The 115,343-nt window shown below is 44.6% G+C and carries 99 protein-coding genes and 2 riboswitches (2 of these 101 running past the window's edge); of the genes, 79 read left to right on the top strand and 20 right to left on the bottom strand.

What is annotated here, in order from left to right; genetic code table 11:
* From DC345_RS22175 to DC345_RS22155, 5 genes are all read left to right on the top strand, one after another.
* Positions 1 to 923: the 3' portion of an aminotransferase class III-fold pyridoxal phosphate-dependent enzyme gene (locus tag DC345_RS22175; protein ID WP_113054954.1), read on the top strand. 358 nt of this gene lie to the left of the window's left edge; 923 of the gene's 1,281 nt are visible here — the last part of the coding sequence; the start codon falls outside the window, past its left edge; it ends in the stop codon at positions 921 to 923.
* Between the two features lie 248 nt (positions 924 to 1,171).
* Positions 1,172 to 2,203, top strand: coding sequence for a zinc-dependent alcohol dehydrogenase (locus tag DC345_RS22170; protein WP_113054953.1), 1,032 nt, complete (start codon positions 1,172 to 1,174; stop codon positions 2,201 to 2,203).
* Positions 2,204 to 2,285: 82 nt separating this feature from the next.
* Positions 2,286 to 3,530: an MFS transporter gene (locus tag DC345_RS22165; protein WP_113054952.1), complete on the top strand. Its 1,245-nt coding sequence runs from the start codon at positions 2,286 to 2,288 to the stop codon at positions 3,528 to 3,530.
* A 65-nt stretch (positions 3,531 to 3,595) separates the two neighbouring features.
* Positions 3,596 to 4,189, top strand: a complete 594-nt coding sequence (locus DC345_RS22160; protein ID WP_113054951.1) for a DUF1349 domain-containing protein — start codon at positions 3,596 to 3,598, stop codon at positions 4,187 to 4,189.
* 47 nt (positions 4,190 to 4,236) lie between these two features.
* Positions 4,237 to 4,878 carry an HAD family hydrolase gene (locus DC345_RS22155; protein WP_167434879.1) on the top strand — a complete coding sequence of 214 codons (642 nt, stop codon included), beginning with the start codon at positions 4,237 to 4,239 and terminating at the stop codon, positions 4,876 to 4,878.
* On the opposite strand, the gene DC345_RS22150 is transcribed toward DC345_RS22155, so the two are convergent.
* Complete coding sequence (locus DC345_RS22150; protein WP_181586688.1) at positions 4,875 to 5,690, bottom strand: AraC family transcriptional regulator; 816 nt, start codon at positions 5,688 to 5,690, stop codon at positions 4,875 to 4,877. The genes DC345_RS22155 and DC345_RS22150 overlap by 4 nt on opposite strands.
* A 209-nt stretch (positions 5,691 to 5,899) precedes the next feature.
* On the opposite strand from DC345_RS22150, the gene DC345_RS22145 reads away from it, so the two are divergent.
* From DC345_RS22145 to DC345_RS22125, 5 genes are all read left to right on the top strand, one after another.
* The gene (locus DC345_RS22145; RefSeq protein ID WP_113054948.1) at positions 5,900 to 7,030 is read left to right on the top strand and encodes an NAD(P)/FAD-dependent oxidoreductase; all 1,131 of its coding nucleotides are present in this window, start codon (positions 5,900 to 5,902) and stop codon (positions 7,028 to 7,030) included.
* A gap of 8 nt (positions 7,031 to 7,038) precedes the next feature.
* A complete protein-coding gene (locus DC345_RS22140; protein WP_113054947.1) occupies positions 7,039 to 7,329 on the top strand; it encodes a hypothetical protein in 291 nt (96 codons plus the stop codon).
* 46 nt (positions 7,330 to 7,375) lie between these two features.
* Positions 7,376 to 7,474: riboswitch (TPP riboswitch) on the top strand.
* A gap of 120 nt (positions 7,475 to 7,594) precedes the next feature.
* Entirely contained in the window at positions 7,595 to 8,266 is a 672-nt protein-coding gene (gene tenA / locus DC345_RS22135) for a thiaminase II (RefSeq protein ID WP_113054946.1), read from the top strand.
* 43 nt (positions 8,267 to 8,309) lie between these two features.
* Positions 8,310 to 8,843: a GNAT family N-acetyltransferase gene (locus DC345_RS22130; protein WP_113054945.1), complete on the top strand. Its 534-nt coding sequence runs from the start codon at positions 8,310 to 8,312 to the stop codon at positions 8,841 to 8,843.
* 49 nt (positions 8,844 to 8,892) lie between these two features.
* Positions 8,893 to 9,792: a TetR/AcrR family transcriptional regulator gene (locus DC345_RS22125; protein WP_113054944.1), complete on the top strand. Its 900-nt coding sequence runs from the start codon at positions 8,893 to 8,895 to the stop codon at positions 9,790 to 9,792.
* Positions 9,793 to 9,956: 164 nt separating this feature from the next.
* Here the strand turns inward: DC345_RS22125 and DC345_RS22120 are convergent, their stop codons facing one another.
* A complete protein-coding gene (locus DC345_RS22120) occupies positions 9,957 to 11,396 on the bottom strand; it encodes a DHA2 family efflux MFS transporter permease subunit (protein WP_113055009.1) in 1,440 nt (479 codons plus the stop codon).
* 281 nt (positions 11,397 to 11,677) lie between these two features.
* Here DC345_RS22120 and DC345_RS22115 point away from each other — a divergent pair, with 281 nt between their 5' ends.
* A complete protein-coding gene (locus DC345_RS22115) occupies positions 11,678 to 12,283 on the top strand; it encodes a TetR/AcrR family transcriptional regulator (protein ID WP_113054943.1) in 606 nt (201 codons plus the stop codon).
* Between the two features lie 65 nt (positions 12,284 to 12,348).
* Here DC345_RS22115 and DC345_RS22110 read toward each other — a convergent pair whose 3' ends face one another.
* Positions 12,349 to 13,008, bottom strand: coding sequence for a hypothetical protein (locus tag DC345_RS22110; RefSeq protein WP_113054942.1), 660 nt, complete (start codon positions 13,006 to 13,008; stop codon positions 12,349 to 12,351).
* A 404-nt stretch (positions 13,009 to 13,412) separates the two neighbouring features.
* Here DC345_RS22110 and DC345_RS22105 point away from each other — a divergent pair, with 404 nt between their 5' ends.
* The 3 genes from DC345_RS22105 (at position 13,413) to DC345_RS22095 (ending at position 15,889) form a co-directional block, all read left to right on the top strand.
* Positions 13,413 to 14,645, top strand: a complete 1,233-nt coding sequence (locus DC345_RS22105; RefSeq protein WP_113054941.1) for a cytochrome P450 — start codon at positions 13,413 to 13,415, stop codon at positions 14,643 to 14,645.
* Between the two features lie 235 nt (positions 14,646 to 14,880).
* On the top strand, positions 14,881 to 15,246 hold the full coding sequence (locus DC345_RS22100) for an ArsR/SmtB family transcription factor (protein WP_113054940.1): 366 nt from the start codon (positions 14,881 to 14,883) through the stop codon (positions 15,244 to 15,246).
* Positions 15,247 to 15,250: 4 nt separating this feature from the next.
* Positions 15,251 to 15,889, top strand: a complete 639-nt coding sequence (locus tag DC345_RS22095; RefSeq protein WP_181586687.1) for an NAD(P)-dependent oxidoreductase — start codon at positions 15,251 to 15,253, stop codon at positions 15,887 to 15,889.
* 42 nt (positions 15,890 to 15,931) lie between these two features.
* Here the strand turns inward: DC345_RS22095 and DC345_RS22090 are convergent, their stop codons facing one another.
* Complete coding sequence (locus DC345_RS22090) at positions 15,932 to 16,207, bottom strand: hypothetical protein (RefSeq protein WP_113054938.1); 276 nt, start codon at positions 16,205 to 16,207, stop codon at positions 15,932 to 15,934.
* 188 nt (positions 16,208 to 16,395) lie between these two features.
* Here DC345_RS22090 and DC345_RS22085 point away from each other — a divergent pair, with 188 nt between their 5' ends.
* The 17 genes from DC345_RS22085 to DC345_RS22000 all read left to right on the top strand — a co-directional run bounded on the left by DC345_RS22085 (position 16,396) and on the right by DC345_RS22000 (position 37,740).
* The gene (locus DC345_RS22085) at positions 16,396 to 17,355 is read left to right on the top strand and encodes an ArsR/SmtB family transcription factor (RefSeq protein ID WP_113054937.1); all 960 of its coding nucleotides are present in this window, start codon (positions 16,396 to 16,398) and stop codon (positions 17,353 to 17,355) included.
* Complete coding sequence (locus DC345_RS22080) at positions 17,345 to 18,193, top strand: AraC family transcriptional regulator (RefSeq protein WP_113054936.1); 849 nt, start codon at positions 17,345 to 17,347, stop codon at positions 18,191 to 18,193. Before DC345_RS22085 ends, DC345_RS22080 begins: the two co-directional genes overlap by 11 nt.
* A 163-nt stretch (positions 18,194 to 18,356) precedes the next feature.
* Complete coding sequence (locus DC345_RS22075) at positions 18,357 to 19,307, top strand: glycoside hydrolase family 43 protein (RefSeq protein WP_113054935.1); 951 nt, start codon at positions 18,357 to 18,359, stop codon at positions 19,305 to 19,307.
* A gap of 403 nt (positions 19,308 to 19,710) precedes the next feature.
* Positions 19,711 to 21,465, top strand: a complete 1,755-nt coding sequence (locus DC345_RS22065; RefSeq protein WP_113054933.1) for a glycoside hydrolase family 2 protein — start codon at positions 19,711 to 19,713, stop codon at positions 21,463 to 21,465.
* 56 nt (positions 21,466 to 21,521) lie between these two features.
* Positions 21,522 to 22,922 carry a family 43 glycosylhydrolase gene (locus tag DC345_RS22060; RefSeq protein ID WP_113054932.1) on the top strand — a complete coding sequence of 467 codons (1,401 nt, stop codon included), beginning with the start codon at positions 21,522 to 21,524 and terminating at the stop codon, positions 22,920 to 22,922.
* Between the two features lie 161 nt (positions 22,923 to 23,083).
* Complete coding sequence (locus tag DC345_RS22055; protein WP_113055008.1) at positions 23,084 to 24,106, top strand: ATP-binding cassette domain-containing protein; 1,023 nt, start codon at positions 23,084 to 23,086, stop codon at positions 24,104 to 24,106.
* Complete coding sequence (locus tag DC345_RS22050) at positions 24,103 to 24,918, top strand: ABC transporter permease (protein WP_113054931.1); 816 nt, start codon at positions 24,103 to 24,105, stop codon at positions 24,916 to 24,918. The genes DC345_RS22055 and DC345_RS22050 overlap by 4 nt, the downstream gene beginning before the upstream one ends.
* Before the next feature lie 131 nt (positions 24,919 to 25,049).
* On the top strand, positions 25,050 to 25,724 hold the full coding sequence (locus tag DC345_RS22045) for a response regulator transcription factor (RefSeq protein WP_113054930.1): 675 nt from the start codon (positions 25,050 to 25,052) through the stop codon (positions 25,722 to 25,724).
* Positions 25,721 to 26,800 carry a sensor histidine kinase gene (locus tag DC345_RS22040; RefSeq protein ID WP_113054929.1) on the top strand — a complete coding sequence of 360 codons (1,080 nt, stop codon included), beginning with the start codon at positions 25,721 to 25,723 and terminating at the stop codon, positions 26,798 to 26,800. The genes DC345_RS22045 and DC345_RS22040 overlap by 4 nt, the downstream gene beginning before the upstream one ends.
* Positions 26,801 to 26,927: 127 nt before the next feature.
* Positions 26,928 to 27,680 carry a hypothetical protein gene (locus tag DC345_RS22035; protein WP_258530759.1) on the top strand — a complete coding sequence of 251 codons (753 nt, stop codon included), beginning with the start codon at positions 26,928 to 26,930 and terminating at the stop codon, positions 27,678 to 27,680.
* 89 nt (positions 27,681 to 27,769) lie between these two features.
* Positions 27,770 to 28,444 carry a response regulator transcription factor gene (locus tag DC345_RS22030; RefSeq protein ID WP_113054928.1) on the top strand — a complete coding sequence of 225 codons (675 nt, stop codon included), beginning with the start codon at positions 27,770 to 27,772 and terminating at the stop codon, positions 28,442 to 28,444.
* Positions 28,441 to 29,808, top strand: a complete 1,368-nt coding sequence (locus DC345_RS22025) for a sensor histidine kinase (protein ID WP_076288396.1) — start codon at positions 28,441 to 28,443, stop codon at positions 29,806 to 29,808. Before DC345_RS22030 ends, DC345_RS22025 begins: the two co-directional genes overlap by 4 nt.
* Before the next feature lie 222 nt (positions 29,809 to 30,030).
* Entirely contained in the window at positions 30,031 to 31,017 is a 987-nt protein-coding gene (locus DC345_RS22020) for an alpha/beta hydrolase (protein ID WP_113054927.1), read from the top strand.
* Positions 31,018 to 31,147: 130 nt separating this feature from the next.
* Positions 31,148 to 32,131, top strand: coding sequence for an alpha/beta hydrolase (locus DC345_RS22015; protein WP_113054926.1), 984 nt, complete (start codon positions 31,148 to 31,150; stop codon positions 32,129 to 32,131).
* A gap of 172 nt (positions 32,132 to 32,303) precedes the next feature.
* The gene (locus DC345_RS22010) at positions 32,304 to 34,394 is read left to right on the top strand and encodes a serine hydrolase domain-containing protein (protein WP_113054925.1); all 2,091 of its coding nucleotides are present in this window, start codon (positions 32,304 to 32,306) and stop codon (positions 34,392 to 34,394) included.
* Positions 34,395 to 34,617: 223 nt separating this feature from the next.
* Positions 34,618 to 36,741 carry a serine hydrolase domain-containing protein gene (locus DC345_RS22005; RefSeq protein WP_113054924.1) on the top strand — a complete coding sequence of 708 codons (2,124 nt, stop codon included), beginning with the start codon at positions 34,618 to 34,620 and terminating at the stop codon, positions 36,739 to 36,741.
* Positions 36,742 to 36,798: 57 nt separating this feature from the next.
* A complete protein-coding gene (locus DC345_RS22000) occupies positions 36,799 to 37,740 on the top strand; it encodes an alpha/beta hydrolase (protein WP_113054923.1) in 942 nt (313 codons plus the stop codon).
* Positions 37,741 to 37,843: 103 nt separating this feature from the next.
* On the opposite strand, the gene DC345_RS21995 is transcribed toward DC345_RS22000, so the two are convergent.
* Positions 37,844 to 39,943 carry a serine hydrolase domain-containing protein gene (locus DC345_RS21995; protein ID WP_113054922.1) on the bottom strand — a complete coding sequence of 700 codons (2,100 nt, stop codon included), beginning with the start codon at positions 39,941 to 39,943 and terminating at the stop codon, positions 37,844 to 37,846.
* Between the two features lie 196 nt (positions 39,944 to 40,139).
* Between DC345_RS21995 and DC345_RS21990 the strand changes: the two genes are divergently transcribed.
* The 4 genes from DC345_RS21990 (at position 40,140) to DC345_RS21975 (ending at position 43,908) form a co-directional block, all read left to right on the top strand.
* Complete coding sequence (locus DC345_RS21990) at positions 40,140 to 40,508, top strand: hypothetical protein (protein ID WP_099854339.1); 369 nt, start codon at positions 40,140 to 40,142, stop codon at positions 40,506 to 40,508.
* 2 nt (positions 40,509 to 40,510) lie between these two features.
* Positions 40,511 to 42,229 carry an ABC transporter ATP-binding protein gene (locus tag DC345_RS21985; protein WP_113054921.1) on the top strand — a complete coding sequence of 573 codons (1,719 nt, stop codon included), beginning with the start codon at positions 40,511 to 40,513 and terminating at the stop codon, positions 42,227 to 42,229.
* 189 nt (positions 42,230 to 42,418) lie between these two features.
* Positions 42,419 to 42,853 (top strand): MarR family winged helix-turn-helix transcriptional regulator, encoded by a 435-nt coding sequence (locus DC345_RS21980; RefSeq protein WP_258530758.1) that lies wholly within the window; start codon positions 42,419 to 42,421, stop codon positions 42,851 to 42,853.
* Complete coding sequence (locus tag DC345_RS21975) at positions 42,850 to 43,908, top strand: threonine aldolase family protein (RefSeq protein WP_113054920.1); 1,059 nt, start codon at positions 42,850 to 42,852, stop codon at positions 43,906 to 43,908. Before DC345_RS21980 ends, DC345_RS21975 begins: the two co-directional genes overlap by 4 nt.
* A gap of 114 nt (positions 43,909 to 44,022) precedes the next feature.
* On the opposite strand, the gene DC345_RS21970 is transcribed toward DC345_RS21975, so the two are convergent.
* Positions 44,023 to 46,002 carry an alpha-amylase family protein gene (locus DC345_RS21970; RefSeq protein WP_113054919.1) on the bottom strand — a complete coding sequence of 660 codons (1,980 nt, stop codon included), beginning with the start codon at positions 46,000 to 46,002 and terminating at the stop codon, positions 44,023 to 44,025.
* A 135-nt stretch (positions 46,003 to 46,137) separates the two neighbouring features.
* On the opposite strand from DC345_RS21970, the gene DC345_RS21965 reads away from it, so the two are divergent.
* Positions 46,138 to 47,016, top strand: a complete 879-nt coding sequence (locus DC345_RS21965) for a helix-turn-helix transcriptional regulator (RefSeq protein ID WP_113054918.1) — start codon at positions 46,138 to 46,140, stop codon at positions 47,014 to 47,016.
* A 74-nt stretch (positions 47,017 to 47,090) separates the two neighbouring features.
* Here DC345_RS21965 and DC345_RS21960 read toward each other — a convergent pair whose 3' ends face one another.
* Complete coding sequence (locus tag DC345_RS21960) at positions 47,091 to 47,747, bottom strand: NADPH-dependent F420 reductase (RefSeq protein WP_113054917.1); 657 nt, start codon at positions 47,745 to 47,747, stop codon at positions 47,091 to 47,093.
* Positions 47,748 to 47,892: 145 nt separating this feature from the next.
* Between DC345_RS21960 and DC345_RS21955 the strand changes: the two genes are divergently transcribed.
* Positions 47,893 to 48,483, top strand: coding sequence for a TetR/AcrR family transcriptional regulator (locus tag DC345_RS21955; RefSeq protein WP_113054916.1), 591 nt, complete (start codon positions 47,893 to 47,895; stop codon positions 48,481 to 48,483).
* 91 nt (positions 48,484 to 48,574) lie between these two features.
* Positions 48,575 to 49,744 (top strand): MFS transporter, encoded by a 1,170-nt coding sequence (locus DC345_RS21950; RefSeq protein ID WP_113054915.1) that lies wholly within the window; start codon positions 48,575 to 48,577, stop codon positions 49,742 to 49,744.
* A 163-nt stretch (positions 49,745 to 49,907) separates the two neighbouring features.
* Here DC345_RS21950 and DC345_RS21945 read toward each other — a convergent pair whose 3' ends face one another.
* The 3 genes from DC345_RS21945 to DC345_RS21935 form a co-directional block, all read right to left on the bottom strand.
* Complete coding sequence (locus DC345_RS21945; protein ID WP_113054914.1) at positions 49,908 to 51,089, bottom strand: multidrug effflux MFS transporter; 1,182 nt, start codon at positions 51,087 to 51,089, stop codon at positions 49,908 to 49,910.
* Between the two features lie 224 nt (positions 51,090 to 51,313).
* Entirely contained in the window at positions 51,314 to 51,799 is a 486-nt protein-coding gene (locus DC345_RS21940; RefSeq protein WP_113054913.1) for a CcdC protein domain-containing protein, read from the bottom strand.
* Between the two features lie 263 nt (positions 51,800 to 52,062).
* The gene (locus DC345_RS21935) at positions 52,063 to 53,850 is read right to left on the bottom strand and encodes a glycoside hydrolase family 36 protein (protein WP_113054912.1); all 1,788 of its coding nucleotides are present in this window, start codon (positions 53,848 to 53,850) and stop codon (positions 52,063 to 52,065) included.
* Between the two features lie 318 nt (positions 53,851 to 54,168).
* Between DC345_RS21935 and DC345_RS21930 the strand changes: the two genes are divergently transcribed.
* From DC345_RS21930 to DC345_RS21870, 13 genes are all read left to right on the top strand, one after another.
* Entirely contained in the window at positions 54,169 to 55,224 is a 1,056-nt protein-coding gene (locus DC345_RS21930) for a LacI family DNA-binding transcriptional regulator (RefSeq protein WP_113054911.1), read from the top strand.
* A 38-nt stretch (positions 55,225 to 55,262) separates the two neighbouring features.
* Positions 55,263 to 56,510, top strand: coding sequence for an ABC transporter substrate-binding protein (locus DC345_RS21925; RefSeq protein ID WP_181586686.1), 1,248 nt, complete (start codon positions 55,263 to 55,265; stop codon positions 56,508 to 56,510).
* 12 nt (positions 56,511 to 56,522) lie between these two features.
* A complete protein-coding gene (locus tag DC345_RS21920; RefSeq protein WP_113054909.1) occupies positions 56,523 to 57,581 on the top strand; it encodes a carbohydrate ABC transporter permease in 1,059 nt (352 codons plus the stop codon).
* Entirely contained in the window at positions 57,559 to 58,410 is an 852-nt protein-coding gene (locus DC345_RS21915; RefSeq protein ID WP_113054908.1) for a carbohydrate ABC transporter permease, read from the top strand. The genes DC345_RS21920 and DC345_RS21915 overlap by 23 nt, the downstream gene beginning before the upstream one ends.
* 28 nt (positions 58,411 to 58,438) lie before the next feature.
* The gene (locus tag DC345_RS21910) at positions 58,439 to 59,827 is read left to right on the top strand and encodes an MGH1-like glycoside hydrolase domain-containing protein (RefSeq protein WP_113054907.1); all 1,389 of its coding nucleotides are present in this window, start codon (positions 58,439 to 58,441) and stop codon (positions 59,825 to 59,827) included.
* A 170-nt stretch (positions 59,828 to 59,997) separates the two neighbouring features.
* Positions 59,998 to 60,120, top strand: a complete 123-nt coding sequence (locus DC345_RS21905) for a sporulation protein YjcZ (RefSeq protein ID WP_079697598.1) — start codon at positions 59,998 to 60,000, stop codon at positions 60,118 to 60,120.
* 158 nt (positions 60,121 to 60,278) lie between these two features.
* Positions 60,279 to 61,991, top strand: a complete 1,713-nt coding sequence (locus DC345_RS21900) for a sensor histidine kinase (RefSeq protein WP_113054906.1) — start codon at positions 60,279 to 60,281, stop codon at positions 61,989 to 61,991.
* Positions 61,988 to 63,394, top strand: a complete 1,407-nt coding sequence (locus tag DC345_RS21895) for a response regulator transcription factor (protein ID WP_113054905.1) — start codon at positions 61,988 to 61,990, stop codon at positions 63,392 to 63,394. The genes DC345_RS21900 and DC345_RS21895 overlap by 4 nt, the downstream gene beginning before the upstream one ends.
* Before the next feature lie 49 nt (positions 63,395 to 63,443).
* On the top strand, positions 63,444 to 65,102 hold the full coding sequence (locus tag DC345_RS21890) for an extracellular solute-binding protein (RefSeq protein WP_258530757.1): 1,659 nt from the start codon (positions 63,444 to 63,446) through the stop codon (positions 65,100 to 65,102).
* Between the two features lie 333 nt (positions 65,103 to 65,435).
* Positions 65,436 to 67,172, top strand: coding sequence for an extracellular solute-binding protein (locus DC345_RS21885; protein ID WP_113054904.1), 1,737 nt, complete (start codon positions 65,436 to 65,438; stop codon positions 67,170 to 67,172).
* Positions 67,173 to 67,233: 61 nt separating this feature from the next.
* Positions 67,234 to 68,148 carry an ABC transporter permease gene (locus tag DC345_RS21880; protein WP_113054903.1) on the top strand — a complete coding sequence of 305 codons (915 nt, stop codon included), beginning with the start codon at positions 67,234 to 67,236 and terminating at the stop codon, positions 68,146 to 68,148.
* Between the two features lie 13 nt (positions 68,149 to 68,161).
* Positions 68,162 to 69,055, top strand: coding sequence for a carbohydrate ABC transporter permease (locus DC345_RS21875; protein ID WP_113054902.1), 894 nt, complete (start codon positions 68,162 to 68,164; stop codon positions 69,053 to 69,055).
* A 59-nt stretch (positions 69,056 to 69,114) separates the two neighbouring features.
* Positions 69,115 to 70,737 carry a glycoside hydrolase family 13 protein gene (locus DC345_RS21870; protein ID WP_113054901.1) on the top strand — a complete coding sequence of 541 codons (1,623 nt, stop codon included), beginning with the start codon at positions 69,115 to 69,117 and terminating at the stop codon, positions 70,735 to 70,737.
* Between the two features lie 29 nt (positions 70,738 to 70,766).
* On the opposite strand, the gene DC345_RS21865 is transcribed toward DC345_RS21870, so the two are convergent.
* Positions 70,767 to 71,660, bottom strand: coding sequence for a LysR substrate-binding domain-containing protein (locus tag DC345_RS21865; RefSeq protein WP_113054900.1), 894 nt, complete (start codon positions 71,658 to 71,660; stop codon positions 70,767 to 70,769).
* A gap of 182 nt (positions 71,661 to 71,842) precedes the next feature.
* Here DC345_RS21865 and DC345_RS21860 point away from each other — a divergent pair, with 182 nt between their 5' ends.
* Complete coding sequence (locus DC345_RS21860; protein WP_113054899.1) at positions 71,843 to 72,898, top strand: YeiH family protein; 1,056 nt, start codon at positions 71,843 to 71,845, stop codon at positions 72,896 to 72,898.
* Between the two features lie 580 nt (positions 72,899 to 73,478).
* On the top strand, positions 73,479 to 76,862 hold the full coding sequence (locus DC345_RS21855) for a discoidin domain-containing protein (protein ID WP_113054898.1): 3,384 nt from the start codon (positions 73,479 to 73,481) through the stop codon (positions 76,860 to 76,862).
* A 122-nt stretch (positions 76,863 to 76,984) separates the two neighbouring features.
* Here the strand turns inward: DC345_RS21855 and shc are convergent, their stop codons facing one another.
* Positions 76,985 to 78,880, bottom strand: a complete 1,896-nt coding sequence (gene shc / locus DC345_RS21850) for a squalene--hopene cyclase (RefSeq protein WP_113054897.1) — start codon at positions 78,878 to 78,880, stop codon at positions 76,985 to 76,987.
* A 355-nt stretch (positions 78,881 to 79,235) separates the two neighbouring features.
* On the opposite strand from shc, the gene DC345_RS21845 reads away from it, so the two are divergent.
* On the top strand, positions 79,236 to 80,747 hold the full coding sequence (locus tag DC345_RS21845; RefSeq protein ID WP_113054896.1) for a glycoside hydrolase family 30 protein: 1,512 nt from the start codon (positions 79,236 to 79,238) through the stop codon (positions 80,745 to 80,747).
* 227 nt (positions 80,748 to 80,974) lie between these two features.
* Entirely contained in the window at positions 80,975 to 85,042 is a 4,068-nt protein-coding gene (locus DC345_RS21840; RefSeq protein ID WP_113054895.1) for an S-layer homology domain-containing protein, read from the top strand.
* Between the two features lie 101 nt (positions 85,043 to 85,143).
* On the opposite strand, the gene DC345_RS21835 is transcribed toward DC345_RS21840, so the two are convergent.
* Together DC345_RS21835 and DC345_RS21830 are read right to left on the bottom strand one after the other, a co-directional pair.
* A complete protein-coding gene (locus tag DC345_RS21835) occupies positions 85,144 to 85,602 on the bottom strand; it encodes an OsmC family protein (protein WP_113054894.1) in 459 nt (152 codons plus the stop codon).
* Positions 85,603 to 85,784: 182 nt separating this feature from the next.
* On the bottom strand, positions 85,785 to 86,702 hold the full coding sequence (locus DC345_RS21830) for an AraC family transcriptional regulator (protein WP_113054893.1): 918 nt from the start codon (positions 86,700 to 86,702) through the stop codon (positions 85,785 to 85,787).
* 243 nt (positions 86,703 to 86,945) lie between these two features.
* Between DC345_RS21830 and DC345_RS21825 the strand changes: the two genes are divergently transcribed.
* From DC345_RS21825 to DC345_RS21805, 5 genes are all read left to right on the top strand, one after another.
* Positions 86,946 to 87,533, top strand: a complete 588-nt coding sequence (locus DC345_RS21825; protein ID WP_113054892.1) for an NAD(P)H-binding protein — start codon at positions 86,946 to 86,948, stop codon at positions 87,531 to 87,533.
* Positions 87,534 to 87,618: 85 nt separating this feature from the next.
* Positions 87,619 to 88,605 carry an aldo/keto reductase gene (locus DC345_RS21820; protein ID WP_181586685.1) on the top strand — a complete coding sequence of 329 codons (987 nt, stop codon included), beginning with the start codon at positions 87,619 to 87,621 and terminating at the stop codon, positions 88,603 to 88,605.
* Positions 88,606 to 88,783: 178 nt separating this feature from the next.
* Positions 88,784 to 89,761 carry an aldo/keto reductase gene (locus DC345_RS21815; RefSeq protein WP_113055004.1) on the top strand — a complete coding sequence of 326 codons (978 nt, stop codon included), beginning with the start codon at positions 88,784 to 88,786 and terminating at the stop codon, positions 89,759 to 89,761.
* A gap of 76 nt (positions 89,762 to 89,837) precedes the next feature.
* Positions 89,838 to 89,938: riboswitch (guanidine-I (ykkC/yxkD leader) on the top strand.
* A gap of 96 nt (positions 89,939 to 90,034) precedes the next feature.
* Positions 90,035 to 90,376, top strand: a complete 342-nt coding sequence (locus DC345_RS21810) for a DMT family transporter (protein WP_113054890.1) — start codon at positions 90,035 to 90,037, stop codon at positions 90,374 to 90,376.
* Positions 90,373 to 90,687, top strand: a complete 315-nt coding sequence (locus tag DC345_RS21805; RefSeq protein ID WP_113054889.1) for a DMT family transporter — start codon at positions 90,373 to 90,375, stop codon at positions 90,685 to 90,687. Before DC345_RS21810 ends, DC345_RS21805 begins: the two co-directional genes overlap by 4 nt.
* Positions 90,688 to 90,778: 91 nt before the next feature.
* Here DC345_RS21805 and DC345_RS21800 read toward each other — a convergent pair whose 3' ends face one another.
* The gene (locus DC345_RS21800) at positions 90,779 to 91,156 is read right to left on the bottom strand and encodes a hypothetical protein (RefSeq protein WP_113054888.1); all 378 of its coding nucleotides are present in this window, start codon (positions 91,154 to 91,156) and stop codon (positions 90,779 to 90,781) included.
* 497 nt (positions 91,157 to 91,653) lie between these two features.
* Here DC345_RS21800 and DC345_RS21795 point away from each other — a divergent pair, with 497 nt between their 5' ends.
* From DC345_RS21795 to DC345_RS21785, 3 genes are all read left to right on the top strand, one after another.
* Entirely contained in the window at positions 91,654 to 93,018 is a 1,365-nt protein-coding gene (locus DC345_RS21795) for a DEAD/DEAH box helicase (RefSeq protein WP_113054887.1), read from the top strand.
* Between the two features lie 189 nt (positions 93,019 to 93,207).
* Positions 93,208 to 93,537, top strand: a complete 330-nt coding sequence (locus tag DC345_RS21790) for an antibiotic biosynthesis monooxygenase (protein ID WP_113054886.1) — start codon at positions 93,208 to 93,210, stop codon at positions 93,535 to 93,537.
* A gap of 335 nt (positions 93,538 to 93,872) precedes the next feature.
* Complete coding sequence (locus DC345_RS21785; RefSeq protein WP_113054885.1) at positions 93,873 to 94,223, top strand: MmcQ/YjbR family DNA-binding protein; 351 nt, start codon at positions 93,873 to 93,875, stop codon at positions 94,221 to 94,223.
* Positions 94,224 to 94,372: 149 nt separating this feature from the next.
* Here DC345_RS21785 and DC345_RS21780 read toward each other — a convergent pair whose 3' ends face one another.
* Positions 94,373 to 94,921, bottom strand: a complete 549-nt coding sequence (locus DC345_RS21780; protein WP_113054884.1) for a TetR/AcrR family transcriptional regulator — start codon at positions 94,919 to 94,921, stop codon at positions 94,373 to 94,375.
* 204 nt (positions 94,922 to 95,125) lie between these two features.
* Here DC345_RS21780 and DC345_RS21775 point away from each other — a divergent pair, with 204 nt between their 5' ends.
* Positions 95,126 to 96,301: an MFS transporter gene (locus DC345_RS21775; protein WP_113054883.1), complete on the top strand. Its 1,176-nt coding sequence runs from the start codon at positions 95,126 to 95,128 to the stop codon at positions 96,299 to 96,301.
* Between the two features lie 86 nt (positions 96,302 to 96,387).
* Positions 96,388 to 96,858 carry a GNAT family N-acetyltransferase gene (locus DC345_RS21770; protein ID WP_113054882.1) on the top strand — a complete coding sequence of 157 codons (471 nt, stop codon included), beginning with the start codon at positions 96,388 to 96,390 and terminating at the stop codon, positions 96,856 to 96,858.
* Positions 96,859 to 96,948: 90 nt separating this feature from the next.
* Here the strand turns inward: DC345_RS21770 and DC345_RS21765 are convergent, their stop codons facing one another.
* Positions 96,949 to 97,545 carry a TetR/AcrR family transcriptional regulator gene (locus tag DC345_RS21765; RefSeq protein WP_113054881.1) on the bottom strand — a complete coding sequence of 199 codons (597 nt, stop codon included), beginning with the start codon at positions 97,543 to 97,545 and terminating at the stop codon, positions 96,949 to 96,951.
* A gap of 129 nt (positions 97,546 to 97,674) precedes the next feature.
* Between DC345_RS21765 and DC345_RS21760 the strand changes: the two genes are divergently transcribed.
* Positions 97,675 to 98,256, top strand: a complete 582-nt coding sequence (locus DC345_RS21760) for a cysteine hydrolase family protein (RefSeq protein ID WP_113054880.1) — start codon at positions 97,675 to 97,677, stop codon at positions 98,254 to 98,256.
* A 36-nt stretch (positions 98,257 to 98,292) separates the two neighbouring features.
* Entirely contained in the window at positions 98,293 to 99,555 is a 1,263-nt protein-coding gene (locus DC345_RS21755) for a cytochrome P450 family protein (RefSeq protein ID WP_113054879.1), read from the top strand.
* A 148-nt stretch (positions 99,556 to 99,703) separates the two neighbouring features.
* On the opposite strand, the gene DC345_RS21750 is transcribed toward DC345_RS21755, so the two are convergent.
* The gene (locus DC345_RS21750) at positions 99,704 to 100,723 is read right to left on the bottom strand and encodes a zinc-dependent alcohol dehydrogenase (RefSeq protein ID WP_258530755.1); all 1,020 of its coding nucleotides are present in this window, start codon (positions 100,721 to 100,723) and stop codon (positions 99,704 to 99,706) included.
* A gap of 233 nt (positions 100,724 to 100,956) precedes the next feature.
* Here DC345_RS21750 and DC345_RS21745 point away from each other — a divergent pair, with 233 nt between their 5' ends.
* The 12 genes from DC345_RS21745 (at position 100,957) to DC345_RS21690 (ending at position 114,590) form a co-directional block, all read left to right on the top strand.
* On the top strand, positions 100,957 to 101,628 hold the full coding sequence (locus tag DC345_RS21745) for a response regulator transcription factor (RefSeq protein ID WP_113054878.1): 672 nt from the start codon (positions 100,957 to 100,959) through the stop codon (positions 101,626 to 101,628).
* Complete coding sequence (locus DC345_RS21740; protein ID WP_113054877.1) at positions 101,625 to 102,692, top strand: HAMP domain-containing sensor histidine kinase; 1,068 nt, start codon at positions 101,625 to 101,627, stop codon at positions 102,690 to 102,692. Before DC345_RS21745 ends, DC345_RS21740 begins: the two co-directional genes overlap by 4 nt.
* A 163-nt stretch (positions 102,693 to 102,855) precedes the next feature.
* Complete coding sequence (locus DC345_RS21735; RefSeq protein ID WP_113054876.1) at positions 102,856 to 103,389, top strand: hypothetical protein; 534 nt, start codon at positions 102,856 to 102,858, stop codon at positions 103,387 to 103,389.
* 80 nt (positions 103,390 to 103,469) lie between these two features.
* Entirely contained in the window at positions 103,470 to 104,069 is a 600-nt protein-coding gene (locus DC345_RS21730) for a hypothetical protein (RefSeq protein ID WP_258530754.1), read from the top strand.
* A 96-nt stretch (positions 104,070 to 104,165) separates the two neighbouring features.
* Entirely contained in the window at positions 104,166 to 105,629 is a 1,464-nt protein-coding gene (locus DC345_RS21725) for a methyl-accepting chemotaxis protein (RefSeq protein WP_258530753.1), read from the top strand.
* 113 nt (positions 105,630 to 105,742) lie between these two features.
* Positions 105,743 to 106,672 carry an ArsR/SmtB family transcription factor gene (locus DC345_RS21720; RefSeq protein WP_113054874.1) on the top strand — a complete coding sequence of 310 codons (930 nt, stop codon included), beginning with the start codon at positions 105,743 to 105,745 and terminating at the stop codon, positions 106,670 to 106,672.
* A gap of 198 nt (positions 106,673 to 106,870) precedes the next feature.
* Positions 106,871 to 108,163, top strand: coding sequence for an ABC transporter substrate-binding protein (locus DC345_RS21715; RefSeq protein WP_113054873.1), 1,293 nt, complete (start codon positions 106,871 to 106,873; stop codon positions 108,161 to 108,163).
* Between the two features lie 87 nt (positions 108,164 to 108,250).
* On the top strand, positions 108,251 to 109,141 hold the full coding sequence (locus DC345_RS21710) for a carbohydrate ABC transporter permease (RefSeq protein ID WP_113054872.1): 891 nt from the start codon (positions 108,251 to 108,253) through the stop codon (positions 109,139 to 109,141).
* Positions 109,141 to 109,947, top strand: coding sequence for a carbohydrate ABC transporter permease (locus tag DC345_RS21705; RefSeq protein ID WP_062318999.1), 807 nt, complete (start codon positions 109,141 to 109,143; stop codon positions 109,945 to 109,947). Before DC345_RS21710 ends, DC345_RS21705 begins: the two co-directional genes overlap by 1 nt.
* Positions 109,948 to 109,998: 51 nt before the next feature.
* A complete protein-coding gene (locus tag DC345_RS21700) occupies positions 109,999 to 111,765 on the top strand; it encodes a glycoside hydrolase family 2 protein (RefSeq protein ID WP_113054871.1) in 1,767 nt (588 codons plus the stop codon).
* A gap of 17 nt (positions 111,766 to 111,782) precedes the next feature.
* Positions 111,783 to 113,567 carry a glycoside hydrolase family 2 protein gene (locus DC345_RS21695; protein ID WP_113054870.1) on the top strand — a complete coding sequence of 595 codons (1,785 nt, stop codon included), beginning with the start codon at positions 111,783 to 111,785 and terminating at the stop codon, positions 113,565 to 113,567.
* A 15-nt stretch (positions 113,568 to 113,582) separates the two neighbouring features.
* Complete coding sequence (locus DC345_RS21690; protein ID WP_258530752.1) at positions 113,583 to 114,590, top strand: aldose 1-epimerase; 1,008 nt, start codon at positions 113,583 to 113,585, stop codon at positions 114,588 to 114,590.
* Between the two features lie 107 nt (positions 114,591 to 114,697).
* Here DC345_RS21690 and DC345_RS21685 read toward each other — a convergent pair whose 3' ends face one another.
* The gene (locus tag DC345_RS21685; protein ID WP_113054869.1) at positions 114,698 to 115,228 is read right to left on the bottom strand and encodes a chromate transporter; all 531 of its coding nucleotides are present in this window, start codon (positions 115,226 to 115,228) and stop codon (positions 114,698 to 114,700) included.
* Between the two features lie 24 nt (positions 115,229 to 115,252).
* On the bottom strand, positions 115,253 to 115,343 hold the 3' end of the coding sequence (locus DC345_RS21680) for a chromate transporter (RefSeq protein ID WP_113054868.1). 563 nt of this gene lie beyond the right edge of the window; only the last 91 of its 654 coding nucleotides appear in the window; its start codon lies beyond the right edge, outside the window; it ends in the stop codon at positions 115,253 to 115,255.

Genomic DNA, 115,343 nt, shown 5'->3' with positions numbered 1-115,343 from the left:
GCCGCTACCCCTCATTGCGGTTCACCAAAAGTGGCGCCGATGCAGTCAGTGGAGCCGTACGTCTGGCGCGTGCGGGAAGTGGCAAAAGCAGGGTCATCGCGACGGCCTATCATGGGTGGCATGACTGGTCTGCCTATGGGTACTATGGCCGCGAAACGAAAGAACGAGGCATCCCCGTGGATATCGAACGCACAACAATCTGGATAGAAAAGCCCTCACCAGAGCGTATCGAGGCCCAAATCCAATCCTCTCCCGAGGATATCGCCTGCATTGTCCTTTGTCCAAATGAATGGAAACGTGAGCCGTTGGCACAAGTTGTTTCCCTATGTCGGTCATTGGATATCATTGTCATATTTGATGAAGTCACCTCAGGCATACGAATGGGCAAGCAAGCTACAGCTGGGGAATATGATATCTGGCCGGATCTGCTCTGTATTTCCAAAGGCATGGCGAATGGACTGCCACTCGCAGCCGTAATGGGGCCAGAACATCTGATGTCATTATCAGGACAGGTCAGATTCAGCAATGCCCATTCCAGCGAGACCACTGCACTAGCGGCAGCGATTGCATGTGAGAGATTGATGAAAAGCGCTAAAGTATGGCCGAGCTGGCGCGAGGCTACTATCCGGATTATGGATCTGATTGAAGCTGAACTCGTACTTCTTGGATTAACCGATCAATTGGTGCTGAAGGGTACTTATGCGAGTTTCTCCATTAGCTCTATTTCGGAGGAAAACTTTCATACTGATCCTTTTCGAGAGTTTATGGTCAAACGAATGGCCCACTTCGGAATATTCACCAAAGGGTACTTTATTTTCTCTGATGCTCATACCCGGGAAGAATTATTGTGGGTGGAAGAAGCTCTCTTGCAGACACTATCCGACTGGAAAGAAGTTCTGAAACAGGAACACTTTTCGAATTGAGATTTACGAAAACGTTTAAAATTATATTCAAATTATATTCGTTGAACTATTCATTTACACGTGAACGGAGAGGACAGAATAAACCTGAAAAAGCGGAGCGGTCGCCTTTATTCCCGGATTTTCCCCTTTAAAAAAGGAATTAAAAAATCTGGGGATAACAGCGATTGGAAGGTTGTTCTGTCATCGGAGTGGATTGTGTAAAATCTTTATTTCAACTTATATAAAACATCGACTAGGAGGAATATTCAATGAAAGCACTCGTATATCAGGATCTTAAACAGGTGACTTACCAGGATATTGAGGAGCCAACCATTCAAAAGCCAAACCAGGTAAAAATTAAAATCTATGGTTCAGGTATTTGCGGTACAGACCTGAATATTGTCAAAGGCAAAGTGCCTGCGAATAAAGGGACGATTATTGGTCATGAAGGTGTCGGCACAGTAGTTGAGGTGGGCGATGAAGTTCGTGGTTTCAAGATCGGTGATCGGGTATTAGTTGATCCCACGCAATCTTGCGGTACCTGCTCCTATTGCCGCGAAGGTCTGTTCATCTATTGCGAGAATTTTGATGACTATCAAGTAGGCATGACGACACACGGAACCTTTGCTGAATATTTTGTTGGGGACGAAAAGTATATCTATGCCATCCCGGATTCCATGAGCTGGGAAACGGCCATGATGATCGAACCACTGGGATGTGTACTTCAGACGTTCATGAAAGCAGGGACTAAGCCTAGTGACTCAGTACTGGTCCTCGGTTCTGGTGCAATCGGTTCCCTGTGTCAGCTTGTGAGCAAACGATTGGCAAGGCTTACTGTAGGCACGGAAGTTGATCCATTCCGCAAAGAGTTCGCTTCAGAGATCGCGGATCATGTGTTCTATCCTCAGGATCTGACACTGGATAAAGTATACGAGATCAATAATAACAAGAAGTTTGATATTGTAGTGGACGCGGTTGGTAACCAGCTTCATGTAGGCTTTGAGATGATTGCCAAAGGCGGCAAGATCATTCCTATGGGTTATGACGACAGCTATGAGGTCACGTTCAAATCAACTGCCGTGATTAATGATGGCATTAGTATCATCGGTGCGGTAGCTAATCACTCGATGATCAGTACAGCATTGAAATTTGCACAAAGTATTCCGGAACTGGAGCAAATGGTTACCTCTACGGAACTGCTGAGTGATTATGAACAGGCATTCAATGGGACAATCGGTTATCATCTGCGTACCGGAGAGAAATTGCCCATGAATTCGGTTAAAACAGCTCTGATCTTGTAAGCATGTAGATATTGGCAGGTTTGCCGCTGCGAAAAGCAGGAATTCGCAGCGGTCAAACACCACAAAAAAAGGGGGATATCGATTGAAGCTGCTACAGGATTTGCCGAGAAATCCGCGGTACTCCATCTTACTTGAACCGGTATGGGCCATTCCGGGCACGATTGTTCTTTTTTATGCTCCCTTATATATGAAGGAAGCCGGACTTTCGGATATTGAAATTGGTTTGATCAATTCGGTGAATCTTTACTTTGCCTTTATATTTCAGTTATTTGCGGGTTCAATCACGAATAAGCTTGGTCGCAAGCGAACAACACTGATTTTTGATCTGATAGCCTGGAGTGTTCCCATGTTCATCTGGGCGTTTTCCCAGAATTTTTGGTTGTTTTTGATCGCTTACCTGTTGAATGCAACCTCCAAATTTGTGACGGTTTCCTTCAACTGTCTCATTATCGAGGATGTTGAGGAACACAAGCGCTCCAAGGTATTCGCCATTCTTAACATGATCATTACTGGTGCTGGAGTACTTACACCGATCGCCGGGGTAGTGATTGCCGATTTTGGCATTGTGCCAACACTAGCCAGTATTTATTTTGTCGGTGGCATCCTCATGACCGTCATGTTCTTCATTCGCAACCGATATACGGATGAGACCGCAGTAGGGAAGGAACTTATGGGAATGCATAGCCAGACCCGGGTGATTCAGAGTCTGGCTTCCAGTCTGCGACTTTTCGGCAAATCGTTCTACAAACGGAGGCTTTTACCGATTATTCTCATCACGGTGCTTTCCAATCTGATCCTGCAGCTGAACTTTTTTCAGGTGATTTTTTTCAAGGAACAGTTAAAATTCAATGATCAGATTATTTCATTTATCCCGGTCGTCACCGCAGTAACCGTCATGCTCTTGTATTTAGTCATTATCCCGCGTCTGAAACGGCGTTCAGAAGAAACGTATGTCAGTTTCTCGATCATTCTGAGTACAGTGGGTGCAATACTTTTTCTGTTGATACCTGCGGGGAATATGGCCATGTTATTTCTGACTCTAATTATACTTGCGGCAGGCAATTTCATCTTGCAAACGTATCGGGATTCACTGCTTATGAACCGATTGGGTACACATGAAAAAGCAGATATGTTCTCGGCTGTGCAGACCGTTATGACGTTAACAGCGATTCCATCAGGTTACCTGACAGGGCTGCTGTATCACTATAACCCCGTGCTGTTATTCAGTGTCATTCTTGTACTTTATATCGTACTCATGGTCATCATGTTATTCCTCCCTGATCCCCGGAAACACTCCCAGGCAATCAGTACTTACAAAAATATGTAGGAGAAGGGGTTTTCTGTATATGAAACGAATATATAATACAGAAAATGAACCTGGGAGGCATAGCAATGACAAACGTATTTGCAACAGAAACAAGAAACCAAATGAACTGGATTAATGAGCCGAAGAGCTGGTCTTATACCGATCAAGGAGTTCTAATTGTAGAAGCTCAGGCTGATACGGACTTTTTTCAAGATCCAGCGGGTAAGCATATCCGTGCAACCGCGCCATTTCTGTCGATGCCGGTGCCTAACGATTTTGAAATGACGACCCAGCTAACCGTGGACATGCAACATCAGTATGATTCCGGATGTTTGATGGTGATGGCGGATGAGCGAAACTGGTGCAAACTTTGTTTTGAGTATGATGGAAAAGCGGCGACCATTGTGTCGGTAGTAACAAAGGAAGGTTCATCCGACGATTGTAATTCGGTTGAAGTTCCCGTAACCAATCCTTATCTGCGCATACGCAAAGTGGAGGACTGCATTTCATTCTTTTATTCACCCGATGGGGTGGAATGGAAATTAATTAGATATTTCGGCATGCCGATAGAGGGGGAGATCCGGGCTGGAGTTGTTGGACAGTCACCAGCCGGAACGGGATGCACCTGTCACTTTTTGTCGATGAATGTTACCCGTCCGGACGTGACTGCACGCTTCTAAGCCCATCTCCCTGCCAATCGGCTGATCATTGGAGGGAGAAAAGCGGAATGGTAAAAGCTTTTATTTTGGATTTTGATGGACTTATTGTGGACACGGAGACACCTTGGTTCTATGCTTTTCGCGATATTTATAAAGAGCATGGACTTGAACTTGGCCTGGAGCTTTGGTCGAAAAATGTAGGGACATCGTTTGAAGAATTTCATCCTTTTCTATATCTGGAGCAAGCGTTGCAAAAACCGATCGATCATGATCATATCAAGTTGCTCTCTGAACAGAAATATGAAGCATATCTGGGGCAGGCAGCCATTCTTCCAGGCGTGCATGAGCTGCTCCAGTCTGCCCGTAAAAAAGGGATTGGGCTTGCCGTTGCTTCCAGTTCTACCCGGGATTGGGTTCATGGTTATTTGCGGACACTCGGCATTTTCGAACTATTTGATGTCATTCATACAGCAGAGGACGTCAAGCGGGTCAAACCGGACCCGGAATTGTATCTGCTTGCCCTGGAGAGTCTCGGGATCGGGGCGTCCGAAGCGGTTGTGTTCGAAGACTCACCGAATGGACTGAAGGCAGCCAAAGCCGCGGGGATTCGCTGTGTCATTGTGCCTAACGAGGTAACGCGTAATCTGGAATTCTCGAAGTATGATCTGCGGTTAACCTCGCTGGCAGAGATCACGATGGAAATTCTTTAACCCTGGTATTGCTTGCGTAACTCAATAGGAGAGATCCCTTCATATTTTTTGAAAACGGATCCAAAATAACTGGCGCTGTTGAAACCGACAGCCCGAGCAATCTCGTGGGCCGTTATTCCAGCGTTATGGACGAGCATTTCCTTGGCCTTCAATAACCGATATCGTGTCAGATAATCAAGCGGAGTCATTTGGAATTCCTTTTTGAATATCCGATTTAGATGCTGTTCGGTGACGTCCATTTGCTGAGCCAGCATGGAGAGCGAGATATCCTGATCATAATTTTGCTTGATAAAAGTAACCAGTCCGCCCAGCTTTAATCGGGCATCCGAACGTTCATAAGCACCATAACGATCGCCATCAATCGTTAACCTGACCAGAAGCATGTACAGCAATGCGGATACGTGCCAGATCTGATCCTTGTGCCGGGACTGTAGCGCCAACGTTATTTCATGCAGCAGGATATGAAGCATTCCATCCGGCTTGAAGGCGCGCAGCTCCCCGATTTGCAAGGTATGCAGAAACCGTGGCAATAAATAGCCATTAAAAGACAGACAATCGAACAACAATGAATCACTCAGATTGTCGTAACGATATGTCACCTCCGGAAACATAATAAGAGCTGTTCCTTTTCGAATTGAAAACTCATGATTTTGGGCTGCGATTTTCCCTGTTCCCCCGATACACTGCACAATACTGTAATCCCGCGAATGGCCGTTCCAATTCATTAATTCATCTACGGTCAGCTGGTTTTGACCTGTAATCATAAGCGGCATATCGGGATCCAGTGAATTCCCCATACTAGGTTTCGGCATCGTTGTGTTATTCCTCATTTCGTTAAAGGTCGTGTGCGTAAATGGCGTGGATACAGCGTTAAAAGAAACCTGATTTGAATTATATTACATAAATAACATTTTATCGAAAACCTTTTAGGAACATGTATCATAATGTCGATGCCGTACCATTATCAGACGAAGCAGTATGCGTTATAATGGTTACAGTGATTTAGGAAAGGGATGCAGTCATGAAGAAAGTCATCGTCGTAGGATCAGGAATTCTTGGGGCTTCCACAGCGTATCAATTGGCAAAACGGGGTGCGGAAGTTCTTATTATAGACCGGAAAGATCGGGGACAGGCTACGGATGCTGCTGCCGGGATTATCTGTCCCTGGTTATCTCAGCGCCGTAATCAGAATTGGTATCAGCTTGCCAAGGCAGGTGCACGTTTTTATCCCGGGTTGATTGAAGAACTCAAGAGTGAAGGGGAAACGGAAACAGGATATGCTCAAGTGGGTGCACTAAGTATTCATACGGATGTGGAGAAAATTAACAAGATACAGGAGCGGGCACAACTTCGTAAAGAAGATGCACCGGAGATTGCGGAGATTACCCTTCTGGATGCAAAAGAAACCCATGAGCGTTTTCCTCTTCTGGAGGAGAACTTTCAGTCAGTCTACATCAGCGGAGCTGCGCGTATCGATGGACGTGCACTGCGTGATGCGTTAATTCGATCGGCTCAGCGAAATGGGGCGGTCCTGATGAATGGGGACGCGACACTTCAATATGAATCGGACCGAGTAACTGGAGTGGTTGTTGAAGGTAAAGTCATATCGGCTGACGAGGTTATTGTGTGTGCCGGCGCTTGGGCTAATGAACTGTTGAAGCCCTTGGGCATTGATTTTAAGGTTCATTATCAGAAGGCGCAAATTATGCACTTGCAGGTTCACGATCGAGAGGACACTGGGAACTGGCCTGTTGTCATGCCTCCTTCGGATCAATATCTGTTAGCCTTTGATCAACAGAAGATTGTGATCGGAGCGACTCACGAAAATGATATTGAAGGATACGATACAAGAGTAACCGCAGGCGGAATGCAGGAAATTTTGAATAAAGGATTGGAACTGGCTCCCGGTTTAGCTGATAGCACGTTTCAGGAAGTAAGAGTAGGATTTCGTCCATTTACACCAGGTTTTCTTCCAGTAATGGGTGCTGTTCCAGGTTGGAATGGTTTGATCACAGCCAACGGGCTTGGAGCGTCTGGTCTAACGATGGGGCCTTTTATTGGAAGTCAACTTGCCAAATTGGCTCTGGGTATGGATTTGGATATCGATATTCAGCCATATGACCTTGGAAAAGCAATGGATGATCAGAAATGAGGTGAACTATGACGTATTCACAGCGCTTAACCCACGGCTACTCCTCAGACATCATCTATCTGGAGCACCAGATTGCCATCGAAGAAGAGGAATTGGCAAAAGCTGAGGAAAAGCGGCGGACATATGAATCGGATTTAGATCAGTTAAGGACGTCTCCCGGGTATCATTCAACTTCAGCAACGAACGTCTCTAATGAGCAAAAATGGGTCGATGAATTAAACAAATTACAAAGTATAATTAAGGATATCCGGACCCGACTTAAGAACTTGCAAGAAGATTTAGCAGAACTTGAAGATTAATAGGAATGGATTGACATTTGGAAAAACACATGTTGTAATAAGCCTGAGCTATTTGCAGGGGGACTGTTCGCAGTTGAGAAGGTTAAAACCTGACCCTTTGAACCTGTTAGTTAAGACTGACGTAGGGAGCAAATGACATGTACTCATGTTATTTTGCCCTTGCCGAAAATAGGTCAAGGGCTTTTTGGTCTGCATTTTGGACGACAGAACGCGATAGCTGGATGTGAAGCGGGACATTATGATTTTAATAAAAGGAGAAATGATCATGTCATTTTCGAGAACGTTAAAAGACAAGTCCAGAGCCGTATGGGAAGATGGATACAACCATCCTTTTTTACACGAGATGGGAAAAGGCACATTGGATCAGGAAGCGTTTAAGTTTTATCTTCTTCAGGACTATACATATCTGATTGAATATGCGAAGATTTTTGCCATGGGTGCGGTGAAGGCGACAGATGAAAAACTGATGACGAACTTTACGGTGATTCAACACGCTATTCTGTACGAAGAAATGGATTTGCATCGAAATTATATGAATGAATTTGGGATTACACTGGATGGAAATCATGCTGTCAAACCATCACTATACAACAAGGCGTATACGTCGAATATGATGAGTGTTGCACAAACAGGTGGGGTAGCCGAAATCATCGCCGTCATTTTTCCTTGTGCATGGACGTATTACGACTATGCCACAAGATTAAAAGAACAATATCGAGATTCGTTAGAGGGCAATTTCTATCAGACTTGGATCGAAAATTATGCAAGTGATGAATTCCGCGACTCATTCGAATGGTTCTATGATACACTTGATGCATTATGTGAACATAAAACCGAGCAGGAGCTGGAGGCCATAGAAGACATATTCAGAAGAAGTGTTGAATTTGAATATCTGTTCTGGGATATGGCGTATAAACGGCAACTCTCGTACTTCTGATGAATGCAATCTACTACAACCAGAGATAAGGATGAACATACAGATGGACAATCGTGAGGAACGTATCTATTTACGATTTTTGAATGTGGAGGACGCGCCGACACTGCTGGATTTGCAGATCCGGAACCGGGCTGTTTTCGAAGAGATATCGGCAAGTGAACGATCGGAGACATTCTATACACTGGAGGGTCAAGTTGCACTTCTCGAAGGTTGGAGCAAGGCCAGGGAAGAAGGGAAACGATACTCTTTCGGGATCTTCCTGAACCATACACATGAGCTCATTGGAGAGATTTCTCTGTTCGAACTTGAACTGGATTCCACAGCCAAATGGATTGTCGGTTATGTGCTGGATCAGGTACAGAATGGCAAGGGATACATGAGTGAAGCCCTTCGGCTAGCCCTGGATTTCGCCATGAATGAAGCGGGAATAAAACGAGTGGAGGCAGGTGCACTTCCCGACAATGCCGGATCAATTCGAGTGTTGCGTAAAGCGGGCTTCCAGGAAACAGATCGCCAGAATATTAAAATCAAGGGGATTTGGAAAGAACATGTGATGTTTGCAGTGGATTTGCAGTAGATTATTAGATGTCTTGAAGTGAACCGCTCAAATCATCCAGGGGGAGCTTATGAATAAACGGAAACAAATGTTATTGGACTCAGCACTTGTGCTCTTTGAGAAACATGGAGTAACCAACACCTCCATTCAAATGATCCTAGACGAGTCAGGTGTGTCCAAAGGAACATTTTATAAATTCTTTGGTTCCAAGGATGATTGTATTCTTGCCATTTTAGAGCAGCGTGTAGAGGAAGATATGATGATTCGCAAAGATTTGGAGAGCCGAAGCTATGCATCCGATTTTGACTTACTGGTAGATCAAATTATGGTTCCGATGATTTTGCCGGAAAAAAAGCTTGTTGTGGAGCTATTCTGGACAGGCTTCTACTCTGGAGAATGCAATCTGGAGAACTTGACTCGTATGCAGTTAAATTGGTTATCTGACCGACTGGTTCAGGTATTTGGTGAAGAATTGAAACCCTTTGCTTATGAAGGGGCTATTTTTGGTTTTGGCATGATACATCAAATCTCGAATATGTGGAGAAACTTCCAACTTGCCCAGCCGAATTGGAAGCATCTTGTACCCAAAATCCTGATTTACATTGAAATTTTGCTTCGTTCCATGCTGGAAAGACAAGAGCATATTATTGATTTTCCAAGTCTGTTGGTGATCGCTCCTGGTTCCAAAGAAATTGCACTGGATAAAAACAACCTGATTGCGAGTCTTCAGAAATTCAGTCATTCCATTCTCCACTCGGAAGCATCTATGAAAGCGAAAGAACTGACCAAAGGGCTGCTTGCTTTAGTCGAGCAGAAAGAGATCAATATTTCCATGTTGGAAGTAACGCTGCAGGCGTTTCAAACGGAATTTGAATTGTCTTCTCTGAACTGCGAAGCTAGTATGATTGTCAAAGATTGTAGCTTATATCTCGAACAAATCAGACAGGGTCCGATGGATAGCACGAAATAGAACACACCTTAACACAGCGTTTATCCCTGAAGTGGAGAGGCTTCTGTTTATTTGTAATACACAAAAAAAGCGGCAGATTGGACGTAAAGCTTAGGGTCCTAATCTGTCGCTTTTATACAAGATACGATAGGCTCTACATGAAGTAATTCATGTAAATGTTGTTCTTAATTTGTATTCATCGAGACTTTTTGTCTTACAGGCTGCTTGGAGTCTTCCTCCGTCGCTTGTTTGGTACGTTTGATGAAGAAGGAAAGTAGCAATCCGAGAACGGCAATACCGATAATGACTACATAAGCATCATTAATTCCCTGGATCATGGATTCCATTCCCAACTGCTGCTGGGTTAAGCCTTTGGCTGCACCCGTTGCCACCATATCCTGTACATGTGCCGTTGTGCGACTAGTCATTACACTTACGAGCAATGAAGTACCCACAGCGCCAGCTACTTGTCTCACGGTGTTGGATATCGCTGTACCGTGTGGCCCAAGTCTTGGAGGCAGTTGATTCAAACCTGCCGTTTGGATAGGCATCATGAGCAAGGCCATACCAATTCGGCGACCTGTTGACATTAATACCAGGTAAGTATAACTGGTAGAATCCGTTAGATCAATGAAACCAATGGTGGTTACGATCGTGATAACCATCCCGATAATCGCCAGCCATTTTGCACCAAACCGGTCAAACAATCTACCTGTTATTGGCATCAGGAAGCCCATGACAAGTGCCCCTGGAAGCAATAATAATCCGGACTCCAATGCAGTGTAACCCCGTGCATTTTGGAGGTATAAAGGAAGCAACATCATATCAGCATACATGATCATCGTGATCGCGATATTAATGACCGTGGTCAGTGAGAACATATTATACTTGAAAGCACGCAGATCGAGCAGCGGATTTGTAGACGCGAGCTGTCTCCATGTGAACAGTCCAAGAGCAACTACTCCTGCTGCAAGGCATATGATTACTTCAGCGCTTGACCATCCCAGACTTCCCGCCCGACTGAAGCCGTACAGCAATGCACCGAATCCAATCGTGGACAGCAACACGCTGAGTGTGTCGAACTTGAGTTTGATTCGTTCCGATACATTTTTGAGATATACAAACGCAAAACCAATAACAATAACAGTTAGTGGGATCATCCCGTAAAACATCGTTTGCCATGTGTAGTTCTCAAGAATATATCCAGCAAGTGTCGGCCCAATCGCTGGAGCGAAAATGATGGCAAAACCGACCATACCCATCGCGGCGCCCCTTTTCTCAGGAGAGAACAGGGTTAGAATGACATGCATCAACAATGGCATGATAATACCAGCACCAGCTGCTTGAACCATACGTCCTGTCAACAATGTACCGAAATTACTCGCAAGGGCAGATATAATCGTACCGATGAGGAAAATAAACATCGAAGCTTGAAATAATTGCCGTGTCGAAAAGCGTTGCATGAAATAGGCCGTGATAGGAATGAGTACACCATTCACCAGCATGTAGCCTGTCGTAAACCATTGGGCTGTTGCTGCTGAGATATTAAAATCCCCCATCAGCTCCGGAGTTGCCACGCTCATAACGGTTTGGTTCAATGTGGCAAGAAATGCACCCAAAATCATAACAAACAGTATGGGGCCCTTTTTTACGTCATCTTTTTCTTTTAATCTAGCCTGACTCAATCCATTCCATCCTTTCAATCCACACGTGACTAAATTTACAACGTGTTGTATAGTTTACAATGTATTTATTGAATTATATACATATTCCCGGAGATTACAATTTACGATTTTGGGTATTTTCGTTGCTTATTTTACGAAAAAATAAAATATGTCGTCTAATTCGGAAATAAACGACTGATCATTTAAAATTGTAATTTTTAAAATTTGAGGAGTGATTTTGCATGAAGAACGAAAAGAAGTCTGCTACAGATCCTCGTATACTTCGTACAAGACAGTTGATTCGTGATGCTTTTGTAGATCTTTTACAGGAAATGGACATCGAGAAACTATCCGTCAATCGGATTGCAGAACGAGCGACGATCAACCGCGTGACCTTCTATCTGCATTATCGGGATATCACAGACATGATGGAGAAAATGGCGGATGAGATGATTGAGCACATTGAACGGATTGTGGATGAACATGCACCTCAATTTGAGTATGCTGCCAAAGATGATGGTTGGCCAGTACTAGTGAAATTGCTTGAACACTTTGCTGATCACTCCAAATTCTATCGCGTCGTTCTCGCGTCCAGACGAACACCCATTTTTACGGAGAGACTATTGAAATTGCTAACGAAACTAGTTTCAGCCAAGATTGAAAGTTTGGAGCTGGGAAGCACACTTGAACAAGCAGGTATCCATAAGGAGATCGCCATCTGGTACAGTTCTTCAGCCCTGATTGGGACCATTGTATCCTGGCTTCGCAATGACATGCCTTATGCACCGCATTTTCTAGCCAAACAGTTCTCTTTAATTCGCGCTTATTCTTACAATGATTTGATATAAAGAAAAAAACATCTAGCTATTGTCAGAATCAACCATACGCAGATGTTTTTCAAGAATTTAATGGGCTACTCTCCTGTCGGGGTTCGTAATATCATATACAGCCCGATGAGTGCTGCCAGGGCACCAAAAATGATGCCTGACAGTCCATTGTAAAAGGTGGGATCCCCTTTGAATGAAAATGACATGATCGCAGTTTGTGTTAATGAAAGTGAGATCAATGATGAAGAGAAGTTCGTCAGTTTGATGGCTTCAATGACCGGTTCATTATTTCGTCTCGCCATAATGGCACCACCTAAAGAAACCGCGATTTCGGTAAAAGTAACGGCAGCTATGATGAAGGCGACATAATGAGGATAATGTGTTCTGCTGCCTGTAACAAATAATAATTTACTGCAATAAATGATGTACACCGCACTTGAAGCGAGCACAATATTGCCTATAAATCGGTATGCAGCGTATTGTTTTTTTAGGATTTCCTCCGGGCTGGAATCATCAAGATTCGAGTCCTCATGTGCTTTTGCTGCGTAATACTTGGCAACAGCGATGCCGATATTATAAAAGGCGTTAATGCATAAAAAGAAGGAGAGCGTAAAAATCCCTAAGAGTATTTTTCCAACTGCGATAAGGGCATTTAGTGGAATAGATAATTTTGCAAAGTAGATAATGCGATTATTTTTAACTTTAAAGACAGATTCTCCTCTATTCACTGGACGTATCCAATTCACTGTATCCCTCCCGAACGAAACCCCGATGTACAAAGAATGGCCTAGTGTTCAAGCATACCATAGTAAACCATATGGTCCACGTTTTAGGTTTAGACATGTTCATGCTTACCTATCTGTAATCCTGTATTATAACCGTTAAGAACTTAATTTTCGTCATAAATGTACTATTAGTATAAAAACACACCTTAAAATATCCAAAATATGAATATAGTTCAAAAGTTTCATTCCAAATAATATACGGTTAGTATAAAATGGTTGTGCGCTGAACTGTCAATTCATGTGCCAACCAAAGGAGGAATGAAAAGGAACCGAAGAACTGGAGTGACGCCGTGGCATGATTATCAAAGGACATGGAAGAAATCCCTCTTTGCACTGAATAAAAATAGTTTTAAGGCGGTGTTTGGATGTACAAAGAAGTGATTCGAGTTCACGATATAACCAATTTTCAGTCCAGATCGGAAGAGTTTTTTCCACTTCACTGGTTTCGGAAAATGTTGTCGGAAAAACCTGTTTACTATCATGAGGATACGGATACCTGGAATGTATTCAGATATGACGATGTTAAGCAGGTACTAAGCAATCATGAGTATTTTTCATCCGAAGGCTCAAGAACAACCATTGCAGTTGGGGCGAAAAACAAGGAAGGCACACCGCCGGACAAAATGAATATTTCGAGCATAGATCCACCGCGTCATCAAAAAAGCCGTTCGTTGCTCTCTGCTGCTTTTACACCCCGCAGCCTGAAAAACTGGGAGCCGCGGATTCGGAACATTGCGAAGCAGCTGGTGGAGGATATTGAACTTAATACAACGATCGACATCGTGCAAGCCCTGGCAGCGCCATTGCCTTCCATGGTTATGGCAGATTTGTTGGGCATACCGCTGACGGACAGCCACCGCTTCAAAAGCTGGGTAGATATTCTGTTTCAACCCGCCAATAGAGAAAATGCAGAGGAAATGGAACTGAAAAAGCAGGTCGCAGCACAGGAGTATTATCAGTTCCTTTATCCCATTGTCGTTCAGAAACGGACTCAGCCTGGCGACGATATCATTACTGATTTGTTGAAAGTGGATGTGGACGGCGATAAGTTTTCCGATGATGAGGTTGTTCGAACCACAATGCTCCTGCTGGGGGCTGGTATTGAAACCACCAGTCACATGGTTTCCAGTACATTTTATTCTTTTCTCTATGATGACCCCAACTTGTATGTTCAATTACGAGAGAACCCTGAGTTGATCCCACTTGCGGTAGAAGAGATGCTTCGTTATCGCTTCCATAATGCCAAGCGGCACCGGACCGTGAAGAAGGATAATAATCTGTTGGGTGTTGAATTGAAAAAAGGGGATGTCGTTATTTCCTGGATGAGTGCGGCGAATATGGATGAAAAAATATTTGAAAATCCATTCGATTTGAACATTCACCGTCCCAATAACAAAAAACACCTTACCTTTGGCAATGGTCCACATTTCTGTCTGGGTGCTCCACTGGCGAGAATGGAATTGAGTGTTGCTTTGACTGCATTTGTAGAAAGAGTGCCTTCCATCGAATCGGTTGAATCATTTGAGTTGGAAAACAACCTGACCGTCTCGGCTCCAGGCCAGTCTCTGACATACTTGCCTGTGAAGATTGTTCATTAAGAAGATAACTATCATATAGTCCAAATAACAAAAGCCGTAGATTTGATGCTTATAGCATCCGATCTACGGCTTTTATAACGTTCAGGTCATTTTCTGAAATGTTGGCGAGTTGTTTTCATTTTAAATAGTGGAGCCTTCATTCATTCGTCTCGATTATCTTTCCCAATGAATATTTCATTGTTTTTTGTGCTAGGATGGTTCATAGAATTAAACCATTCGACAGAGGGGAAGGTTCATGGCTAAACAGGATCGCATGAAAAGATTGGCAAGTGAATTTAATGATTGTCAACAAGCACTGGTTGCTATTGGAGATCAGACACGTCAGTCCATTATTATGGCATTAATTCAGAGTGAAATAGATAGTGATCGAGGAATCCGTGTGGGGGACCTGGCCAAACAGACCAATTTATCTCGTCCAGCGGTCTCCCATCACCTGAAGATATTAAAAGATGCAAATCTCATTGAAGTGAGTCGGGAAGGCACCATGAATTTTTATTTTCTGGATATTACGAGAAGTGATTTCTCGAAGCTTAGGAAACTTTTTGGCAATATTGAAGCATTTCTTCATGAATTTCAGGACGGATCGTCCGAAGGAGAGTGAGTATATGAATATCATTATTTTTGGGGCAACCGGAAGAACAGGAAATGAGCTGATGTTACGAGCACTGGAAGCAGGCCATACAGTTACTGCATTTGTTAGAAATCCATCCAAGATTAGTGTGTCACATCGTAATCTGAACGTAGAGAAGGGTGAGGCAACACGTTATTCGGATATCAACGATGTGCTGAGCAAGGAGAAATATGATGCTGTTTTTTCAGTGTTGGGTGCCAAAGGAATGTTTAAAAGGGACTTGCCTTTGATTGATGCCATGAAGAACATCGTGCGGGCAGCGGAGAATAACGATACCGGGAAACTCATTCACGTATCCTTTATCGGTGTTCATCCAGACGCAGGGAAACTGGGCTTTTTATACAAGTACATCATCCCAACATTCATGACGAACTTGCTTCGCGATCACCGGGAAAAGGATGCAATCATCACCAGCAGCAAGCTCAATTGGGTTTTGATTCAACCTCCGGTTCTTACATCAGATGTTTACAATGGAAACTATATTCATGAGGCAGAGATTCATGGGGATAACTCACGCAAGCTGAAGCTGTCCCGAAGTCATTTGGCTGAATTTATGCTTAAGCTGGCAAATGATCATACGTATGACAAAAAAGCTGTTTACGTAACAGAGTAGAGAGTGAAATGCAAGAGTAACCATAAATATCATATGAGAAGATCACATTAGAGGCGTTTGCGATGAATGCTCGAAGTGGTCTTCTTTTTGCGTCATATCTTGGTTTGTGTTAGGGACGGAAAAACGCTGAGCGAGAAGCTGCTGTTCCTTGATGAGCAGATCGATTTTATGGTGAAGATGGTCCAATTGTTTGTTGTAATGCTTATAGGTATAAAATCCAATTACAGCCTTAATTGCGAAGAACATAACAGCAGCCGCAATAATCAATATATAGTTAGAAGCAATATGTCTGATCCAGCTATTGATTTCGCTTATCACGTATATCCTTCCTTTCGCAAGAAATGCAGATTACTTCTATTCATTGCCTTTACCATAAGAAAGATTACGTGGAAAATGTTCTCAAATGATTTCTTTCGGAAGCTTGATTAAGCATGGCAACATTGTGTTTATTCCTCTTATTCAGTAGAATTATTTTAAATTAATATTTTCCAAAGGAGAGCAAACACGTGCTGGAACTCAGCTTTAATGACCCGGAAAAACTGGTAACTGTAACCCACGCTTTGTCGACTCGTTCCCGGATAGACATTCTCCAGCTTCTTAATTCCAACAAATTAAACATTATTGAAATTGCAGAAGCACTTAACCTGCCGGTCTCAACGGTAGCCAACCATATTAAAGTGCTGGAGGCAGCCCATTTAATACATACGGAGATGCTCCCGGCCTCTCGCGGGGCCATGAAGGTTTGCAGCCGCAATTATGATGATATTCATATTGCCCTTGATCGGGTGAATTCCTTTCCCGCACGGGATACCAATATCTATGAAGTGCAGATGCCGATAGGGCATTACAGCGACTGTGAAGTTGCGCCGACATGCGGCATGGCGAGTACGGAGGATATGATTTTGAAGGAAGACGACCCGGCAAGCTTCTATCATCCCAAGCATATTGATGCTCAAATCATCTGGTTGGCAAAAGGGTATTTGGAATATTTACTTCCTATGGATATTCCGCAAGGTGCAACGATTGAAGCTTTGGAATTGTCCATGGAAATCTGTTCTGAAGTAGCGACCTATAACAATGATTGGCCCTCGGATATTTCCGTTTGGGTGAATGGTACTGAGATCGGGATGTGGACTAGTCCCGGAGATTTGGGCGACCGTCGTGGTAAACTGAATCCGGTATGGTGGTCTGATGGTTCCACTCAATACGGTATTCTCAAAAAATGGCGTGTGGACAGCAACCAGACCATGCTGGACAAGGAGAAAATTTCGGATGTGTCCCTGTCAGATCTTCATCTTGAGGATAAACCCAAGTTAAGATTACGCATTGGAATCCATCCGGATGCCAGGCATCAGGGAGGCATGAACCTGTTTGGCAATGAGTTCGGGGACCATGAACAGAACATTATTATGCAGGTAAGGTATACCATGAATGCGGGTGATAAGGATGCGAGATATGCCAAATAACGATACTTCATTTATCGTGAGTATCGAGCGTTTTAAACCGAACTTGTTTCATCTGGAGCAGGGTGAAGGTTTATTCAAATCCCATTCACATGCCTATGATGAATTGACACTTATACTGGATGGAGAAGGGTATTATAGTTCACCAGAGCAGAATGTCAAAGTGGTTGCAGGTGACCTCATTATGATCCCGCCAGAGCTGTATCACGGTTATGTCTGTACCGAGCCATGGCAGGGCATTTCCGTACATTATTACCATGACTCCTTGCCCGTGCATTGTCGATATCTCTTCCATGGGCAGGAGCATCAGAGGAATCGCATTCAGCTTGCCCATCTCAATCAAGACAGTCTTCGCTGGGCAGATATCAGTTTGTCCGAATTAGAAAAGGAATGGCGTTCCGAAGACAAGCAGAGTATTGACTCCAGTCATTTAATCCGTCTAGCGCTGGAGACTGCACTGCTACTGTTCCAGCGGAATTGCTCAGTCAATGCTTCTCATGCTGTTAAAGATCCAATGGTTCAAGGCATCATTCAGGAAGTACTGAAAGAGATCCATTCGTCTTACTACACGCCGATTACGGTTAGTGAATTGGCCTCCCGACACTTTCTGTCGGAGAGCAATCTGCGAAAGAAATTCACAGAAACGGTGGGGGTTTCTCCAAAGCAGTACATTATCAATCTTCGTTTAATGGAAGCCAAACGACTGTTACAACAAACCAACAAAGCGGTTGAAAGGATATCTTCGGAAGTAGGGTTCACCTCGTCCAGCCGATTTTATGATTATTTTGTCAGATCTGTAGGAGTCACCCCACTTGAATGGCGGATGCAGAACATTCAGTAAAGCTCCAATAGGAAAAACCGTCTTGAGGACGTTTTTTTTCGACCGACGAAATCGCTTGAAGGTTGTCTTTTTTTACAACCAAATTAAAGCGTTTTCACAATTGTCCGCAAACCAATCCTGCCAGATAATAGAAAATAGCATGACATGAAGGGAGAGATAAGAAATGACAACCAGTACATTTTGTAACCCGGTGGCGTTGCAGTCCGCAGACCCTTGGGTCTATAGGCACTCCGATGGCAATTATTATTTTATGCGCACACGCTCTAATTATCTGGAGCTTATTCAGTCCCCTCGATTATCGCAAATTAATGAAGGGACTCGGAAAATCATTTGGTCACCGGAGCCTGGAGGGCGTTACAGCCATCATTTGTGGGCACCGGAAATCCATTTTTTGAATGGGAAATGGTACATATACTATACGGCCAATGATGGGGGAGGGGACGATTCACGGCGGATTTGCGTGCTGGAGAATGAAAGCCCGAATCCACTGGATGGCGAGTGGGTATGGAAGGGTGCTCTGGACACTCCTGTCCCTGGTTTGGATGGTACCGTGCTGAAACTGGATGGTCAGCTCTATTTTCTGTACGCAGGCTACGGTCATTTTCCGGACTATGGATCAGCGATCTATATTATGCGGATGTCTAACCCTTACTCTCTGACAGGCGACCATGTGCTGTTAACGGCTCCAACCTTTTCGTGGGAAAAGCAAGGCGGAATGGCCATTAATGAAGGTCCGGTTACGCTGCATCGCAATGGACGGGTTTTTCTGATTTTCTCGGCCAGCACAACCTGGTCAGAAGATTATGCACTTGGCATATTAACCATGAATGAAGAGGATGATCCGATGCTGACTTCATCATGGACCAAATCCCCGCAGCCCGTTTTTCGGAAAAGTGTGGAAAATGGAGTATATGCCACAGGACACAATAGCTTCACAACGTCACCGGATGGTATGGAGGATTGGATCGTATTTCATGCCCTTCCTGCGGCGGGTGCAGATACCGGTTTAAGGGCAACGCGCATTCAAAAATTTGAATGGAACAGGGATGGAACACCTGATTTTGGTATACCTTTCAGCGATGATCATGCGCTCCAAGTTCCATCGGGAGAGTAAGACATAAGACTCGAGAATAGTGGATGAGTATGCCTATAGTTACAATTATTTTGTAATTAAAGAGGGAATAGATAAACGCTACGGTGAAAATGTATGTTGTCATGAGATGAAGAAGGCTGTGTTCATGTTAGCTTTAAATAGAATTATACTGCGCATTAACAGCGGTTCGACGGTGTTTATCAGTGATGTAATCAACTTTCCCATGCTGTTTGAAGGGAAAAAAAGCAAGAATATTAGATATATTTTATTACAAGAAAATAAATTGAAAACGTTTACATCTAATTATTGTGTAATTATACTTTGATTCAAATACAGAACAAATATTGCACCATTGTTGTGTCCACCATTCCAATACTGATGGTATACATCGGTTCAACCAAAGGCTAATAGGAGTGATTTGCAGATGAATGAACAAAAGTTGAAACCAATCCCACGCCCTGAGTATCCCCGGCCTCAATGGGTACGAAGTAATTGGATCAATCTGAACGGAACTTGGCAGTTCGAAATGGATCATGGCAAAAGTGGGAAAGAACGCGGTTATGAGCAGTCCGAACATCCCCTCTCAGGAACAATCACTGTTCCGTTTTGTCCAGAGAGTAAGCTGTCCGGAGTGGCCTATACCGATTTTATGGCGGCAGTATGGTACAAACGGGAATTCTCGATCCCGGAAACCTGGATGAATGGACGCATTTTGCTTCATTTTGGCGCTGTTGATTACGAAGCCGAGATCTGGGTCAACGGAAAAGCCGCTGGCAGGCATCGGGGAGGCTATTCGCCATTCCATTTGGACATCACATCCCATGTTTCGCCAGGGGCGAATGTGGTCACGGTCTATGCCGAAGACGATGTGCGTTCTGGACTTCAGCCGCGAGGGAAACAGAGCGAACGATTCCACTCGCATGGCTGTGATTACACGCGGACGACCGGCATCTGGCAAACGGTGTGGCTGGAGCAGGTGCCAGAGGTGTATCTCTCTGACATGAAAGTCGCCGCTGATCCGGATAATGCTTGTGTGCACCTGGACCTGAAAATATGCGGTAACGCTGCTGGAGGGGAGCTGGCTGCAATTGCCCGCTTTGACGGCCAGGATGTAGGGTCCGCAACAGTGGTTGTTCATGGACCTGCTGTGAAGCTTACTATTCCATTATCCGAAATCCACTTATGGGAGCCGGGGAACGCCAAACTGTATGACTTGGAACTGAAGCTGCATGGGCAGAATCAGACCAGAGATACGGTTGACTCATATTTCGGACTGCGGACAGTGAGGTTGGATGGCATGGCTTTTCGCATCAATGACAAATCTGTTTTTCAGCGGCTCGTGCTGGATCAGGGCTTTTACCCGGATGGGATCTACACGGCACCTAGCGACGATGATCTGCGCAAGGACATCGAGATCTCCATGGGACTTGGCTTTAATGGAGCGAGATTGCACGAAAAGATGTTTGAACCGCGTTTCCTGTATTGGGCTGATCAGCTTGGTTACCTGGTTTGGGGAGAACACGCCAACTGGGGACAGGATATTACAACAGCCGAAAGTCTCGCACGGTTCCTGCCGGAATGGATGGAAGGCATGGAACGTGACTTCAATCATCCATCGCTTATCGGCTGGTGTCCGTTCAATGAAACGTGGGATCGCGATGGAACCCGGCAGGATAACGATGTGCTCCGCGTTGTCTATGAGATGACTAAACGTATGGACCCGACTCGTCCTGTCATTGACACCAGCGGCAACTTTCATGTGGTGACAGATATCTTCGATTTGCATGACTATGATCAGAACCCGGAAACGTTCCGGGCCAGATATGAACCGATGAAAAGCGGCGGGGAAGTATTCAATACGTTTCCGGAGCGGCAGACGTATGAAGGGCAGCCTTATTTTATTAGCGAGTATGGCGGTATCTGGTGGAATCCGGATCAGCAAGATGAGAAAGCTTGGGGCTACGGGGACAGACCACAATCCGAAGAAGCTTTCATTGCACGTTATGAGGGACTAACCAATGTCCTGCTGGACCATCCAAAGATGTTTGGTTTTTGTTATACCCAGCTATACGATGTGGAACAGGAAGTGAACGGACTGTACACCTATGACCGCCGTCCCAAATTCGACCCGGAAACGATTCGTCGCATTAATACCCGCAAGGCTGCCATCGAAGATTGAACGTTGCAGGTCAGGTGCGCGCATGATTCATAATCCTATAGGGAGCGTGGCTGTAGATGAAAATAATGAATTACAGGAACAAATTGTTGCTGGCCTTATGTGCATTTCTTATTTTCCCAATGGGACAGACGACGCATGCAGCGACCGTTCAGAATAACTTCTACAATGTCGTGATGCAGGATGGAGCAGATCCTTGGGTCTACAAGCACACTGACGGATTTTATTATTTCACCAAAACAACTGGTGACAACGTTACCATCTGGAAGTCAGCTCAATTAACAACCATTGATGCGGCTCCAACCACTGTGGTGAATACGGGTTGCTGCGGCATCTGGGCTCCAGAGCTTCATTACATCAATGGTGCATGGTACATCTATTATGCCAAGGATGATGGAGACAACGTCAATCACCGCATGTATGTCATGGAAAATACGTCAGCTGACCCCACACAGGGAACCTGGCAATACAAAGGACGGATTACGGATCCCACCAACAAGTGGGCTATCGATGGGACGGTATTACAGGTGAACGGACAGCTCTACTTCATCTGGTCGGGCTGGGAAGGAGATACGAATGTTAGGCAGAATCTGTACATTGCCCATATGAGTAATCCCTGGACCATCGATTCGAATCGTGTGGAGATTTCGCGACCAACGTACGCCTGGGAAACCAATCATTCCCCGAATGTAAATGAAGGACCGCAGGTGATCGTTCGAAACGGTGTCATCAATCTTGTGTATTCGGCAAGTGGCAGCTGGACCAATGATTATTGTCTGGGGCTTATTACCGCCAACGCCTCAAGCAATTTGCTGAATCCGGCATCATGGAACAAGCGCAGTCAGCCTATCTTCCAATCGGGGAACGGCTTGTATGGTCCGGGTCATCATTCCTTTACGAAATCGCCTGATGGGACTGAGGACTGGATCATGTACCATACAGCGAAATTCAATAATTCCGGATGGAATCGTGAAATTCGTTTACAGAAGTTCACCTGGAATGCCGACAATACCCCGAACTTGGGTACACCGGTGAATCCCAACGCACCTATTGCTCTACCTTCGGGAGAGAAATCAATCGTTCGATATGAAGGAGAAGAGGGAGCTTTTGGAGGGATCGCTTATGCATCCCAGAGTCCTTCTGGTTCAGGCAATATGAAAGCCGGTCATATCGATACGGCGGACAGCTATGTAGAATTTAACGTTAATGCAGCAACTGCGGGCCCGTATATTCTACTGGCGAGGACAGCGAATGGCACAACAGGCGGTAACTGGTCCAACCTGTTGCTAAGTGTGAATGGAGGCATATCCAGTCCTTTCTACATTACGAATAAGGGATGGGAGAACTGGGGACTGTCTACAGCGAGAGTTCAGCTAAAGGCTGGTGTGAACAAAATTCGTTTCTCCAAAGGTGAAGGCTATGGAGAACTGGACTTCTTTGATATCAAACCTGTAAATTAGAGAATGATAAATCCGATTCGAACCCTGCTGGTGTCCATTTGGACATTGGCGGGGTTTTGTGATTTGAAATTGAAAACTTTCCGATTCCATTCATATTCAGTTCATAAAAGTACGATATTCTTCCCCTATAAACGATATGGGAGGAACCACAATTGACAAACATACAGCAAAGAACAACAGGTAATGAACTTGGAGATTGGGCCATTGAAGCAGAGGGTCTTGTAAAAATCTTCGGAGATAAGCGTGCAGTTGATGGTGTAAATCTGAATGTAAAGGCAGGTACAATTTATGGCGTGCTGGGTCCGAATGGAGCAGGGAAAACAACAACAATTCGTATGCTGGGCACACTGCTTCGGCCCGATGGAGGATCAGCCAAAATATTCGGGCATGATGTGGTGAAGGAGTCACATATCGTACGCCAGCTGATTGGACTTACAGGGCAATACGCATCAGTTGACGAGTCACTTAGTGCCAACGAAAATTTGATGATATTTTCACGGCTCCTGGGTCTTGGCCGCACAGAAGCGAAGCGCAAGACAGCCGAGCTGCTCGAAGAATTCGGCTTGACGGAGGCGGCGAAACGTCCGATCAAAGGGTTCTCGGGAGGCATGCGCCGCCGTCTGGATCTGGCAGCAAGTCTTATTGCTCAGCCGCCGCTGATCTTTCTGGATGAACCGACGACGGGACTTGACCCGAGGACACGTGCACAGATGTGGAATACGATTCGCCAGTTGGTCAAGACGGGCTCAACGGTGCTTCTGACCACACAATATCTTGATGAAGCGGATCAACTGGCCGATCGTGTGGCGGTAATCGATCAGGGCCATGTCGTTGCCGAAGGCACGGTGGATGATTTGAAAGCATCAGTTGGCACTGCATCACTTCAACTGCGTATCCAGGAACCGACACGGATTGAACACGCGCGTCAGATTGTGGAGCAGATCCTTCGAACAGATTCCAGCGTATCAGCGGAAGCAGGGAAGATTACTGCGCCGATGGCAAATGCGAATATTGCAGCAGATCTACTGATTGCTTTCCGCTCCGCAGGCATTGACCTGGCAGAGATGAGTGTACAGAAACCTACACTTGATGAAGTATTTCTTACCATTACGGGCCAAGGTGCGAGCGGCAATACGTCTCATACGTCTCAAGAATCAAAAGCAGTGGAGGAGTTGCAAGTATGAACAGTACAATAGCGAAACAAAACCCAAGCCGTAGGCTGAGAAAATACACAAGCTTTGGGCAAACCGTCCGAAATTCCTTAACGATGGCTTATCGCGGAATTTTGAAGGTTCGACGAACACCAGAGCAATTATTCGATGTCACCCTACAGCCGATCATTTTCACATTGATGTTTACGTACATTTTTGGCGGTGCGGTCTCGGGAAACATTCAAGCTTATTTATTGGTCATTATTCCGGGTATACTTGTGCAGACAGTAATTACAAGCTCAGTCGTTACGGGTGTGCAATTGCGTGAGGATATGGATAAAGGGGTGTTTGACCGATTCAAATCACTGCCTATAGCGCGTATTGCGCCACTGGCCGGAGCACTGCTGGCAGACACGATCCGATATACGATTGCAACATCCCTTACCTTTGCGATCGGCTATTTATTGGGATATAGCCCTGCAGGTGGATTGGGTCATGTCGCCATGGCTGGATTGCTGGTTATTGTGTGTGCTTGGGCGATCAGTTGGATTTTTGCTTTTCTCGGTGTTATTGCGCGTACAGCGTCCAGTGTACAAGGGATTTCCATGCTCGTATTGTTTCCGCTCACCTTTGCTTCGAATGCTTTCGTTCCGGTAGATACGATGCCAAATTGGCTTCAGTGGATTGTTAATGTCAATCCGATATCCCATTTGGTCTCAGCTGTACGGGATTTGGCGAATCAAGGTACAATGGGCACAGATCTAGTGACTAGTCTTGCTGGAGCGGCGGTTATTGTAGCCATTTTTGCACCATTAACAGTCCGGGCATATATGCGCAGAACGTAATTGAAAATCACAACATTTTCTGGAAATGTTGTGTTATCAGGAAAGAGACGTTATGCCTTCATGGTATGAGGTCTCCTTCTTGAAAGGGTGTGAAGTATAAGGCAAAGTTAAAAAAAATGGAGGTGATCACTTTGACAAGCATATTGGTCGTTGATGACGACCCGCATATCCGAGAGCTGGTAGGACATTTTTTACAGCAGGAGGGTTTGCATATAATTGAGGCTGTTGACGGTTTGGATGCACTGCGATTACTCGCTGACCATAAGGTTGACCTTGTCGTTCTCGATATTATGATGCCAGGCATGGATGGATGGGAATTGTGCCGCCAATTGCGACAGCAGACGGATCTACCACTACTGATGTTGACGGCCAAAGGGGAAACCTCGCAGATCATCAAGGGTTTTACCCTGGGAACTGATGATTATCTGGTGAAGCCTTTTGATCCGCTGGTGCTGGTTGCACGGGTGAAGGCTTTATTGAAACGATATCGGATTATGACTTCACAAGTGATCCTTCTTGGTGAACTGGTTTTACGGGGGGATACGTTTGAGTGCAAGAAAGGTGATCAGGATATTGTGTTGCCACGCAAGGAATTTGAACTGCTGTTCACCCTTGCGAGTTATCCTGGCAAAACCTTTACCCGTGATCAGTTAATCGAAAAGATCTGGGGTTATGATTACGAAGGGGACGAGAGGACCATTGATGTGCATATCAAGCGGCTTCGTGAACGGTTTCCGGAGGAAGAGCATGCTTTCGTCATTCGTACCATGCGAGGTTTGGGCTATCGCCTGGAGGTAAGGCAATGAAGAGGCAGGAGCCTGGATTTCTTCATATTGCCAGAAACGTCATTCTGGTATCTTTGGCCCTGTTTTCCTGCTGGACAGCGGCTTTCTACCTTACGAGATATGTGTATTCATTTATCCCATGGGAACCACATGAATTGCTTGCTTTTCTGATTAATGCCATGCTGGGGTTCGTTTTCTTTGGAATAGGCATTACATTCATCGGTCCGCTGGTTAAAGGCAGGCAGTATGAATTTTTTAATGAGATGATTCAGGCTTTGAAAAGTATTTCCCGGGGGGATTTTCGTGTGAATCTGGATCCTGAATTTGCCAATAGAAACGGGAGACAGCGAAATCCCCACCCGTTTGTGCAGTTGGTTGAGAGTATCAATGATATGGCGGCAAATCTGAAAGTGATGGAAGATTTGCGTCAGGAATTCATCTCTAATGTTTCCCATGAAATTGGATCGCCGCTTACGTCAATCAGCGGCTTCGCCAGAGCGCTGAAAAATAAAGATATGGACCAGGAGACACGGGAAAAGTATCTGACAATTATTGAGACGGAATGTGTTCGTTTGTCCAGACTCAGTGACAATTTAATGAAACTCGCCGTTCTGGATTCATCCGAGCATGCATCTCATAAAACAACTTACCGATTGGACCGGCAGCTGGTGACTCTGGTTCTGGCTTGCGAACCCCAATGGGATGAGAAGAAAATTGATATGAACGTAGAGCTGGAAGAAGTTGAAATTTTTGCTGATGAGGACTTGATGATTCAGTTGTGGATCAATCTGATTCATAATGCAATCAAGTTCACGCCAGAAGGCGGAAAAATTGATGTTTTCCTTACAGAAAGTGATGGCAAGGTCAGTGTACGTATTACTGACAGTGGACCCGGCATCACCAAGCAGGATCAGCTTCGCATATTCGAACGGTTCTACAAAGCGGATCAATCCCGGACACGTGCCTTGGGCGGCAGTGGGCTGGGCCTTTCCATCGTGCATAAAATTGTGGAGATGCATAAGGGTGCGGTCTCCGTGTTCAGTGAACCTGGAGAAGGTGCGACATTTACTGTACAGATACCTGTTCATTCAGAATAATAAAAAGGGTAATCGATGGATGTTGTCCGTCAATTATCCTTTTTTTCAATGAATTCGGCTGTTATTGTACAAAATAAGGTATATAAGCGATAATCTGCAGGGGAGCTAATACATAAGGCTGTAAGGAGTGAGCAATCTGCTGATATCTTCCACTCATCAACAACGTCTGATTGATGTGATGAATTCATTACCGATTCAACCAAAGTACTCCAAAGCACAGCTACTGATTAAGGATTTGAAATTAAGCTCAGCGGGAGAGGTGGAGATGTTCTACTCTCCACATAATGAATATATCAATCCTTCCGCAAAAGTCATGCTTGTGGGCATCACACCAGGTTGGCAGCAAATGGAGATTGCATATAGAACGGCTATCCAGGTTTTGAAAGCACACAAATCATACGAGCAAGCCTGTAAAGAAGCCAAAATATCGGCAAGAATGGCCGGCTCCATGCGCAGCAATTTGATTCAAATGCTCCAGGAAATAGGCTTGCATGAATATGTGAAAGTGCCCCATGTGCAAAGGCTGTTTGAAGCAGATTGTACATTGTTACATACAACTTCTCTGATTCGATATCCAGTCTTGGTAAACAAACAAAATTATAATGGACACCAGCCTTCCATTCTTAAAAATACATTTTTATATCAAGCCGTACTTGAGTCTTTTCTGCCTGAGTTGGAACAGTTGAAGTATCCTCTTATCATTCCCTTAGGAAAGTCGGTGGAGGCTGTACTTCATCAATTGCTTGATGAACATCGAATAAAAGAAGGGAAAATTTTATGGGGATTTCCACATCCATCGGGTGCCAATGGTTCTCGTGTGAAACAGTTTCTTCATACCAAGACTGGCATGCAGAACATTCTAAGGGAGTGGCGTCATTAAATTTCTTACTTGCTTCTTGCTTTTTACAAATTCAATAATAGTATAATGATTACGACTACATGACATGGAAACAGGAAAAGAGGAAACACATGCCTACAATACTGGTTGCTGACGATGATCCGAACATTCGTGAACTCGTCTGTTTATTTTTGAGAAATGACGGATTTGAAACGGCTGAAGCTGCGGATGGCAAGGAGGCACTGACCGTTTACGGCTCAACACATGTCGATCTTGTTGTGCTTGATATCATGATGCCTATCATGGATGGTTGGACATTATGCAAGGAGCTGCGAAGAGCCAATCCAGATCTTCCGTTGCTCATGCTGACGGCGAGAGGGGAGACCTGGGAGAAGGTGAAGGGATTCGAACTGGGAACGGATGATTATCTGACAAAACCGTTTGATCCATTGGAGCTCACGGCTCGTGTTCGAGCATTACTGAAGCGATACAAAATCGGCTCCACGCAGACGATCCATTTCGGCAACGTCATTCTGGATCGACAAACCTACAAGGTGACGAGCGGAACAGAGTCGCTTACGTTGCCGCTGAAGGAATTCGAATTGCTCTATAGACTCGCTGGAACGCCCGGACAAGTCTATACACGTGAGCAATTGATTGATCAAATCTGGGGAATTGATTACGCCGGTGATGATCGAACAGTAGACGTACATATTAAACGCCTGCGTGAACGGTTCGCAACAACACCCGATTTTCGGATTGAAACGGTGCGAGGTCTGGGATACCGGCTTGAGGTTTACGAATGATTAGATCGTTATATATCCGTGTGGTCCTGACATTTCTGGTCTCCGTCATCGCCGGCACGGTCATTTCTTTTTTTGTGTCCACGATGATATTCGAAGATCAATTGAATGAAAATGCTCAAATTAACATACGTAACTTCGGCCAGGATATCGTGCAGATTTACAAGACCCTTCCATTAAGTGAAGCAGAATCGTACGTTAGTGGAATGAAGCTACTGAATTCATATCATATTCGAATTTACGATGCAACGGGTCAGTTCCAGTCGTATGGAAAGCTTAACGGACATAAATCGGCCACGGTGACGAAAGAGCAACTAAAGAAAGTGCTAGATGGAGGCGTAGTTCAGGACAATCCGAATGGTATTGCAACAGTTCTTTTAGGTTTGCCGGTGAAAACGGAAATGGGAGCGAAAGCGATGTTTTTTGAGACACTCACTCCCCCTTCTTCCTTGTTTGTCGTCCAATGGGCTTCGATCTTTGCAACTTGTTCATTGATTGCAGGAAGTATTATCATTCTGATTGCTTCCATATTTCTGGTTAGACCGATCAAAAAACTGACAAAAGCAACGAAGCGGATCGCTGCTGGAGATTTCAACGTCAAGCTGAATATTAAGCAAACCGGAGAACTGGGCACACTGGCGCGCAGTTTCGAAGAAATGATTCATGATTTGCAGCAGTTGGAGCAGATGCGCAGGGAATTTGTAACGAATGTGTCACACGAGGTTCAATCTCCGCTGACTTCGATATCCGGTTATGCTCAAGCACTGAAACAAGTAAATCTCTCAGAGCAAGAACGAAGCCGATATCTTGAGATTATCATCGCTGAGGCGAAGCGGATGTCCAAAATGAGTGATAATCTGCTCAAGCTGAGTATGCTTGAATCGCAGTCACAGCAACCACGACTTAGCACACTTAGCCTGGATGAACAGATCAGGCGGGTCATTGTAACTCTCCAGCCGCAATGGTCTGCTCGCAACATTCACTTTGAGCTCGATCTCCAAGCTGTTAAAGTATTGGCTGATCACGACCAACTGAACCAGGTATGGACGAATATTCTCAGCAACGGTATCAAATTTTCAAAGGATGGCGGCGTAATTCACGTCAGCACCAAGCAGGATATCAAGAACGTGACTATTCGAATCTCCGACACAGGTATCGGTATCCCTCTTGAAGACCAGAAGCGCATATTCGAACGATTTTTCAAGTCGGATCGTTCTCATAGTCGCAAGTATGACGGCAGTGGTATGGGACTTGCTATCGTTAAACAGATTGTATCGCTTCATCAAGGGGACATTCGAGTAGAAAGTGAACCTGGTCAGGGAACGACTTTTATTGTCACGTTGCCAATCACTCCACCAACGGAATAGTTAATTTTACAGGATAAGGTGGATATGTAGAATATCCATCCGATTGTCTAAACCATATTTTCTGGCCACGTTTCACATGCAAGCTTCCTCGCATGTGAAACGTGGCCTTTTTTTTGTTAGTTCATATTCAGTTCATATTGTCGTCATGATGAGGACATCTTTGATAGTTAATCTTGAATTAAAGGCTTGTTACAGCCATTAAACAGATGAGGACAGGAGCAGATGAGTGTGACACAAGAAATGGAGAAGAAACAGTCGGGTGGATCCAAAACAAAGAAAGTGTTAAACATTTTGCTTAAGGTATTAGGTGCAATCGTTTTAGTCATTCTACTTTTCGTGGCCACCGTGTATAGCGTTAACAAAATTAGCAGTCATTCGGAGCAAAAAAGAATGGAAACGTATGGACAGCGCGTATCTGTAGATGGAAAACAGATGAATGTCAGCATTCAAGGAAAAGGAGAAGAAACGATCGTCCTTTTACCAGGGTTTGGAACAGCGTCACCTGCACTTGATTTTAAGCCACTTATTTCAGAACTATCCCCATATTATAAAGTCGTCGTGGTTGAACCTTTTGGTTATGGATTGAGTGATCCAACCGAAAAGGAACGCAGTACGGCAAATATCGTAAGTGAAATCCATGAAGCGTTGCAAAGTCTTCATATTGATCGGTATATCCTTATGGGCCATTCCATTTCCGGGATCTATAGCCTGGATTATGTGAACAAATATCCAAACGAAGTAAGTGCATTTGTCGGACTGGATAGCAGTGTTCCAGCGATAAGTGAACAGAAGATTGATTCGTCAGATACACAACCGATTAAATGGTTCCGTAACTTAGGATTCGCGCGATTACAATTGAAACTGAGTGCTGATCCTTATGATGGACTGCCTTATGATGAGCAGACCAAAGAACAATTGAACATTCTAATCCGAAAAAATATGTATAACACCACACAATTAAATGAGGCAGAGAGCATGTATTCCAACTTTAAAGCAGCTGAACAGCTAACGTTTCCTGTTAATCTGCCGATTCTTTTCTTTGTTCAAAAGAATCATCCGGCAGCGGAGAATTGGATTCCCGAGCATGAGAAGCTAATAGAGAACACTGTGCATAGTGAAGTGGTGCTGCTGGAAGCGAATCATTATTTGTATCGTTCCCATGCCAAAGAAATTGCGGAAAAATTCAGGGGATTTATGACGTCCCAGTAAGTATTAATTTATTTGCTTGTTCATATTCAGTTCATATTGACGTCACGGGGAGTACATTTTCATCGGTTAAGATTTCATTAGCAGCAAAGAAGAAAGCCGAACTAACAGTTCAAGACAGGAGAAGATGAGAGTGACACAACCAGAGGAAAAGAAAGCGAAGAATGGATCGAAGGCCAAGAAAGTACGGAATATTATACTTAAAGTACTTGGAGCAATCGTAATCGCGATTATTTTGTTTCTAGGTATTGTTTATATCACGAATGTGATCAGTAGCAATTCCGAAGCGAAAAAGATTGAGCCTTATGGTCAGCACGTATCTGTAGACGGGAAAAATATGAATGTGCTCATTCAAGGTGAAGGCAAGGAAACGATTGTGCTTCTGCCCGGTTTTGGAACAGCAACACCAGCGCTTGATTTCAAGTTGCTTATTGATGAATTATCTCCATATTACAAAGTTGTTGCAGTTGAGCCTTTCGGTTACGGATTAAGTGATGGAACAGAAAAAGAAAGAACCACAGAAAATATCGTAAGTGAAGTTCATGAAGCTCTGCAGCAACTTGATATTCATCAGTATATGCTGATGGGTCACTCTATTGCAGGCATTTACGGCATTGATTATGTGAATAAATATCCGGATGAAGTGACTGCTTTTGTCGGTATTGACAGTAGTGTCTCCACCCAACCAAGTATTACAGATGCGAAGTTCCCATTAAAAACGTTTGCTCTTCTCAGAAATACAGGTCTCTTAAGATTAATAATGAAAGTGAGTGCAGACCCCTATGAGGGACTTGCATTTGATGGTCAGACGGTTGAGCAGATGAAAATGATCTCGAATAAAAACATGTATAATCCTACGTCATTAAACGAGATGGATCATATTTATTCCAATTTTAAAGGTGCTCAAGGTTTAACCTTCCCTAAAGACCTTCCACTTCTTCTCTTTGTACAAGCAAATAATGAAGGTGTAGAAGGATGGATACCGCTGCATGAAGGGCAGATCAAAGATTCCGTACATGGGAAAGTAATCCCAATGGATGGTTCACATTATTTACACCATACTCAATTCAAAAAAATTGCTGAAGACGTTAGAGCTTTTATGAACGAAGCGAAATAAATAGGGTGTAAAAGTACACTCGTGACTTAACAGATGTGCATTACCGAATATGAAAAACCGTCCTAAGGGGCGGTTTTTCCATAGTAAATTCAATTCGCTACCCAGAGGTAAAATTTATAGATCCAAAAGAACTCTAATCAACCAAAACATTTAAACTCAGGAGATGATGTGAATGGGACGACAAAAGAGAAAACGAACTTCAATCGCTGCTTTAACGCTGGTGTTAACGATGTTAGCTCCGATGTCAGTAATGGCCGCACCAACTGCCGATAACAGAAGCAATCTTTCGTATGAACCAACCAAGAAAACAGTAGCGGAGAAAGCCAAGATCCTTACGGAGACGTACGGTACGACCAGTGTTCAATATGCATTAATCGATGGTGGAGAGATTGTGGTGTCCGGTCAGACAGGTAAGAACGATCTAAAGGACAAGGTCCCGCTTACTTCGAACACGATCTATGGCATTGGTTCAACCAGTAAAATGGTACTTACCACTGCTGTAATGAAGCTGGTTGACGAAGGCAAGATTGATTTGGATGTGCCTGTTGTGAACTATATCCCTGATTTTAAAATGAAAGACAATCGCTATAAACAAATCACACCACGCATGCTGTTAAATCATTCTTCCGGTCTGCTGGGTAGCACTGGTAGCAATGCCACATTGTACGGGGATAATGACACCTATTCACACGATACGTTTCTGGAGCAATTGGCGAATCAAAACCTGAAGGCAGATCCCGGAGCCTACTCCGTATATTGTAACGATGGTTTTACATTAGCGGAGATTCTAGTCGAAAGAGTTAGTGGCATGGGCTTTACAGCATTTATACACAAATATATTACAGAGCCTCTGGACATGAAACATACCAAAACACCGCAGGATGTGGTTGAACCAGCAGAAATGGCGGGAATCTATTCCCCTTTGGTTGAAGGCCAGCTTCCGCAAGAGAATTATAATATCATTGCTACTGGTGGCATCTACTCTACCGCTGAAGATCTTGTGAAATTTTCACAAATTTTCACGGGAGAGGTCGAAGGCATTCTTTCCAGTAAGTCGGTAGAGACCATGGAGCAAGAAGAATACAAAAGAGGCATGTGGCCGGAGGATAGCGATACGTCTATATCTTACGGGCTAGGGTGGGATAGTGTGAACTTGTTCCCATTCAGTGAATACGGCATCAAGGCCGTTACGAAAGGTGGAGATACCATATCGTATCACTCATCATTAATCGTACTGCCGGAATACAATCTGGCTGCTGCCGTTACCTCTTCAGGTGGGACAAGTGCCAAAGATCAGTTCATTGCGAGTGAATTATTACTCAGCGCACTTGAGGAAAAAGGCATTATTACAGAACGGAAGCCGGAAAAATCATTTGGGATACCCGTAAAGGCAGATGTACCTAAAGAAATATACACGTATGCAGGTATGTATGGCGCCAATAATTCGGTTAAGAAGATCGAAATAAATCATGCTGGAGAAATGACTGTATCCACACTCGAAGCTCCGAGTGATTCGGCTCAAAAATACACATATACAGCGGATGGTACTTTTGTTAACGATAAAGGCACAGAAAAGTTGAAATTCGTTACGGAGAAGAACGGAAGTATGTATCTGTGGTCTCGATCTTATATATCTTTGCCGGGACTTGGGCAGTTGGCTTTCTCAGAATATACAGCGGAGAAGCTGGAAGCCAATGAATTATCCCAGGATATTACGGCTTCGTGGGAGGAACGTGAAGGTAAAAGATATTACGTGGTGAATCAGAAATATACATCAACGGTTTATCTCCATTCATCACCAATCCTTCCTATTCATTCGAATAAAGAGACACCAGGATATATGTCTAATATTAAGATTATTGGAGCAAACGAAGCAGCCACTGAGCTGCAGATCCCTGGCATGGCTGGACGTGATACCAAGGAGATTTATTTCTCCAAAAAGAACGGAGTAGAGTACATTACAGCCGTAGGTAGCGTCTACGCCAGTGAGGAACTTGTACAACCACTCTATTCGGGCAAACAATCTGTATCAACAATTCAAACAGATGGTTATGCCAAATGGTTTTCGGTACCATCAACGGTGAATGGAAAAGTTATGACGGTTAAGATGCCTGCAAATGGCTCCTTTGCCATATACAACCAGAAGGGTGTTTGTATTAATCACACCGTGGTCAGTGGTAAGAATGAAGTTGTCTTACCAGAAAACGGCCGTATTGTATTTGCAGGTGAGGTCGGTTCCACATTTGAAATTTCATTGAAATAGAAGCGAAGTCAATATCCCCTTTAAGTGTCTACTTAAAGGGGATATTTTTATGACGTAAAAAGGAAGGATCAAGGATCGTAAATCATCATGTACTCAAATTAGTTTGCCTGTTCATACTCGGTTCATATAGACGTCACGAAGAGTACATTTCTATGGGTTAAGCTTATTTTAGTACCAAAGCTAAGATACTCTAATAAAGAGATACTGACAGGAGAAGATGCAAATGATACAACAAGAGAAAATGAAAGTGCTCAAGAGAATAGTCAAAAAACGAACTTCAATTGCAGCTTTAACGCTATTGTTAACCATGTTAGCCCCGCTATCTGCAATAGCCGCACCGGCTGCCATGAATAACAACAGTAACCTTACGTATGAGGCAACAAAGAAAGCCGTGATCGAAAAAGCCAAATTACTGACTGAGACATATGGTACGACGAGTCTGCAGTATGCGCTGATCGAAGGTGGAGAGATTGTGGTGTCCGGTCAAACAGGCAAGAACGATATAAACGACAAGGCACCTCTTACTTCAAACACGATCTATGGCATTGGTTCAACCAGTAAAATGATGCTTACAGCTGCTGTAATGAAGCTGGTTGACAAAGCCAAGATCGATTTGGATGTGCCTGTTGTGAACTATATGCCTGACTTTAAAATGAAAGATAACCGATACAAACAGATCACACCCCGTATGTTGCTGAATCATTCCTCCGGTCTACTGGGCAGCTCATTCAGCAATGCCACATTGTACGGAGATAATGACACCTATTTACATGATACGTTTCTCGATCAATTGGCGAATCAGACCCTGAAGGCAGATCCCGGCGCATACTCAGTCTACAGCAACGATGGCTTTACGTTAGCCGAGATTCTGGTCGAAAGAGTTAGCGGACTCGGTTATACCGAATTTATACACAAGTATTTCACGGAGCCTTTGGATATGAACCATACCAAAACACCACAGGATGTGGTTGATCCGGCAGAAATGGCGGGAATCTATTCCCCTTTTTATGAGGGACAACTTCCAAAAGAGAATTATAATATCATCGCTACGGGAGGTCTGTATTCTACCGCTGAAGATCTGGTCAAATTTTCACGAATTTTCACGGGAGAGGTTAATGGTATTCTTTCCAGTAAGTCTGTCGAAGCTATGGCACAAGAAGAGTATAGAAGAGGCATGTGGCCAGAGGATAGCGATACATTTATGTCTTACGGGTTAGGGTGGGATAGTGTGAACATGTTCCCATTCAACGAATACGGCATTAAGGCCGTGATGAAAGGAGGAGATACGCAATCTTATCATTCTTCTTTAGTGGTACTCCCGGAATACAACATGGCTGCAGCCGTTATCTCTTCAGGAGGGTCGAGCGCAACCAATCAATTCATTGCGAATGAATTATTACTCAGCGCACTTGAGGAAAAGGACATGATTACAGAACGGAAGCCGGAAAAATCATTTGGCGTACCCGTGAAGGCCGATATGCCTAAGGGAATATCCAAGTTTGCAGGTATCTATGGCGGTAATAATTCGGTTAGTAAGATCAAAATAAATGAGGCTGGACAAATGACTGTATCCACACTTACAGCTCCGGGTAATCCGGTTCAAGAATACACATATACAGCCGATGGTACTTTTGTTAACAACGAAGGTACAGACAAGTTGAAATTCGTGGTGGAGAAAAATGGGAAAACCTACTTGTGGTCACGATCTTATATATCTGTTCCAGGACTTGGACAGCTGGCTTTCTCAGAATATAATGCGGAGAAGCTTGAAGCCAATAAATTATCCAAAGAGATTAACGCCGCATGGGCAAAGCGCGATGGTAAAAAATATTACCTGGTGAATGAGAAATACACATCGATGGCTTATCTCAATGCTTCATCGATCCTGTCTATTCATATGAATAAAGAGACTCCAGGGTATATGTCCAATCATAAGATTACTGGAGTTAACGAAGCAGCCAATTCATTGCAAATTCCGGGTACTGCCGGCCGTGATACGATGGACATTCATTTCTCCGAAAAGAACGGAGGAGAGTATCTTACAGCTTTGGGTTATGTATACGCCAGTGAGGAACTTGTAAAACCCATCTATTCGGGTAAACAATCCGCAACAACCATTCAAGCAGATGGATATGCCAAATGGTTTTCGGTACCAGCGACTGCGAAAGGAAAAATGATGACAGTGAAGATGCCTGCAAAGGGAGCCTTTGCTGTCTATGACCAGACCGGAATTTGTATTAATCACAGCGTGGTCAGCGGTAAGAATGATGTTGTTTTACCAGAAAACGGCCGTATTGTATTTGCAGGTGAGGCTGGTTCCAAATTCGAAATTTCATTAAAAAAGTAAAATGAATGGATTTCCAAATGGCTGTACAATAAACGAACTCAACAGGAGATAACCATCATGATGAAAAAAATAACAATCATTATACTCAAAATATTGGGAGCCATAGTTATCGCTTTAGCATTATTTATTGCCACTGTTTATTTTGTAAATGTATTTAGCAACAAGTCGGAGGAAGGGAAAATAAAACCCTATGGTCAGTCCGTAGCGGTTGACGGGAAAAACATGAATGTGTTAATTCAAGGGAAAGGCGAAGAAACGGTCGTATTACTTCCCGGATATGGAACACCCGCCCCAGCCCTTGATTTTAAACCGCTCATCGATGAGCTATCCCCATTTTACAAAGTCGTCGTCATTGAACCTTTCGGTTATGGATTAAGTGATGTAAGCGAAAAAGAGCGAACGATTGATAATATGGTCAGTGAAATTCATGAAGCTCTACAGCAGCTTAATATTACTCATTACACGCTGATGGGTCACTCCATTTCAGGGATTTACGGACTGGATTATGTAAACAAATATCCAAACGAAGTAAATGCTTTTGTCGGGATTGATAGCAGCGTTCCAACGCAGGGGGGTAACGATGGTCCATTTCCAACCGAAACATACAAACTGCTTAAAAAATCAGGATTCTACCGATTGTTAATGAAACTGGCCCCTGATCAACTGATTGCACCCGATGTTGATGATGATACCAGAGAACAGATTCGAATGCTCTCACTCAAAAATACGTTTAATCCGAACAACTTAAGTGAAGGCGAAAATTTTGGTCCCAATTTCAAAGCTGCTGAAGACTTGACCTTCCCCAAAGATCTGCCAGTCATTTTCTTTTTACAAGCGAATGATACCGAAACGGAAGGGTGGATACCTTTGCATGAAGAGCAAGTCAAAAATTCTGTACATGGTAAAGTAATGACATTCGAAGGTGGACATTATTTACACCATACCCGATCCAAAGAAATAACCGAAAACTTCAGGAAGTTTATGAACGAAGTAAAATAAAATTAGAACAAACGTAGTACCTTTCAGAATTGATTTCAGAAAGAACGAAACGCCCGTTCCCCATTAGAACACCGGGGAACGGGCGTATTTTCCATACTTATTACTATTGATTTGTTAACGTAATTTCGAACCTTGAACCAGCTTCACCGGCAAATACAATCGTACCATTTTCAGGTAATGTAACTTCATTTTCGCCACTAACCACGGTATGATTCGTACTGATACCCGTCTGGTCATATACAGTGAAAGCGCCTTTCGAAGGCATCTTCACTGTCATCTTTTTACCTGCGACTGCTGCCGGTATCGAGTACCATGTCGCATAACCATTCGTTTGAATCGTTGTCTTCGATTGTTTCCCTGAATAGAGTGGTCTCACAAGTTCTTGACTGACGTAGACCTTTCCTCCTGCTGAGACGTATTCCACCCCGTCTTTCTCGAAGAACTTATACTCCATCGTATCACGCCCAGCCAAGCCTGGAATTTGCAGTTGATTCACGGCCGAATTTGCATCAATAATTTTATTAGTATACACATAACCTGGTGCCTCATCGAACATATGAATGGGGATGATCGGCGTTGCACTGTCATATACCGTTGAGGTGTATTTTTCATTCACCAGGTAATAAATGTTGCCTTCGCGCTTCTGCCAAGCGGCTGTTACATCTTCGGGTAATGAATTGGTTTCGAGCTTTTCTGCCTTGTATTCCGAGGAGGCGATCTGTCCAAGCCCTGGCACCGACTGATACGAACGGGACCACAAGTATGTATTCCCGTTATCCCCTTGGGCGAATTTCAACTTTTCGGTACCTTGCTCATTCACGAAAGAACCATCTGCGGTATACGTATACTTTTGTTCCGTACTGTTTGGCGACAATAGCAGGGACATCGTCAATCGCCCCTCATCATTCACTTCCAACTTCAATAACGAGCTGCCAACAGCCCCATAAATACCAGCATACTGCGTTAGTTCCGTCGGCATGGTTGTTTTTACAGGTACGCCAAATGATTTTTCCGGCTTCCGTTCTTTAATAATATCTTTTTCCTCAAGTGCGCTAAGCAACAGTTCGCTCGCAATCAATTGGTCGGTTGTGCTTGATCCACCTGAAGAGGTAACGACTGCAGCCATATTGTATTCCGGAAGCACAATTAATGACGAATGATAGGCAATCGTATTCCCGCCTTTGGTAACTGCCTTGATGCCATATTCGCTAAATGGGAACAAGTTCACACTATCCCAACCTAACCCGTACGAAATCGATGAATCGCTGTCATCTGGCCACAGGCCACTTTTGTATTCTTCCTGCGTCATGGCTTCTGCTGATTCGCTGGAAAGAATACCTTTGACCTCTCCCGTAAAGATTTGCGAAAATTTGACCAGATCTTCTGCAGTAGAGTAAATGCCTCCAGAGCCAATCATATTCGTGTTCTCTAGTGGGAGTTGTTCCTTATTCAGCTGCGAATAAGTTACCGCCATTTGGTCAGGGTCAACCAGATCCTGCGGCGTTTTGGTGTGGCTCATACCCAAGGGTTCGGTGAAATTCTGTTGGATGAAATGGCTAAAGCTCATGCCGCTAACCTTTTCGACCAGAATTTCAGCTAACGTAAAGCTATCGTTACTATACACCGAGTAGGCTCCCGGATCTGCCTTCAAATTTTGCTCGGCCAATTGATCCAAAAATGTATCATGTGCATAGGTGTCATTGTCCCCATACAGTATGGCACTACTGCTTGAGGTTCCGAGAATCCCGGATGAATGATTCAGCAGCATACGAGGTGTAATTTTTGTGTAACGATTGTCCTTCATCTTGAATTCCGGGATATAGTTCACAACCGGCACATCCAAATTGATTTTGCCTCCATCAACCAGCTTCATCACAGCGGCGGTAAGCACCATTTTACTGGTTGAACCGATGCCATACATAGTATTAGAAGAAAGGGCGATATGGCCCTCCGGGTCGTTTTTGCCTACTTGTCCGGAGATCACGATTTCTCCCTCATCCATGAGTGCGTACTGTACACTTGTTGTACCATATGTTTCGGTAAGGAGCTTGGCCTTCTCCATCACTGCTTTTTGGGTCATATCATACTTAAGGTTCTTACTGTTACTGGTTGCCGGTGCGGCGAGAACAGTCATTGGGGCTAACATGGTTAACACCAGGGTTACGGCGGTTATTGAAGTTCGTTTTTTCAGTGTCAATCTCATCTTCTCCTGTCTTATCTGTAAATTGGGGATCTCTGTGATGGTGCGTAAGTTAGTGTACTCTAGGGCAGTGAACTGAATATGAATTGACCCAGAATAAAATGGAAAAATACGGGTTGACAGAAAATTCCCTTACGTATACAATCGTATACATAATCAATTGTATACAAATGTATACGAAAATGGAGGTGCTTCACAAATGAGAGAAAGACATATAAATGTGAACGAACAACCTGATCGCCATGGAGAGCGGTCCAGACGCGGTCGTGGGGAAGATGAGCAACAAGGTGAACGTTCAAGACGTGGGAGAGGGCATGGAGAGCATCACGGAAAACGGGGTAATGGGGCACAAACGTTTCGTCGTGGAAGAATTCTAGTCTTTTTGGAACAAATGCAGAATCGAAGAGCTACGTTGGCCAGACAGCTTGGTCAGGAGGAGTTCCGTAATATTCATCAGATGATTAGTGGTGAGCTGAAAGCCATTGATCAGGTCATTGATGAATACATTCAACTTTTTGAATTACAAAATGAAGAAGAAAGCCCTAATCAGGATCTGGAGAGTGAATAAGAATGCTTCGTCGTTTTTTCTCGTATTATCGTCCTTACAAAAAACTGTTTTTAATTGATTTTGGTTGTGCAGTAATAGCTGGTTTACTAGAGCTGGCATTTCCACTTGCTGTAAGTAAATTCATTAATGAGTTGCTGCCAGGTCAAGATTGGCCACTCATTATCCTCGCATGTATTGTATTGCTGTCGATCTATGCGCTGAATACCGTCTTGAATTATGTCGTGACCTACTGGGGGCATATGCTTGGTATTAACATTGAGACCAACATGCGTTCGAAGATGTTTGCTCATTTGCAAAAGTTATCTTTCCGATTCTTCGATAATCGTAAAACCGGTCATCTGATCGGCCATCTTACGAATGACCTTAACGATATTGGCGAGGTGGCTCACCATGGACCAGAGGATGTTTTCATCGCAGTGATGACATTAATCGGATCTTTCTGGCTTATGGCAAATATTAATTTAGAGCTTGCACTGATTACCTTTATCATTATTCCTATCATGGCCTGGGTCATTATCGTGTTCGGTGGGCGCATGACGAAGACCTATCGGCGTCTCTTCGGCGATGTGGGGAATTTCAATTCCCGTATTGAAGACAATGTAGGTGGAATTCGTGTCGTTCAATCATTCGCTAACGAAGAGCATGAGAAAAAACTATTTTCCGTAGACAACGAGAACTTCCGTAAAACAAAGCTGCTTGCTTACAAAACGATGGCGAAGAGTATATCGGTCAGCTACATGATGATGCGTCTGGTTACTGTGTTTGTTATGATAAGCGGTGCCTGGTTCTTTATCGATGGCAGAATTGATATGGGTGATTTCATGGCATTCCTGCTGTTATCCAACATCTTCTTCCGTCCGATTGAAAAAATTAACGCCGTAATCGAAAGTTATCCTAAGGGTATTGCAGGATTCAAGCGTTACCTGGAAATCATTGATACCGAACCCGAAATTGCCGATGCGAAAAATGCGGTTGAGCTAAAAAGCGTCCGTGGAGATATTCGCTTCGAAAATGTCTCGTTCGGTTATGAGGAAAATCGACGTATTCTGAATAATATCAGTTTGTCTATCAATCCAGGCGAAACCGTTGCATTTGTGGGTCCTTCCGGTGCAGGTAAAACGACCATCTGCAGTCTTCTTCCGCGATTCTATGAAGTAGAGGAAGGTCGAATCACCGTTGATGGAGTTGATATTCGTGAGGTTCAGCTGGAATCCTTGCGTAGACATATCGGTATTGTTCAACAAGATGTATTTCTCTTCTCAGGCACAATTAAGGAGAATATCGCTTATGGCGATTTAACGGCAACAGACGAACAAATCTGGGATGCGGCCCGTCGTGCCTCTTTGGAAGAGTTGCTTCTTACTTTGCCAGAAGGGATCGATACCATTATTGGTGAACGTGGTGTCAAACTGTCCGGAGGTCAAAAACAGCGTTTGTCCATTGCTCGTATGTTCCTGAAAAATCCACCCATTCTCATCTTGGACGAAGCAACGTCCGCTCTGGATACCGAAACTGAAGCATTAATCCAGAAGTCCTTGGCGGAACTGTCAGTGGGTAGAACAACACTTGTTATTGCACATCGACTGACAACCATCAAGAATGCAGATCGCATCCTAGTAGTCAATGCGGATGGCATCGCAGAACAGGGTAACCATGAGGAATTGGTCGCAGCTGGAGGCATATACAGCAGGCTTCACCAAGTGCAATATAGCCATTCCTAATAGCAAAAAAACAAACCGTGCATTTGCGCGGTTTGTTTTTTTGTTTTTCAATAAAATGGGATTCATTTAAACTATAAAGTTCATTGATATTATATTGTTGACAACGTCCACTAAACTGATTAATATAATGTTGACAATGTCCACTAAAAGGGAGGGTTTGACATCGACTCTCAGCAAATAAATGCAGATATGTTGACTGAAATGCGGCGTTTCAACCGTTTTTATACCAATATACTCGGTGTACTTGATAAACATATCCTGGGGACGGGATACTCCTTCGCCGAAGCAAGGGTCATTATTGAAATTGGGATTCAAGGGGAGAGCATTGCGAACAATCTGGTGGATACACTGACCATTGATCGCAGTTACATGAGCCGAATTGTAAGTAAACTGACCAGAGAGGGACTGCTGATGAAAGTGGATTCTGCTGCTGACAGCCGGGTGAGTTTGATTCGCCTGACTGCGAAAGGGCAGGAGCTTTACGGTGAGTTGAATGAACGTTCAGATCAGCAGATTGTGAAGTTAATGCAAGGTTTGGATGAGGAAGAGATCAGAGAAGTTTACGCTTCAATGATGAATATTCAGGATAAGTTGAACAAAAGAGCAGGAGAGACAAGACGATGATACGATTCGAATGTGATTACAACGAAGGTGCGCATGAGCGCATTTTGCAAAGACTGATTTCAACGAATATGGAACAAACGAGCGGTTACGGTAAAGATGCCCATTGTGATCGGGCGAGAAGTCTTATTCGACAAGCTTGTAAAAATGAACAGGCGGATGTGCATTTTTTGGTTGGTGGTACACAGACAAATACAACGGTTATTGCCTCCATTTTACGTCCATACCAAGGCGTGATTGCAGCGACTTCGGGCCACATCGCGGTCCATGAGACAGGAGCGATTGAAGCCACAGGTCACAAAGTGATCACGGTACCAAGCGAAGATGGGAAGATCACTTCAGATCAGGTCAAAGCCGTCTATGATGCCCATTGGAATGATGCAGCACCTGAACATTGTGTCCAGCCCGGAATGGTTTACATATCCCAGCCTACTGAGAACGGTACGATGTACAGTAAGGCAGAGCTGCAAGCATTATTTGATGTGAGCCAACAGTGTGGTCTCCCGTTCTTTATTGATGGGGCGCGTCTTGGTTATGCTCTTGCTTCCCGGAATTGTGATATGACTCTCGCTGATCTCGCCCGTCTATGTGATGTATTCTATATTGGCGGAACCAAGATCGGAGCATTGATGGGAGAAGCGGTAGTCATCCTGAATGACAAGCTCAAGCCAGATTTTCGTTATATGATCAAACAAAAAGGCGGCCTGCTTGCCAAAGGCAGATTGCTGGGGATTCAATTTGAAACGCTGTTTGAAGATGGTCTGTATCTTGAAATTTCCCAGCATGCGGTGGACATGGCTATGTTGATTCATGATTCACTTGCGGAGCAAGGTATTACTTTCCTATATGACTCGCCAACCAATCAGCAATTCCCGATTCTGCCAGATGACCTGCTTCAGGATTTACAAAACCGTTACTCGTTCACATTCTGGGAAAAGGTGTCCGATTCACACAGCGTCGTTCGTTTTTGTACCAGTTGGGCAACCCAGCGGGAAAATGTGGACTCACTGATTCGTGATATTTCCCAGGCTTTGAACAAATTGAAAGCTTGTGTGTAATCATTAATTTCTAAAGGTTAGTTTATATGGGGGAGTAATCCGCCAATGAAAAAGTCGCCATGTTGAATGGCGACTTCTTTTTTTGTCTAATGTTATATGTTTATAACTGTACTTCTAAAATTGAATCACGATCATTTGATGACAGGACCACTCCGGTATCGTGTAGGTCACAAGGCCGTTCACCTGACTGAATGGAAGACTAAGGTTCTGAGGAGCCAGATACACGTCCTGTACTTGTTCGGCAGCCGCCACCGCCACCTCTGTATTGATAAGTTGAGGGATATCTTCGATAACTTCCACACCTTGTCCTCTACGTACTGGAGAGGCATACAGCAGATGATTCACCCAACGATTCGAGTTCGTCTGCATCTGCAGCGTGGTAACCCCTTGGGCTGGCAGGTTGGTCATCAGCGACTTGTTGTTACTCAGTAAACGGTCAAGCGCGTAACAGATGATTTCCTTGACAGCCAAGCTCCCTTTCGTCGCATAATCTTCAAAAACATTCCATGCGATATAGATTCCATCCTGACCCTCAGCCATGCCAGTTCCCGATTCCTGCAGATCAGAAGGCGTATGCTGGTGAGAGCAGAACGTGAACAAGTCACGGTTAAAATATGAATTTTCCTTACTGCCAAGTACGATGCCATCTGTCGTTGGCACGGTGTTTTGTCCTTCGGTGTACATGACGAAAGAGGCTATACGCAGGGAAGGAAGTTCGAAATTCGGACGGAAATAGGAGGGGCGGAATGAGGAAACCTCCTGATATTCTACACCCAAATCGAATTCAAAGCCCGTTCCATCCGGTGAGAGTCCGGAACGGCCAGTGGCGAGAATTTTGCCGCCCCCGGCAAGAAAGGTTGTCAGTTTGATTTTGATTAACTCTGTAACGCTAATGGCATCCGGCAAAATAACAACTTTATATTTGGAAAGATCAGCCTGCAGATCTACCACATTGAAGAGATAGTGGCCTTCCAGCAAAACTCTTACAGCGCCTGTATCGTGGTGGTGCATGTGCTGGTTATGAGGATCGCTTCCAGATTCCCATAAAGTTGCCTCCACTGACAGCAACGCGATATCGGCAATAGCGGTAGTATTTCGGCACCATTCTTCCTTTGCTTCTACCTCGCGGTAAGCTTCCCCGATCAACGAATACGTGGCATGATCCATCTGACCACCCGGATGCAGCTGATCTCCAATGGAGCAGCGTGCCCCGTTCGCAAGACTCAGTGCAGTTTCATAACGCAGCGCGTTGGGATGTTTGTATCCACCAAATTCACCCCAGGAAGTATGGAATTTTCCGGTCATGCCGAGGAAATCCATGCCCAGTGTTTGCGCATAACGTGCAGAGAGCGGGAAGTGGTCATACCCCCAGCCGCCCGTTGGTAGCGATTCCAACTCCAAATGGGTATTCATATGGGCGAGATCCCGCCGCCCACGGTCGACGTGACTGCTGTTGTGGAACACTGGTAATCCGGGTTTCACTGCATGCACAGTCTCATTCATTCGATTAGCGTAACGAGCATACGTCTGTTCCCACAGTTTTCTCATATCTTGAATGTTCCGTGGATCGGAACCCTGTGAGCGAATCTCGGCAACACAATATTGACAATAACATTCGCGAACACCAACGATATCGAGGAAAATGCCGTCCACATCATATTTCTTTACAACTTCCTCGACCTGTAGGGTAAGAACGTCAAGATAAGGGGTGTTCATGCAAAATTGATGATATCCTGGCGTCATGAAGTCGGCTGTCCAACTGATCTGCTCCTGCTGATTGCGGATGAGCCATTGTGGATGTTTGCGTGCGAGTCGCTCATCCAGGCCAGCAGAGAGATAGACCGGTGTTTTCACGCCTATCTCATGAGCAGCCTCAATCTGGGCACCCAGAAGATCGAAATTCAGATGTGGATGCATTTGATTAGCAGTAGTTGGATGATATGCCCAGCCATGATGGCACTTGGAGAATATGGTGATGGAATCGACATGCCCAGTTTTGAGCATCTCCTGAAATTGCTGCTTCGAAAAATCACGGCCAATGCCTTCAATGGCTTCTGACGTATGAAAGTCGAGATGAACCTGACGAAATTTCATGCTTGCTTCCCCCTGGTCATTAAATGATAGAATCATATTATATCTACCACTCTAATCGATCATTAGCTCCGATACAGCTGACAATTACGACTATATATAGCACATTATCTACATTTTGAACTAAGGGGGGACCTTATGCTTGTACTTGAACTTCAAGTTCCGCCGTTTCCGCTACTAGCAGCCATTGGACACACCGAATGGCAGCCGGGGATGCAGCATGCCCAGCGTTGCTTTGATGTGTTCGATCTTATTATTTGTGCCAAAGGAGCGCTGTACATGGAGGAAGATGGCATCCGTTACGAGATTGTGGAAGGTATGATGCTTGTTCTTGAACCTGGCAAAGACCACCGTGGCTATAGACCAACGGATGTGCAGACGGAGGTATACTGGATTCATTTCCAGCTTCCCTCTGTGCAAAAGATGATTTTAAAAGAAAAGACGACTTGGGAGCAGCCTTTGCTTCAACAAACAGACCAGGATATTGAGGCTCCCCCAGGAGTCATTGAAATTCCCAAATTCGCCGGGGTGGATCTACGTAACCTGGAGCCGATACTGAAAGAAATGCTTGAGCTGCACCATGTACTCACCCGTCAGCGTTCCTTCGAGCTACATGTTTTGTTGGGCCAATTCCTACTGCAATTACAGAAGGGAATGAGACAGAACAGCCCGCAGGCTCGTTCCTATTTTTTGAGCGAAAAGGTGGCGAATTATCTTGGTCAACGCTTGGAGCAGCCGTTTGATTCGGGACAGATGGAGCGTGATCTGCTTTATCATTTTGATTACCTGGCCCGCTGCCTGAAGCAGTATACGGGGATGAGCCCGCTGCAATACAGGCATCACCTGCAAATGGAGAAGGCCAAGCGGTTATTGGCACATTCGGAGCTTCCGCTGAAGCGTATCGGCGAGTTGTGTGGACTGCAGGACCATAACTATTTTACACGGCTGTTCAAACGTCAAACTTCCCTTACGCCTGGAGAGTACCGCAAAAAACATCAGTTGTATTTCATGGAATAGATAGGATCAAACAAAAAAACCGCCCGAAAGGGCGGTGGATGATGACGTATTCAATGTCCTGGAATTTCAAATGCTCAAGCTTTAAAGTCATTGCTTCGTACAGGACTAGCATTCGATAAGGCCTGCCGAAGACTATCCGCTCCATGCTCCTGGTAACTGGGAGTGCCCGGTTGTTGGCGCCAGGATTCATCCAATCCGCCGGCGTCTATGGCGTCAAATCCCAGCTCCTCGACAAGTTGAAGCACAATTTTCTTTGTATCAGGATCATCACCAGCTATCGGCAGAGCAAGTCGATCCGGTGAACCGGCAGGCAGTCCACGTTCAAGCAAATTTATAGCGGAAATGCCATTAAAGGCTTTGTTAACAGGATGTTTCAAATATTTCTCGACCCAGCGACTTTCAGGTAAGCCACCTTCGATCTCGGGAATCAAGCCGTCACGCTGTCGGGGGTAATAGTTCCCGGTGTCTATAATGGCAGCACCAGGTGCAATGTGATCTAAGATACCATCAGGGAGATCCGGAATGTTTTTTTGTGGAATCGTTACAATGACCAGCTCGGCACCATGGGCGACTTCCGTTACTTCAAGTGGTTTTGCGCCTGTCTCTTCAGCCAGATCCGTCAAGGTATGAGGACCACGTGAGTTAGCAATCGAGACATCATGACCAAGTTTGGTGAGACGACGGGTGAGATTACCACCGATATTACCGGTTCCAATAATTGCGATTTTCATTTATTCCGACTTCCTTTCCCGATTTAATATGGTATGACATTTTTACTGTAACAGAGAAAAATGAAGCTGTAAACCACTTCTTGACTGAACGTTACAAATTACCTATACTAAGATTTATTATTTCGTTGAGAAGGGAGGGAATGCAGTGACCAGAGGTGGAAGACCACGAGAATTTAAGGATACGGCTGTAATTGACGCGGCCATGGATGCCTTTTGGTTGAACGGATACGAAGGATGCTCTACTGAGGATCTATGTAAACAGACCGGTCTCGGGAAGGGCAGTTTATATAATGCGTTTGGCAGCAAACATGATTTATACGAAAAGGTACTCCAGCGTTATCATGAGGAAGGGATACGGGAGCAAAGCGAGATTTTACAGAGTTCCTTACCGTTGAAAGAAAGATTACGCGGCCTGCTGGAGTGGGGTATACAGGAGGATTTTTCTGAATCAGGGCGAAGAGGCTGTCTCCTAATTAATGCAGCAATGGAACGGGCAAGGGTTGATCCTATGGTTGAGCAAGTGGTAACACGTCATATCGGATTTTTGGAGGATGCACTTTGTGATCTGATGGAGCAGGGTGCGCAGACAGGAGAGATTACTTCAGGGAAACCAGCCAAAGAACTGGCAAGCCTGTTTCTAAGCAGCTATTACGGACTTCGCGTGCTTAACAGTTCTTCACAGAACCGTGATCTGGCAAAAAGTATTGTAGAAGGTACATTGGCAGCTATTTACTAGCCGGGTAATCCGGCACTTTTTTTTGCATTAGTTTTGTACCGATCATTACAATAGTGTGATTTTATAACTCATATGAAAAGGGGAATTGAAGATGCCATTGGCAATCTATGTGCTTAGCTTGGCTATTTTTTGCATGACTACCTCAGAATTTATGGTAGCTGGAATGATGAATACACTTGCGGGAGAGTTTGGAGTATCTGTCTCGCAAGTAGGATATTTGATTACAGCCTTTTCAGCGGGGATGGTCGTAGGAGGTCCCTTACTAACCGCTGCTCTGCTGAATATGCCTAGGAAAAAAGCGTTCATTATGCTAACCGGACTGTTTCTCGCTGGACAGTTGCTTGGCGCGATCGCAGGTAGCTATGAGGTTATGATGGCCTCACGCATCATAGCAGGTGTTGCTTCCTCAGCTGCTTTTGGCGTATCAATCTCGATCTCTGCTTCGCTCGTGGAGGAAAACCAGCGGGGACGGGCGGTGTCGATAATCTTCGGGGGTCTTATGATCGCTACGGTTCTGGGTACACCTGCTGCAACGTGGGTGGCTGATGCTTATGGCTGGCGTTTCAGTTTTTGGGCGGTCGCCATTCTTGTTCTACTGTCAGGAGTAACTGCATTGCGGTTGATCCCCGTATTATCCAGACCGGAGCCCACGAGTTTGCGTCATGAAATGAAATCTTTTCGCAATCGCAAGCTCTGGGCGGCTTACCTGACAAGTTTTCTTATTATAGGAGCCACATTTGCAGCATTCAGCTACTTTGCTCCAATTTTTACAGAGTTGACGGGCTTTTCAACGTCCGCGGTGCCACTATTGTTTGTTGTGTATGGAGCTGCTACGGTTGTTGGTAATCTGATCACTGGTCGACTGGCGGACCGATATACCATGCTGATTCTAACGATAGGGCTTGTTCTCTTGACGTTTGGTCTTCTGATATTCGCTATTGGCGTACATACAGCTGCCGTGGTTATTCCTGCCGTAATCATCATCGGGTTGGCCGGAGTTCCAATGAACCCGCCTATGGTCGCACGAGTGATACGTACGGGAGGAAGTGGTCTGATGGTGAACACCGTTCACACCGCGATCGTCACCTTTGGTGTAGTGGTAGGGTCTTCTGTTGGAGGTTTGGCTATTAGTGCCGGTTATGGTCTGGTTGCACCGATCTGGGTCGGGGTTGTGTTGGCTTTGGTGGGTGTAATTTCGCTACTTCCGTATATGCGTGGAAGCTTCAAAGTTAAGGTTGTAGATATGGATATAAAACATTAAAAAACGTTGGATAAGCCGATTGGCTTTCAGAACATGGTGTTCAATCATAGGAATAAAAGCAGCCCAGATACGATAAAAGTACTGGACTGCTTCTATTTTTTTGAAATGTGCCCCGGGACATTTCTTCGTATTATTTATAATCCTAATGAATTATTCTAATAGATTATTCTTCTGAGATAAATCTTTTGCCAAGCAACCACATTACGCCGCTAATGATTAGAAAATATAAGGGCATTACCAGCAGTGAACCGTTATGCAGAGCACCCATTCCCCATGTGGTCAGGCTTACCAGCAAGTAGTAGCCCAAGCTGAATATGGCACCTGCTGTGCCGATTACATCTTGAAAATGGACAAGGGCAAGACTCAGACAATTGGGCAAAGCAATACCTGCGCCAATCAACAGAACAAACATGGCAGTTAACATGCAGATGATCTGCAAAAGATTGGGCAGCATAGACAAGCTGCTTCCAAGGGTTAGGAGCATAGCTCCACTGGTCATGACCAGACAGCCCAAACGAATGATCTTTTCCGGTGTGTAAACGGTCAATAATCTTTTGGAGATCATTGCACCGACCACCGATGCCAAAGCCACAATAATGCCCAGAAAACCATATACGCCAGGCGACAGATCAAAGTGTTCTATGAAGATGAAGGGAGCTTCGGCATAATAACTGAATAAAACTCCGTTAATACCTCCGATCAATACGCCAAACACCATTACGCGTGGCATAGCTAGCATTTTTTTAACAACCGGAAGTATAGCGACTTTGGACCGTAAAGAAACGTTCGTTGTCTCCGGCAGTTTAAGAAAAGCATATATGAACAACAAAACGCTCATCAGTACTAACGCCAAGAATACCCATCTGAAGCCAAGGGCCTGATCAATCCAACCACCAATAAGTGGTCCAACTGCCGGCGTAAATGCAATAACGGCAGAGATTTGGGCAAACATCGCATGTCTTCGATCTCCCGATACACTTTCTCGAAGCATGGTTTGGGTGATAATCGAGCCAGTTGCGGCACCGAAAGCCTGTACGAAACGGCCAATGAGAAGCAATTGAATCGATTCCGAATAAAAGCACATCAAGCTTCCGATCCCATATATGATGAGACCGCCCAGCATTGCAGGTCTACGACCAATCAAGTCGGACAGCCAGCCCCAGCAGAAGACACCCAGGGCAAACCCTATAAAATAGATGCTTAGCGTGAATTGTACGGAACTATTAGATACACCAAGTGCTGCTGCGATATCTGGCAGCGATGGAGTGTAGATGGTCTCACTGATTTGTGGAAAAGCGATAAGAACAATCATTAACAGCAAAGATGGTACTGCATATTTCTTCATTATATATTAGCCCTCCTACAAGCTTATACTCTGTTATGACAACAAGAATATGAGCCTAGCTAGGGAAAGGGGGGCATCATGATGGCGAGACGACTATATATCATCATTTGTTGAATTACCTTTCATCATTATAAGAGTAGGAGGGTTTGACAATCATTGCTAATACTCGGCCTAGGTTAACATGCTTGATATGGCAAGTCAACCAGCTCTGGCTAATCGTACGATTAAGCGGTTTTGTCCCAAGCTCTGAACGTACTTGATTTGGAATTATGAAATTTAATGAAGCTAGCTATTCGCCAAATGGCGATATAGGATAAGGCGACTACATTATTCAGGAATCCAAGAGTCTTGGGATCAATGCCTGAGATGAACAAGAAGTCAAAGAATCGGATCGAGAAGATAACAATAATCAAAACATAAAGAGATACGTTTCTTTTATAGTACATCTTGCCATCCGATTTCCGCTCGAATTGCGTCACCAGAATTAATGGGATCGACAGAATTGCACCTATAGCGATTGAAATGATCATTCTGCCAGATGTAAGCACCAACGTAGGGTCAAACAATTCAAACAAAGACGTAGAGATATAAAGGATCGGAATTAATAATTTCCGGCCAGATTCGTGCAATGGTTTCTTGCTGCCCTGGATAACGCCCCTCAAAATAAGTACGACAATTACTAATGAGATCGTTAAAGATATTGGATTCATGGTAAGCACCTCGTCTGTTTTTTTGTGTAACTTAAGTATCGAGGATATTTAAAATTTATATCAGTGTACAAAGTAATTCGTTTAAGGTGACTTTTGTCATCTTCCCGCAAAGATTTATTTTCACAACATGGAACGTTTCCAAAACAAATAGGGCGACCTTTCCCTAATTGAATTCCGGGAAAAAGTCGCCACTTCATCAAATTTCTTTTTTTTATTGTCTATGTGACAGGGCTATGACCTCGGAAGGCACCTGAATGATCTGCTCATATCTCTCCTGAATCATCTATACGTTGTAAAATTACTAGCCCAGCTCTTGCGATGGGCAGCTCGTGCAAACCGTCCTGAAGCTCGATTTGACGAAGTAGCACAACTTGACCGCAGCAATTTTTTACAGTTAGATTGTAACGACCCGGATGGTGGCAACGGACAACTACTTGTTCGTTATAAGTTCCGTTGGCTACAATGAATCGGTCATAGGAAGCATCCATTGGGACAACGATATTAGCGTAAACAGCGACAATTTTCGCATCTCCTTTTTGAGCACTGATAAGTGGGTAAAGTAGCTCGGGTTGTTCCGGAACTAACTTACCTTTTAGCAGAATGTCACTATTCTCCTTACAGAAGGAGAGCCAGAAGCGGATCATTCCAGCGTACACTTCTCCAATCTCATCGAGACGAACAGAAATTTGAGGCACGGAGAAGAGAACGTTGATCAGCTGCATGGCTGCGCTTTCGACCGATTCTTTAGGGTTGAACATAATCATGTCGGAATGTACGGCTGTATTCCCCGACAATAGTCGCAAGTCGAGCGTACGGATGCGATTTTGGATGGAGTCGTTCGGGCAATCGTTGGCCCGGAACATGTTGCCGTATTTTCGCATTAACGGGCCGATGTACGTTTGGCGGAATTCGATGAGAATATCCGGCTTGATGGCTCTCAGTCGCTCCATAACATCGGAGAGCAGGCGGTCCACCGCTTCAGGCACTGATTCATAATCCCGTCCTTCCGCCGTTCCCTCCTTCTGATCTGGGCTTAGCCTGAAGCTATCCACGAAATCCAGCTTCAGACCGTCGATATCCCATCCGAATACGGCCTGTTCATAGGTATTGATCAGGTATTCCCGTACATCCGGGTACCGGGGGTCCAGCACTCCCGCATTCAGTTTCTCATCTACGCGCAATAGTTTATTATCGAACTTGCTCCATACCTTGCTGCGCTTCCCTACAAATGGCACGGAGTACCATAACATATATTTCATATCCAGCCGATGTACGGTATCCACATGAGCTCTCATGTCCGGAATCTTGCCCGCATAGACTTCCCAGTCTCCGGTATACGCGTAACCCCGGTTGTTGTCATCCGTCTGCCAGCCATCATCAACAATAATGGTGTCACATCCAAGTTCCTTAGCAAGTCTGCATTGTTCCTCCAATTCGGCAGCGGTCAGTTTCTGATGATAGGAATACCACGTGGAGTACATAGGGCGGAGGGCCACATCAGGAACTGCGGCGGGTTCATAGCCGGGAAGGCCTTCCCACCACTTGGTTACATCTTCAAGCGCCTTATAGAAGGGGATATCCCTACGGTCGATTCGAAGCGTTGCTTCGTAATGATCGAGTTTGGGCATCGCTTCTTCAAATAGGGTAACAGAGCATAGGAAAGTGGAATCCTCTTCATGAATACCAGCTTTTATCGACACGTTGTTCAATGCATCAGTAAAAGCGAAGGTCATTCGATTTCGTCCCTCTAGATTATATAGAGAGGCCACAGGCGCAAGAGAAGTGCTTTTGGACTGGAAACCATCACCCCAATCGACTTGAAGGGCTTTATTGCGGTCGGTTCCCGGATGCCATAAAGAGTGGATGTCAACGGCGGGAGTAGACCACTCGATCCGGCACACGGGCGGCTGTTCTATTTTCACAGCTGTTAGTCGGATATGGACCAGAAAAAGGTTCTCTGTAATGGTTTCGATGTTGGTAAAGCTTTCAAACAAGGGGCTGTTACCGTCAATAATTACAGTGGGACAATCGTAGTTGATTAAAGTTTTCATAATACCTCCTGCTTGTATAAATAGATAATGGAATAATGATACCTTGCTTAGAGTATAATGTTTACAAAATATTTAGTAAACAAATAAAATAGATATACGTAATACGGGATATAATCAGCGTTTTATACTAATAAAAATAGATTGTAAGCGATGACAATAAGGTATTGTCAAACAAATTGATCTCTGATATATTGAAAACACACATTAGTTCACTAATGTTTAGTAAACAAAATACAATGTGATTGGCAAGTGGTCAGCAAAACTATAAAATGATTGTGAGGGGTGTTTCCCAAATATGAAGTGAAAAGGTGATCAGTAGTGCCAACAATTCGTGATATTGCAAGTCTGGCCGGTGTTTCTCCATCTACAGTTTCCCGTGTACTGAACGGAGATCCTTCCTTATCGGTTTTGGAGGAAACAAGAAGAAAAATTCTTTCTGCTGCAGAACAGCTGCAATATAAAGTAACCCAGCGTCGTCATACCAATCAAGCGGCGCAGTTGAAAGATTATAAAATCGGATTGGTGACCTTCTGTTCGGAGCAATTTGAGTCGGAGGACCCGTATTACCTGACTATAAGGTTGCAAATCGAGAAAGAATTCAATCAGCTGGGGCTTCACATTACTCGGACGATTCGCTGGGTGAACCATGATTCGTATGAAAGCCTGTCGGGGCTTGATGGACTTATAGTGATTGGCAAGTTCGAATTTGATCCATACAATTTGTACTTCAGCCGAATACATAACATTGTTTTTGTCGACTATTCGCCGGATGAGGACCGCTTTGATTCCGTCGTTGTCGATTTTGACAAGGTAACTCGGATGGCTTTGGATCATCTTACCGGACTTGGCTATACAAAAATTGGCCTGATCAGCTCACGTGATTTCATCAATCGTTTTGGTTCCAACTCTGGTATCGATTCAGTGGATCAACGGCAAAGCAGTTTTGAATCTTATATGAAGCAGAAAAATCTGTACCTGCCTGAGCATGTCCATATCGGTAATAGTTTCTCCATGTCTACCGGATATCAGCTCATGAAGGAAGTTATTGATAAGCAGGATTTACCGGAAGCTTTCCTGATTGGTTCCGACCCCATGGCGATAGCTGCTGGGAGGGCATTAAAAGAAGCCGGTTTAAAGGTTCCGAAAGATATCGCTATGGTCGGCATCGATGATATTGAAATGGCTTCTTATGCCAATCCGCCGTTAACCACGGTGAAAATCTACACTGAACAAATGGGCCAGAGCGCGGTGAAAATGCTGCTGGAACGGATCGGCGGCAGAGAAGTGCCGTTAAAGATCGTGATTCCGTCGAAGCTGATGATTAGAAGCAGCTGCGGCGCGAAAATCAGATCCATAGGAGACGTGGAAGATTGATTTTTATTGAAATATTCAATTCAATAGGGGGAAAAATGATGAAAAAATGGTCTTTGATTATTTTATCTCTACTTGTTGTAATTGCATTGTCGGCGTGTTCCGGAAATGGAGGGAACTCGTCGGAAAGTCAGGGCGGGACAAAGGACAAGGGGAAAATAACATTTGCCTTCTGGGGAGCTCAGTCAGAAGCTGATGCGATCAAGCAAGCCATTGATAACTTCGAGACAAATTACCCCGACATTCAGGTTGAGAGCCAGTGGATTCAGAAGGATTATCTCACCAAGCTACAAACGATGATTGCTGGAGGTACGACTCCTGATGTCATGCTGATCTCAGGAGGGGATTTGCCTGGTTTTGCAAACGCTTTCCAAGAATTGAAGTTGGATGAATCGCTCTTCAGTTCACCTTCGCTCGTCGATTCCATGAGTGTGGATGGCAAAGCATATGCAGCACCATTTATTATCAAGCCTAAAGTTATGGCGATTAACGTTGATCTTTTTGAGAAAAACAACATTCCGCTTCCAAGCAAGACTGAACCGATGACGGTTGAACAATTCAATGACATCGCAAAGAATCTCACGTCTGGAGAAGGGGCAACAAAGATTTTTGGTTCAGAACCACTGTGGCTCGGTAACTGGATATATGCGTTTGGTGGTCAATTTTACAGCGATGATCTGAGTAAGTCAGCATTAGATTCACCAGAAGTCATAGCCGCTGCCGAGTATATTGTTTCTAGCAAACAAGCCGGCATCGTGCCGAACGATAGTGAGAAGCAGGGACAAAGCATGATGAACTGGTACCTGGGTGGAAGAATTGGCATGTTCACCGACTTTGGTCCTTGGTATTTACCGCAAATGGCTGATGTGCAGAAGTTCAAATGGGATATTGTTCCTTTCCCAGGGAACGGCGGTTCCAAAGAAGTTAATGGACTGGCTCTAAGCAAGGACAGCAAGAATGCTGAAGCCGCAGAAACGTTCATTAATCACCTTACACAAAACGAAGAGGTTCAAAAAATCATCGGAGGGAACAAGAATGCCTATGGCGTTCCGGTTATTTCCAGTGCAACAAGTGCGTTTGAAACGGTTTCCCCCGACAAGAACCTGAAAGCCTTCGTACTTGCCGCCGAGAAACAGCATACACAGGAAGCCCAGAAGGGTACGAATGAAATCAACAACGAGATGAAAGCTATCGATGATACAACACCAATCGGAATTGGAAACAAGGATGTTAAGGAAGTATTCCCGCAGGTGGCAGAGAAGATAAACAAGATTTTACAACAAAACTAACGGGAGCAAACTATGAATGGAATAATAGAAGGGATCTACAGTTTCTATGAAGGAATAGGGGCACCGGCATCATTGTTGCCTCTTCTCCCTTTTCTGACCGTTATCGTGCTAGTATTCGCTATTATTTATACCATTACCAGAGTTCTTGTGAAAAAGAGGATTATCCATACCAAAACGGCAAGTTTTTATTTGTTCGTCTCAGTCTGGATTATTGGCTTTCTGTTATTTACGGTAGGTCCGATGATTTTCTCATTCTATATCAGTTTCAACAAATGGGAGGTCGTCAGCGACCCGAAATGGATCGGTTTGGACAACTACCGCATGCTGTTCAAGGATACCATGTTTTATAAATCGCTGTCCGTGACCTTCTATTACACACTCGTAAGTGTACCCTTGCAGGTCATTCTCTCTTTAGCGATTGCCTTGCTGATGAATTTGAAGCTGCGCGGGATCTATTTTTTCCGTACCATCTATTATTTGCCAACGCTCGTGCAGGGTGTAGCACAAATGGTGCTGTTTATCTGGATCTTTAACCCGAATGTCGGTCTGGTCAATTCATTACTGCGTTTGATTGGTATCGAAGGCCCTGGCTGGTTCTCCAGTCCAGATTGGTCAATGCCGGCAGTCATTATCATGAGTCTTTGGACGGTCGGAGGCAATATGATTATCTATCTGGCCGGTCTTTCGGATATTCCACAAAGCTTGTATGAGGCAGCTGAGATTGATGGAGCAACGGCAGCAAGAAAAGCCTGGCATGTGACGCTACCACAGATTTCACCGATTTTATTTTTCAACACCGTTACAAGCATGATTGGGGCATTCCAGACCTTTACCCAAGGTTTCATGGTTAACGGCGGACCTGATAATTCGTTGTTATTTTATGCCTACTATCTATATCAAAATGCCTTTATGTGGTTCAAAATGGGTTACGGTTCGGCCCTGGCCTGGGTACTCTTTGTGATTATCCTCGTGTTCACTGCGCTTGTATTCCGCAGCAGTGCATTATGGGTTTATTACGAAACAGAGCAAACCGGAAGGAGGAAGCGTCGTGTCCGTAAAAAAAGAGCGTAAATCTGCTCACAAAAAGGTGCATTGGCTGGCCTATATATTGCTGCTGATCGGAGCCGTTATGTTCCTGTATCCCTTTCTGTGGATGGTTTCTGCCTCTCTAAGGAGTCTGGAAGAGGTTGCAGTTTCAGGAATGAGCATATGGCCTGATCACTGGCGCTGGGATAATTATGCGAAGGCGCTTACCGCGTTCCCGTTTGGTCGTTATCTGGTCAATACGGTAATTACAACGGTGTTCCCTATCGTGGGTACGGTTCTTTCTTCATCTATTGTGGGTTATGCCTTTGCCCGTTTGAAGGTGAGGGGAAGCGGGATCTTGTTCGTACTGGTGCTGTCAACCATGCTGCTGCCGGGCGAGGTTACGATGATACCGCAATTCATTCTGTTCAAGAATCTGGGCATGCTCGATACGCTGTACCCGCTGATCGTTCCGGCCTTCTTTGGATCGGCGTTCTATATCTTTTTGTTACGTCAGTTCTATTCCCGGCTACCCGTCGCATTGGAGGAAGCAGCGATCATCGACGGCTGCGGTTACTTTAAAATTTGGTGGAAGATTTTCCTGCCGCTGTCCAAACCGGCTCTGATGGCGGTTGGCGTCATGGTCTTTATGGGCTCCTGGAACAACTTCATGGGACCGCTGATTTATATCAACAGCGACAAATGGAAGACACTCACGCTCGGTTTGGCGGGTTTTCAGGGTACCTATGCCACAGATACCAACTTGTTAATGGCAGCGGCTGTTGTAATCACTTTACCGTGTATCCTATTATTCTTCACCGCGCAAAAAGCGTTTATGGAAGGTCTGACCTTCTCAGGTTCCAAGGAAAGTTAAATCGTAAAAGGATAGGAGTGACTTTGACATGCCTTATGAGAGAGAGGTAGAATCCCAAGCTGGTGCAGTAACTTTTCAATCTTCCGATAAGGAGTTGAATGAAGGTTTTGTTTGGGCCAAACGGCAGGCGCTGGAATATGCCCACTTTGGTGAAGATCCCGTCGGACTATGGTACGAAGCCGCTCTTCCAGCCAGAGAAGCATTTTGCATCCGTGATGTCATGCACCACAGCACCGGAGCTGCTGTTCTCGGACTTCGTTTCCATACCAAGAACATGATCATGCATTTTGCCGAAAATATTGCCGAGTCACGTGACTGGTGTACCTACTGGGAGATCAATAAGGACAATGTTCCTGCCCCAGTTGATTATGAAAGCGATGAGGATTTTTGGTATAATCTCCCCGCGAATTTCGACATTATTGACGCAAGCTTACGTCAGTACTTATGGACAGGAGATAATTATTATTTGAATAACAGCAAGTTACTGGATTTCTTTAGTTTAACTTTAAATGAATATACAAACACCTGGGACAAAGACGGAGACGGGGTATTGGAATATTATCCTGAATACGGACGCAGGGGCCTGGCTACCTTCAACGAGGCTGGACATCAGCCTTTGATAGGTGGTGATATGATTGCTGCTCAAATTGCCGGTTACCGTGCATTTGTCCATCTTGCCCGTCTCAGGGGCCAAACGGAGATAGCGGAAGTGTACGCCACCAAGGCGCAAGACCTGAAACAACGTTATGAGCAGGAATGGTGGAACGAGGAGGAGGGGCGCTTCTTCGGAGCCAAGCTGCAAGATCATTCTTTCCTAACAGGTTATAATGCAGAAGGGACATTTCTCCCCCTCTATTACGGTTCGGTCAGTGAACAGGAGAAACTGCACAAGGCGCTTGAGGATGTCAAGATCCATCGTGTTGCTAACGTTGAAGGAAAGACTTACCTGCCGGATATTTTTTATCGGTATGGTCAAAATGAAGAAGCTTTTAGTGAATTGAAAGAGCTGATAAATCCATCATTGGAGCGACGGGATTACCCGGAGGTATCTTATTGCGTGATAGGTTCCGTGGCCGCGGGATTGATGGGAATTACAGGAAACGGTGCATCCGTAATTAGCACTTTGCCCAGACTTGCGCATTCACTGGAATGGGCGGAAATGGGGAATATTCCTATCCTTGACCGGGACATTAGGGTTAAACATAAGGGGAATACAGAGAGTGAAGTGACACTGCAATCTGGAAAACCTTTTGTCTGGAAGGTTGCTTTCCCTGTAAATACCGAGACGTTATACCACAATGGCATAGCCGTTGCTGCCGAGCAGGAAACAAACGAAGGTGGAGAACTGATCAGCTTTATTTCTGTAAAAGTGGCTGAAGATGAGATACACCGCGTTTCCATTGCGCAGGAAGGTTAATACTCAAGATCTCTAGTCTCTTCCAATGGAAGACAAACATCAGTATGAGGAAGGGCTTCTGTCTGCTGCAATGCGGATAGAGCCCTTTTTTTGATGATTGCCTCAAAAGCCTTGTCAATACACTAAGAGTTGAATACCTTATGACATAACACAAAAGAGGAGGAGATTACATGAGTGAAGTAGGATATGGAAATGTTGGAGGTCTTGGTGGATACGGTGGTTTCACATCCATCGGCGCAATCCTTGTTCTGTTCATCTTGTTGGTCATCATCTCTAAAGCTTTCCTGGTTTAATTCCTTTACCATAATAATAACTCTGCTGGCATTACGCTGGCAGGGTCTTTTTGTCATAAGCACAATTTGAAAGCGTTTGACATATTGAATTATCAATCTATAATTATGGAGTTATGCATTCAACATAGAATGGATGAAGTTAAGGAGAATAGGTTGGAATGACACTTAAAAAAAGAATCTTTTTGCTGTTTTTTCTCAGTGCGTTTATTCCCTTCATTAGTATAGTTGCGATTTCCTACTACACCATTGATTCCATTTTTGCGAATAAGATCGATGATGGCATTCGGAGCAATTTACAGCAGGTGACTTCCTCACTGGAGAATTCGATCACCAACCTGAATCATGTTACTCAGCAATTATCCTACAGTGGTACATTAGGCAAGAAGTTGGATGAGGTCTTGAAACCAACCTCCAATATATTTGAATTGATTGAAACTCGGGATGAGCTAAAGAGCGAATTAAATGTCGTAACCTTTACCAACCCGAATATAGGTTTGACATTGTATTATTTTCAGAAGGATGGCTCCACACAGTTTGGAAACTTTCCCATAAAGGATCGTTTTGCACCCGAATCATTGCCTGTGCTCTCCAAAGCATATGGGATTACCTACTATGGTCCTCATGTCAGTGTGAACCGGTTTGATGATCAGCTCGTCTTATCCGCCATGCGGAAGGTAAAATTACCCCAGAGGGACGATGTGTATATTTACGTTGAATCCGGTTTTCACCTTGCGCAGGATATATTGGGTTACAATCAGTACAAAGGAGATTTATCCCACTTGATCCTCGATGGAGAGGGGAATATTGTGTATAGTGAGATTCCGGAAGCGATGAAAGTCGGGGAGAACTTCTCCAACTTATCGAATGGTGCAGCATCGGACGGAATAGCTCGCGATTATCATTGGTTCAGACAGGGTTCCACTCAGAACTGGAGCGTTGTGTCGGTGATCTCGCAGGCCAAGTATCAACAGGAGAAAAACCAGTGGTTGCTTCAAATATTACTGGTCGCTTTATTTTTCCTTGGTTTTACGGTATTTCTGGCTTGGTTGCTGTGGAAGATGGTTTATAAACCCCTCGGTCTTTTCCATTCGGAGATCAACGGCATGTCTCAAAATCCACAAACGGCAGGCAGTCAGACCCGCACGCAGATTCCAGAATTTGATTTTCTGTTAGGCGAATTCTCGAATATGCAGCATCAAATCGGTGACCTCTTCAAAGAGGTGCAGCAGAAAGAGAAAATTCGTGCAGACCTTGAAGTAGAGAAACTGCTGTACCAGATCAATCCTCATTTTTTGATGAATACGCTGGATACGGTCCACTGGCTGGCGGTAATGAATGGACAAGGTGAGATTGACAAGCTGGTGCAGTCCCTGAATAAACTGTTGTACTACAATTTAGGTAAATTAGGACAGGTTTCCACGATGGAAGAGGAAATTGACGCGCTTAGACAGTACTTGATCCTGCAGCAAATCCGCTATGACTTTGAATTTGATGTGCGTATTTCCGCTGATGAGCAAGTGCTTCAAATACCTGTACCTCGTTTTATTCTACAGCCACTGGTTGAAAACTCACTATACCATGGACTGAGCGACGAAGGTTTTATTCAAATTGAAGTGACACGCAAAGAAACGCTGAACATTATGATTCAGGATAATGGAGCTGGCATGACGGAGGAAGCGATTGAAAGACTTCTGAACAATCGTGTAGCAGATCATCAAAAAGTAGGGATGGGCATCGGGCTCAATTATGTTCACCGCATGTTACAAGCACAATACGGGGATCAAGCTCAACTGGTGATTGAGAGTGAATTGGGAACTGGCACAAGCATATTGCTTATACTTCCGATCAAAGGAGAAGATATCTCGGCATGATTAAGGTATTGATTGTGGATGATGATAAATTGGTGCGAAAAGGAATAAGCTCCGCAATGCCATGGAACGAGTTCGGCATGGAGGTTGTTGGAGAAGCAAGTAACGGGGCTAAGGCGCTGGATTTTCTGGAATCCAACTCGGTGGATCTGATGCTAACGGATCTTGCGATGCCTGTGATGTCAGGCATTGAACTGATGCGCTCTGCAAGGCAGCTATACCCGGAACTTCATATTGTCGTGCTTACCCTTCATCAGGATTTTGATTATATCCAGGAAGCGCTTAGGCTGGGAGCGATCGACTATATAGCCAAAGTTCAGCTTGAGAAGGAACAATTCGAACATGTACTGAATCGAATACATACCCGGATTGGGGAGCTCACGAATACAAGACGAAAGATGCCGCAGCTAGGTGAAACCAACGTCCATTATCGTAAAGTGTATGCACTTGTTTCACTGGACCGAAAATCCGGCCAGATCTGGCCTATCGGTCTCGAATCCGGTTCAGACGAGGTCCAATTTGAAGTGGAACGGAACAGCTGGATGTGGGCGGTACCTCAGGATGGAGAGGATCAGCTATTCGATAAATTGAAGGGATATTTGGATCAAATTCCTCAAGGTGCGCTACTGGTGTTGTCTGATGTACAGGAACGGACATGGTCGCAAATTCAAAACTGGATTATAAACTATACAGAAACGTCCTTGTTTTATGCGTATGAACCCCAAGATCCAGTTATTTCCGTTTCCATGAATGAAGAAGATACAGCTCCAACAGAACCTCGGGATGAGGACTTGGATCGTATTAAACGAAGTTGGTTTTTATCTCCGTGGACGCATAACGATCATTATTATAACCAGCTTGTTGAAGAGTTTAGATCTCTAAGGTTGCAAAAAGGGCAGCTGATGGGATTACTGTACTCCCTGGTCATGGAGTGGAACCATCTTTTCGCAGAGACTACGCTGGGCAGAATCTCCATGATCCATTCTTTTCAATCATGGTACGAGGTGGAACAGTGGATCAAGCTGACCTCTGAAAGTATTCGAAAGGCGGATGAACAGGTTTCTTATTCTCAGGAAATGATAGATGGGGTGAAAAAAGCCGTGATGATTATGCAGAATGATCTGGATCAGGCATTTACAGCTTCAGGGCTGTCCCAGCAACTCAACATTAGCCGCAGCTATTTCAGCCAATGTTTCAAGGACATCATGGGAAAAACCTTTAATGATTATTCCCGATATATTCGAATGGAGAAGTCTAAAGAGTATTTATTGAACACAAACAACACGATTTTCTGGATTGCAGAGCGGGTGGGTTATACGGATGAGAAATATTTCAGCCGAATCTTTCGCGAACTGACAGGCGTGCTGCCTAGTGAATATCGACAATTAGGCAGAGGCGACAAATAGTATAATCTCAGCATAACCGACTGACAATCCGGTGAAAGAAGGTAAAGCAATGATCAAGAAGATGGCTGTGTGTGGTGTTGTCGTCAGCTTGATTGCAGGTATCGTATTTTTTAATATTTCATACTTTCGGGAATCGCCAATTGGTCCAACGACAACCGCTCCTGACACAGCTGTCACCGAGGCATTCGGTAAATATAAACATCCCGTTTCCATCCGGTTGGGATATGTGGTTGACCCAACAGGTACGGATCTCTCCGAAGGAGAAACATTAGAAAAGAATATGTGGAAAACGGTGATTAAGCAAAACCTCAACATTGACGTCGAGGTCATGTGGCAGGTATCCAAGGAGAATTTTGGACAGAAAATCGATCTGGCTATTGCCAGCAATGATTTGCCTGATGCAATGATCGTTAATCAAGTTCAGTTGAATGAGATGGTCAAAGCGGGAGAAATTGAAGATCTGACCAAGGCATATGCAAGCAGCGCTTCACCTGAGATGAAGAAAATTATCGACAGCACCAATGGATTGGCTCTGGAACAAGTGACCTTTGAAGGGAAAATGATGGCTGTTCCGTCTGTGACGGCGGAGGACTTCAGTATGCTCTGGATCAGGCAGGACTGGCTGGATCGTCTTGGATTAAAACCACCGAAAACAGTGGACGAATTGGAAGCTGTTGCGAAAGCCTTTGTGGAGCAGGACCCGGATGGGAACGGAAAACGGGATACGATCGGGCTTGCTTCAAGTACAAGTCTGTTTAACGATTTCAACAACAGCGCTTTTGCCTTTGATCTAACGCCGATCTTCGCGGCTTATGGAGCCTTCCCTGGATATTGGCTCGAAAAAGATGGAAAACCTGAATACGGTTCGATTCTACCAGAGACAAGGAACGCTTTGGTCAGGCTTCGTGATATGTATGCCAAAGGTCTCCTTGATCCAGATCTGGGCATTCGCAAAGAGCCGGAGGAAACTGTCATTAGCGGACAGGCAGGGATGTTCTTTCAAGGTTTTTTTGCAGGATACTGGCCGCTTCCAAGCGCTTGGCTGAAAGATCCCAAGGCGAACTGGCAGGCTTACGCGCTCCCACTGGATGCAAACGGAGCATTTCGTGTGAAGGTGGATAATCCCTCAAGTTCTTTCCTGGTGGTTCGCAAAGGGTATGCTCATCCCGAAGCGATCATCAAGATAAACAATCTGTACCTCCGTGATGAGTTCAAGTATGGTACCAGTTTTATGCTCAGTCGCAATTTCTTTGCCCCGGCAGATGAAGCACGATATGAATCCAAAGCCGTGCAGGAGATTCTGGCCGGAACCAAAACCCCAGCTGATTTTAAGGACAAGTCCGAATATAAGCTGCTGGAAAATACAGTTTCGACGATAAAACAAACTAAGCTAAAGCCTTATGATCAACTTGGCATTTCGTTTTGGGATCAGCACAACGAGAACTTTATGCGTGGTTATTCACTGCTCGTGGGTGGAAGAAATTTTTTTGATCCGAATATCCATAAAGTTCGAAGTCTTACCTACAAACGAACGCCAGCGGTGGAGAGATTATGGAGCAAATTATCCAAGCTGGAGCATGATACATTTTTGAAAATTATTTTAGGTGCTGCACCGATCGAGTCATTCGATCAATTTGTACAAGAGTGGAAAGAACAGGGAGGCGACCAAGTGACTGCTGAAGTGACTGCTTCCCAGAATCAACGCTGAAATGCTAACATATCTGCGTGAATTCCCACGTTTTTTACTCCATTTGATTATTCATAGCCGGTAGACTCCTGATTGAGGAGTTTGCCGGTTTTTCTTTGTGCGACACTAGCTTTGCTACCCTCACTTATTAACGAGGATAGACAAATGTAAGTCAGTAGGTGAGATGAATGTTCACAACCTCCAAGTTGCTCGTTGATTCGAGTGAAAACTGTATACATTTCTCTATCCAAACTAGCGTTTAATCCCTATCTCGATTAAGCTTCTCCAAGTTTTATAATGAAAGCGCAAACAACATGATAGAGAAATAATCAGAACGAAGGGGAGTTGAATTTGATGAGAAATAATTGGTCAATAAAAAGCAAAATGTTGACGAAACGACTGGCAGTGCTGTCCATGTCCGCATTGATGGTTTCCGTCCTTGCAGCCTGTGGGGGATCCTCCAATCCGCCGACTGCTGAGGATGCAGGTCAATATGAGGTAACACCTGGAGATCCATTCAGTGCTTATAAAGACGAAGTGACGGTAACGATGGGGCGTGTTACGACGGCGAATCCGAAATTGCCGGCTGGAGATACATATGAGAACAATGCGTATACCCGTCTGGTTAAAGAATCGTTTAATGCACAAATTAAGGACCAATTTGAGGCTAATGGTGAAGATTACAGTCGTCAGGTCTCTCTTGCAATCGCTTCCGGGGAATTGCCCGATATGATGCGCGTCGATTCCAAGGATGAACTTAAAGAATTGGTTGATAATGATCTGATTGAAGATCTGACGGAAGTATACAAACAATATGCCACCGATAATATCAAGCAGATTTACGACTCTTACGATGGCCGTGCACTTGACAATGCCACGATTGATGGCCGATTGATGGGCCTTCCAGCGACCTCTCTGGACTCCGCACCAACTATGGTTTGGGTTCGTCAGGATTGGTTGGATGTGCTGGGAATAAAACTTGATGCTGACGGAGACGGTGCCATCAAGCTGGAAGATGTAGAGAAAACAGCAGAAGAGTTCCTGAAAAAAGATCCTGGGCAAACTGGGAAACCGGTGGGCATTCCTTTTGTGAACACCTTGAATACGACGGACTATAACGGTTCTGCATATACCATGCTGGGTGTTGCTTCAACCGAAGGCGCGTATCCTCAATATTGGATGAAGGGTGAAGACGGCAGCATCGTTTATGGTTCGACTACAGAGGAAACCAAGCAGATGTTGGGCGTTATGGCCGACTGGTTCAAGAGAGGTATCATTGACCCGCAATTTGGAACCCGTACATTTGACGATATCACTGCACTTTATACCAATGGTCAGAGCGGAATTGCTTTTGGACCGTGGCACATTCCAGACTGGGGACTGAGCAGTGTCAAGCAGATGGATAAACATGCGAAATTCACGGCTTACACGCTGGAGGATGCAGACGGTAAGGTAAACGTGGCACACGCCAATCCATCCGGTCAGTTTATCGTTGTGAGAAAAGGTTATGAACATCCGGAACTCGCGATTAAAATTATTAATCTATTCTACGATAAATTGGCAAATGACAAAGATGTCGCAACTACCATGCCAGAGGCAGCCAAGTATTTGGAAAGCGGCGTAGACGGTTCAACCAGACCTTTTAATATTGAAGTCAACTCGGCAACATCCCTGTTGGATGATTACTCCGACGTTGTTCGTGGAATTAAAGGCGAGATCGGTTTGGATCAGGTCCGTACAACGGAATCGAAAAACAATATTGGCAGTATCCAAACATACTTGAAAGACCAGGATACGGATGATTTAACAGCTTGGTCGAAATATCACTCCCGTATGAACGGAGTGGGGCTGATCGATAAGTTGACACAGGAAGGTAAATTCAACTGGATGACGCCAGCGTTCTCTGGAACTACACCAAGCATGAAACAGACGTGGGCTAACCTGACCAAAATGGAACAGGAATCTTTCATCAAAATCATAACGGGTGCGGAACCGCTGGATTACTTCGAAACATTCGTCAGCAATTGGAAGAAACAAGGCGGAGACCAAGTGATCCAGGAGATCGAAGCCGAGACTACATCCCAAAAATAATTAAGTTAACACTGCTGATGGGCTGCGCTAAGCAGCCTTTCTTCAGGAAAGGGGTTCATCCATGAAGCAGGAAAAATATAAAGCAAGAAACCGCTTGGGCACGGGTGCCATGTATCATATGATGATGCTGCCTGGCATTTTATTTTTGCTGGTATTCAGCTACATTCCAATGGTTGGTGTCATTACGGCATTTCAGGATTACGTACCAGCCAAAGGTATGTTTGGCTCCGAGTTTGTTGGACTCAAGCATTTTATTTATATGTTCAAGCTGCCGGACATCGGGCAAGTAATCAGTAATACGTTGGTGATTGCCATCGCCAAGATTCTACTCGGCACACTGATGGCCATCATTTTTTCCATTTTATTAAACGAAATCCGCTTTAAATTTGTTAAAAAATCCGTGCAGACCATTGTATATCTGCCTCACTTTTTGTCTTGGGTTGTTCTGGCCTCCGTGGTTGTTAACATGTTCAGCCTGGATGGAAGTGTAAACCAGATTTTAGCCTTTTTCGGCTTGCAAAATATTAATTTTCTCGGAAGCAACACCTGGTTCCAGCCGCTGATTATCGGGACGGACGTATGGAAGGAATTCGGTTATAGCTCCATCGTTTATTTGGCTGCAATTACCTCGATTGATCCCGGCCTATATGAAGCGTCAGGGATAGATGGAGCGAGCTGGTGGAGAAAAGTATGGCATATTACGTTGCCGGGCATGCTGCCTATTATTCTGCTCATGGGGGTTATGAGTCTGACCAATATTTTGAGTGCAGGCTTCGATCAAATCTACAATCTGTATAACCCGGTTGTCTATGAGTCGGGCGATATTCTGGATACCTATGTATACCGGATTGGTCTCGTTGGCAGACAGTATAGTTTCGGTACGGCTGTTGGGTTGTTCAAATCAGTGATTGGTATTGTTCTATTATTGTCCGCCAATGAATTGGCCAAAAAATACACCGACAGAAAAATATTCTAAGGAGGCGAAACTTGTGTCTTATTCCGCAAGCCTGAAAGACCGAATGGGCCGGTTTGTCATCTACGCCATCGTTATATTGCTGGCTTTGATCTGCCTCCTTCCATTATGGAATATCGTTGCGATTTCATTCAGCAGCAGTGAGGCCGTATCGGCCAATGCCGTAGGTCTGTTACCCGTTAAGTTTACAACAGCCGCTTATTCGAAAATTATTGATGATGCGCAGTTCTGGCGCTCCTTTGGCATTTCCGTTCTACGTGTGGCTCTGTCCCTTGTGCTCAACATGATTCTTATTGTTTTGATGGCTTATCCGCTGTCCAAATCAAAAAGGGAGTTTAAGGGCAGAAATATTTATATGAATATCATGATTTTTGCCATGCTGTTCAGTGGGGGCATGATCCCCAGCTATCTGTTGATCAAAAACCTGGATATGCTCAATACGATTTGGTCGCTTGTACTGCCAGGTGCTGTTCCAATATTCAGTGTCATTCTTGTGATGAACTTCTTCGCCGCAGTGCCAAAAGCGCTTGAAGAAGCGGCATTCATCGACGGGGCAAATGCATTGCAGGTCTTGTTCAAAGTGTATGTGCCCGTGTCTATTCCTGCGCTGGCGACCGTATCCCTGTTCAGTATTGTGGGCACGTGGAATGATTTCTTCAGTGGTTTGATCTATATGACCAAAGTTAGCAATTATCCGCTTATGACCTATATTCAGTCGCTTAATGTGAATATTGCGGAGCTTCTTCAATCTGGCACAAACTCTGCTCAGCTCAGCAATCTGACTGAGATTTCGAACAAAAATCTGAATGCAGCCAAAATCGTAGTAGCTGTCATTCCGCTGCTGCTAATTTACCCGCTGCTGCAAAAATACTTTGTGACCGGAATTGTTGTGGGGTCGGTAAAAGAATAATCGTGAATGGAACGGAGTCCGGATGAGCAGAATCTGGTTTAAGAGAAAGGTGGTGCGTTATGGGAAATCAAAAATGGTGGAAAGAAGTTGTCGTGTATCAAATTTATCCCCGCAGCTTTCAAGATAGCAATGGTGATGGCATCGGCGATCTGAAAGGTATTTTATCCCGACTCGATTATTTGAAGAATCTTGGCATCGGTGCGATCTGGCTGTCACCAGTGTGCAAGTCCCCGCAAGATGACAACGGGTATGACATTTCGGATTACCAGGATATCGATCCGATGTTTGGTTCGCTTGAAGATATGGAATTGCTGATTCAGGAGGCAGGCAAGCGGGACATCCGAATTATTATGGATCTGGTGCTTAACCACTCCTCAGACGAACACCCCTGGTTCAAGGAAGCCCGGAAAAGCAAGGATAATCCGTACCACGATTATTACGTGTGGAGAGATGGTGTGGAAGGAACACCTCCCAACGATTTAGGTTCAACATTTGGTGGATCGGCCTGGGAATGGGTTCCCGAGTTGGGACAGTATTACCTGCATCTTTTCTCTGTTAAACAACCGGATCTGAACTGGGAGAACCCCAAGGTACGGCAGGAAATATACGATATGATTCAATGGTGGATGGATAAAGGCGTAGGTGGTTTCCGTCTTGATGTTATCGATCTGATTGGCAAGCAGCCTGACCTCAAAATTACAGGCAATGGGCCAAATCTGCACCAATATATGCGTGAACTCAGTAAAGAGACATTCCAAAAGGGTGACCTGCTAACTGTCGGAGAAACCTGGGGGGCAACGCCTGAGAGTGCCAAGCTTTATAGCAACCCTGACGGCAGTGAACTATCCATGGTCTTCCAATTTGAACATATTAGTCTGGATGAGCAGGAGGGAAAAGGAAAGTGGGATCTCCAGCCGCTGGATCTGCTTCAATTAAAGAAAGTGTTGTCCAAATGGCAGACTGAGCTAAAGGGCGAAGCCTGGAACAGCTTGTTCTGGAATAACCATGACCTTCCGCGGATCGTGTCTCGTTGGGGAAATGACGGGGAATATCGTGTACAGTCTGCCAAAATGCTGGCGACTCTTCTTCATGGCATGCAAGGTACGCCATATGTGTATCAGGGTGAAGAGTTAGGTATGACGAATGTACGTTACCCTATTGAAGAATACCGTGATATTGAGCTGCTAAATCTGTATAAGGAACGGGTCGAGAATGGGTATCCTGAGGAAGAAGTGATGGAATCCATTTATGCAAAGGGCCGTGATAACGCACGTACGCCGATGCAGTGGGACGCTTCCGAAAATGCGGGTTTTACCGAAGGCAAACCATGGATTTTGGTAAATCCGAATTACACGGAGATTAATGCGGAAGAATCTATACATGATCCGGATTCCATTTACCATTACTATAAAACACTGATTCAGCTGCGAAAAGAGCATGAAGTGATCATTTATGGGGATTATGAACTGTTGTATCCGGAAGACCCCAACCTTTTCGCTTACACACGGACACTTGGTGATACCAAACTGCTAGTCCTGTGCAACTTCTATGGCAAAGTTGTTCCATTCCAGCTTCCAAGCGAATTTGCAGGGGATAAACGTTTATTAATTAGTAACTATTCGGACGTTGTTTCAGAGAACGCACTTCGTCCTTATGAAGCAAGAATGTATCTGCTTGTGTAGTTCGAAAGAGGGTTGAAGGCGAATAGCCTTCAACCCTCTTTTTTGACGAAAAGAAGCTTTTGCAAGAAAACATCAAGCGCCATGGAATGTGAATATTCGTTGAGGCGAACGATGGAGAAATTGCGCTCCAGATGCAGCTGTCTGATTCGCAGTTCTTCAACTTCCCCGGTGGCCAGCTCCTTATGAACAATCCATCTGGATACCATTGCAATTCCGAGTCCCGCAGCAACAGCTTCCTTCACACCCTGACTGCTGGTGAAGACATAGGAGCGTTTGGGACGAATCGCAGTCTGTTCCATAAAATGATCGCTAAACGCGCGTGTTCCCGAACCCAACTCACGAAGAACCCAGACCTGATCCTGAAGCATATTCTGCTCTACCACGACCGAACCGGAGAGAGGATGGCCGGAAGGGGCTACAACAATCATCTCATCCTTCATGTAAGGGATAACGTCAAGGTCTGACGAGGCTTGTGCCTCACCCTCCACAAATCCGATATCCAGTTGGTTTCCCCTAACCGCAGACAGAATCTCCTGGGTATTGCCAATCGTAACCTGAATGTTGACCTGCGGATACTGTGCTGCGAATTCTGCCAACTTCTTAGGCAAAATATATTCACCGATCGTGAAGCTGGCTCCGATCTGAATGCTTCCGGTCACCTCATCCCGCAGCATTTGAATCTCCTGCCGCGCTTCATCGTAGCGGGCCTGAATGACTTTGGCATGTTTGTAGAGGATTGCCCCCGCTTCAGTCAGGGAAACATGCTTTGGCGAACGATGCAGCAGCTTGGCTCCCAGCTCATTTTCCAGATTTTTAATGTGCAGGCTCACCCCGGGTTGGGACAGGTTCAGCAGTTCTGCGGCCTTGGAGAAATGGCTTTGTTCCGCAACGGTAACGAAGACTTTTAATGCATCAGTTATCATTAGAATTCCTCATTTAAATAATGTGTTTTTATAGTTATAAGCCTATTGAGCTCATTTTAGCACAAGATACCTAATTAATCATAAGTTTTTCTAATGGTTAAAATCGCAGATTCATATTTCACTTCCTTCCTGTCTGCTTCTATAGTAAGGATATACTTTATCCGATAAGGAAGTGTAGAGCTATGATTTTACAGACACAATTGAGATTCGTTAAAAACATAAAAGGTGTTAGGAACAGGGGATTTCTGCAGGGGATCGGACTGACTTTACTGCTCTCGTTGATAGCCAAGCTGCTGGGTTATCTGCCGCTCTTAAATATCATGGGACAACTCGTTATTGCAATTCTGCTTGGCATCTTGTACCGGGCGGTGCGTGGCGTTCCGTTGACCGCGCAATCAGGGATATCCTTTTCGGGAAAGCGATTGCTGCGGTTCGGCATCATCCTGCTGGGTTTGAAGCTGAACCTTATGGATATTGTTCATGCAGGCTACAAAGTCGTTGCGCTAGCGGCAATCAATGTTGTTGTTACGATTTTTGTTGTTTACGTGCTGAGCAAGTGGTTAAAGATCGACAAACGAATAGGGCTGTTGACTGCTTGTGGTACAGCCATCTGCGGTGCAGCGGCAGTGGTCGCGATTGCGCCACAGATCAAGGCCAAAGACGAAGAAACAGCAGTAGGAGCGGCTACGGTGGCGATATTGGGCACAATCTTCACCCTTGCATATACATTGTTATACCCTGTGTTGGGTTTAAGTGCGAATGAATATGGCCTATTCACAGGGGCTACGCTGCATGAAGTGGCACACGTCATTGCTGGAGCTGCACCTGGAGGGCAAGCGGCAACTGATATGGCAGTCATCGTAAAGCTAACCAGGGTCGCCATGTTGGTGCCCATTGCGCTGATCATCGGTTTGTGGAGTGGACGACAGGCGCGTGAGGGAGAGCAAAAATCATCTAAAGGAATCTCTTGGCGTGAATTGCCAGTACCCTGGTTCATTTTCGGGTTTCTGGCTATGAGTGGTTTAAACACGCTGGGTATTATTCCGCAAGAGTTGATCTCGGGACTTCTGGTTCTGTCCTATATGCTGCTCGCGATGGCCATGGCTGGATTGGGGTTGGGTGTGGATATTGCAACCTTCCGTCGTCTGGGTAAGAAACCTTTTTTGGCAGGATTACTGGGCTCTATAGTGTTGTCCATTCTAGGCTTCATGCTCGTTTGTGGCTTTGGCCTGAACTAGGGCGTGTGTTTCAAAAATAGGTATCCCGCTGCATGAATTTAACAAAAAGCACGCATTGACCATAGGTGGATCAATGCGTGCTTTTTGTTGTTTGAAAGATGCTGATCATCAGATCCAGAACGAACAGGACAGAAATAGTATAAATTCATTGCTTGAAAAAATATAAATATTTACCTCTTTTGGTTCAAAAGTCCGAAATGCACACAGGAAAGTCTGGATAACGATGTATTTCCTGATCGCAAGCCTTAAGGCTGCTCGTAAACATCCAAAAAGGAACATCAGAAGTCCGAATACCGTCTCTAGGGGTCCGATAAGAAGGAATGAAAGCGGTTTATACTAAATCTATTCCAGAGATGGCAAATCCAAGCAGGAAAGCAAATCAGTATCCGAGAAACTCCTCAAAGTAAGTAGCGTCCACGAATTACTGTCGTGAAGTCCATGTTGTTGTATGAGTTTGCCATTTTTTTGTCTTGTACTTTGATAAGGGGGTGATGATCGGCGCAGCGAATGAATAAGGCAGATCAACCGTCCATTTTTCTTTGAAAAACCATTTTGCTAATAACATGAGGAGGAATTGAATTTGCGCAACAAGTACATTGTGTGGTCACTCGTTTTAACGATGCTGATCTCGAACGTATTCCTGACTGTCGGATTTCCATCTCCTGTATCAGCAGCCGAAAGACCGGATCTGGCACAGGGCAAACAGGTTACCGCGAGCGGGTACAACCAAACATACAGTCCAACCAATGTGATTGACAGTAACCAAGCAACCTATTGGGAAAGTACTAATAGTGAGTTCCCCCAATGGATTCAAGTGGACCTTGGCACCAACACCAACATTGACCAAATCGTATTGAAGCTTCCGACAGTGTGGGAAAAGAGAACCCAAACGATAACCGTGCAAGGCAGCACGAACGGTTCATCGTTCACAGATATCGTAGGTTCTGCGGAATATGTATTTAATCCATCAGATGGGGAGAACTCGGTTAAGATTGATTTTCCTGCTGTGGAGACAAGGTACGTTCGCTTAAGCATAACAGGCAATTCCGAGTGGCCGGCAGCTCAACTGTCGACATTTGAAATTTACGGCCCAGGCAGTGAGGGACCAACGTTACCTGGCCCCGATCCTGTGGATCCCCCAATCATCCCTACAGAGGGAAGCAACATCGCCATCGGCAAGTCGATTACTGCATCATCCAGCACTTTATCCTTCGTAGCTGCGAATGCAAACGATAACAATATCAATTCGTACTGGGAAGGGGGCAGCAATCCAAGCTCACTGACGTTGGATCTAGGCTCCAATCATAAGATTACATCCATTGTACTTAAACTCAACCCGGATTCGGTCTGGAGCACCCGAACACAGACCATTCAAGTGCTTGGACATAACCAGGATACAACAACCTTCAGCAATCTGGTTTCCGCTCAATCATATACATTTAACCCGGCTTCCGGTAACACGGTGACCATTCCCGTTACAGCAACGGTTAAACGTCTTCAACTCAACACTACCACGAACTCGGGCGCTCCTGCCGGGCAAATTGCTGAGTTTCAGGTATTCGGCACACCTGCACCCAATCCTGATCTGACGATTACAGGCATGTCCTGGTCTCCATCGTCTCCAGTGGAGAATAATGCCGTCACCCTCAATGCCATCGTCAAAAATATTGGTTCTGCCGCTTCTCCAGCTTCTAGCGTCAACTTCTATCTAAACAATGAACTGGCGGGTTCCTCCCCAGTAACTGCTTTGCAAGCAGGGGCTTCGACAACGGTCTCGCTTAATGCTGGCAATAAAGCAGCTGCATCATATACGCTCAGTGCCAAGGTAGATGAGAATAACCAGATCATCGAAGAGAATGAAGGAAACAACAGTTACACACACACCTCTTCATTGGTGGTTGCACCGATTACAAGTTCTGATCTGGTAGGCACGGTCTCTTGGAGTCCTGGAACCCCTACAGCAAACAGCACAGTAACTTTTACGGTTAATCTGAAAAATCAAGGCAACATGGCCTCCGCAGGCGGTGCACATGGAGTTACAGTAGTTCTCAAGAACGCTGCCGGGGCAACACTTCAGACGTATAGTGGTTCCTATACTGGTACATTGGCACCTGGAGCTTCGGTCAATGTCAATGTAGGTACCTGGACTGCTGCAACCGGTAACTACAATGTGACAACTACCGTAGCAGTGGACAACAATGAAGCTCCGGTCAAACAAACGAATAACGTCGTTACAACAGGTTTGAACGTATATTCAGCCCGTGGTGCAAGCATGCCTTATACCCGGTATGATACGGATGATGCTACGCGTGGTGGCAGTGCCACACTGAAATCCGCACCAACCTTTGATCAGGCTCTGACGGCTTCGGAAGCCTCTGGCCAGCGCTATATCGCTCTTCCTTCCAACGGTTCCTATGCACAATGGACGGTTAGACAAGGGGAGGGAGGCGCAGGTGTAACCATGCGATTCACGATGCCGGATTCCACAGATGGCATGGGTCTTAACGGCGCACTTGACGTCTACGTTAACGGGACGAAGGCCAAAACGGTTCCTTTGACCTCCTACTACAATTGGCAGTACTTCTCCAGTGATCACCCGGGGGATACACCAAGTGCAGGACGTCCGTTGTTCCGTTTTGATGAAGTGCACTGGAAACTTGATACACCTCTAAAAGCTGGAGACACCATTCGTATTCAAAAAAACAATGGAGATAACCTGGAATACGGTGTGGATTTCCTCGAAATCGAACCCGTTCAGGCGGTGATCCCGCGTCCGGCCAACTCCGTCTCTGTAACCGATTTCGGCGCGATTGCAAATGATGGAAACGATGACCTTGCCGCATTTGAAGCGGCAGTCCAATCCGCGGTATCCACAGGCAAGACTCTATATATCCCTGAGGGCACGTTCCATCTGGGCAATATGTGGAAAATTGGTACGCCGACGAATATGATTAACAACCTCACCGTTGTAGGTGCAGGCATCTGGCATACGAACATTCAGTTTACCAACCCTAATGCAGCCTCAGGCGGGATTTCTTTCCGTGTGCAGGGCAAGCTGGATTTCAGCAATATTTATATGAACTCCATGCTACGTTCGCGCTATAACGAGAATGCAGTGTACAAAGGATTTATGGACAATTTCGGTAAAAATTCGAAGGTTAGCAACGTATGGGTCGAGCACTTTGAATGTGGTTTCTGGGTAGGGGATTACGCCCATACACCTGCAATCATTGCCGATGGCCTAGTGATCGAGAACAGTCGTATTCGGAATAACCTTGCTGACGGTGTCAACTTTGCCCAAGGCACGAGCAATTCGACTGTACGCAACAGCAGTGTCCGCAACAATGGTGATGATGGTCTGGCCGTATGGACCAGCAACGTGAATGGTGCGCCTGCCGGTGTGAACAACACATTCTCGTTCAACACGATTGAGAACAACTGGCGCGCAGCAGGCATTGCATTCTTTGGTGGCAGCGGACATAAGGCAACCAACAACCTGATTGTTGACACGGTTGGCGGTTCGGCGATCCGGATGAACACTGTTTTCCCTGGATACCATTTCCAAAATAACACAGGTATTCTGTTCTCCGATACAACGATCATTAACAGCGGCACAAGTAAAGATCTGTACAATGGTGAACGCGGAGCTATTGATCTTGAAGCTTCCAACGATTCCATCAAGAACGTAACGTTTACCAATATTGACATTCTCAATACCCAGCGCAGTGCTATTCAATTCGGGTACGGCGGCGGTTTCCAGAACATTGTGTTTAATAACATCAACATTAATAGTACTGGTCTGGACGGTATTGAGACATCTAGGTTCACAACGCCGCATAAAGGTGCAGCAATTTACACCTATACCGGTAATGGTTCTGCCACATTCAATAATCTGACAACAAGCAACATTGCGAACCCTAATGTGAATCAGATTCAAAATGGCTTTAATTTGATCATTCAATAAATGATTTCAAACAAAAACAGGGAGCTCTAAGAGTTCCCTGTTTCTTAGGTTAATTTGATGAAGTATGGGTGAACATTGAGCGGGATCTGAAATGTTAAAAAATAGCCGCGTAAAGCAAGTTTTTAAGATGCCCCATATTTGCTTCTGTAGTGACTTAATGTGAGAAGAGGCCAAATATATGTATAGCTGTGATAATGGGAATAAAAATTCCCGGGCAGACCAGCTCCTGTTGGATAAGTGGTTCTCCAATCGTTCTCGTGCATTGATGCAATAAGCCTTAGAATGCCTTGATTCATCTCAGGTGTAGGTTCGGATTGGACTGCAATTAGTGTGTCAAGTGCCCAAGCGGTCTGAGAAGGGGTGCTCTCCCCTAATGGCACATAGTGTAGGAGTCGGTCACTCTGACAGGATTCTCCCCAGCCACCGTCGGAGTTCTGGATATTTAAGAGCCACTGCACTCCTTTTTGCACTGTATCATGGTTTGCAGGTAGCCCAACTGCCATAAGACCGGTTAATGCTGCCCAGGTACCGTAGATATAACATACGCCCCATCTTCCGTACCACGAGCCATCTTTCTCCTGGTTTCGAATAAGCCATTTCGTTCCACGATTGATCCATTCATGCCTGGTGTCAAGCCCGGCAAAGTTACCGAGGTACTCCAAGGTACGTCCCGTCAGGTCAGCTTCTGAAGGGTCTGTAGCCGCGGATTTGGCACCATCAATGGCAAGCCAGGTGAGCATCTCCTTGTTTGTGTTTTTTTCGAATGCCGGCCAACCGCCATCTTTATTTTGCATGGACAGAACCCAATTCAGTCCGCGATTCCAGGATTCCTGAAACGTTGGAAGAGTAGTGGACATGCTTCGGATAGCCCGTAAAGCTGCCGTTGTATCATCCACGTCTGGATTGATTGTATTCGACTCCGAAAATCCCCATCCTCCAGGGACTGTATTCGGATTATGGATGCTCCAGTCGGCTCTTTTATTTTGCTGACGGGAGAGCAAATAGGAGGCCGCGAGCTGAATAGACTTATGGTCATCGGTAAGAGAAGCCTCCTGCAATGCGTAGGTGATTAAGGCCGTATCCCATACGGTTGATGGAGAGTTTTGAATCGTTGTTTTACCTCCTGAAGAACGGCACTGCATTGCCGTGAGTCCGGTTATGGCTTTTGTAATCAAGGGATGCTGCTTATCGTATTTTAGGGCCAATAGGGCAAAAATCATGAGAATTGTACTACTGGCGTAGCTGTATAATGTGCCATCAGACTCAATCCGTTCTATCATGAACTGTTCCGCCTTCGTTCTTGCCGTGTTGTGGATGTGGCGAGGATTACCGAGCATTCGGCTTCTCCCGCTTAGAATGTTGTTCTGCATTTCCTGATATCCACGAGCAGTTGACTCATCAGCAACATTCCGTAAGTCTGTCAGATCAGACAGATCGGGAGCATGGGTTGCTGTAATGGAGAAGCGCAAGTCTGCCATAATGAGCATAGGAGTGAGGTGAACTCTGGAATAACCGGAAAATTCAAAATAGTTGATGGGAAAATAGTTAGGGAACATGAGTATCTCCAGGGGGATCATAGAGATGGATAAAGGCCATTTCATTTGTCCGGTGGCGGCAAGTATGGCTTTGGTCAAAATGCTGGTAACTTTTTCGATACCTCCTTTGGACTGAATATACTGTTTGGCCCGCTGAATTGGCTCGTCCGTGCTCTGGCTGTACCCGGAGTAAAGAAGGGCGTAATAGGCTTCAACCGATGCGGATAAATTTCCATCCTCTTCATCGGTGTACAATCTCCAGCATCCATCCTTTTGCTGTTCGTTAAGGATACGATCATGCAACTCCCGGATCAGCGCTTCATTTGGGACTTCCAATATTCGAAAGAGAATGATGACATAAGCATCAATTACTGTACCGTTCTCAAAACAGAAATGCCAGGAACCATCTTGTCGCTGCTGTTGAAGTAATGAAGTCGTCATCCGACTTATTTCCTCATCAATCGTGCTCAGTATATGGCTCATTGCGCGGATACCTCCAGAGTACGTCATTTATGTATTATATGATGGCAATCAGGGGGAAATGAGGAGCAGAATGAGCGTAAAATCCAGTCCTTTTCAGGTTTTTTTACAATTTTAAATAAAAAAATAAAATTTACTGTTGAAATTTTTTCCAATAAAGTGTATAAATATCTTTGTTAACGCTTACAAGTTTTTTGATCTATATCTTTCTCCGATACCCTTCAAAAAGGAGGTGTTAGTACTAAGGTATGCAATAAAGTGAAAAAGGACTTTATGATTTTAAAAATGAAATCGATTTCATTTTCTGGTATTTGATATTTGGCTGTTCAAATAATAACAAATTAAAGGAGATATGTTGATGAAGATATGGAAAAAGAGTGCGTTAGTTTTACTGTCCACTTTTCTGGTAACGGCGGGTTCATATGGTTCATATATGCCCAAGACTGCGCATGCAGCAGGTGAACAGGTGGAGGTATGGATTTCAACTTCAGACCCCAATTCCGAACCGGCAGTGGGGCTTAGAACAGATGCGAGACTCACCAAGATTGCATCCAAAAACTTCAGCAGCAACTCAGGCAATGCTGATGTTACTATTACGGTAAATGAGAACAAAACGTATCAGCAAATGGATGGTTTTGGAGTGTCGTTAACGGATGCTTCCGCATGGCTCATGAACTACAAGCTGGATAACAATAAGCGCGCGGAAGTGATGGAGAGGTTGTTTGGCACCACAGGCATTGGACTTAGCTTATTGAGACAGCCGATCGGAAGTTCTGATTTTGCCTGGGCCGCCTACACTTATGCCGATACGCCAAATGATACTTCTCTCAACCAATTTACGATCGACCGGGACAAGGCTTACATACTGCCCATGGTCAAAGCGGCAATCGCTAAGAATCCCAATATCAAAGTCATGGGTTCCCCATGGAGTGCGCCTGCCTGGATGAAATATTCCAACAATCTGAACGGCGGCAAACTGAGAGCAGAACACTATGGCACATATGCAAACTATTTCAAAAAATACATTGAAGCCTACCAGGCTGAAGGTGTACCCATCTATGCTGTTACGTTGCAAAATGAGCCAATGTACGAGCCTTCCCATTATCCTTCCATGGGTATGAATGTACAGGATCAGACGGGCTTTATCGGCGATTATCTTGGACCAACACTCCGCAATGCCGGAATTAACACGAAGATTATTGCATTCGACCATAACTTTCTGGACTGGAACTTCCCGAACCAAGTTATTACGAATCTGAAGAACGCAGGCAAGGGTAGCTACGTATCCGGCAGCGCATTCCACCATTATGACAGTGGGGACGGATCGACAATGACCTCCATGAATAACAGTCACCCGGACAAGGAAATTTGGTTCACGGAGGGTGGTTTCGGCAACTGGAATGATCCGCAGAATGGGACCTCTTCAGGCTTCGATAATATGATGAACGAGTTCATTAATATTACGAGAAACTGGTCCAAATCGATCATTCTCTGGAACGCTGCCCTGGATCAAAAAGACGGTCCAGCATTGCTTTCACCGAACAACACGAACAAAGGCATGATTACAATCCGTAACTCGGACAACCGTAATGATGCTCCTGAGAATAATGTCACATATCACAAACAATATTATTTGCTAGGTCACTTTAGTAAATTTGTAGTACCCAATGCATACCGCATTGACAGCAACACCGGATCTGAAGTCAAAAATGTGGCTTTCCGCAATCCGGACGGTTCCAAAGTGGTAGTTGCCTACAACTCTTCCAGTGCGTCGAAAAATGTGAAGATCCAATGGGGCAGCCAAAGCTTCGTTGTCACTATTCCAGGCAAGTCGGCCATGACGTATAAATGGTATGGAAATGTATCTTAAGGGATAGCAGGAATTCAGATTCCCGCATCCAGCAACCTGGGGGCCGCGAGCAGTCGCGGCTCTTTTATTTTCTTTTATTAAAAGATCATCCACTGTATACATTTGTTGTGATTTTTACATATTCAAGGATTTTACAATTTTAATAATATGATTTTTTAGTTTAACTGTCCTCTTACATTGGGTTGATATACTAGCCTGAGCTTTTACATGGGAGAGGGGTTAACAACTTGAAAGATATCAATCAACGCTGGGTAGCAACGATCCTTGTGGCCGTAATGGTTATTCAAACATTCTGGACATTTGCAGGAATCGGCCATGCTGCAGCATCAGAAAACCTTAACACCAGCAATTTAGCGAAAAACGTGGTGATCAGCCATTTTTATGGAGGCAAAAAAGACGACGTACTCGACGTGTACGGCAACGATTTTGTAGAACTATATAATCCGACAGCAGAACCTGTTTCGCTGAGCGACTGGTCTATACAATTTGCGGATACCCAAAAGAATAATTGGAAGTTAGCCCAGCTAGGGACAACGACTGCCCAGATTCCGGCATATGGTTATTATTTGATTGCGCTTGGCAGCAACGGAAACGTCGGAGAGCAGCTTCCACAGCCGGATGCCACTGAAGCTTCATTTAAATTAGGCAACAACAGTGGCAAACTCGTTTTGTTAAATACGACACAACTGTTGACAGCAAACGATCCAACGGCAGATGTTTTACAGGAACATGTAATTGATTTTGTTGGATATAGTGCTGACGCTTATTGGGGGAGTCCGGCGCCGGAAGCGGGCAAGCAGAGTACCATGCAGCGTTTGGTGTATGATCCGCTAAATCCAGAAAGTAGCACGACTGCAGCTGCGTTTCCGAATCGCGGAAACAACTGGGACACACGGAATAACGGAAATGACTTCGAGAAGGTCAAAGGGGCGAAGGCTCGCAATTCAAGCACAACTTCCGCCTATGTCATTTTGGAAAGTAATCAAAGGTTAGAGATGCAATCTGCCTCGAGTGTTGATCCTGTACATAACAAGATTACGTTAAATGCATTTGGAGGCTTGGTTAAGCAGGGACCATGGTCATCCGATGACTTCAGTGTACTAGGCCTCCCGGCAGGATTCACTGCTGAAGCCAATGCGAACGGAGATCAGATCGAAGTGACCATAACTGGAGACGGTACCGGGAATGTGGTTTCAGACAGCCTTCTGACATTTGAGATTCAACCTGGTGCGTGGGATCAAGTACACAGACCAGTCTCATCCTTAACGGTGTATCAAGGAAGCAATACTGTAACATTGGCACAGTTCATACCTTCCAATAAGATTGTAGCCACATTGGACTCCTCATCGTCCAACATTCGAATGAACGGTGCGAAGAACTTGAATACCACGATTCAACTCAATCTTAGCGCCGGCCTTCCCGTGGATGGAGTACTGGACTCGAATGCTTACAGTGTGACGGGCCTTCCTGAGGGAGACTGGAGTATCAAGGCTGAGGGCCGAAGCAGTGATCGTACAATTACACTCTCCATTTCGGGTACATCCACTTCTGCTGTCATGAACTCCGTCATGCTGAATGTGACGTTAATGGCTGAGGCAGTACAGGATACAGACTGGCTGGCTTCGGAAATGATCGGCGTCCCCCTGCTTCGGTACAGTCAACCACTTCTGGCTGATGAGAATCGCAGACATGCCGTTGAAGACAGCATCATAGCGGACAATACAGGTTTTAATGACCCTGCCACCAAAGAATATAAATATGGAAGTGATGCCATGGGAGCGAACGAATACACCTTCCTGCGCGGTACACATTCCTTATTCAAAGCGGATCTGGCAGACGGTCTTATTCCTTCTCCAAATTCGATAATTCCAGGCTGGAATGAGAAGGACATTCTTACGTACACGCAAGGCGACGCGCATATTCAGAATGTGGGGACTTTTAACGATAGTACCAACCAAATGGTGTTCAGCTTAAACGATGTGGATTCTTCCGGAATCGGCAGCTTTTATGACGATCTGATTCGCTTTGTTACAAGTGTTTATGTAGTCAAATACGAAAAAGACAGCTCTGCGATTACAAATCTGCAGGACGCCGATTTCCGGGATGTATCTCGAACCTTTCTAAATACCTATAAAGATACGCTGATAGAGATTAATAGCGAGAAAAACCCCAAGAACACCAAGTTGACCAAAAGCAATGTAACGGCTTATACGAAAGAGGTCATGGACAAAGTCTCCAAAGTGTCTTATGAGGAAGCTTTGCAAAAATTGCTCGGCAAGCGGGCACTTGATGGGAAATTGAACATTGCTGGCAACTCCGATAAGTTTGAATCCGCTACAGATGCAGAGAAATCTTCCCTGCAAGCCGCTTGGGAAGCATACAAATTACAAGTCAGAAGCAATTTCCCGAACCTGAGTGACGATGAGTTCGATGCCTATTTTAAGATCAAGGATATTGTACGCCGTATTCATCAGGGAATTGGCAGCATTGGAGTTGAACGGTACAATGTGTTAATCGAAGGAGCAAGTGAGGCCAATACGGATGATATTCTGCTTGATGTGAAAGAGCAGACTCGGGACGCCAATGTATCGAAAGATGCTTATCTTAAAACTTCAGTTGATCCCGATTCTTATCTGGGTGTACTTGAAGCAATGAATCGCTCATATCTGATCAAGGAAGTCTCACCTTTTAAAGGTGATTACACAGATAAGCCATTTAAGAACAAACAAGAGCTGGAGCAGTATTTGGTCGATGCGGCCAAGGCTTATGCTTATGCAAGTTCACGCTTGGACAAGGTATCCGATGAGTTGGACTATCGTTTTGAGGAACGTTTTGTAACGAATATCGTACCCATCTGGGATGATTTGCAGAACTTTATTCTTAATGCAGCGGAGGATTACTCCCACCAGGTCGCAGCGGATTTTGCGCTTGTAAAGGAAGATATGCGAAACGGGAAGCTGATTGACGTTTCCACATTGGATGATATATCCGTTGATCAAGGTTCTTTGACTCCAGCATTCAATCCTGCAATTACGGCGTATACTCTGAATGTTGAACAAGCAACAGACTCCATCAACATTACGGCGAAGGCTACGGATAGCCAGGCTGCCTTGTCTGCCAAAGGTGAACCTTATCCAAACGGAATAAACCAATCGTTCGGGCTGTCCGTTGGGAAAAATGTAATTCCAATTACGGTGCAAGCACGTAATGGATCAAGCAAGACTTACAGTGTAACTGTTGTTAGAGCCGGAGAATCCACCTCCGTTCCACCAACGCCTTCGAATCCTTCAACTCCAACTGGAGGAACGAATGGTGATCAAACGGGTACCACTGCCAACAGTGGAACGATTACTGTGAATGGTGGATTGTTGAGCCTGGGCGGGGTCAATATCAATGTGCCAGCTGGATCGACGGATAGCAGTATCGTCATTTCCGTAAATAAAGTAAGCCAAACGGCGAGTCTGTTCACCAATTCCACATTGAAACTGCTCGGGGATGTCTATGAGATTACTTCAAGCAAGAGTGGGGATTTCAGCAAGCCGGTAACTGTCACTTTGCCATTTGACAAGAACAATGTAGACTTTGACAAATCAATAGTGGGATTGTATTGGTTCAATGAGCAAGTCCAAAAGTGGGTTTCACTCGATAATATGAAAGTGGATCAAATGAATGGAACGGTATCGGGGACCATTAATCATTTTACCAAGTTTGCTGTTCTGGTATCCGATAAGACCATAACGCCAACTCCGGAAGGAAGCAAGAATTTCACGGATCTCGTAGGACATTGGGCTTCCGGCAGTATTATGGATTTGGTTGAACTCGGGGTAATCCAGGGTTATCTGGACAACAGTTTCAGACCGGATAAAAAAATTACCAGAGCCGAATTTATCACTCTTATCATTAAGGCTTTACATCTGCAAGGCTCTTCTGACAAAGGATTTGCGGATACTGCGACGCATTGGGCGCAAGACGCAATTTCCACTGCGGCAGGTCTGGGCATTGTGAATGGATATAGTGATAACACCTTCGGTCCAGATGAATTGGTGACCCGCGAGCAAATTGCGACTATGGTCGTTCGTGCAGCGCAGATCGCGGATTCAGATAGTAATATCAGCTTCTCCGATGGAGCTGAAATATCCGGTTGGGCACGTTCTGCACTTGCTGTGGCCATTACCAATGGGCTCGTTAACGGTTATCCAGACGGAACATTGAAACCGAAAGGGAATACAACTCGCGCAGAAGCTGCTACACTCATCGAAAGAACTATTCAATTGACAAAACAATTCGCAAAATAAATCATAGATTTCAGAAAGGCTGCTCTCCAGCAAGTTTAACTTGTTGGGAAGCAGCCTTTTTGTATTCTTTGTATATTTTTGTATCTGGATCATTCGTTTTGTTACAACGATATCCCATTTTCGATAATGACACGATTGAGCTTGGTATTCACTGGGTTGGAGATCGTATCACCCACAGGACATTTACTTTCTAAAAATTTTACAAATGATTCAACTTTTTCTTCAGATGAGCTGGTTTTAATATAAAATGTGTACCGAATATCGGAATAACCGGGACGTACATCAGATCGGTTAAAAAATCCGTCAAGATCCAGATCACCTTCAACTTCAACTCTGAAATCATCAAGGATAACATCGAATTTGGAGGCATATACCCGGGCCACAATGGATTGACATGCGCCAAGTGAGGCGAGTAAAGCTTCTACAGGATTCATTCCCGTATCCGTACCACCAAGGTTTGTTGGCTCATCGATGATCAGTTCGAATTGTCTTGCTTTGGTGATCACTTTAACCCCATCTTGTAGATGGGCAGTAGCTTTGAAAGTCTGAACATTAGCCATCTGATCCCTCTCCTTTATAAAACATTGTATGTAACTTGGTTTAGTAAGGATTATAGTTCCATGAATCATATGCTGTCAATATAAGGATGGGAATAGAATTAGATATTCACTCTTTAAATTAAAAAATGGATAGCCCAATGGCTATCCATTTCTCTAACATTTCCATTTCTCAGCCGATGTACTTATTCGCTCATAACATGATCGTATTTTTCTTTCAACCGTTTGATATCTGCTCTCGGCGGCGCGCCGAACATGCGGGAGTACTCCCGGCTGAATTGGGACGCACTCTCGTAACCAACCCGGAAGGCTACATCCGCAGCATCAGCTGACTCAGCCATGAGGAGTCGACGTGCTTCCTGAAGCCTAAGCTGCTTCTGAAACTGAAGTGGGCTCATGGCGGTAATTTCTTTGAAATGTCGATGGAATGAGGACACACTCATGTTGGCTGTCTCCGCAAGATCTTCAATTCGAAATGGTTGCTCCCAATGTCGAACAATATGCTCAATGGCTTCCCGAATCCGGTAGCTGCTGCTGCCTTCCACTGCAATCTGTGCCAATTCAGCTCCATAAGGTCCCTGCAAAAGGCGATACAGTATCTCCCGCGTATAGAGTGGGGCAAGGAACGGGATTTCTCCCGGCGTATCCAGCAGCCGAACCAATCGAAGTACAGCATCTTGAATGGAGGGCTCCATCTGTCCAACAAATAGGGCGCGTCTGGCGTTTTCTTTAGAGGTGACCTTAATATTACAATCATTCAGTACTTCAAGAATCTGGTTCTGTGTAAACTCAAGCTTCAGACTTAAGTAAGGCGTATCAGTGGATGCTTTTATAATCTGACCAATCACTGGAAGGTTCATGGAAGCAATCAGATAATTGGATGGTCCGTATTCGAATCTTTCCTGTGCCAGCAAGATTTCTTTCAAGCCTTGAACGATCACACAAAAGGAAGGCTTGTAAACCCGGTAAGCAGGCTCACTTATGCTGGAATGCTGATAGACATAAAGGGAAGGGATTGCTGTTTCCTTAGAGCTGTTATGAATGGAGTGACGTTGGATTAGTTCGGTGAGTTCCTGTTTCTGCTGCACTGCATTATCGGACATACATATCCTCCTTGCGAGTTGTTCTTGCTTCATTATAAGACTTAACGACTTTAGAAAAAAGTGGGCCTGAGAGGATCAGGCAATCAATTAAGACAAATGATATACCGCTTCGCTTCTTCAGTTCGGCATAATAATATTAGGCTCGCAGAATCAAGCAAGAGGACCGAAAAGGCAATCAGACAGCATAGCTGTAGTACCTCTACGAAAATAGCAACTTTATCCTGAACAAAAGGAGGTAAGGAAATGAGTCACATATTAGTTTTGGGTGCCAACGGTCAAATCGCCCGTGAAGCGATAGACTTGTTTCTAAATGAAACCGATGTCAGGCTAACACTTTATTTGCGGAAATCCAGCAGGCTTGGAAATATCGATTCGAATCGTGCGCGTGTGATCGACGGTGACGTGATGGATCAAGTCAAATTGAAAGACGCCATGAACGGCGTGGACGTTGTCTATGTCAATCTTGCAGGTGACCTGGAACAGTATGCCAGAACCATCGTGGAAACAATGAAATCTGCAGGAGTGAAACGTCTGATTTTTATCAGTTCCATGGGGATCTATGATGAAGTGCCTGGACAGAAGTACAGCAGCATATTGGACCCTTATCGTAAAGCTGCTTCCATTGTTGAAGCTTCAGATCTAGATTATACAATCTTACGGCCGGCGTGGTTTACCAGATCTAACGAGATTGATTATGAAATAACCCAGAAAGGCGAACCATTCAGAGGCAGCGAAGTATCCTGCAAAAGCGTGGCCGCTTTGGTTGTTAAGTTGTCAGAGTCACCAGAACTGGAAATACGTCGCAGTATAGGTGTGAGTAAACCCCATTAATTCAGTGTACTCCTAAATGGAGATAATAAATTCATGTACGTTAGTTCACATTCACATCATTTGAATGAAGAAAGGAAGTTATATGATGCAAAAACGAACACTGGGAAATAGCGGATTGGAAGTTTCGGCAATTGGGCTTGGTTGTATGGGAATGAGTTACGGGTATGGTCCAGCTTCGGACAAAACGGAAATGATTGCGGTCATACGGGAAGCTGTTGAACGCGGAGTAACTTTCTTTGATACCGCCGAAGTCTATGGTCCATATATCAATGAAGAACTCGTTGGCGAAGCACTTTCCTCTGTACGCGATCAGGTTGTCATAGCGACAAAGTTCGGATTTGACATTCAAGGTGGCAAACAGAGCGGGATGAATAGCCGTCCTGAGCAGATCAGGAAAGTTGCCGAAGAGTCTCTTAAACGACTTAAGATCGAGACAATTGATTTGTTTTACCAGCATCGTGTTGATCCGGACGTGCCGATTGAAGAGGTTGCCGGAGCCGTGCAGGATCTGATTCGAGAAGGTAAAGTGAAGCATTGGGGGCTGTCGGAAGCTGGCGTGAACACGATTCGACGTGCACATGCCGTTCAGCCGGTCACTGCTGTTCAGAGCGAATATTCCTTATGGTGGAGACGTCCGGAAGAAGAACTGATTCCAGCGCTTGAGGAGCTCGGTATTGGTTTTGTCCCTTTTAGTCCTTTGGGTAAAGGATATCTCACGGGAAGTTTTAATGCGAAAACAACGTTTGATCAGGGGGATTTGCGTAATATTCTGCCACGCTTCACTCCAGAGGCCCTCGAGGCCAATCAAGTGCTGGTTGATCTGTTGAAAGAGAAGGCGGATAAGATCCAAGCGACCCCTGCACAGATTGCACTTGCTTGGCTGCTGGCCCAGAAACCGTGGATTGTCCCGATCCCGGGAACGCGCAAGTCGAGTCGCCTCATAGAAAATATGGATGCCGCGGACATTAAACTTTCACCCGATGATGTACAGAGCATTAATGATACAGCTTCAAAAATCACCCTGATGGGTTCCAGATATACGGAAGAATTGGAGAGAAGAACGGGTCTCTGATCCATTTTAGTATGCCAGAAAGATGGGTGGAAAGGTTGAGTAAACGCTTATCGAACCAAATGAAGCAAATTGTAATCGAGAGATTGGAGTCCCAGATCAGATGGGAAGAAAATCCGATTTTCAAAGAATTGTATCTCATTTATTGGATAAAATTAACTTCATAAAGGGGTGTTTGATTTTGGAATATGTAAAACTGGGTCGTACCGGACTGGACGTATCGAGATTATGTCTTGGTTGCATGAGCTATGGTGTCCCTGAACGCGGAATCGCTCCATGGTCGTTGAACGAGGAAGAGAGTCGTCCTTTTATCCAAAAAGCGCTGGACTTGGGTATTAACTTCTTTGATACAGCCAACGTCTATTCGGATGGTACAAGCGAAGAAATCGTGGGTCGAGCGTTGAAGGATTTTGCTCGTCGTGATGAGGTTGTTATTGCAACAAAGGTTTATTTTCGCATGAAGCCGGGGCCGAATGGTGCAGGTTTGTCCAGAAAAGCCATTATGAATGAGATTGATAACAGTTTGAAGCGCCTTGGGACCGATTATGTGGATCTGTATCAGATCCATCGATGGGACAGCAGTACTCCAATTGAAGAAACGATGGAGGCGCTTCATGATGTCGTTAAGGCGGGAAAAGTCCGATATATTGGAGCTTCTTCAATGTACGCCTGGCAATTTATGAAGGCTCAGCATACGGCGGAACGCAATGGATGGACCCCATTTGTCTCCATGCAGAATCTGTTGAATCTGATGTATCGGGAAGAAGAGCGGGAAATGCTGCCTCTCTGTCGTGAAGAGGGGGTTGGGATCATTCCGTGGAGTCCTCTTGCCAAGGGGCGTCTTACCCGAGATTGGGATGAGAAGACTGCGCGTTCATCGAACGACGAAGCAGGAGACCGACTCGCTGCGGGAATGGTTGATGCCGATCGTAAAATTGTGGAGACTGTCGCTGATATTGCGAACAAACGAGGTGTTTCCAGAGCGACCGTTGCACTGGCATGGGTATTGCAAAAAGAAGGTGTCACCGCACCAATTGTGGGTGCAACGAAAGAACATCATCTGGAGGATGCCGTATCTGCCTTGTCCGTCAAGCTGGATCCGCAGGAGATTGCAAGCTTGGAGGAATTCTACGTACCGCACAAAATATACGGCATGTAAGATCCTCTTGCCCTAGTAGAGAAAAAGGGTTGCCAATCTAAAAGAATTGTGTATAATTGGAGTCACATCAAAATATTCAAATGTTTTCTAGGGTTCCGCGACAGTTATGTCGGTCTGGTCCGAGAGGAAACTCACAGCCTGTTGGTTGTGTCACGGAGGGACAAAAGCCTGGGAGATGAACTGCTTAATGCAGTTTGTTTCCCGGGCTTTTTTATTTTGGCTTCATGTAACTAATAATACACGTAGCAAAATTTGATAAGGGGTGTGACAGAAATGAACAAAACATGGTTGTCCGTCGTTATTGCAGCTTTATTTGAAGTCGGTTGGGTCATTGGATTGAAACATGCCAGTGGTTTTCTGGAGTGGGGGGTTACAGTGATCGCCATTATTGTCAGCTTCACCTTGATGATTGCGGCATCCCGCTCACTTGATGTAGGAACTGTTTATGCAGTATTCGTTGGACTGGGTACAGCAGGGACTGTACTGGCAGAGATTATATTGTTTGATGCGGCAATTCAATCTGGGAAAATGCTGCTCATTGGGGTTCTTTTATTGGGCGTAATCGGTCTTAAAATGCTCAGCAAAGGAAAAACAAAGGAGGTAAATGAATCATGAACTGGGTATATCTTATTTTGGCAGGTGTCTTTGAAATGATTGGGGTTCTGATGATTAATAAATTGCACAAAGATCGTAACTTGATGTCAATCATACTGCTGGTTGCGGGTTTTGGACTAAGCTTTCTGTTCCTATCGCTTGCGATGAAGACTCTTCCGATGGGGACGGCATACGCCGTATGGACGGGAATCGGCGCTTCCGGGGGAGCCATTCTCGGCATGATATTTTATGGGGAACCACGAAATGCGTTAAGAATTCTGTTTATTGCCATGGTGCTTGGATCAGCAGTAGGGTTGAAATTGGTGAGTTAATGGACTGATTGATATGAACGAAAAAAGAAAAGCGTTGATGTTCAGATTGTATTCTGAACTTAACGCTTTTCTCAAATTTAAAAGGTTTAGTTTAAGGTTGAACTATTTTATCGAGATAGTAATTCTGTATCCATCCCCACGCCTGATATTTGTAACTGTAGACATATAAGTAAGTCATCCCATCTACAAGAACGCTCTCAGTCCCACCATAAACCAAATCGCCGTAAACATGTGAGCCAATATTCACGCCAGTAGGTGACGGGGTTTTCCGGAAATTAGAATAATCATTTACTTTATAGTAGGAAGACAAAGCCATTATGCTAACTTCTGAATTAGGTGACTCCTGAACAACGACTGGTGTGGAAGATGGAATGATGGCTGTATCACTTACAGCTTGAGCTGCAAAAGCTCCCGAAGCGGGAATTAACGTCGTGGCCAAAAGAGAAGCTGCAATGAATTTTTTTAACATTTGAAAGTCTCCTTTTTCATTAGGATTAGAATACGTCACCTTTTTAAGTATTAATAATCTCTAGATGATGTTAAAAAAATGGATCTTCTCTAACATTGAGATGGAGTGATATTTTATTGAATAAAATTAAATATATATACTCCTTTCTGTGTACTATTCACTCTATATGCACCTGTGAACATGTATAATATACCATATTTTGTAATGGAAAATGTTTGAAATATTTATGTCATTTGGAATAATAAATTGAGTACAATTTATGAGAAAGTGACTTATTTCATAGTGATGAGCTGATATAAAGAATAATACATAGGGTATTAGTCCAAATAAAAATTAATAATGCCAAGGTGAAGCCGCATAAGTTTATTAAAAGGAATTGTTAAGAAACTTTTAAAAGAACATATACAGATAGCTCTTTTAATGTTATCCTTATGTGTTACGTTTTGAAATGAGATATACGTCAAATGAATATTTGTTGCGTAAATTAAGGAGACCTAATGACATTTAAAGACTTGAATATTATACCCGCAATTTTGGAAGGCTTAAGCAAAGCAAACTATACTGCCCCAACACCTATACAGGAACAGGCGATTCCAGCCGTATTGGCAGGCAGAGATTTGCTTGGCTGTGCACAAACAGGTACAGGAAAGACAGCAGCATTTTCTGTTCCTATCATTCAGTTATTAATTGAAAAGTCGAACGGCCCCAAAGCTGCACGTCATATTCGCTCATTGATTTTAACACCTACAAGAGAACTTGCGATTCAGATTTCAGATAATATTAAGGCATATAGCCGTTTTACCGATATTCGTTGTGCCGCAATCGTGGGTGGCGTTTCACAAAAAGTCCAGGAGCGTGCGCTCAATCAAGGTGCAGATATTATTATTGCAACGCCCGGTAGACTGATTGACTTGGTTAATCAAAAGCGCATTGATCTTAAACATGTACAAATACTGGTTCTTGATGAAGCAGACCGTATGCTGGATATGGGCTTCATTCATGATGTGAAACGGATCATCGCCAAGATGCCGAGCAAGAAACAGACGTTGTTCTTCTCAGCTACAATGCCTCCGGAAATTACAAAAATGGTAAAAACGCTGTTGGTTGATCCGGTAAGAGTAGAAATTACGCCCGTCTCCTCCACAGTGGATCGAATTGAACAGTCTGTGTATCTATTGGAAAATGGCAAGAAACAGAGTCTGTTGAATCATATTTTGCAGGATAAATCTATTGTTTCAGCACTGGTGTTCACTCGTACAAAGCGTGGAGCTGACCGTGTAACTCGCGATTTGTCCAAAGTAAATATTACGGCTCAGGCCATTCATGGCAACAAATCTCAAAATGAGCGTCAAAGAGCTCTAAATAATTTCAAAAGCGGAGTTACTCGAGTGCTGGTGGCGACGGATATAGCGGCAAGGGGCATTGATGTTGAAGAGCTGTCACATGTAATCAACTTCAACCTTCCTAATATTCCAGAAACGTATGTCCACCGAATTGGCCGTACGGGCAGAGCAGGGCATAGCGGAATGGCGATTTCGTTTTGTGAAAAGGAAGAGCTTCCATTCCTGAAGGATATTGAGAAAGTAATCAAGAAGACCATTCCTGAAGTGAAAAATCATCCTTATCCGATGACAAGTGTGCCTGCGTTTGTAAAATCGAATCAAACATCAAAGTCCGCTCCCCATAAATCTGCAGCCGATAAACCAGGGAAGTCAAAAGCGAATCCGGCTCGCAAGCCTAAATCCGAGTGGTTTAAAAAGAGCGGTAAAGCTAATCACAGTAAGCCAAACAGTAGTAAGCCTAACAGCGGGAAACCAAACCACAATAGTACAACTCACAGTAAACAAAGAGCAGCAAAGTGAATAAAGCTCTTTAAATAACGAGTAAAATGCCTTCTCCATTTCGTGGAGGAGGTTTTTTTATGGACACAAAATCGATGCGATATTGATAATCATTTTCAATAAGAATAGAATAAGAGAGAGGGAAATTAGCAAATGTCCCAAGGCCATTGTATTCAAGCAGTGACTTGTGGCGATTAGGAGGCGTAATTCATGTTCATTCAAACTCGTATTATGGTAGTCGAAAAGGGTCACAGTCATAAACTGGTGGAACGTTTCAGTGCCCCTAGCCCTGTAGAAGAAATGCCGGGACTGATTGATTTCAGTGTAATGGTTAACAAAAAGAGTAAAGAACACGAAGAAGTAATGGTGCTGATTCGTTGGGAATCAGAAGAAGCATGGAAGAATTGGGAGAAGAGTGATGTGCATATTAAAGGTCATCGGGAGAAAAGAGGACAGGAGAAACCCGAGTATCTGATTAGCACTACGGTGAATATGTACGAAGTACAGAAAGTAAAGACAGCTAGAGTATCGAATGCTTAATTTGAATGATGAAAAACCGATCTCATGAATTATTTCATGGGGTCGGTTTTTTTGTTTGTATGTCCATAGAAGCTTTGTCGCATCATTCTATGTAGAGGTACATTGTAAATCTACAACCCGATCCATCTGGTTGGCCCTGCGCGAAGGTCAATGGTTTCTCGACACTACCCGATTACGTATCGTAGCGATTAAAGAATCTGTCTGAGAAGATAATTCCTGTATTACTGGAAGAATAGTTGAAATGAAATGCTTGATATTTACATGCAAACGTACATTCGGTATCATTAGATTGGGTAAGGAAGTTGTTGTCTTCTGCGCAAAGGAGAGATACTGAATTGAAGAATAAGATTATCGAGTACTGTTTGAAAAAAAAGGGTGCAACGAAGGATTATCCCTTCGGAGCCGATCCTGTTGCTATGAAAATTGCAGGGAAAATGTTTGCGCTTATTTTTGAGGACAAGGCGGATAACGTTCGCTTGAACTTAAAATGTGATCCGATCATTGCGGAAAACCTCAGAGAGCAGCATGAAGCCGTTCAACCGGGGTACCATATGAACAAAAAGCATTGGAATACCATTGTTATAGATGGTTCCTTGTCCGAGCAGGATATCTTTGTGATGATTGATCATTCGTATGATTTGGTGGTCAAAACCCTGTCCAAGAGTCTTTTGGAATCCATATCGTAACTAGTCCACATGCAATAACAATTTAGATAGCAGGTAGTTGGCTCCAAGTGCAGAAAGATCAGTTTTTTTGAAAAGTAATAGCGGTAGTCCTGGGATGTTAACTTCGTATCCTGAGACTACCGCTATTTTGGTTACGTGCACTTTGCATGTTATCCCAAATTCATTTTAATTAATTCTCCTAATTGCTCAGACATGACCTCAGGTGGATGTGGCATTTCGTTCTTGATCCACCACTCAACGACCCCTACATAAGACATAACCACATATTGGCGAATAATATCCTCACTTAATCCGGATTTTCTGGCCTGAGATAACTGTACTTCCTCCTTGAAATCCTCATTCAGAAACTCAACCAGCCGGTTGCGGAATTGTGCCGCTCCCTTACTGGCCAGCATCGTCGAGAAGAACAAGTAATTCTGTTCCAAATAGGTAAACCAGGGAATAATGGATTCTTTCCAATCCAAGTCGGCAACCGAATGGCAAATTTCACTTAATTCTTTGATATGCCCGTCAATCAGCTTGTCCAGCAGATCATACTTATCGACGTAGTGAAGATAAATGGTGCCTCTGCTTACGTCTGCCCTATCGGAAATATCTTGTAGGGTAATATCATCAAAATTTTTTTCAGCCATCAATTCAATTACTGCTGCCTTGATGGCTTCTTGTGATTTTCGAATTCTTCGATCCACTTTGGTCATATGATTCTCACCAAACTTTCTATAGATAATGAACATTTTTATGATTCATGTTCAGTAATTAACAAAATGCGTTCAATTAACAATGGTAAGCTTTCTTATTCTGTCTATAATTATTAACAGATGTTCATTAATATATCAATATTTGTTTTTGTACAAGAACAGATCAAGTTATAGATATCATAATAAAAATGAGGGGGATGAATGATGCAGCGTTTATGGACAAAGTCATTTATTTTAATGACGCTGGGTTTGCTTTTTTTATTTACTGCATTTTATATGCTGTATCCTACACTGCCGCTTTTCATTAAAGAGATGGGTGGCAATGAAAAACAGGTGGGCTTCGCCATGGGTGCATTAATGTTATCTTCCGTCATCATTCGTCCTTTTGTCGGTGGACTATTGGATCGATTCGGCAGACGTCCGTTTATGATCGGGGGGTTGCTTTTATTTATATTGGTGATGTACATGTATAACTGGGTTGGTGGGATCATCATGCTGATCGGACTTCGTATTGTGCATGGAATGAGCTGGGCTATATCCACAACTTCCATGATGACAGCTGTGACTGACATGATTCCCTCCGCACGGCGCGGGGAAGGTATGGGGTGGTTTAGCACCTCCATGACGCTGGCGATGGCGGTTGGCCCCATGATTGGTCTAGGGATTATGCAAGGCACATCATATCAGACGATGTTTCTCTTTGCTGTTGGTTTGTCCGTCGTGGCCCTGCTTTTGACGCTGGGAGCCAAAATGCCATTTCAACCACATACGGACAGAAAGAAAATCCAAATCTTCGAAAAATCAGTCTTGCCTGTGATGGCGCCAATCTTTTTTCTTTTCATTGCATATGGCGGAATTACTACATTTGTACCCTTGTTTGCGGAGCAGATTAAAGTCAATTCCGGCACATTCTTTCTGGTCTATGCCGCAACACTTGCGCTATCCAGGCCCATTGCCGGAAAGCTGTCCGATAAGAAAGGAGAAACAGCAGTCATTGTCCCGGCCCTCATCATTACGATCGTTGCTTTGATTGTGCTTAGCTTCGCAACCAATTTGCTTGGCGTGCTCGCTTCAGCAGTTCTGTACGGGATCGGCTTTGGTTCCGCTCAGCCAGCTCTTCAGGCCATAACGCTTCGCCTTGCCCCCGAGGATCGGAAAGGGGCAGCCAATGCTTTCTTTTCAACGGCGACTGATCTCGGTATCGGACTGGGTGCCATGGTCCTGGGGCTGGTATCCGAATACATGAGTTATCACATCTTGTTTATGGTTAGTGCCTTGTCGGTGATGGTTTCTTTTTTGCTTTTCATAATCTACGTAAGACGGTTGTTGAAAATCAAGCAGACACAGCCTTCCGATACGAGTGATTCCGTTTCATTGTAGTTGAATGGTAGTGTGTTACATCCAAATTGTAGTATAATTTGTGCAGTTAAGAGCAGCAATTATTTCATGATGTGGAGGCTTACTGCATGTTCATTAGAGAGATAGAGGAAAAAGATAATCAAGAAGTAGAGTCTCTGATTCGAAGCTGTTTGATTGAATTCGGGGCCAATAAGTCAGGAACGGCCTGGGCTGATCCGAATCTGGGCGATTTTTATCATCTTTATCAACGGGAGGGCTCCAGGTATTGGGTGGTGGAGCATAACTCAACCATTGTAGCCGGCTGCGGAATCGGACCCGTGGAGGGATTTTCACATATTTGTGAATTGCAGAAGATGTATGCATTAAAAGAAGCACGAGGCACCGGAATCTCATATGAATTGCTTCAGATTTCGCTGGAATATGCCAAAGACCACTATGAACAATGTTATCTTGAAACGTTGAGCAGCATGGTCGCAGCTAACAAGTTCTATATCAAGAACGGTTTTATAGCATTGGACGAACCGTTAAATGCTACGGAGCATTTCGCTTGTGATGCATGGTATATCAAAACATTATAAATTCACACCTCAAGCTCCAAAAGCCTAGTTCAAGCGTCAGATTGTCGACGATGAATTAGGCTTTTTTGCATTTTTATATACCCATATACGTTAAAGAAAGGTCAAACAAAGCTGCTCCACAATGCGGTCGGGAGAGTTACCGCGCACGTTTTTTTGAAAAAGATACGAGTCATTGCTCATGGCCGTCAGAAGCATGTCCGTTTTGAACAAACTGATGGCCTGTGATTCGTTACTCTCTGTTGCCATCTCTTCGAATAGTTCAAATAGCTGCTGATGCAATTGGTCATAAAGAGGACTTGAGGTTCTGGACTCTGATCCTTGATATACTGCATTCTCAATACCCGAGAGCAATTCCGCATTTTTCTCTCTAAATTGGATAAATAACGTAAGCAGACCCCGCAATCGCTCAGATGGTGGACGCTGTACATTCTCCTGCAAGTATATCTCCACATCATCGAAGAACAGCGCTGCATTATCTTTGATCAAGTCCATGCATAACTCACTCTTATTACGGTATCGGCGGTATAAGGTACCCGCTCCAATCTGCGCTGCGGAAGCGATCTGATTCATGCTGACCCGCTCAACGCCGTGCAGCTCGAATAATTTGCTAGCCACATCCAAGATACGTTGGCGATTCTCGGCGGCATCCCGTCGCTCCGAACGAGAGGTGGTATTGGTTATATCCACTGTCTGTCACTTCCTATCCTTCGACGTCCAAAATTTGACAAGAGGAGAACCCTCCGTTTAATATCAAGAAGAGGTTAAGCGGAGAGTTCTCCTCTTAATCTTAATCAAAATGAGAGGGATGTGCAACCCATGGAAAGTCATCATAACCAAGCTGCACTTCTGGTCATGGATATGCAGAACATCATTGTATCGCAATATGTGAAGCACGAGGATGCACTGTTCCCGTTTCAGAAAGCGGTAGAAGCAGCTCGCAGACATAACGTACCCGTGATTTTTGTGAAGGTTGGTCATCGCCAGGAAGTCCCTCCAATAAGTGAGCGCAACAAGTTATTTGGAAAAAAGTCTAGCCGCGGCGATGTGAGCGAACCCAATCCGGCGATGAAAGTGGCAATGGACATCCATGAGTCGGTGCAGCCACTCCCAGGCGAGCTCATTGTGGACAAGTTCCGCGTCAGTGGATTCTCGGGAAGTGAATTGGAAAATCTCCTTCAATCCCATGGCATCAATACACTGGTCCTCAGTGGTATCGCAACCAGCGGAGTAGTTCTTTCTACATTATGTGAAGCGGCGGATAAGGACTACGCGCTGACCGTACTTTCTGATGCCTGTCTGGACAGAGACCCTGAAGTTCATCGTGTTCTCATCGAGAGTGTATTCCCCCAACATGCCGATGTGCTGACTGTAGATGATTGGATAAAAGCATTAATTTGAACCTAATATAATTTTCGAAGTGAAAGGGTGGTTATAATGAGCGAGCTAGATCCTAATGCTTCACAACAAGCAGCGCTGAGTCTGTTTAGTGGGGATAGTGGTGAAAACCCGTTTTCACTGATCAAGCAGTTGCGTGATACAGGTCCTGTTATTCCGGCATCTTTGCCAATGGGTGGTACAGATCGCGGGCAGTGGTTGGTCACACGAATGGAAGAAGCTTCACAGGTGCTTAAAGATCATGCCCACTTCACAGTTGACCCATTATCCATCGACGGCAATGAGAATGTCCTGAAAGCCTATGTGGAGAATATCGATCCAGATGCTCCTCCAACGTTCTTCACCGGGAAATCAATGCTCTCTGTAGATGAGCCTGATCATCGACGATTGCGCCGACTGGTCTCCAAAGCTTTTACCCCAAAATATATGGAAAGTCTTCGCCCGCGTGTGCAGCAGATCGCTGATGAATTACTGGATCAGGTTCAATCCCAGGGCGAGATGGATTTGGTCAAGGACTACGCCTATCCCTTACCGATTCATGTGATATCCGACATGCTGGGAGTACCTAAAGCGGATCGCCCACAGATCCAGACCTGGTCCTCCGCAATTGCACATGGTCTGGGCCTCGGAGTGCGTGAACCGGGAGTGGAGGAACACCTCCGAGCTTTCGGAGACTATACTGCGCAGCTGGTAGCTGAAAAACGCAAATATCCTGCGGATGATTTGATCAGCCAATTGATTGCCATAGAAGAAGAGGGCGATCGACTCAGTGAACCGGAACTGTTATCCATGATTACGTTATTGATTTTTGCTGGGCATGAGACAACATCCAATCTGATTGCTACGGGTGCAATGATGTTATTGGATCATCCTGAACAATTGGAGAAGCTCAAGGCTGATCTTAGTCTGGCACCTTCTGCTGTAGAGGAATTGCTGCGTTTTAACGGGCCAGCAACCATTGCCGGACCTCGTTTTGCAACTGAGGATTTAGAGCTAGCAGGGCAACAGATCAAAAAGGGAGATATGGTCATCCCCGTACTGAAATCAGCCAATCGGGATGAACTTCAATTTGAACAGTCAGAGGATCTGGATGTTGCCCGTCATATTAATCGTCATCTGGCTTTTGGTCATGGCATTCATTCCTGCTTGGGAGCTCCACTTGCTCGTGTGGAGGGAGATATCGCCTTTACAACGTTGTTAAAACGCATGCCTAATTTGCGACTTAATATTCCTCGGGAAAACATTGAGTGGCATTTGGCGCTAAGTTCGCAGAGCTTGGCTGCCTTACCTGTCGCATTTTAGCAGCAAGAGTTAGCGTTACGTTTTTTCTTGCGGCAAGAAGAAATGTATAATTCAAAAAATCCGCCATGTTTGGCGGATTTCTTGTTTTGGGCTATAAGTTTCATGACGAATGGCAACACTCCAGAAATATAGCTGTTTCATTTCAATATTATGTCAGATCAATGACCACTTTAACGGTTCCCTTGGCTTCAATGGCTGTAGTAAAGGCTTTCTGAATATCATCCAGTTTAAATACATGGGTGACCAGTGTGGACAGTTCTTCTTGGAAGCTGATCAGATGCTCCACCACCTTGGCAAAATCCTCGTGCGTATAGCCGCTGGAGCCTTTGACCTGAACTTCTTTGGACATAATCTGTTGTAAACTGATTGGTACTTCAGATTTATATACGGCGATAATTGAAATTCTAGCTTTAGGTTTAACGATCTTCATCATGTTCTCAAACAAAACCGGAGCACCTGCCGCATCAATAAACACATCGACATCCGGGACGTCAACACCGTATACGTTCACAGAACCGTAATGCCGGGTCAATCCTTCTTCAAGAGTGGTTTCACCTGTATTCACGGTTAACGCCCCAAGTCCCGCAGCTTTTGTCAAACGCCATTCATCCATGTCCACCACGCAGACATGTTTCATGCCTTCGGCAATCAAACTGGCAGCGGCCAGCAAGCCGATTGGACCAGCCCCCATTACAACAATGTGGTCTTCGGTCTCAGGGTTGGCACTGAAAGCGCCATGTCGCCCAACACTCATTGGTTCAATCAGTGAAGCGACTTCTGCGGATACCGTTTTATCCATTTGGTACAGATTATAATCAAGCTTGGCGTCTTCGATTAATACATACTGGGAAAACCCGGAGCATTCCAGGGATTTGCGTCTTCCTGCTTTTTTAGCAGTGATGGGATTAATCCCAACGCGCATTCCAATTTTGATCATCGCAGAAACTTCTGATCCAATTTCGACAATATCGCCGACCATTTCATGTCCAAATTCCGAACCAAGGCTGATGCCCATGTTACCGTTGCCAGCCTTCACAATATTAATATCAGTGCCACAGATGCCAGCCCGTACATTTCTGACCAGTACATCTCGGGGACCTACGACCGGGGTTGATCTTTCTTCAACACGAATATCATTTTTACCGTAATAGATGGCTGCTTTCATCATGCCTTTCACTCCTTATGACTGATTATCGCCCATTTGCAGGTGCTGCCTATGAACGATTCGATAGGGCAATCATGAAGTACTGATGTTTCCAAGTTGTTAGCAAGATGTTTGAGAGATATGAATTTAAATTATGAATTGAGAATAATAGATCGGTGTGCGCCGCCATAAACAATTTGTTAACAACTTTTTATTATAATGACCCCATTCAGTCAGCCGGAAAGGATGTTTTTTATATGATCCATATACTTGTTGTGGAAGACGATACCAAGCTCAATCGAATTATTTGCACCTATCTATCGAATAATGGGTATGAGGCCAAAGGGTGCTTTAATCCGCGTGAGGCTTATGATTTGATGTATAACCAGATGTACGATCTTCTCATTTCCGATGTGATGATGCCAGAGATTGATGGTTTTGAATTTGCCGAGACCGTAAGAGGCATCAATAAGACGATTCCCATTCTTTTTATTACCGCCCGTGATGATATTTCCTCCAAACAAAGAGGTTTTCTTGCAGGCATCGATGATTACATGGTCAAACCGGCGGATCTGGACGAACTGGTCCTGCGCGTGGGTGCTCTCCTGCGGCGGGCCAATATCGCCCATGAGAAGAAATTGATTGTAGGCAGTCTGCTCATGGACGCCAATGATATGACGACTACGGTGGATGGCATAGATATTCCTGTGACAGTCCGGGAATTCAACATTCTTTACAAACTGTTATCCTATCCGAAACATACCTTTTCAAGAGCTCAGCTTATGGATGAGTTCTGGGGTATCGAAAGTCAGACGAGCTTGCGTGCCGTGGATGTATACATTGTCAAACTTCGCGATAAGTTCTCCTGTTGTGAGGATTTCAAAATCATGACGGTACATGGTCTGGGTTATAAGGCTGTACTGCAATGAACAAGAAGCAGAAACCTGATGCACGAATCAAGTCCCACCTTTTTTCTTGGAAAGAGTTCTTGCTTACCTACCTTTTGCTGTCGATCCTGACGGCGGGTCAAGCCCTAATCTATGATGCGTATTTACCGGTGGAAGTTGTGCCGTGGCAGTACATTTTTGGAATCTCGGGATATTGGAGCATTGTGAGTCTCATTTTTTGCCTGGTCACCGCACGACAAAGGTACAAAACGTTTGATAAGCCTATGCGAAAACTCAGTGAGGCTGCAAAGCAGGTAGCAGAAGGTGACTTCTCGGTATATCTCGAACCGATTCATAGAGCGGACAAGCTGAACTATGTGGATGTCATGTTTGAGGACTTTAACAAGATGGTGGAGGAATTGAACAGCATTGAGACGTTGAAAAACGACTTTATTTCGAATGTATCCCATGAAATCAAGACACCACTGTCTGTCATTCATGGCTACGCCACGGCCCTACAGCAGGATGATTTGGAACCCGATCTTCGAAAGGAATATACGGATACTATTATTTCCTCTACCAATAAGCTGGCGACGCTCGTCGTCAACATCCTCAAGCTGAACAAGCTGGAGAACCAGGAGATTCTGCCTGTTGCCGATCCGTATGATTTATGTAGGCAGCTCGTGGATTGCGCGATATATTTTGAAAATACATGGGAAGAAAAAAATATTGAATTTGTGGTCGATATTGAGGATCGCGCGATGATTCAAGCTGAAGAGAGTATGCTGGAGATCGTATGGCACAACCTGATCTCCAATGCGCTTAAATTCACACCCTCCGGTGGAACAATTACCTTGAAGCAAAGTTCGGATGACGATACGATCACGGTTATGGTATCCGATACAGGCTGTGGGATGGATGAGGAAACGATGAGGCATATCTTCGATAAATTCTATCAGGGCGATGCTTCCCACCATGCGGAGGGGAACGGTCTGGGGCTTGCTCTTTCGCTCCGCGTTATTGAGCTGGTAGGTGGCGTCATATCGGTAAAAAGTGAGCCTAATAAGGGCACGACATTTACAGTCCAGTTACAAGTTAAACGTTGATATGCAATGCATAAGGACAGCCTGAATTCGGATTATTTCGAATTCAGGCTGTCCTTATTAATATTTCGTTAACATTTTATAAGCAACTTATAAACAATTTACCACTACGATAGGAACATCCAATACAGGGTGAAGAAAAAAGTTGAAGGAGTGTTGAAAAGCCATGAAAGAGCTAACGAAAAATGAACATAACTTTATAGGCTATGAATACAAGGACATTACGGTAAAACAGGACTCCGAGTCCGTCTATGCCGATGGCTATACCCATTTTGGCTGGATGTTGGAAGGAACCTCGACGCCGTTTCAGAATGTGGGTTCTGTAACAATGAAATTCAAGCGTGATCGCAAAATCCGCAATAAAGCGGAGCTGACTCGTCTTCAGCGGCAGTTTGAAGCCTGTGTGACTGACATTGAAACGTTGGAACGCTCGAAGCTTACGAGTGCTTCTATCGTTGCCTATGGGATCGGTCTCTTGGGAACGGCATGTATGGCTGGTTCCGTGTTTGCCTATCTGGACAATATGCTGCCACTGTCTGTCATTCTTGCCATTCCCGGTTTTGCGGGCTGGATCATTCCGTATTTCAGTTTCAATGGTATTCGACGGAAAAAGACAGATAAAGTAACACCTTTTATTGACAAGAAATACGACGAAATCTATGAAGTATGCGAGAAGGCCAATGGTTTGCTGGCCAAGTAAGAAAAATGCATTCGGAAAGGAAGATATATATTAAGGCAATCTTTGTTCATTACCTCGGAAACAAGCAAGATCGAGCTGCCATGTCTAACGCTGCATCTCTTGTCATCAACGCATTGATCGGCATAGGCAAGTTAACCCTTGGTTTATATCTCTTTTCCGGATGGTTTATTACGAATGCGGTATATTATCTGATCCTTTGTGTCGCCAGAGCACAAGTACTTCATCAATATAACGTAGCCAAAAGAATCGAATCCCCGCAGGAAAGGTATATATTGGAGATTCAAGTCTATAAACGTGGAGGAATTCTGTTATGCATACTGGGCGTTTCCTATCTGTTGGTTTGTCTAAGGATGTATCTGCTTGGTGACACTTTTGTATTTAAAGGTTACATCGTGTACCTTGTAGCCGCCGTTGCTTTTACCAAACTGGCTTTTGGTATTTCCGGAACAATAGCTAACCGGCATTTGAAAAATCCCTTGATCTCCACATTAAAAATGATTAACTTTACCGATGCCATGGTATCCATTGTTGTTACTCAAGCCACGTTGCTGACGATGGAAGGCTCACCTCATGCAATAAACACGAGTGCCTGCTTTGGCATGGGGTGCAGTGTATTGTTTTGTCTTATCGGGGTATGGATGATGCTTCATAAGAAAAAAGAGCCTGTAACGGAGGGATGAACATGGAACTATGGTATGTAATCCTGCTTAATATCTGTCTAATTCTGATAAAAATCATCAAAGAGAAGTTCACAAGTCGCTGAGGGGGAGCAAAACATGAGCATCATGCACAACAGCTTTTTTAGAAGCAATACAATCAAAATAAACAAAATTATCGTTACGATTTTATGGTTAACCCTGTTATCATTCTGTTTCTTCATTGCGAGCAATAAGGTTCAACTCGAAGTCGTGTTCTCACTGTTAATTGAGCTGTCTATTGCTACTGTATTGATTATTCGCAAAAAAACAGTCTTGACGATGGTCGTTCTGATGATTGCCATACTGACCTGTACGACGCCATATATTGAATCACCTGCTGCAGGCATGCTCATTATGGTTGTTCTCTGTGTGATCTCTCTTTATTTGAATAGAGTTCTGCTATACGGGTTTGGGGCGATGTACAACATTGCTTATATTGTGATTTATTATTCAGGCCATCAGCAATATGATTCGACTTTTTTCATGACGATTGGGTTTATCGAACTGACGATCGTTGCTCTATATTTTGTCTGCAAACGTGGCAGAGATCTGATTCAGGTGGCTCTTAACAAGGAAGCGGAAGCGAGAGAGCTTGTGATAGCACTGGATACTATGGTAAGAGCCGTTCGCGAAAATACATCTATGCTGAACACGGATATTGCCAGCTGCAATAACGATATTCAAATGTTGAAAAACATGAGTAATACGATAACCGCGAATATTCAGGAAGTGACGGAAGGCATACGCGATCAATCCGGGAGCATTGCACAAATTAGTGAGGAGGTAAACAAAGCTGATGGGAAAATGTCCGAAATCAACCAAATGTCACATCGGCTCGCCGACATCTCAGAACAAAATGGTCTGGTTGTTCGCCAAAGCTCGGATCGAATTGTTCAAATGGGCAATCAGATGACTATTATTAATGTCACAGTTACAGAGTCAATGACGACCGTTGAGGAATTGAACAAAAGCATGGATGAAGTGAATACCTTCCTGACAGCCATCAACCAAATCTCTGATCAGACCAACCTGCTAGCCTTAAACGCAAATATTGAAGCCTCCAGAGCAGGGGAAACAGGAGCGGGGTTTGCCGTCGTAGCCAATGAGGTCAAAAAGCTCGCGCAGGAGTGCTCCAACACGGTTAAACAGATCGACGAAATTATTCATAATATCAAGCGTAAGACACAGCTTGTAGTTGAAAAAGCGACTAACGGAAGTGAAGCAGTACAAGAAGGTAAAGCCATCTCCAGTCAGGTACTTGAGAGCTTTGACCATATCAAGTCTACGTTTGAGCATATTGATCAATACATAGCGAAGGAAATGGATATGACCGATCAGATGAGTCTGATTTTTAATCGAGTCCGCCAACAAGTGGATCATATATCAGCTATCTCGCAGAAGCATGCAGCAGCGACGGAGGATGTGCTGGCAACAACGCAGGAGCAGGAAAGCAATATGGATATCATGTATGCATTAATGGGAGAAATCAACCATTCCAGTAATCGTTTGCAGGATCTGATCGGGAAAAATGAAGAAGAATGATGAAGTAAAAAGCAATTTGATACAAAATAAATGTTTTGTTACAATATTATCGACTGAATTAAACTTTACGTTTAAATTTCCTGTTTCATAAATACATAAGAGGTGGTGAACGAATGCTTGAGCTGAGTTTTGATAATCCGGATGAGCTGGTCATGGTCACGCATGCGTTGTCGACTCGATCCAGAGTGGATATTCTACGACTGCTGATCTCCCAAAACCTGAATATCGTTGAAATCGCGGAAGCTCTCAAACTTCCAGTATCCACGGTAGCCAGCAACATCAAGGTGTTGGAAGCTGCAAGGCTGATCAATACGGAATTGCTGCCTGCCTCTCGAGGGGCGATGAAGGTATGCAGCCGCAATTACGATGATATTCATATTGCTCTTAACCTGGAGAAAGCAATTCCCAAAGGCGATATCCAGGTGTACGAAGTGGATATGCCTATCGGTCATTATAGTGATTGTGAAGTGTCACCCACTTGCGGCATGGCGAATGGTGAGGGCATGATCATTCGTGAAGATGAACCCGCCAGTTTTTATCATCCGAAGCATGTGGGAGCGCAAATTATGTGGTTTCGTAAGGGTTATGTCGAATATTTGATGCCACTGGAGATTCCGGCAGAAGCGGTAATCGAATCATTGGAACTGTCCATGGAAATATGTTCTGAAGCACCAAACTATGATCATAATTGGCCTTCCGATATCTCTGTATGGATTAACGGTGTGGAAATTGGTATGTGGACATGTCCTGGTGACTTTGGAGATCGGCGCGGAAAGCTCAACCCAGCGTGGTGGTTTGAATGGTCAACACAGTATGGTTTATTAAAGACATGGAGAGTGGACAAAAACAAGACGACGCTGGATATGGAGAAAATTTCAGCAGTTGATCTGGCTCAGCTTAATCTTCAAAACAGCCATAAGTTAAGGGTGCGAATCGGTATCAAACCGGATGCGGTTCATCAAGGTGGCGTAAATCTATTTGGTCGACAATTTGGAGATTATGACCAAAATATTAAGATGACTGTACATTATGCCATTCATTAGAATGAAATGAGGAAGAAAGATCTTGGTTGCAGATATTATGTAACTAAGGTCTTTTTTTATTTGATAATTACATTAAATATGTTTGAAAGCGTTGACAAGAGGTGATTACCCTTATATAATCCCCTATAGATACAGTAATAATGTAATAAAACAATTATATCGTTTGTATCTACAAATTAGAGTAAAGGGGATACTCGCATGAAAAAAAAGATCTGTAGGTTAGCACTGACATTATTGCTCTCATTCTCAACCGTTTTAAGTGCATGTAGCGGAGGCAGTAACGAGGCGGTTGATAATGGCTCCGGTGAAGGAAAAGTGACATTGTCCTTCTGGACATTGTTCGATGGCGGTGATGGTGCCAACATGCAGACTCTAGTCGATGAATTCAACAAAAGCCATCCGGACATTGAAGTCAAAAATACCAAATTGGCCTGGGGTGAGTATTATACGAAGCTCGTAACTGCTGTGGGTAACGGCAATGGACCGGACATTGGGATTTCCCATTCCTCCAGACTTCCCGACCTGATCAATCAGGGGGTTGTCACAGAACTTGATACTCCGGCTACGGATGCAGGTGTGGACTGGAGCACCTATAACCAGAATCTTTTGGATGCGGTTACCGTAGAAGGTCAACATTATGCAGTCCCCATTGATACACATCCCTTTATCATGTTCTACAACAAAAAACTTTTGAAAGATGCAGGCTTGCTTGGTGAAGACGGAAAACCGATTTTGGAGCAATCTGCTGACGGGTTTATGAGTTTTCTTCAAACTTTAAAAGAGAAGCTGCCTGCTAAAACAACCCCGTTTGCATTATCCAATAATAATGATGACCCTTACCGCTTGTGGTGGTCGCTGTACTCCCAGTTGGGTGGCAACGATGTGGTGTCGGATGATCTGAAGTCCGCAGCCATTGACAAAGAGAAAGGCATCAAAGCTGCTGACTATATCCAGAAGCTCTATACCGAAGGTTATATCAAGAAAAATGATCCGGACTTCTATAAAAATTTTCAAAGTGGAACAGCCGCTATTATCATGACAGGGGTCTGGACGACAGGAACGTGGGAATCCACCAAAGGACTTGAGTTTGGAGCTATGCCTATCCCAAAATTCTACGACCAGGAAGCTACGTGGGGAGATTCCCATACCATTGTTTTGCCACTGACTAAGGATGAAGACCCGGCTAAGCGCAAAGCCGCGATGGTTTTTGCCGACTGGGTTGCTGACAATGGTCAGGTCTGGGCGAAGGCCGGACATATCCCTTCCAAGCCATCCGTGCTGGAAAAACAGGAATTCAAGGATCTGCCATACCGCAGTGATTATTCCGAAGTTGCAAGTGTAGTTAAATTCAGCAAACATTCTACCAAAAATGCACAAATCCGCGATGAAGCTGCCTTTAAATTTCTGAATGAAGTATGGATGAACAAAATGACCCCAGCAGATGCCATGAACAACATGGAGACCGCCATTCAGAAAATAGTGAGCGAATAGAAGGAAGACGGGTCACGCAAGCCTGCGTATTCACCATCTCTAAATAAGAAATCGCCGGCTTGCGTGCCAATCAAAGGGGAGACGCATATGAAGATCAAAAAAATGAGAGCGGATATGCAAGCGCTGGTATTTCTGCTTCCATTCTTAATTATTTATGGTTTATTTACGATCTGGCCCATGATTAAAGGTGTGGAGATGACGTTCTACAAATGGACGCTGATCAAGAAAATGGATTTTGTTGGCCTGGATAACTTCCGAAAGGTTTTTCAGGACAGAGAGGTATGGGAAGCAATCTGGCATTCAACCTTCTTTGTTTTCTTGAGTACACCGACCATGATTATCCTCGCGATTCTGCTGGCTTTGATAGCTAACCGAAAATCGTCATTACAAAAGTTCTACCGTATCATCTTCTTTATACCTAGCGTACTCTCCGTCGCCGTCGCAGCTTATCTGGGTTTATTCGTATTTCAGCCTTATACGGGATTTGTCAATTCCGTCCTGCACCTTGTCAGGTTATTGCCTCAAAATGCCGAGATTTTCTGGTTGACGGAAACAGGGCTCGCATGGGTCGTTATTACCGTAATTACCTTGTGGTGGACAGTCGGATTTAACTTTATTTTGTATCTTTCCGCCATGCAGGAAATACCGGATGAAATTTATGAAGCAGCAAGGCTGGATGGTGCGAGTGACACACAAATATTTTGGAGGATTACTCTTCCTTATCTGAAACCACTGACCAAAACCATTACCATGTTGCAGATCATCGCTTCTTACAAGGTCTTTATGCAGATTTATGTCATTACAGGCGGGGGACCCCTGGATCAGACACGTCCGATTATTCAGTTAATCTATCAGACCGGATTCAAGAACAACAACCTGGGTTATGCCGCAACGATGTCCTATATTTTATTCGTGATCCTGCTGGTGCTGTCGGCGCTGCAATACTGGATGACTAACCGGAAAGGGGCGGAATACTGATGAAATGGTTATATCGCACCGGTTCTGCGTTGATGGCGGTTATGTTTGCGGCCCCACTTGTGTGGATGCTGATGGTCTCCATCAAAGAAGAAGGCATGAAGATTATTACGGTCCTTGACTGGTTTAAACCGCCATACTCACTTGCCGTCTATAACGAAATTCTGACAACGACAAAGCTGTCACAGTGGGTGGTTAACAGTTTGTTTGTCGCAGTGGTTGTGACTGTATTGACTGTTATTTTCGCGGCGATGGCCGGATTCGCTCTCTCCAAAGTGCCGTTCCGTTTCCGTACCTTTGTATTCTTTTTTATTCTTGGTGGATTACTTATCCCCGGAGAAGCTACCATTATTCCACTCTATCAGGTAGCCAAGGATTTGCATTTGCTGAACTCATACAGTGGGTTGATTATTCCTGCATTGGCTTCACCTGTAGCTGTCATAGTACTCAAAAGCTTCTTCGATGGCGTTCCCAATGATCTGCTGGAGAGTGTGCAAATTGACGGTGGAGGCTTTTGGCGAATCTTTACCAGCATCATGCTGCCTTTGACACGTCCGGCCATGGCATCCATGGCAATTCTTACATTTATCGGTTCGTGGAACAATTTCCTATGGCCATTCCTATCCATAACCGATGATAATCTGTTTACGCTGCCAATGGGGATCCCAACGCTAATGGGCCAGTATTCAGAAGATTACGTTAAACCAATGGTTATCAATGCCGTGGCTTCTGTTCCCATCATTATATTGTTTATCATTTTTGAGAAACAGATTGTTAAAGGCATCAGCATGTCCGGTATTAAGGGTTAACACTTTTTCAGGCCTATGAGCCAAATACAGAGGAGATCGGAGAGAAACAAGATGACAACTAAATTTTACAACAAGGATTATCCAAGACCGCAATTTGTACGCAATGAGTGGTTGGATTTGAATGGAGAATGGGATTTTAGTTTTGATGACAATCAGGCGGGTGAAAGCGAGCAGTGGTACGATCAGAATCAGTTTCCGGAAGGGACCAAAATCAAGGTTCCCTTCACGTATGAGACCCAAGCGAGCGGTATCGGAATCGAGACATTTCATCCTCTAGTCTGGTACCGCAGAAGTGTTCAGATTCCCGAAGAAGCAAAAGGAAAACGGAGCATTCTGCATTTTCAGGGAGTGGATTATCGCGCAAAATGTTGGGTGAACGGAACGGTTGTTGGTGAACATGAGGGAGGGTATGCAGCGTTTTCATTCGACATTACCCCTTATATCACTTACGGCTCGGAGAACAATATTGTTCTTGAAGTAGAAGACAGTCAGAGCGCGATGCAGCCTCGGGGGAAACAACGCTGGGTGGATGACAATTTTGAATGTTTTTATGTGCAGAGCACCGGGATATGGAAAAGTGTCTGGCTGGAGCATGTGAGTGAAGCAAGGGTTGAAGCAGTTAAGATGACACCGGATATCGATCGTCATATGATTCGTTTGGACTTTCAATTGAATGGGATCGAAGGCAAGAACAACTTGCGTTTGGAGACACGGATTGAGCTGAAGGGTCAGCATGTGCAAACCATCAGCCTATCTCCAGACAGACCCTGGATGACCGTGGAAGCCAGTGTTAAACATGAAGCAGGCGGTCCGTGGAAACAGTCGTTATGGTCACCGGACTCACCGAACCTGTACGATATCGAGTTTGTGATGTACGAAGATGAGAAAGAAATCGATCGGGTTCATTCCTATTTTGGTATGCGAAAAATATCGATTGAAAATGGGCAGATTCTGCTGAACAATGCTCCATTGTACCAAAGAATGATTCTGGATCAGGGCTATTGGACGGAGAGCCATTTGACTCCACCTTCAGTGGAAGCACTGATTGAGGATATCGATAAAATTACCGAGATGGGATATAACGGAATCCGTAAACATATGAAACTGGAAGATCCACGCTTTTTGTATTGGTGTGATGTGAAAGGCATGTTGGTCTGGTCAGAGATGGCAGCAACCTTCGAGTTTAATGATGAGGCAGTGAGCCGATTCACCAAAGAATGGCTTGAAATTGTTCCCCAGCAATACAATCATCCCAGCATCATTACCTGGGTGCCATTTAATGAATCGTGGGGAATACCGACAATTGGTCACGAGGTAAGGCAGCAGCAATTCACGCAATCCATATACCATCTGACCAAAGCCATTGATCCGTATCGTCCGGTCATTACCAACGATGGATGGGAGCATACAGTTTCGGATATTTTGACAATCCATGATTATGTGGAGACGGGAGAAGCTTTTCTGGAACGGTATCAGGATAAGGACTTAATCGTAAGTAACAAGATTGCTTCCAATCGATGGAAGTTTGCTTTTGCGGAAGGTTACCACTATAAAGGACAACCCATTATCATCAGTGAATTCGGCGGTATTGCTTTTCAATCGGATAAAGGCTGGGGTTATGGCAATCAGGTGGACTCGGTTGAAGCCTTTATTGAACGTTTCCGTTCCATCACCGAAGCGATCAAAGCCATTCCCTATATCTCGGGCTATTGTTATACACAAGTCACTGATGTGCAGCAGGAGATTAATGGTCTGTTGACGGAAGACCGTAAACCGAAAGTGCCACTGGAAGTGATTCGGAAAATCAATCTAGGGTGACAGGAGAGCTGAACATCATGCTGCGACAGGATTATCCAAGGCCTCAATTTGTACGTAAAGATTGGTTGAGTTTGAATGGGGAATGGGAATTTGAATTCGATGATGATAACAAGGGACGTTCGGAAAAATGGAGTGAGGGCAAGCGAGTATTCAGCCGCCGAATCCAGGTGCCCTTTGCTTTTCAAAGTCAACTGAGTGGCATTGCAGATCCGGATTTTCACGATAATGTATGGTACAAACGGACTTTTGACATTCCGGAGAACTTCACTGGCAAACGTCTACTGCTGCACTTCGGAGCTGTGGACTATGAAGCCTCTGTCTGGGTCAATGGACAGCTTGTGGTTCGGCATGAAGGGGGACACACCCCTTTTCATGCCGACATTACGGATTCTTTGCTCGAAGGAAATAATGTGCTGACCGTACAAGCGATAGATTATAGCAGGGATGTAACGTTACCACGAGGGAAGCAGTTCTGGCAGGAGCAATCTGCCCAAATTTTCTATACCCGCACGACTGGAATATGGCAATCGGTGTGGCTTGAAGCTGTCGCACCCGTTCATCTACAGAAGGTGCGTCTGACTCCTGATGTCGATCGCAACGAAATCGAAGTTACAGCGCATCTTCAAAGGAATCAAACAGAACCAAGGGATTGGGAAGTGCAAGATATCAGACTACGAGTACAAATTGCCTATCAGGGAGAGCAGCTGTCTGAAGATGAATATCGAATCAGCGGCAGGACAGAGACCCGTACCATCGGGCTTCACACCTTTAACGAGCATGGCCTTGGCAGGCTCTGGTCACCAGAGCACCCCAATCTGTATGATATTCATTTCACTGTATTGGTGGATGGTGTGTCCGTCGATGAAGTCGACAGCTATTTCGGTATGCGCAAAATCTCCATTGAACAAGGCAAGCTGTTTCTGAATAACCGTCCTTACTATATGAAGCTCGTTCTGGATCAAGGGTATTTCCCGGATGGGAATCTGACTCCGCCGAGTGACGAGGCCATCCGGCGTGATGTGGAATTAACGAAGGAACTGGGGTTTAACGGCGCCAGAAAACACCAGAAGATTGAAGATCCGAGATATCTGTACTGGTGTGATAAGCTGGGACTGCTGGTGTGGGGAGAGATGGCGAATGCTTACGATTTCTCAGAACAATATGTCGCCCAGGTAACACGGGAATGGCAGGACGCGCTGGAAAGGGACTACAACCATCCATGTATTGTGGTCTGGGTACCTCTTAATGAAAGCTGGGGTGTTCCCAACATCCTGACCAGCAAGGAGCAGCAGTATCACGCCTTGTCGATGTATTATTTGACCAAGTCGCTGGATTCCACTCGTCCGGTCATTTCCAATGATGGCTGGGAGATGGTTCAGACCGACTTGTATAACATCCATGATTATGAATGGAGAAGAGAGGTTCTGGAGGAACGCTATCGCACTCGTGAAAATGCGGTAAACGCCCTTCCGGGTAGTCGAAAGCTTAGCGTGGGTGACTATCGTTATGAAGGACAGCCCATTTTAATTACCGAATTCGGTGGAATCGGGTATAAGAAAAGTGACTGGGAAGGCTGGGGTTACTCTGGAGCGGAAAATGACGAAGATTTCGCACATCGATTGCATGCCGTAGTACAGCCGCTATTGGATTCTCCAGTAGTAGAAGGATTTTGTTACACACAGCTGACGGACGTGGAACAGGAGATTAACGGTCTGCTGACGTATGACAGACAACCCAAGATGCCGATGGAACAGATTCGGGCCATTATCGAAGGACATTATCTATCGTCCGCCTGCGAATAAGGAGGGGAATACCTGTTGAATACAAAGAAGACAAGTAGATCCTGGGAAGGCGATTTTCTAGGGGAAAAGGCTATTTACCTTCGCTTTGGCTCCAGTGAGGCTGTGATGCTGCCGAATATTGGTGGAAATCTGGTCGCGTATCGTGATCTTGAGCGAGGGCTTCACTTCCTTCATGAACCGTCACCCGAAGAAATGCAATCATTTAAAGCTAGACCCATGATTCACGGGATTCCCGTTTTGTTTCCGCCGAATCGCTATGAAGACGGGCGGTTTGCCTGGAACGGGCAGACACTTCAGTTTCCGGTCAATGAGGAAGCAACAGGCAATCATTTGCATGGTTTTTTGTATAATACGCCCTGGGTTGTGGATGAGTATGGACATACCGAGAAGGAAAGCTATGTCTCGGTGTCCATTACCGTTGATGAAACTCATCCCGCATACGTATCCTTTCCTTTTCAATTCAGTATTACATTACGCTACTCGCTGAGCAGTGATGGATTAATGCAGCATGTCCGCATTCGCAATCATGGAAGCTCCTGCATGCCATGCCTGATCGCTTTTCATACCTCCATTAACGCTCCCTTTACTTCGGGAGGATCAGCTCGGGATTACAAGCTCAAGCTGACCATTGGAGACAGATGGGAATTGGATCAACGTATGCTGCCAACGACATGTTTTCAGCCGCTGATTCAGGAGGAAGAGCATATGCGAGACTCAGGGGTATATCCGTTCTTTGCAGCAATGGATAATCACTACACTGCTGTACCGCAAAACGGGAGAAACCGGATGGAGCTTCAGGATACGAAGAATGGAATGACACTGATCTACGATGTGGGAACGTCCTATAAACAATGGATGATCTGGAACAATAACGCGGAAGAAGGTTTTTTCTGCCCCGAACCGCAGATTAATCTCGTGAATGCACCTAATCTGGATATGCAGGCCGAGGAAGCTGGATTATTCAGTTTGCAGCCGGGAGAGATCTGGGAAGAAACGAGCAGATTATATCTGCGTCAATCGTAAAAATAAAGATGAAGGGAGCAGCCAGGACAGCTAATGCTGTGATCGCGCTGCTCCTTTTAAAAACCAATCAAGGAAGTGGCTACTGCCTGTCGGTCGCCACGCTGAATTTAAAATAAAATAATGCCTGCTGCTCCAGCGACAGTGAGAATCAGAAGGGGATGAAGCTTGTATTTGAGCAGAAGAAACAAACAAACTCCGCTAATCAGCAGTGTCGCAATCCATAGCCAGCTTATGCCTGTGTCTTCAGATGGATAGCCGAAATGAATGGCAGCATAGATAATGAGTCCCGTCGTTACGGGGCGCAAGCCATATAAAGAGGACTTTACCCATGAATTGTCGTGTATCCGGTAAAATAAAGCGGAGAGCAGGACAATTACAACGAGTGAAGGTAATATCATACCTGCAGTAGAGACAGCGGCTCCGATATAACCTTCCGTCCGATAACCAATCAACGTTGCGGCATTGGTTGCAATCGAGCCGGGCGCCATACCGGCCAGTGCTACGGTTTGTTGGAATTCAGCGCTTGTCAGCCATCCTTTTTCTGTTACCTCGTGTTGAATGATCGGTATAACGGCGTAACCGCCACCAAATGAAACGAGGCCTACACGTATAAACATCATGAACAGGTCCCAGTACATCTCAATCGCTCCGATTCTTCTTGCTTAAATGTAATATTCCAGTTCGGGGTAGCTTCCTGTTCCAGACTTCTTCTCCATTTTCACTTGAAGGCCCAGCCGGTTTTTGATCCGAATC

It is taken from the genome of Paenibacillus taichungensis, assembly GCF_003287275.1.
In the GTDB taxonomy this organism is placed as follows: domain Bacteria; phylum Bacillota; class Bacilli; order Paenibacillales; family Paenibacillaceae; genus Paenibacillus; species Paenibacillus taichungensis_A.
Note: the sequence above shows the minus strand (reverse complement) of the source record. Positions and strands in the feature narration are given on the sequence as shown.

Bases quoted from the DNA above. Each gene is read 5' to 3' on its own strand.
- DC345_RS22170 (WP_113054953.1), top strand. From the start codon at position 1,172: ATGAAAGCACTCGTATATCAGGATCTTAAACAGGTGACTTACCAGGAT.
- DC345_RS22160 (WP_113054951.1), top strand. From the start codon at position 3,596: ATGACAAACGTATTTGCAACAGAAACAAGAAACCAAATGAACTGGATT.
- DC345_RS22155 (WP_167434879.1), top strand. From the start codon at position 4,237: ATGGTAAAAGCTTTTATTTTGGATTTTGATGGACTTATTGTGGACACG.
- DC345_RS22150 (WP_181586688.1), bottom strand. From the start codon at position 5,690: ATGCCGAAACCTAGTATGGGGAATTCACTGGATCCCGATATGCCGCTT.
- DC345_RS22145 (WP_113054948.1), top strand. From the start codon at position 5,900: ATGAAGAAAGTCATCGTCGTAGGATCAGGAATTCTTGGGGCTTCCACA.
- DC345_RS22140 (WP_113054947.1), top strand. From the start codon at position 7,039: ATGACGTATTCACAGCGCTTAACCCACGGCTACTCCTCAGACATCATC.
- tenA (WP_113054946.1), top strand. From the start codon at position 7,595: ATGTCATTTTCGAGAACGTTAAAAGACAAGTCCAGAGCCGTATGGGAA.
- DC345_RS22130 (WP_113054945.1), top strand. From the start codon at position 8,310: ATGGACAATCGTGAGGAACGTATCTATTTACGATTTTTGAATGTGGAG.
- DC345_RS22125 (WP_113054944.1), top strand. From the start codon at position 8,893: ATGAATAAACGGAAACAAATGTTATTGGACTCAGCACTTGTGCTCTTT.
- DC345_RS22120 (WP_113055009.1), bottom strand. From the start codon at position 11,396: ATGATTTTGGGTGCATTTCTTGCCACATTGAACCAAACCGTTATGAGC.
- DC345_RS22115 (WP_113054943.1), top strand. From the start codon at position 11,678: ATGAAGAACGAAAAGAAGTCTGCTACAGATCCTCGTATACTTCGTACA.
- DC345_RS22105 (WP_113054941.1), top strand. From the start codon at position 13,413: ATGTACAAAGAAGTGATTCGAGTTCACGATATAACCAATTTTCAGTCC.
- DC345_RS22100 (WP_113054940.1), top strand. From the start codon at position 14,881: ATGGCTAAACAGGATCGCATGAAAAGATTGGCAAGTGAATTTAATGAT.
- DC345_RS22095 (WP_181586687.1), top strand. From the start codon at position 15,251: ATGAATATCATTATTTTTGGGGCAACCGGAAGAACAGGAAATGAGCTG.
- DC345_RS22080 (WP_113054936.1), top strand. From the start codon at position 17,345: ATGCCAAATAACGATACTTCATTTATCGTGAGTATCGAGCGTTTTAAA.
- DC345_RS22075 (WP_113054935.1), top strand. From the start codon at position 18,357: ATGACAACCAGTACATTTTGTAACCCGGTGGCGTTGCAGTCCGCAGAC.
- DC345_RS22065 (WP_113054933.1), top strand. From the start codon at position 19,711: ATGAATGAACAAAAGTTGAAACCAATCCCACGCCCTGAGTATCCCCGG.
- DC345_RS22060 (WP_113054932.1), top strand. From the start codon at position 21,522: ATGAAAATAATGAATTACAGGAACAAATTGTTGCTGGCCTTATGTGCA.
- DC345_RS22050 (WP_113054931.1), top strand. From the start codon at position 24,103: ATGAACAGTACAATAGCGAAACAAAACCCAAGCCGTAGGCTGAGAAAA.
- DC345_RS22040 (WP_113054929.1), top strand. From the start codon at position 25,721: ATGAAGAGGCAGGAGCCTGGATTTCTTCATATTGCCAGAAACGTCATT.
- DC345_RS22030 (WP_113054928.1), top strand. From the start codon at position 27,770: ATGCCTACAATACTGGTTGCTGACGATGATCCGAACATTCGTGAACTC.
- DC345_RS22025 (WP_076288396.1), top strand. From the start codon at position 28,441: ATGATTAGATCGTTATATATCCGTGTGGTCCTGACATTTCTGGTCTCC.
- DC345_RS22020 (WP_113054927.1), top strand. From the start codon at position 30,031: ATGAGTGTGACACAAGAAATGGAGAAGAAACAGTCGGGTGGATCCAAA.
- DC345_RS22010 (WP_113054925.1), top strand. From the start codon at position 32,304: ATGGGACGACAAAAGAGAAAACGAACTTCAATCGCTGCTTTAACGCTG.
- DC345_RS22005 (WP_113054924.1), top strand. From the start codon at position 34,618: ATGATACAACAAGAGAAAATGAAAGTGCTCAAGAGAATAGTCAAAAAA.
- DC345_RS22000 (WP_113054923.1), top strand. From the start codon at position 36,799: ATGATGAAAAAAATAACAATCATTATACTCAAAATATTGGGAGCCATA.
- DC345_RS21995 (WP_113054922.1), bottom strand. From the start codon at position 39,943: ATGAGATTGACACTGAAAAAACGAACTTCAATAACCGCCGTAACCCTG.
- DC345_RS21990 (WP_099854339.1), top strand. From the start codon at position 40,140: ATGAGAGAAAGACATATAAATGTGAACGAACAACCTGATCGCCATGGA.
- DC345_RS21985 (WP_113054921.1), top strand. From the start codon at position 40,511: ATGCTTCGTCGTTTTTTCTCGTATTATCGTCCTTACAAAAAACTGTTT.
- DC345_RS21980 (WP_258530758.1), top strand. From the start codon at position 42,419: ATGTTGACTGAAATGCGGCGTTTCAACCGTTTTTATACCAATATACTC.
- DC345_RS21975 (WP_113054920.1), top strand. From the start codon at position 42,850: ATGATACGATTCGAATGTGATTACAACGAAGGTGCGCATGAGCGCATT.
- DC345_RS21970 (WP_113054919.1), bottom strand. From the start codon at position 46,002: ATGAAATTTCGTCAGGTTCATCTCGACTTTCATACGTCAGAAGCCATT.
- DC345_RS21965 (WP_113054918.1), top strand. From the start codon at position 46,138: ATGCTTGTACTTGAACTTCAAGTTCCGCCGTTTCCGCTACTAGCAGCC.
- DC345_RS21960 (WP_113054917.1), bottom strand. From the start codon at position 47,747: ATGAAAATCGCAATTATTGGAACCGGTAATATCGGTGGTAATCTCACC.
- DC345_RS21950 (WP_113054915.1), top strand. From the start codon at position 48,575: ATGCCATTGGCAATCTATGTGCTTAGCTTGGCTATTTTTTGCATGACT.
- DC345_RS21945 (WP_113054914.1), bottom strand. From the start codon at position 51,089: ATGAAGAAATATGCAGTACCATCTTTGCTGTTAATGATTGTTCTTATC.
- DC345_RS21940 (WP_113054913.1), bottom strand. From the start codon at position 51,799: ATGAATCCAATATCTTTAACGATCTCATTAGTAATTGTCGTACTTATT.
- DC345_RS21935 (WP_113054912.1), bottom strand. From the start codon at position 53,850: ATGAAAACTTTAATCAACTACGATTGTCCCACTGTAATTATTGACGGT.
- DC345_RS21925 (WP_181586686.1), top strand. From the start codon at position 55,263: ATGAAAAAATGGTCTTTGATTATTTTATCTCTACTTGTTGTAATTGCA.
- DC345_RS21920 (WP_113054909.1), top strand. From the start codon at position 56,523: ATGAATGGAATAATAGAAGGGATCTACAGTTTCTATGAAGGAATAGGG.
- DC345_RS21910 (WP_113054907.1), top strand. From the start codon at position 58,439: ATGCCTTATGAGAGAGAGGTAGAATCCCAAGCTGGTGCAGTAACTTTT.
- DC345_RS21905 (WP_079697598.1), top strand. From the start codon at position 59,998: ATGAGTGAAGTAGGATATGGAAATGTTGGAGGTCTTGGTGGATACGGT.
- DC345_RS21900 (WP_113054906.1), top strand. From the start codon at position 60,279: ATGACACTTAAAAAAAGAATCTTTTTGCTGTTTTTTCTCAGTGCGTTT.
- DC345_RS21895 (WP_113054905.1), top strand. From the start codon at position 61,988: ATGATTAAGGTATTGATTGTGGATGATGATAAATTGGTGCGAAAAGGA.
- DC345_RS21890 (WP_258530757.1), top strand. From the start codon at position 63,444: ATGATCAAGAAGATGGCTGTGTGTGGTGTTGTCGTCAGCTTGATTGCA.
- DC345_RS21885 (WP_113054904.1), top strand. From the start codon at position 65,436: ATGAGAAATAATTGGTCAATAAAAAGCAAAATGTTGACGAAACGACTG.
- DC345_RS21880 (WP_113054903.1), top strand. From the start codon at position 67,234: ATGAAGCAGGAAAAATATAAAGCAAGAAACCGCTTGGGCACGGGTGCC.
- DC345_RS21870 (WP_113054901.1), top strand. From the start codon at position 69,115: ATGGGAAATCAAAAATGGTGGAAAGAAGTTGTCGTGTATCAAATTTAT.
- DC345_RS21865 (WP_113054900.1), bottom strand. From the start codon at position 71,660: ATGATAACTGATGCATTAAAAGTCTTCGTTACCGTTGCGGAACAAAGC.
- DC345_RS21860 (WP_113054899.1), top strand. From the start codon at position 71,843: ATGATTTTACAGACACAATTGAGATTCGTTAAAAACATAAAAGGTGTT.
- shc (WP_113054897.1), bottom strand. From the start codon at position 78,880: ATGAGCCATATACTGAGCACGATTGATGAGGAAATAAGTCGGATGACG.
- DC345_RS21845 (WP_113054896.1), top strand. From the start codon at position 79,236: ATGAAGATATGGAAAAAGAGTGCGTTAGTTTTACTGTCCACTTTTCTG.
- DC345_RS21835 (WP_113054894.1), bottom strand. From the start codon at position 85,602: ATGGCTAATGTTCAGACTTTCAAAGCTACTGCCCATCTACAAGATGGG.
- DC345_RS21830 (WP_113054893.1), bottom strand. From the start codon at position 86,702: ATGTCCGATAATGCAGTGCAGCAGAAACAGGAACTCACCGAACTAATC.
- DC345_RS21825 (WP_113054892.1), top strand. From the start codon at position 86,946: ATGAGTCACATATTAGTTTTGGGTGCCAACGGTCAAATCGCCCGTGAA.
- DC345_RS21820 (WP_181586685.1), top strand. From the start codon at position 87,619: ATGCAAAAACGAACACTGGGAAATAGCGGATTGGAAGTTTCGGCAATT.
- DC345_RS21810 (WP_113054890.1), top strand. From the start codon at position 90,035: ATGAACAAAACATGGTTGTCCGTCGTTATTGCAGCTTTATTTGAAGTC.
- DC345_RS21805 (WP_113054889.1), top strand. From the start codon at position 90,373: ATGAACTGGGTATATCTTATTTTGGCAGGTGTCTTTGAAATGATTGGG.
- DC345_RS21800 (WP_113054888.1), bottom strand. From the start codon at position 91,156: ATGTTAAAAAAATTCATTGCAGCTTCTCTTTTGGCCACGACGTTAATT.
- DC345_RS21795 (WP_113054887.1), top strand. From the start codon at position 91,654: ATGACATTTAAAGACTTGAATATTATACCCGCAATTTTGGAAGGCTTA.
- DC345_RS21790 (WP_113054886.1), top strand. From the start codon at position 93,208: ATGTTCATTCAAACTCGTATTATGGTAGTCGAAAAGGGTCACAGTCAT.
- DC345_RS21780 (WP_113054884.1), bottom strand. From the start codon at position 94,921: ATGACCAAAGTGGATCGAAGAATTCGAAAATCACAAGAAGCCATCAAG.
- DC345_RS21775 (WP_113054883.1), top strand. From the start codon at position 95,126: ATGCAGCGTTTATGGACAAAGTCATTTATTTTAATGACGCTGGGTTTG.
- DC345_RS21770 (WP_113054882.1), top strand. From the start codon at position 96,388: ATGTTCATTAGAGAGATAGAGGAAAAAGATAATCAAGAAGTAGAGTCT.
- DC345_RS21760 (WP_113054880.1), top strand. From the start codon at position 97,675: ATGGAAAGTCATCATAACCAAGCTGCACTTCTGGTCATGGATATGCAG.
- DC345_RS21755 (WP_113054879.1), top strand. From the start codon at position 98,293: ATGAGCGAGCTAGATCCTAATGCTTCACAACAAGCAGCGCTGAGTCTG.
- DC345_RS21750 (WP_258530755.1), bottom strand. From the start codon at position 100,723: ATGATGAAAGCAGCCATCTATTACGGTAAAAATGATATTCGTGTTGAA.
- DC345_RS21745 (WP_113054878.1), top strand. From the start codon at position 100,957: ATGATCCATATACTTGTTGTGGAAGACGATACCAAGCTCAATCGAATT.
- DC345_RS21740 (WP_113054877.1), top strand. From the start codon at position 101,625: ATGAACAAGAAGCAGAAACCTGATGCACGAATCAAGTCCCACCTTTTT.
- DC345_RS21735 (WP_113054876.1), top strand. From the start codon at position 102,856: ATGAAAGAGCTAACGAAAAATGAACATAACTTTATAGGCTATGAATAC.
- DC345_RS21730 (WP_258530754.1), top strand. From the start codon at position 103,470: ATGTCTAACGCTGCATCTCTTGTCATCAACGCATTGATCGGCATAGGC.
- DC345_RS21725 (WP_258530753.1), top strand. From the start codon at position 104,166: ATGAGCATCATGCACAACAGCTTTTTTAGAAGCAATACAATCAAAATA.
- DC345_RS21720 (WP_113054874.1), top strand. From the start codon at position 105,743: ATGCTTGAGCTGAGTTTTGATAATCCGGATGAGCTGGTCATGGTCACG.
- DC345_RS21715 (WP_113054873.1), top strand. From the start codon at position 106,871: ATGAAAAAAAAGATCTGTAGGTTAGCACTGACATTATTGCTCTCATTC.
- DC345_RS21710 (WP_113054872.1), top strand. From the start codon at position 108,251: ATGAAGATCAAAAAAATGAGAGCGGATATGCAAGCGCTGGTATTTCTG.
- DC345_RS21705 (WP_062318999.1), top strand. From the start codon at position 109,141: ATGAAATGGTTATATCGCACCGGTTCTGCGTTGATGGCGGTTATGTTT.
- DC345_RS21700 (WP_113054871.1), top strand. From the start codon at position 109,999: ATGACAACTAAATTTTACAACAAGGATTATCCAAGACCGCAATTTGTA.
- DC345_RS21695 (WP_113054870.1), top strand. From the start codon at position 111,783: ATGCTGCGACAGGATTATCCAAGGCCTCAATTTGTACGTAAAGATTGG.
- DC345_RS21685 (WP_113054869.1), bottom strand. From the start codon at position 115,228: ATGTACTGGGACCTGTTCATGATGTTTATACGTGTAGGCCTCGTTTCA.